This is a genomic window from Microcoleus sp. D3_18a_C4 (genome assembly GCF_036702415.1).
Taxonomy (GTDB): Bacteria; Cyanobacteriota; Cyanobacteriia; order Cyanobacteriales; family Microcoleaceae; genus Microcoleus.
In genome coordinates, this window is record NZ_JAUBTI010000008.1 from 246 (window position 1) to 113,714 (window position 113,469).

A 113,469-nucleotide genomic window follows, 5' to 3' on the forward strand; every position below is an offset into this window, starting at 1 on the left:
GCAGTAAAGGTTAATCTAGATTATCGGTTGTGTGGGGGCGGGTTTATATAAATTGTTGGCGGGTATTAAATATTATTGGTGAACCCGCCCCTACAGGCCATCGTAGGGGCGGGTTTCACCAACCATTTATGCTAGAAACCTACCATCTCAAAAACCCGCCCCCACAAGGCGAAAAATATTTCATTTCGATCGCAGTAAAGGTTAATCTAGATTATCGGTTGTGTGGGGGCGGGTTTATATAAATTGTTGGCGGGTATTAAATATTATTTGTAAAACCCGCCCCTACAGGCCATCGTAGGGGCGGGTTTCACCAACCATTTATGTTAGAAACCTACCATCTCAAAAACCCGCCCCGCCCAACGACAAATCCGCAATTAGTAATATCATCGCAGTTCCATCGCCCTCACCCTTCCCTAACAAAATCTAACAACCGGTGAGCCATTTCTAGCTTGCTGCAAGAGGGAATTTCTACTTGCTTCCCGGCGGCATTAATTAATATTGCTTGATTGGTATTGCTGCCAAAACCGGCACCTATTCGATCGATCGGGTTTGCGGCAATTACATCCAGTTTCTTCGATCGCAATTTCTCCAAAGCAGGCTTGACAATATCCCCTGTTTGTGCTGCAAACCCGATTAATTTTTGGTGCGGCTGTTTCAATTTTCCCAACTCTGCCACAATATCCGCTACCGGTGCCAACGGTAAACAATTCGGGAGCGATCGCTTCGGCAATTTTTCACTACTGTACTCAGCCGGTTTCACATCCGCTACCGCCGCCGCCATCACCGTCAAATCCGCCTCCTGAAAGCATTGCAGCATCGCCTGCCGCATTTCTTCTGCACTCGCAACTGCGATCGCCCGCACACCTGAGAGCGGCAATTCGCCAGTTATACTGTGTACCAGCGTCACTGTCGCGCCCCGGTGCTGTGCAGCTTGCGCCAAAGCTATACCCATTTTGCCGCTGGAAGGATTGCCGATAAACCTCACCGGATCGAGGTGTTCCCGCGTTCCTCCCGCACTGATCAACACCCTAATGCCCGCTAAATCGCGATCGCCCTTCGCATACAACAGCGATTCAATATGAGGCAAAATCTCATAAGGTTCTGCCATGCGGCCAACACCGGCGCGATCGCACGCCAGCATTCCCGCCCCCGGATTCGCAGCATGATAGCGCCGATAAGTCAACACTTCCCGCCAATTCCGCTGCACCGCCGGCTGTTCCCACATATCCGTATTCATCGCCGGTGCCAGCAAAATTGGGCAATTAGAAGCTAAGACAGTATTAGTCAACAAATTATCAGCAAAACCCCCCGCCAACTTAGCCAAAGTATTAGCTGTCAGGGGAGCAATTACAAAAACTTCCGCCCATTCTCCGAGTTGAATATGCAGGGGGCGCCCGTGATTTGCTTGCCAAAAATCTTTGTCAGTAAAAGCAGGATGGCGGCACAGAGTAGCAAAAGTCAAAGGCGTGACAAACTCTCCAGCCGCATCAGTAAGAATAGCTTTAACTTCCGCTCCAGCTTTCGCTAAAGTTGAAACTACTTCGCAAACTTTATAAGTTGCAATCCCGCCACTAACGCCGATTAAAATTCGTCTGCCTTTCATGTCATACCATTTTAGATTTTAGATTTTAGATTTTAGATTTTAGATTTTAGATTTTAGATTTTAAATTGGGAATGACTGATGAATACCAGGGTTGAGAGCTGGCCTACATTCACATTCTTTTTTGAAACGGGTGTCATTTTTTAATAAAAAAGAATCAAGAAAGAAATTAAGATAAACACAGGCTAAAATCCCTAATTCATCTGTTTAATCCGCAACAAAAGATGCTGCTAACTTCTTCCTCAATTCCGTCGAAAATTTTGAGCTAGATTTTTCAGTCTATGCTTCGTCGTAGGCTTCCATATCCAGAAGGTGGAGATAAGGTTCAACCAGCTCCGGCCGCTGAAAAGCAAGCGATCGCAACAAATGCCAATCATTCAATCCCTCAAAAGGATCTGTATAATCGTCAACTTCCAAACGGACAGCCAATTCTGCCACGTCCTGAGAAGTAAGTACAGCTATATCGCGCGATGCTTTGGTTAAAGTTTTCATTTTTTTCCCCTGCCCGAGACTTCCGCCATACTATATACTAAACCTTTAATCAGATTTCGACACAGTTTCTACAACAAAACTTCGCATTACCTCTATAACTTCCGGCCGAATCTCGTGTCCCATGTTAAATTCTCGATACTGCACCGCAGATCCCCAAGCCGTCAAACTCTCGCGCGATCGCACAGCAGCACTAACAGGCACAATAGTATCTTGAGTACCGTGTACGATTAAAACAGGGGGCAAAACACTCCCAGCAACTGGCGAAATCTGGTGTAAATAACCGCTCAGACAAATTAAACCAGCTAGGGGCAAAGTCAATCCCACATCTAGAGTCATCGCTCCGCCTTGAGAAAAACCACCTAAAATCGTGCGAGACAAAGGCACGCCCGTGGTGCTTTCCAAAGACAGCAAAAATTCCCTCAGCAATTGCCGGCTTTCTACCAATCCCTGAGCGTCTTTGGTTTGAAGGTTATACCACGCTTTGCCACTCATTACCTGGGGATGGGGAAAGGGGGCATCGGGAAACACAAACTGATAATCCGGCAAATTGAAAAAGGGTGCTAAGGAAGTCAAATCCCGAGCATTAGCACCCCATCCATGTAAAGCGACCATCAAAGCGACAGGTTGGCGATCCGTTGTGGGCGGTATGCTAATAGATTGTAAAGACATCGTAGTTAATAATTGGTAATCTGGCCTTGCTACAATTATAAATTGTTACGACGGGTAAAAACCCAGATATTTGTTTTCGGCCATATTCCACTGAAATTAGCACAGGTTTGCTAATAACTATAATAGTTGACTGTTGAGTGTTTACTGTTAAGAGTTAACCGTTGAAAGTAGAGTGCGAAATCCGAAACTTTCCCAAGTAGAGTGCGGATAGTTCACCTTTTCTAAACAGGAATTAGGGAGCATCTCCTATTGGTAAAAACACTTCTTCTGACTCCTTCCTTCTGCCTCCTTTCTTCTTCCTCTTTCCTCCTGCCTCCTGCCTCCTGCCTCCTTCTTTCTTCCTCTTTCCTCCTGCCTCCTGCCTCCTGCCTTCTGCCCCCTCCTGCCTCCTGCCTCCTGTCTCCAATTTATAGCTGGGCTGCTTCCATTGAGATGCTCGCAGCTAGACTCCGCTAGAAGCGAGATTTGTTCCGCTAATTCCAATTGACCGAAAGCATCCAGGATACAAACCCCCGGATTCATCCGTCCAGAAATAAAAAACCTGTATCCGATGAAACTTGCCGAACGTATTTATCGGTGGGGTCGCCTCTAAAATCTAAAATCTAAAATCTAAAATCGATTGGCACCTACCGCAGGTGAAACCTTAGAAACAGATTGCTGAGACTGTTGCCGCACCGGCACCTCAATCCAGAATTCAGTTCCCTCTCCCGGAGCCGATACGCACCTGAGCGAACCTTGATGTTTGTCCACTATTTGATAGGCGATCGACAATCCCAAGCCAGTACCTTTGCCTACAGGCTTGGTAGTAAAAAATGGATCAAACAAACGTTTTTTGACATTCTCCGTCATGCCGGTTCCATTGTCAGCGATTCGCACGCATACACAATTAGAACTTAAAAGTTCAGTGCGAATCCGAATAGTAGGTAAAAATGCAGAACTAGAGGCGTTTTTTTCGAGTATTTTTGGATTTTCTGGGTCAGATAAAACATCAATAGCATTGCTCAAAATATTCATAAATACCTGATTTAATTGTCCCGCCCAGCACTCCACTAATGGCAAATTTCCGTATTCTTTGATAAGTTTAATGCCCGGAAAATCACCTTTTGGTTTCAGCCGACTATCCAAAATCATCAAGGTGCTGTCAATGCCTTGGTGAATGTCAACCGACTTCATTTCAGCTTCATCCAAGCGCGAAAAATTCCGCAGAGAAAGCACGATCTGGCTGATCCGTTCAGCTCCCATATTCATAGAGTTTAGGATTTTAGGCAAGTCTTCACTGATAAACTCCAAATCAATATCTTTTAGTTTCGCTTGCACTTCTGGCGTTGGGTTGGGATATTGCTGCTGGTATATTTCCACAAGTTCCAGCAAGTCTCTAGTATATGCGCCTGTATGGATCAGGTTGCCAGAGATGAAGTTGACAGGATTGTTAATTTCGTGGGCAACTCCAGCCACCAACTGCCCCAGGCTGGACATCTTTTCAGTTTGGATGAGTTTAAATTGAGCTGCCTGCAAATTTTTTAGTGCTGTTTCTAGTTCAGCGGTGCGCTGTTTTAGTTGAATTGTACGATCGTACACTTGCTGTTCTACTTTTGCAGTACGTTCTAGAGACATCAACAGGTAAATCGTCAAGCTGCCAGTCATCAATAGCCCGATCGCACAAATTGCCAGCGAACCCTGATACGTCCTCATACTGTTGTACCCCTTTCCCGGCAAAACTAGCAGCCTCCACTGGCGGTCTGCTACGTTAAATAGGCGAGTGCAAGCACTAGGATTTTTACAGATTTTTCCCCGGATATTAGTTAACTCTGGCTTTTCGTGTTTTGGGTTATCTATCAACTGCTTAGCTTGTGAGTCGTAGCGCACCAGAAAGCGTTCTTTCTCTATAGCAGAGTTGTCATAGAGGTAAAAATTAATCTTGTCTAAATTTAGCGATTCTAAAGAGGAATCGACCATACTGGTGATCTGAAACAGACCCGCAATAACTCCCATTAGGTTTTGGCGGCCGTTGACCGAGTTATCAGCAGAAGTTGTGCGGCGGGGTACTGGTAGAAATACTTGCAATCCCGGTTGATTGTTGCTGACTAATCTAATCCGCGCGGAAGCGGCTATTTTCCCGGTATTCACCGATTTCTCTAAAGCTGTTTTGCGATCGGGGCTGGAGGCAACATCAAAACCGATCACTTTGTTATCTTCTTCTAGTGCTTCTCTGTAAATAATGGGAAAGTATTCCGATCGCACTTTTGCTTTGACCTGCTTTTTGTCAGGAGTTCGTTCGTAAATTTGAAATACCGGAAAACCTTCGGATCGAATTTTCCGTTCGTAAGCTGTTTTTTGGGCAGCCGGCACGCGCCGAATCCAGTTAACAGAATGTATAGCAGTATTTCGGGCAAGTGCAGGTTGAGCGAATTGCTTAAAATCTTCTCTGGTAACTTCAGTAGATGCCCTGTAGAATGCTTCAAGTGAGTACAGAACTTCTAAATTTTTGTTGATGCTTTGCTGCAATGCCACATTCAGGCGATCGGCTTGCTGATGAAATTCAGCTTGCATTCGTTGGTTTTCCGAATGCCACACAACGGCTGCGGCTGCCAATGACAAACTCGTACCTGTGCAAAGAGTCAGCGCTGCTGGAATGTAGCGACGGTGCGACTGTAAACTTTCCGTCAGCGAATTAAACCAATTGCTCGCAAAATTCATTTTCCACACCTTCTACCACCGGAGTGCCATTCGTTTAAAGACTTGTGAAATTCCTTGATAGCACGATCGACAGCGCACAAACAAGATTGTCTAAAAACTTACGATCGCAGGAACAGGACTTACCCGGAGAAACCCAATTTCTACGAAAATATTGGTGTGGTAACGAGAAATCTGGGGAGAAACCGGGTTTCTTAGCAATAGTGCATCCACGACTGAGGGATTGCCACCAATTGTAACCAAGTGTAACGAACTCTGTTCCAATCTGGGCGTTCCCAACTTCCTGCCCCGGAAGAACCGGGGAACAAGAAAAAACCTTGATCTGGTGGGGCGGGTAATCAATACCCACCCTACAAAGCCAACTTAAATTGGGAACCGCTTACAAAACAGTCCCTATTTCCTTCAAATAAACCCGTGTAAACGGTTCATCATTCCCCAGAGTATACTGTTCGATCAATCCCTGGCGGCGAATAGAAATACTACTTCCTTCCCTCACCACCACAGTATCCTCATCAGTGCTTTCTCTGACCAACATCATCTCAGTTTCTCCCGGATTGTCCAGCACCACCATATTGCTGCCCCGATAAAACATTCCCTCAGCTTCCAAAATCTCTTCGGGATATTCAGCAATTAACAAATCTAGCTTGGGATTCCGCAGCAAACTTTGCAAGTTGAGATGGTAATTCTTATTCAAAACTTTTTCAGAACGGTTAACAAAAAGTCCACCGCGACAAACCGCACCGATTGTCCAATCGGGATGCTGCAACAGAATATGGTCGATGGTTTCTTGTAGGTCATGTACCGAAATTCTGTTGAAAGTAATAATCGGAATTCTGGCCGCTTTTCCCGATTCAAAGAAAGTTTCGATAATATGCGAAGGCACATCAACCCCTTCGCCGACAGCGGGGTTGAGGTGCATAAAAATTCCCGGCGCGGCATTGATCTCGATAATCCCAAAATTGCCGGTTTTCCAAGATTTGGCGAGAGTTTCTGTTATCACATCAATCCCCAAACAAGTTAACCGAAAATGTAGGGCGATATCTTGAGCCAAAACAATGTTATCCGGGTGAATAGTGCGGGTAGCGTCGATGCTGATGCCGCCTGCGGAAAGATTAGCGACTTTGCGTAGATACACAGTGCGATCGCGAGTTGGCACACTATCCAATGACAGCCCTTGTTCTTCCAGATACATTTCCATCGCTTCGTCGGACTGAATTTTGCTCATCGCCGAAGTTGGCGTATCCAAACGTTCTGGTTTGCGGTTTTCACGGCGGATCAATTCGCGAATTGTTGAGTCGCCATCACCTGTTACCGAAGCGGGCCGGCGTTCAGTTGCAGAAACAAATTTGCCGTCAACGCACAGCAGCCTAAAATCCGATCCTTTGATGCTGTTTTCCACAATTACTCGCACCGGATCTGTTTCGGGAATGGCCTTAACTGCTCTTTTAAAAGCCGCCTGCAATTCCTCGGCATCCTGGACATCTGCTGTTACGCCAATTCCTTTATGGCCGACTACTGGTTTGATAGCAACTGGGTAGCCAATTTCTCTAGCAACTGCCAGAGCTCCGTTTTCTGTGGAGACGATATCGCCTTTGGGAACAGGAAATCCTAATGTAGCGAGAAAGGCTTTACAATCGTCTTTGCGCGTGGTAAAATCTGAGTCTAAGTGGCTGTCAGAATCAAAGGTAGTTGCAGAGCCGCGAACCAGTTTTTTGCCGTACCCATATTGCATTAGTCCTTCATCCCACAAATAAAATGCGGGAATGCCTTTTTGGGATGCCGATCGCATTAACGAATAAACTGTCGGGCCTCCGTAAACTGACTGCCGGAACATATTTTGCAGCGCGCCAATTTGTGATTCCAAGGGAAAGTCTTGATTTTGATTGATGGCTTCAAACCAATCCCAAACTGCGTACACTACTGCTCTGGCAGTGCGGGCGTGAAGTGCTTCTATGCTGATTCTGTTAAACTGAGAAAACGGCTTGATGTTCCAGTGTTGGAAGTGCAAACCCATGTCGAGTTTGGCTACTTCTGAGGCGGTACGGCCGAACAGTTGGGCATGGTTCGAGAAAGTTTCGTGCAGCAGTTGCGGGTAGCGATCGCCAATAATTTCCTGGTAATGTGCGATCGGCAAAGGTTCGCTCGCGCCCGTCACCGCTAAATCAAAAACTAAAGCCGCGGTGTCTAAATAAGGGTTGGGCCCGATATAGTGTTTGAAGTTGAAAACATCAAAAATATCGGTTTTTCGAGCATTGACTCGGGCTGTTTCGGTGCTTTTTTCTTGCAGCATTTTATAACCTCCTTTGAGCTAATTTTTTACGGTAACTTTATAGTCGGTGCATGGGATACTACCTGCGGGCATAGATATTACAGCAGTGAGATAAATACTCCCAGCAATTCTGCCCTCAGTATTTGCCGAGAGGGGGAGTGGGAGAGATGGGGAGATGGGGAGAGGGGGAGAGGGTGAGAGTGGGAAAATATTCCTTCTTCCTTCCACATCTGACTAAGTATTGATGACTAAGCATTGATAACTAAGCATTGATGACTAAGCACTTATGACTAATGACTACTTCTTTCCCCCCTCCCAAGAAAAAGCTATAACTTTTGAGAGGTACACTGTGTACTTATAATTGTTTATGACAGTGAAAGAAAATTTAAGAGGCAGCAAATTATGAAGATCGCACAAACTGCTCTCAGGGAAAAAGTTCACCACCTAGCTGAGGAAGCCTTTCACCGGAAGCTAATTTCTGGCTACGGCGATGGTCAAAACAGCAACGAATATCAGATTGTCTGGAACGGCAAACCCAGACACCTACCTTTAGAACGGGCGAGTACCATATTGAGCAATTTGATCGAGCGATCGCACTAAGGGGCGATCGGGCTAATTGAGGACTTACGCTCATCAATCCGATTTCTACGAGCAATCAGAGGAGGATTAGCGAAGAATCGGATCGGAAACCGGATCGATCGCCCCGCGCGCGTGGGCCCTGTAATTTAAGCTCATTCCTTGACCCCCCCTATCTCCTGTTAGGGGGGGTAAGTTTGTTTTCTCGATTATCGAGGATGAGTAAACTCCCATATCACCCTTGCTGTGTGCGTTCTAGAGTGGTAGAAGCCTGAGAGGTTTTTGGTATCTATATATACCTTTTGGCCGTTTTCGGAAAAAAGAAGTTTGTGTTTTAGTAAAATTACATAAATTAACAGTGGAGATAATATGGCGAGCAACGAAATTCAGGGGAAGTTGCTAATTATTGGTGGTGCCGAAGACAAAGAGGGGGACTGCAAAATTCTGCGGGAATTCTTGCGCTGCGCCGGAGGCACTAAAGCCCGCATTGTAGTGATGACGGCTGCAACAAGCCTGCCGGGAGAAGTAGGAGATAATTATATCCGAGTGTTTGAGCGACTCGGCGCTGAAGATGTGCGAGTTGTTGACACCCAGAAACCCGAAGATGCCAACAATCCAGATTATTTAGAAGCGATCGAACAAGCCACCGGCATATTCTTTACCGGCGGAGATCAAGCCCGGATTATTAGCTGCTTGAAAGACACCAAACTCGACGCAGCTATGCACAAGCGCTACTCGGAAGGGGCGATCGTTGGTGGCACCAGTGCCGGCGCGGCGATGATGCCAGACGTGATGATTATTGAAGGAGACTCGGAGACAAATCCCCGCGTTGATGTGGTAGCAATGGGCCCGGGAATGGGTTTCCTTCCAGGAGTTGTCATTGACCAGCATTTCGCCCAGCGAGGTCGTCTGGGACGCTTAGTTTCGGCACTCTTGCTGCAACCTGCCGTGTTGGGATTTGGTATTGACGAAAATACAGCTATTTTAGTCAGCGGTGACGAGTTGGAAGTCATTGGCGCAGGCGCTGTAACTGTCATCGACTCGTCTGAACAACTCCACGACAATCTGGAGGGACTGTTGAAGGATGAGGCTTTGGCGATTTGCGGGGCAAAGTTGCACATCCTCCCCCACGGATACCGGTTTAACTTGAAAACTCACCAGCCGGTGCTCCATAACGTAGCAATTACAGCAGAGACAGAAAGGGCGATCGTCTAATTTACTTGCCACTGGCAAACATCTTAAAATTATGTAAGGTGGGCACTGCACACCTTACCCATTCTACCAAGTAGGATGGTTAAAAACCCAGTTGCTCTCTCCACAAGTAATAAAAAGAAGAGGATTTTACCTCTTCTTTTATTGCTGCGGTTTCGGGTTTTTTAAGCACTTTTCTGTTCGCCAAAAATCGACTGCTGCCCTTCTGCGGTCGATATTAAATTCCACCCTTGAGTTCTCAGCTTTTGATATGTTGCCCATCCCTTAGAACCACCTGGTTCCCGGTAGTCGGATACAGCGAACTGCGGAAAAGCTGTATAAGGCCGCCACCCCTGACGGGCATCGGTGCGTAAGTGCAATATCTTTTCTCCATTGCGTCCCAATCTGGGCAACCAACACATTTGTTTTAGCATTTTTAACACTCCAGAGTTTTACAGTAACGGTAATTCGCCAACATCCCACATTAAACTTTTAGAGCCTTAGAGCCACTGCTCGGAATATCTAACGGGTAACAGGGACGAATGAGATTTTCACCAATTACCAATTACTGAGGTAGCAGCAGTCGTTAAAGCTGATTTTTGTTCTACAAAGTTTACCAGTCAAAAACTATAAAACAAGTGATACCAAGACATAAGCAAAAATAATCCTTGCTATTCTCGGCTCAAACTTGCCTTAAAGTCGGAGGAAAACCCAGTTGAATAAAGGATTCATGGTTCTGGTTTCCCTTGCCTTACAATTACACGCTCATCCTCGCTGTTTCCGCATAAAATGGCATCTTTCTACGGTATTATTCCTGTAGGCTAAAAAATGTTTCTTTAGTTACAAATGTTAAATGTTCACCACGATTTATTTAGTTATCAAAAGTTAAATTACTTTTCATACAATACTTCAGACAGTTTTTGATAGCCCACCGTAGAATAAGGGTTTCAAGGCTCTAAGGCAAGTTCGCTACCAACGGAAAATCTAGGGTTTCAGACTACTAGACCTCTTGCAAAAATCCTTTCATCAATTGATGGGACGGGCTCTCCGGCCCGTCCCACAAGAGTTATTTCTTCTTGTGGGACGGGCTCTCCGGCCCGTCCTAATTATTTTTGCAAGATGTCTACTAACTAAAAACAGTCCCGACTATTTTTCATAAACAGCGCTTAATAATTTTTAGTTACTTTAACTACATTTTTGATTAAAATCTGGCCTCCGCGTGCGGGAGCATCTCAATGAAAGCAGCCCTCCGCTAGAAATTGGAGTTAGGAGTCAGGAGCCAAGAGCCAGGAGAAAAGAGTCAGAAGGAAGAAGGAAGGAGCCAGAAGAACTGTTTTTACAAATATGAGATGCTCCCCCGCGTGCTGGTGCGTAGTGTGCACTACTAAATCCTCCGGCTGCCCACTGTACACCTTACAACATAAGAGTTACAGCGTTAACTCTTAACTACGATGGCGACAAATTGGCAAAATTGTAAAAATCAATACTAATCACACTTAGAAGTTCTGCAAACAAGCTATTCATGGCCGCTGCAATTGAATTTAAACTCTTCGGTTCCAACAACAAAGCAGCTAGACTGCTCGGCTTCTTTTCCTTTCCTTATGGAAAAAATTTGCTTAGAAAAAAATGACAGAGGTTATTTCCGCACTAAAATTCAGGGCGTTGCTTAATCAGGGTATGAAAAAAAATAAGTTGAAAATCCCGAAGCTTTGTAGATACTGGTTTCTCTGACTTGCATATTTAGCCTTTCATACCATAAATCAGCAACGCCCTGCAATGGTCTTTGTTGAAAAATTAGCCAAATCATGAGTTGTGGGAATACTACAAACACGTGATTCGGCTGCGGCAACATTTGCCGGCACTTTATACCGACAATATTTAATTTATCCCCGAAAATCCAGAAGCCAAAGTGCTTGCTTATTACCGCTGGAGCGATGAGGGAACGCGAGCAGTAGTTGTGGCTAATTTTTCGGATAATTATCTATCTGGTAACAGCATTCCTAAATTTCCGGCTGCGGGAACTTGGCACGAGTGGATGTACAACAAAATAGTAGAAGTTGGCGAAGAAGGGTTTAAGTTTGATTTGCCGGAATGGTCAGCCCAAGTATTTGTTTGAGAGCCGGAGAATTATGTCTCCAGGCAGATGATCTGGGAAGTTGTACAACAGTAAATTGTATTTAGGATGGGCGCACCAAAGTCAAGAAACCGGGTTTTTCTACCGGGGCGGATGGCTGTAACGATACTTTTTTGTAAAAAAAACTCGGTTTCTGCATCCAAGAGTGCGATCGTAATTCCTGGTATTGAGAATAACAATTACAGGGCGATTTGCCAACCGTGAATTAACACGTCAATTAACACGTGAATTAACACGTCAATTAACACAAACTTTGTCGGAGGACAAACTCTATGGGCTGGCTAAAAAGATTGTTTGGTTTAGAAAAAAAAGACAATCAAGAAACTGTTGACGCTCCTGCTTACCAAGCACCTGTAGCTCAATCTCAAGCTCAAGCTCAACCTGCTGCGAGCGCTCAGACAATCCCGCCGGAACGCATGGGCTTGAACGGAGAATACGATCAAAGCGGTTTAGCTAAACGGGTGGCTCAGGCTTTCGATGCCAATCCCGATGTTGCGGATATTGAGACTGTTTATGTGGCTCAACTTGGCACTACGGTAGTTCTCAAAGGTACAGTTCCCAGTCAGGAAATTGTCAACAAGTTGGTGACAATTGCTAAAGGTGTTAAGGGTGCAACTGGGGTGCAAACTAATGAAGTTACTGTCGGCTAACGCGACGGTTATTTCTAACAGTTAGCAGTTAGCAGTTAACAGCTAACAGTTAACTGTTAACTGCTCACAGTCTTTTTTATCTATTATGGTTTAAAGAAAAAATATGCCAGGGGAAACCTTAGAACCTAGTCGGGGTAAATTAGAACGGACTCTTTCGCAGGGAATTCAAGCTTTGTACCGCTCTCAACTCGGACACCCAACGAGTCAGGCGCTCTGCAATCTTTTGGATAACAAATTGATAATTGTTGTCGAAAATGGGCTTACTCAACCGGAAAAACTGCTGGCTCAGAACGGTCAGCAAGATTTGGCGTTGCAGGTGCGAACACAATTAGAATCTCTTCTGGAATTGCCACTGAAAGAATTAATCCAAAAGGTTTTGGGCGTGGGAGTCATTGATTTGCTCCGCGATGCGACCTTGGAGACAGGCCGCACTGGAACGATCGCAATTTTGGACTCTGCACCTCAAGTTCGTGATTCTAATTATAATAAATCTAAAACTCAACCAAAAGCAGTGGAGAGTTGAGGTGCTGGCGGATAACTGTTTCTAAATCTTTGATGTTAAAAGGTTTGGAAAGGTATTCCACGCAGCCTGCTTGGAGAATTCGAGCGCGGTCTTCTGGTTTTGCTAGTGCTGTGACAGCAACAATCGGAATATGTCGGATCGCGGGGTTTTGTTGGGCGCGCTTTACTACTTCCATACCGTCTATATCCGGCAGGCAAATGTCGAGTACGATTAGGTCGGGTTGTCGATCGACTGCTGCTGAAAGAGCTGTGTACCCGTCCACTGCTCCCACGCACTCGCAGCCGAATAAATCGAGTATTTGTGTCAGCAGCTCTAAGTTGTCAGGATTGTCGTCTACAGCCAACACTAAAGGACGCTTGTCAACCGGGGGTTGACCGCTAGTAAAAGACGAGGATTCCAATTTATTGTTCCAATGAGGGTAGTTCATAAATGCCGATCGACACGATCAAAAAATTTGTTACCGAGGCATTCTTTAAGTGGCGCTGGGGCACTTGAAACAGATTGGCTCGTATTTGTAGCTCTCCGATGACCAGTTTTGGGTCTAAGCCGATACAATATCGGTACAAGCGGGGGCAAAACGACCGCAGTTGGTTAACCCCAGAGCATCTGCTTAATTCTACCTCTCCCAGCGTCAATTACCAAGGCTGAGACCCTCTTGGTGCGTCAGCCTTGGTAAAAATACGCACTAAATACGGAAAATATTACCAATCAAGCATCCTCGCTTAATAGCATTGAATAGTGGCGACAGCTTTTTAGGATATTAACCACATTAGAGATGGGTTCCCATACAAGGATCTACCTAAAGGAAGATTCTAACCGATACTTAATTTTAATAACTTCCACCTGCTGAGAGATACTTGATTACTCTACTTTATACTTCAATGTTTGAAAGTAGTAATCATCACAATTTAAGCCAGTAAAAAAAATCAGTTTTTACATGAGCTTTACCGGATATTAACCTAGGAGGTTTTAATGACAATTCCAATCAGAGACGACCTGACTTACATTTTGCTCAAAAAGATTGGCAGCGGAAACGGCAGGGGAGAGTCGGAAATTAGGAACGCAGCGGAAGAATATGTCGGTCACCCGGTGGCGGAAGCGGAATTGCTCGGTCATTTGGACTACCTCAACCAAAGGGAATTTATCAAAGCTAAGTTTAGTGGCGAGCCTTATGGAGGAACTGAGTTAGTGCCGCCTTTAGTGGCATTTCAAGAAGCTGAGTTAACAGAAAAAGGCCACAAACTGTTACACAAAATGGAGACGAATCCTCCGGTCTCGCTCCACCACGAAGGCTCGGCAGTTCCTATCGCTTCAAAGGATATGCCGTTTTTGGAAAAAGTGATGGTAAACGGTCACTTGGAGGATATTTTTGATGCCCGCGACATTACCGAAGTAGTGTACCGGGTCATGCGCGATGTGATGACAAAAGAAGCAATTGAGCACGTGGAATCTGAATTGCACACAGAAGTTTTGCCTACGGATGACAAAACCCTGCAACAAGAAATAGCAGACCTCTGGAAAGATACCAATCCGCTGGTGGGATTGCTCAGCCGGATACGTCAGCCTTTGACCGGCCCGCCTGCACCTTTGGGGATCGATGGCAATTTGTTTGCACGGAGGGTGGAACTAGAAGGCGCACTTCCTTCAGGAGTAAAACCGGAAACTGCGATCGCCGCTGTATTTTCGGCAACGAAGGATGAGCTGTCCGAGGAGCGAATTCAGGAAATAGCTGGCTTTTTGCCGGACAGAATTCGGGAAATTTGGGCGTCGGCTTAACGAGACATTTTAAGGTATAAATACTTGCCAGCCGGCTTGAGCAACCAGTATTCTCCCTCCAGAGGGCAGAATACGGGTTGGTCAAGCAGGTTTCTCTATAGCTTTTGTGTTGTAGCTGTGCAATTGCTTTGTATTGAGGACTCAAGTCCGATCGAACTCGATCGGACTTGAGTCCTCACTACTTGTCAGATCGCTCTTTCCTTGCTTTGTAAGTGCTGTGAAAAACCCGGTTCATCACCGAAATTGGTCGGAAAACCCGAAATATCCCCAGAAACCGAGTTTCTCGGTCTTGGGTTGGGTCAAGCCCCTAGACGGGGCGAAAGTGTTGTAATGTATAATACAGGGCAAGTTAAGACTGTGGCTCGCAAAAATGCTGTCAACAGCCCGGGAGCTCAAAAGCGATGACCCGCACCAAAGTTAGACAAATGTCACGATCGACTTTAGAACAAGAGATTTTACTCAATCGAATTACCAATCGCATCCGTAACTCTTTAGAACTCCAAGAGATTTTGACCACCACTGCGCGAGAAATCCGCAGCTTTTTAGAAAGCGATCGAGTAAAAGTTTATCGCTTTGAGGCAGACGGTAGCGGTGAGGTGATTGCTGAGTCCATCAACAGCGACAAGTTGCCATCTATGCTGGGTTTGCGCTTTCCACCAGGCGACATTCCCCAGAGTGCTCGGGAAATGTTTCTCAAAGCGCGGCAGCGAGTGATTGTAGATGTGGAATTGCAGCATCAAACAATTAATCGGTTAGATTGTCCCGAAACCGGCAAAACTTTAGCAGTTGAAGATATTAGCTATCGTCCTGTAGACCCCTGTCACGCTGAATATCTGAAGGCTATGGGGGCACGTTCTTCTCTGACGGTGCCGATTTTGCATCAAAATCACCTTTGGGGACTGTTGGTGTCTCATCACAGCCAACCGAAACGGTTTAGCGATCGAGAATTGAAAATGGTGCAGTTGCTTGTGGATCAACTTTCAATTGCGATCGCCCAATCTTTTCTGCTGAGTCAAGCTAGACAGCAAGCGCGCGACGAAGCCGTTATCAACCAAATTACCAGTTTGCTGCATTCTCCTCTGGAACTAAACGAAATTCGCAAAGCAGTTCTCGAACAAACTGTCAAGCATTTACGCGGTTCAGGAGGGCGACTCTACATTGCAGCCGAGTTTGGCGATCGGCCGGCTTTGCTTTATACCTGTGGCCAGCAGCCTGCAGACATCGACCTTGAACTCAGCCCGTTTTGGCAGCAGATTATGGGGAGGGCCAACCAAGACGATCGAGCACAAACTGCTAATCATACAAGCCAATTAGGTATTTTTGAAAATCTCTATTCCCAGCATTACAGCTCAATTGACAGCAATATTTCCAGTTATATCGTACCGCACTTGTACGCAATTTCCGATATTTCTAAAGAACCTCAACTCAAATCTGTATCTGCCAATTTAGTCGCAGCTTCCATTCGATCGTTTTTGGCCGTACCGCTGCAATACCGCCAACAGTGCATCGGCTGTCTCACCGTTTTTCGCAGCCCTATACAAACCGAAATTTTGTGGGCGGGCCGTTGCAGTTCGGACGCCCGGAACGATCGTCCCCGACAGTCCTTTGCAGCTTGGAAAGAAATCAAAACAGGCGAAGCTCAAAAGTGGACCAGCGAGGAACAGAAGCTAGCACAATCTTTAGGAACTCACCTGTACATGGCTGTAATGCAGAGGCGTGTAGAGGCGATGATCCGACATCAAGCTTCTCACGATCCATTAACGGGTTTACCTAATAGATTACTGTTTAATGAAAGGCTGTCTTTAGCTTTAGCTAGCGCTCACCAAAATGGAGAAATGCTGGCAGTAATCTTTCTAGATTTAGATAGATTTAAAAATGTTAACGATACTCTCGGTCACCCAGTGGGCGATTTGTTGCTGCAAAGTGTATCTCGGCGTTTGACTAACTGTTTGCGCGTCGGGGATTCGATGGCTCGTTGGGGCGGAGATGAATTTACTGTGCTGCTGTACAATATCACCACCCCAGAGGAAGCAACTAAGATTTGCCAGCTAATTATCCAGAGTTTAAGCACTCCTTTTGATTTTGAGGGTTTGGAACTTTATATTAAGGCTAGCTTGGGAATTGCTTTGGCTCCTTACGACGGAGAAGATGCAGAAACTTTGCTGAAAAATGCTGATGCTGCGATGTACAAAGCTAAACAGAAAGGTCGCAATAATTATCAGTTTTACACGCAGGCGATCGGCAGTAAAGTCTCCGAGGATCTGAACTTAGAAAATCATCTTTACAAAGCTCTAAACAAATCTGAGTTTGTCCTGTACTATCAACCGCAAATAAATTTAAATACTGGCAAAATAGTGGGCATGGAAGCTCTGATTCGCTGGGAGCATCCCGAACGCGGTTTGATTCCTCCCGATCGATTTATTCCCTTAGCTGAGGAAACAGGATTAATCTGCCAAATTGACGAATGGGTGATGCGGACTGCTTGCTTGCAAAATCGAGCGTGGCAGTTACTGGGATTGCCGCCGATGCGGATAGCGGTGAATTTATCAGCCCGCCAGTTTCTGCAACCTCACACGGTACAAATCATCGCTGAAATTTTATCAGAAACCAAGTTAAATCCCGAGTATTTAGAAATAGAAATTACCGAGAGCATTGCCATGACAGATGTGAGCTTTACGGTGTCGGTATTGCAGCAGTTGCAGGACATGGGAATTCACATTTCTCTGGACGATTTTGGCACCGGTTATTCTTCGCTGTGGTCTCTGAAAAACTTTCCGCTCAATAATTTAAAAATAGACAAATCCTTCGTGGCAGATTTGGTGACGGGCAGCAACGGTGCTACTATTGTGAAACTGGCGATCGCCTTGGGACAGGGGCTGAATTTACAGGTGATTGCTGAGGGAGTGGAAACAGCAGAACAGTTAGCGTTTTTGCACTCGCATAAGTGCGATATGGGTCAGGGTTACTTCTTTAGCAAACCAATACCGGCGGCGGCGGCAACGCAATTGTGCCTAGAAAATCAATCTGGGAACAAACAAAAGCTTCTCTTTTGAGCGATATCTGTAGGAACAAAGGCTTTCGCCGTTTCCGGCGCGGGGAGTAAGACACGGCGTCATGCCCATAGGTGTCAACTTAGCGTTAAACCCGCACTCCGGCAGTCCGGCAGGGGTTGAAACCCCTGCCTCAAAGCTGAAGTCCTCGCTATGAGGACTGAAAAACTCATTAGTCCTCATAGCGAGGACTTCAGCTATTAGACAGGGACTTCAGTCCCTGGCGGACTGCCGGGTGGGAGGACTGGCGGACTGATAGCTTAAGTTGACACGACGAAAGGCAGTGCCGTTTTCCTACATAATGATTATTTTGGGGTAGGGAAACGGCGAAAGTCTTTGTCCTCCGTTGCCTTACTGCCAAACAAACACTTTGGCTTCGTATTCCGGCAAGTCAATCATAATATTGTCATCGCCCGATTCAATATCATAATTCCCCGTCCATTCGTGCCAAGTTCCGTTTGCCGGGAAGTGGGGAACGCTGTAACCAGCTAAATAATTTTCCGAGAAATTCGCCACTACAACAACTCTCGAACCTTCATCGTTCCAGCGAGTGTAAGCAAAAACTTTCGAGTCTGGGTCTTCGTGGAAAAAGTCGATGTTTTCTGTGTAAAGTGCTTGGTTATTTTTACGCAGGTGAATCAAGCCTTTGTAGTATTCCCACAAACCTTTATTGAGGTCATTTCCTAGCAGCGTCCAGTCTATTTTAGCTTGCTCAATTGTTTTGCCTTTATATTCGCCAAATTCTTCGCCCATCCAAATCAGCGGCACGCCAACTGCTGTCATTAACAGCACGGTTCCCAACTTCGCCCGCTTGAATGCTGCTTCATCCAAAATTCCGCGCGATCCCAATTCGGCAAAAACGCGATCGTGATCGTGATTGCTCAAATAATTGACTACATTCGTAGCACCCAAGTAACCTTGCCGCTTGCAGTCGATTACCTCTTTGAGACGTTCTAAATCAAAATTGTCCCCGCAGAGTTGTGGAATTATGGAGTGATAGAAACTGTCGTGCCAGCAGCCGTCCATCGGCCCGTCTAGATTGGTGATGCTGGGATCGTCGGGAATGTATTCCGCAACGGTGTAAAACGGTTTGGGGCCGGCGACATTTTTGGCTTCTTGAACTACCCAGTGCATAAAATCGTAGTTAGCAATTTGTCGCGCCGCGTCGAAACGAATGCCGTCGAGATGATATTCTTGAATCCAGAAGCGGACTGTATCGCCAGCAAATCTGCGCGCCGGGAAAGTTCCTAAGTTTTCGTCGTAGAATTCGTAGTTAAATTCCGGGCCCCAATTGTTGTCTGGATCGCGGGGTTCGTGGTGGTACCAATAATCGTGATCGATTTGAGTGAGGGGGCTCGACGCTTCCGAGTGGTTGTAAATCCCGTCGATGATGACGCGAATGCCGCGCCCGTGACACTCGTCTATCAGGTTTTTGAGTTCTTCTGTGGTTCCGTAGCTGGACTCGGCAGCGAAGAAGTAGCGGGGGTTGTAGCCCCAACTGTAGTCGCCTGGGTATTCTTTGAGGGGCATGAGTTCGATCGCGTTGATGCCGAGTTCGACTAGGTAATCGAGTTTTTCGACGACGTGCTTGTACTTGCCGCGGGCGAGGGGGTCGGCTTCGCCGCCGGAAAAGTCGGCAACGTGCATTTCATAAATCACTAATTCCCGATCGGCCGGCAGCGGTTTGTCGTCGTGTTTCCACACGTAGGTATCGACAATGCGATCGCCATCTTTGATCCGAACAAGGCCGTTTTGACTTGGATCGTCGATGTCAGTCGCGTAGGGATCGACCACATCTACCCACTGATCGGGTTCCACAAACCAGCTTTTCGACTGAACGCGGAATTTGTATTGATAAACGCCATCCTCCAACTCAACTCGCGTGCGGAAATAACCATCTTCGTCCTTTTCCATCGGAATATCTTCCCAATTAGAAAAAGAGCCAATCAAGGCAGCTCCTTTGTTGTAGGGAGCAAATAACTTGAATTCAATTGGGGCGGCCATAATACCTCTTTCTAAAATATTTCAGTAGCAGTAGATACTTTTAATTTCGCAAATTTAAGCGAACTCAGCATCACTCTACGGATATAATTTCTTTAAGGCTTAACTATTCCTAAAAGTCTCGTAATCTGGTCTCTGTCTCTGCCTTTTATCAAGTGAAATCGCGCAATATCGGCAGTGCGAGCGAAATTTATCTAACTGGGGATCGCTCAACAATAAGTATTAGTAATAAGATAGTTTTTTAGCATCTATCTTAAGGTAGATTTACTTTTTTTAAAATTTAAAATATATATGTACTGGGATAGATGCGGCTTTAAAATTTCCCCTTTTATTAACAACGAACAATTAGTCACTCGCCGTGCACTGCACAGCCTAAATCAGTTGCTGTAAGGTGCGCCCAGCGCACCCTACTTTTAACTTGATTATGCGTGATGATAAGGCTTCATCCAACCAAGCCAGAACGCAGGGCGAGAACGGCTGCCTGAGTGCGGTCATCAGCGCACAACTTGTTCAAAATATTGCGGACGTGAGTCTTGACTGTACCGACAGTAATGTAAAGCTTTTCGGCGATTGCAGCATTGCTGTAACCCTGTACGATCAGTTCCAAAACCTCTAATTCCCGCTCGGTTAAAGGGTAAGTCTCAATGATGTGACTAAACTCTGGTTCGGCCGCCTTAATTGTGACTCTTTTGCCCTCAGCCTTCGGTTCTTCCGGCGCGGGTTCCTGAGTGCGAGCTTGTTTCAGGACGATACGGGCGATCGCCGGATCGATCCAAGAGTTACCTTCGTGAGTTACTTTTACTACATCTAATAACTGATCGAAGCTAATATCTTTCATGCAGTAAGAATCAGCTCCGGCGGCAAAAGCTGCCAGAACTTCTTCTTCATTGTCCTGAAAAGTCAGAATCAAAATTTTGGTATCAGGATCGGACTCCGCTACCGATTTTTTGAACTTTTGTGTAAGTTCAATGCCATCAAAATCCGGCAAGCCAATGTCTACAATTGCCACGTCAGGTTTTGAAGACTGAAGCAGTTTCAAGCCCTCTGTAGCGTTAGCTGCATCGCCGACAACTTCTATGGTGTCACGCTGTTGTAAAGCTGTGCGGATGCCGACTCTTGTCAGGTCATGGTCTTCTACCAAAGCAACGCGAATTTTACTCATCTTTCTTCCAATAGCCCGCTAAACTTTTAAAATATCGTCAACTGACTCAGCTAAACTGAGTAAATTTGAGAATGTGTCCTGATTTAGGGTTTTACAGGTCGCACATCATTTTTAAGCATACTCATGCAGCCGCCAAGAATGCAAGTTAATTTTTAAGTTATTTTGCGGCGATGCCTGCACGAGCCTTCCTCGGGACAGGTAAGCTCTCAATGTTTCAACAGTTTAACTGAATTATCTCATTGTCCGCCCGTTGATAGAGGTAAAGATACCACTACCCAGATAAATTTAAAGTATAAAAAATTTTGATGCACTTGGATCGTCAAAATCAATAAAGCTAGCAGCACGAGTCTTTAGCCGATGTTAGGGCTGTAGTCCAATGCTTATTTATATAACCTGTTATGACTCAGTATCACGGCAATAAGTCTTTTGAGTCGGAGTTTTCCGACTCTGAAATCTTACACAAAGTATCTGAAATAACATCCCCCCAACCGCAAGTTGGCGACGGTCAAACTCAGGACGATCGCCTGTGGTCGGCAATTCCTCAGATAGTTTGGAAAACAAATGCTGACGGCGGGGCGACTTATTTCAGTCAGCGCTGGGAGGAGTACACCGGGGTACCAGCAGCAGCAGCTTTGGGTTTCGGCTATCTGGCGCGCGTCCACCCAGAAGACCGCCCTCGTCTATTGGCGAGATCGCACACTTCTAAGTTCCCGCCGCCAAGCTACGAAATTCTATTTCGTCTGCAGACGCGAGAGGGCACTTACCGCTGGAACGTGGCGAGAGGAGGGCCCGCTAATCTAGACAGTCAGGAAGTTTTGGAGTGGGTGGGAACCTACACAGATATGGAGCCGATCGAACAAACTCAAGCCGAGCCCCAAGCAGAACTAGAGTTGTGCCACCATCAAGCGCGCTCGGAAGCTAACTTCAACGCTGAAAAAAGGTGCGAATCCCGGACGGTAATAGAGCCGGGGCGGGAGTTACAGGTGATAGAGCAGTTTACAAATATATTGAGCCAGCGCGCGGGTAATTGGGGTGAATTGGTGCAAGCCATCGCGGACGCGACTGTGGAGGCGATCGCAGGAGCGGAATTTTGCCTAGTTGCTCTCCTGGAGTCCGATTGCACCGGCCTCAAACTCAGCGCTGTCGGGGGCACGGAAAACTTTGGTGGGGGCAAAACCCCGCACGTGCAAAACAAGCTGCTGTGGAAAGCATTTGCGACGGGAGAGTCTGTAGTCTGCCGATCGGAGTCTAGCGACGGCTTGCTGCCGGCGGCGGCTTGTGCAGCGGCGATCGATTCAGGACCAAGCGGGCGTTTGGGTGTGTTGGCCATCGGCAACGGGAAAGACAGCATGGCGATGGACGGGCATACTCAGCAAGTGCTGGCGGTGATGGGAAGACAAGCTGCGATCGCGATTAACAACGCACTGGCGATCGAAAAATTAAAAAAGCAGGAACAGCTTTTAGACTTGCAAAACGAGCTGCTAATTCGTCAGCAGGAAGAACTGGAAAATCAGGGGCGACGCATTCAACAGCAAAAATTGGAACTGCTAGAAGCAGCCAAGGTAAAATCGCAATTTTTGGGCATCATGTCCCACGAATTGCGAACTCCCATGAATTCGATTATCGGCTTTTCCCAATTGTTGCTGCGCCAGCACAAACAACTGCTGACCGCCCAGCAAACCGAAATGGTGGGGCGCATTTTACATAACGGCAAAAATCTGCTACTGCTAATTAACGATATCCTCGACCTCTCCAAAATCGAGAGTGGCCGCACAGAATTAAAAATTGAAAAATTTCATTTAGCGCATTTAGTAATGGATGTGGCCTTGGAATTCGGAAATCAAGCCACCGATAAGAACGTGGCCATGTCCGTCAGCGTGTGCTTGCAGGATCAGTTTATAGTTAATGACAAGTTGCGCCTGCGGCAAATTTTGGCTAATCTCGTTTCCAACGCGGTTAAATTCACACATGAGGGAAGCATTTACATTGAGGTGCGGGAATTAAATGGCGATCGGCTAATTATCACCGTTCGGGATACAGGAATCGGCATCTGTGAAAAGGCTCTTCCCCACATTTTCGACAAGTTCCACCAAGGCGACCAAACCACAACTCGCCAATATCCAGGCACCGGTTTAGGACTAGCTATTTGTGCTTCTTTAGTCAAGATTATCGGGGGCACAATTACGGTAGAAAGTCAACCCCAAAAAGGTTCGATATTTCGGATGGAATTCCCGCGAAAAATTTACCCGAAAAAACTCATTTGCTGACTGACAACCTGGGAGCCTCTCAATGAAAGCAGGCCAGCTAGAAATTGGAGTTTTGAGGCAGGAGTTTTGAGGCAGGAGTTTTGAGGGAACAGGAAGAAGGAAGGAGCCATAAGAAGTGTTTTTACAAATATGAGATGCTCCAGAACACCTTTTTATATTTATCAGAATGGCCAATTTTCACTGCTCATACAAAAACTTTCGTCCCTATCTAAGATACGAAAGAATAAATAGGACTAAGCTACTCCGCATTTAAATTGCAGAGTAAAATAAATTTTTCCTCTTGTGGGGAGTAGAGGTTGGGCCGGAAAGCCCGCTCTCAACATACAAATTAAATGAACAACAGCTTAAGAGCAAAAAAAGGTTTTACCTACTAATTATAGCGGTAGGGTGCGCCTCGGCGCACCCTACATATAGAGGTTTTGGGTAATTCCTTTATTCTTGAGTCCCTCTGTGCTATGAGGAGAGTTTGTGTAGGATAGGTTGCAACAGCAGACTTTTATGTCTTAAAGACTAGAAGTTTTTCCTACTTCCGCCTGAGTAGCAATTGGTTTAACATCGGTGTAGCCCATATTATTAGCTACGTCGCGCAGCACCGAAATTTGCTGTTCAAACTCAAGACCTTCAAATTGACCCAACACGCCATTGACAGCCTCAGTTGCCTCATATCCTTCGGGGATATCGACAATTGTTTCCCCCATACCAATAGCCCAAGCATACCAAACCACCAACTGATTGTTAGCAGTTAAAGCTCCGTAAGCGTGAGAATACGGCGTGTCGTCGCCGTTGACAATCCCTCGCATTATATTCAGTTGTTGGTCATGGGAAAGCTTGTAAAAATCATCGAGCAGCATGGGAGCTAATTGTGGGTCAGCAGCGGCGGGAGCGGCTGGTGTAACTGAATCTCCCATTTTTTCATAAACAAAGTAGAGCAGCGCCAGCTTTTCATCTGTACCCAACCCGTTGATTGCCTGAACTATGTTTTGAGTGTCGTTGGAGAGAGAGTGAGGATTGGTCGCGGCGGGTGAGTTCATAAATAAAATTCCTTAAAAATGCTTCCAGAATATATAAGTATCAACATTTGTAAGTGCAAGTCACCATCCCCGAGAGGTAATACGATTTTAGATTTTAGATTTTAGATTTTAGATTAAACAATGGGGAATGGCTGAGTATGTATGGGTTTGGAGGTTGCCTCAAGCTGCATTATTTTAAGAAACTCGTGTAATGTTAAGACACCACCCTAGGATAAATCATCCTTAAGATAGAAGCCAACGATACATCTGCGGGTAGATGAAAAAGCCTGGGATATAAGTAATAATTGATACAGTGAATTGTTAAATAAAACTAGCAAGGAGTCGGCTATGTCTCAAATCAATCCAGAAGTCAATAACATTGAAAACTTTGACGCTCAGCAGATCGCTGAAAGCGCGGAAGCTGGAGAACAAAAGTTGCCGACCGTTGATGTATCAGCAGACTACGAAGCTTCAAAAGAATTCAGCGTTAGTGACATCGATCGCACGAGTGCCGGGGCCGAAGCTGCCGCCGCTGCAACTGCACCTAAATTTCCTATTCCCGCTCCTAAAGATATCCCAATGCCGGCAGATACAAGCGGCAATCCCGCTGATTTTCGTTCGATGGCTCAGGACATTACGCCTGCAGGTACACCGGGCGAAGTTACCGACGATTTGATGCAGAAAGCGATCGAGCTTGGTACTCCCGGCAGTTAATTTAGAAATTCTCAATCTCGATGCAAGACCTCTGTATTGTAGGGTGCTTATGGCGCGCCTTACCCCTCTAATTCGCGCGTCAAACCACTTTTTGCATAAGTCCTGCAAGTGAGTGCACGATAAGCTGCAATACAGTAGGGACACAACATTGTTGTGTCCTTAAAAGCTGCAATACGGTAGGGACACAACAAGGTTGTGTCCTTAAAGCGTTAATTTTAAGTCTTCCTAATCGCTTAAATTTAAGTCGATCGCCCGACAGATTTTGCCGACAGTGCGATCGCTCATAATTTCAATTACTAAATCCACGCGATCGCCCTCCACCATCGACTTAATAAATAACTCGGGATGCAGCGCTTTCCAGAAATATTCAACAAACCGATTAATTTCGGCTTCTGACATTCCCGACTTTCCCGCCGCCATCATTTCCTGTTCGGCCTGATTGCGCCACACTTGAGAAATGCGATAATCTTGGGGATACAAAACCATCAACCGATCTAATCGGTTCCACAGCGGCAGATAGTCGTGCAGCTTCGCATTCATATCGCGCGCAAACTGACAGTCGCCCTCTGTGGAAATCGGAAACGGTGCAGCCGCCAAAAACTCGTTCAATTTGGCATCAACCACCGGATTCACACCGACAAACCAACCTTCAAAAAGTACAATATCCGCACCGGAAATAATTTCGGGTTGACTTCTATCTCCTGCACCTCCGTAGGCAGATTTGTCAAATCTGGGAATTTCTATATTTTTAATTATATCCGGTTTTATGGCATCAGATTTGGGAGTGTCAACTGCTGCTAATTCGCGAGTTTGAGAACCGCGCAACTTGTCTAAAACTGCGATTCCCAAGTCAATATCGTGAGTGCCGGGGGGGCCGCGCCAAATTAAACGCGGGTCTGCTTTTTGGAGTTGTTGGCGATCGGCATAAGTCTTATAAATATCGTCTAAAGAAAGGCTGACAGTAGAATATCCCAATTTTCCCAGAATCAGCCTCAAAACGTGGCATAAAGTAGTTTTTCCCGTTCCTTGCCCTCCTAAAATTCCTTGAATTAGAGGACGCTTTAAACTTTGTTTTGCAGTCGATAATTGCATTGCCAGCGGCAGCCACAGATTCCACAAAGTTTCGAGTAAAACAGTTGACTTTAGGGGGAAAGTATGCAGGTCGTCAAGAATAGAAAAGAATAAATCGGTTTTGCAGCGGACAACATCGGCTGCATTATCGGGAGTAATGCCAAAAGCGCGCGTTAGCGAAGCCCTCGAAGAGGATCGCAAATCATCGGCAAGTTCCCAAAAAGCCAGGTGCTCGAAGTCGGGCGCGAGCGGGCGATTGCCGGCTTGCCACCGATGTAAAATTTCAACAGGGGTTACAGTCGATCGATCCATATCCTAAAAAATCTCGCTAGCGGGGGCTAGTTTTGTATAAATACTATCTACAACCGACAAATATTTCCCCTCTTTTTAAGAGCCAAGTTTGAAAGCCTCCACAAATAAATTGTAAGTCACGCCAATTTTCAGAGCATAGAGCATATCCACCCAAAAAGAACGGGCTACAGGCCGCGGGCCACCGTAAACCAGCCAGCTAACGAACTCCGTCAACAACACCAACAGCCCGGCCGCGATAATATCCCAATCCGCAGATTGTCCGGCGATCGTCGAAATAGCAGTTCCCAAAAAAGTGCCGAACAGCAGACTAATTAGCAGGAGCGAAATCCGCCGCCAAGGATTGCTCAGCCAGCCTCGGAAGCGATCGCCCAGAACATCAATCAATCTGTTAATTCGGGTATTCTGCATAAAAGTTATACAATTTGAGATTTGAGATTTGAGATGGGGAATGACTGATGACTATGGGGGTTTGGGGTACGGGCCTATAGTTGCATTCTTTTTTTAAACTGGTATTAAAAGTTATACCGATGAGTCAAAAAATGCCGCTCCCGACCAACTCCAAATCCTTACCGGGGTCAGTATGTCGCCCTCTAAAATCTCAAATTTAACATCTAAGATGGTATTGAGCGATCGGCGACTTATCGCCGAGAACGGTCAGTAAATTTAAGTGTAACTGTATCTTGTGGCACAGCAGCCCCTGGTTTTACATTAAAAATAGTTAAGACTCATTGCGGGTGCAGTCTATCCTTTAAGCCTAAAATTTATGAATCTTAAAATTTACCAGATCGTAATTGGAGTGTCGATCGTCCTAATTACAGGAATGTTTCTAGGACGTTTTGAAATCACTATCTCCAACGGTTCCAATCAGTCGAGCGATTGGCCCTCACAAGCCACCGCACTCCCCCCAATACCCCCCGTTTCCCCAGTCGCGACAGCTTCTGCAGACACCGCCAGCGAGCCCAAACCCGACTCAACACCAACCCCCCCAGATCCAGAGGAGGAATTGCTTTCCTCAATCCCTGTAGATGGTAAAGCCGCCGGCAGTCTGCGCGTCAGCAACCGCAGCGAACACCCAGTGCGAGTGGCCCTGCTGTCGAAACGGCAAGCCGAGAAATCCTATGGAAAACCCGCGCACTGGGATTTTGCGCCGGGGGAAGGTGGCGACAAGGGACTGATGCTATCGCTGCCGGAGGGCAAGTTACAAGTCAAACGGGGAGACATTTTAGTGGTTTTTGCTCAGGATGGTTCTCGCCACTACTGGGGGCCTTACGTCGCCGGGGAGACACCCTCGCCCGCTTGGAACAGCACAGCCGGAGAATGGCAATTAATTTTGCAGCCTTGAACCCTTAGCTGCAGGTGCCGAGATTTTGGTCGAGAAAGCCGGTCGATCCGGTCTTGTTGAGAATGGTGCGGCTATGGGAGGTTAAACTCACATAGCAGCACCATTATAAAGAACAGGCAAGATGCCTGTTCCACAAAGAGTGAATTTTTTTGTGGGGAGTAGGGGTTGGGCAGGAGAGCCCGCCCATGAAAGTCTTGTGGAGAATGGTGCAACATCTCTGTTTAACTGATATCTTGCACCATTCTCAAGAACAGGCAAGATGCCTGTTCCACAAAGAGTGAATTTTATTGTGGAACAGGCATCTTGCCTGTTCATAAAAGCCTTGTTGAGAATGGTGTAACATCTGAGTTTAACCAGATTCGATCGACTTGGGAGTTTCGAGAATGCGAATCTTTCGGTAGACTCTCTATGCGAGCTAAAATTTAAAATCTAAAATCGCAGGAAGTTTGCGTGAAGGAAGTTATTAAAAATTTGTCAGAGTTTAGGAAGCGCCCGTTAGCGAAATCCTCGAAGAGGATCGCACCAAAGCTGCTATCGCTGTTGTGGCTGTGCGCGATCGCCTGGGTAGGTTTCTTGTGGAATCTCGGCAACATCGGTTTAGTTGACGAAACCGAACCGTTGTTTGCCGAAGCCGCCCGTCAAATGACGCTGACAGGAGATTGGATCACTCCTTATTTCAACGGCGAAACCAGGTTTGACAAGCCACCGTTGATTTACTGGCTGATGGCGGTGGCTTACCGCACGCTGGGTGTTAACGAATGGGCCGTGCGTCTTCCCTCGGCCTTGTGTGCGATCGGTCTGACTTGCCTCGGATTTTATACCCTATCGAAGGAAGGAGGAAGAAGGAAGGAGGAAGAAGGAAGAAGGAAGGAAGAAGGGCACGACACGGATACGGACACGGATACACGGATGAATGTAACTATGTTTCCTCCCTCACTCTCCCACTCTCCCACTCCCCCACTCTCCCCCTCTCCCCGTCTTCCCCTCTTTCTTTCTACTCCTTGGATTGGTGCTGCCCTAATAGCTTTAAATCCCCAAACTATTGCCTGGGGACGGACTGGCGTTTCAGATATGCTATTAGTTAGTTGTATGTGTTCGGCACTATTCGCATTTTTTCTCGGTTACACTCTAGAAGAACAGAGAGAAAAAGCCGAATTTTCCACCGTTTCCGCTTCCCGATTTCCCAATAAGTGGTATCTGACTTTTTACGTACTAATTGCCTTAGCAATTCTGGCTAAGGGGCCTGTGGGAATTGTCTTGCCAGCGCTGATTGTTGGCTGCTTCGGGCTTTATTTGGGAAATTTTTGGCAACTTTGGCGCGAAATGCGTCCGGTGTCTGGAATCTTGATTATTCTGGCGATCGCCTTGCCTTGGTACATTTTGGTTATTTTAGCCAACGGTCAAACTTATATTGACAGCTTTTTCGGCTATCACAATTTCCAGCGTTTTACTGGAGTAGTCAACAAGCACTCCGCGCCTTGGTATTTTTACTTTTTTGTAGTGCTAGTTGGTTTTGCACCTTGGTCGATTTATTTGCCGGTGGCGATCGCCCGCACCCGTTTTTGGCAGCGCAGTTACTGGCGTCGTCAACCGCGATCGGCTCAGTTGAGTTTATTTGCCCTATTTTGGTTCGTCTGCATCTTTGGCTTTTTTACGATCGCCGTGACAAAATTGCCCAGTTATGTATTGCCTTTAATCCCCGCCGCTGCGATTTTGGTAACGCTGCTGTGGAGCGATATTATTGCAGGCAACGAACCAGAAAATAGCCGGGGAAAGTTAGTAAAAAAACCTAATTCTTTACCGCGAGGGCTGTTAGTTACATACATTTTCAATGTCATATTTTTATTAATTATAGCCGGAGCAACTTTCTACTGCTACAACTGGCTCGGAGACGACCCGGCTATGCCCAATTTTCCCCAAGCAATTCAGCAGTCGGGATTGCTGATTGTCGGCGGTGCGATTTGGATAACTGCGGCGGTGGCGATCGCACTTTTACTTTGGAAGCGGCAACAGCGCTGGATTTTGGTTGCTAACTTCATCGGGTTAGTAGCATTTATCATATTTGGTCTTACTCCCGCCTACAATTTGGTCGATATCCACCGCCAGTTACCTCTGAGACAGTTAGCACAGGTGGCGGTTCAACAAAAACTGCCCGGAGAAGAGTTTATTATGGTTGGTTTCTGGAAACCCAGTCTGGTTTTTTATACCCAAGAGCCTGTGACTTACTACCGAGCTGTCAGAAGGGCGATCGACTACATTAAGGAATCTAAAAACCCAACTTCTCCCTCTATTTTGGTGCTGGGATATCCAGAGAAATTTGTGGAATTAGGATTGCAGCCAAATCAATATCAATTGTTGGACAGTAGGGGCGCTTACCAACTCGCCAGGGTTCCGAGACAAGCATTTCGATAGTGTATTGTACTGCGGTGTGAGCCGACCTATAGGGTGTGAAAGTAGGGGCAATCCCCCCGTGGTTGCCCCAGAATTGGGATAGGGTGCATCTAGAACTGTAAAAGCTATAATCTAGTCACTACTTAAAACCCGAAGCTCGGAGCCTACAATGGTTTCAATTCTCAACAAACCCTCCTCATTAATCCATGAGATTTGCATTGAAAAAGTCGATCGGTGGAAGTTGTTCAAATTTAGTGAATCGCTCCAACAGCGCAGGTCACAATTGTTAGAGAAGAAAAAGGCAGATCAACTAATGGCAGAAGAGGTAGCGGAACTCGATACCATTGGGGAATTAGATCGCATCTTTACCCATATCAATGCAATGATGGTGGCTCAAGATGTCGCTCAGCGAGCCGACGAGACAGACGGTTCGAGAAAGAGCGAGCTATTTATGTGAATACTGTCATATATAGCGGTTCTTGGCCAGATGCAGGTACCTCCTGGAAGCTAAAAAGCTTGATAATCAATGGATTAAGTGTACTTCACTAGGGTAATAAATGCTATAGTTTGGCTGGATTTGTTGCTAAGAATCCCGGAAAACAGCTAGATATGGAGCATAAGAAAATGCTCGATTACGTTTTTGTCCAGTAATTTCTTCCACAAGACCTATATCACTAAGAGCCTTAATTAAAGCGTTGGCGTTAGGATATGACAAACTCGTAATTTCTTCAGCGTGTTCTACATTAAAGATTGGTCTGAAATAAAGGCTCTCAAGCAATGCGATTGCATTCCCTGATTTACGCCCCATTGTGTTGAGGACTAATTGGCGATGTTCTTCTTTTAAGTTGACTATTTTACGGGCAGTAGCCGCAGCTTCCTGAGCCACTTCGTAAACCCCACGCAGAAAAAATTTCAGCCACCCTTCCCAGTTGCCACTGTCCCTAACAGCCTGAAGACGATCGTAGTATTCAGAGCGATATTTCTTGAAATAGTGAGAGATATAAAGTAGTGGGCGTTGCAGTATATTTTGTTCGCACAACAGAAACGTGATTAATAATCGCCCTGTTCTTCCATTACCATCGAGAAAAGGGTGAATTGTTTCAAACTGAGCATGAGCCAATCCCACTTTTATCAAGGTAGGTATAGGTTGTGGACTATGCAAAAATTTCTCCAAATTATCTAGTGATTGGAGCATTTCATAGGGTGGAGGAGGGACATAAGTGGCCTCCTTTAAGGAACATCCTCCTGCACCAATCCAATTCTGAGTGCTGCGAAACTCTCCTGGATCGCGCTCAGCACCTCTTACGCCTTGCATTAACTCTTTGTGAATTTCTCGAATTAATCGCAAAGATACAGGGAAACTCTTGAGCCGCTCAAGACCATAATTAATAGCAGCGATATAGTTTACAACCTCAGCCACCTCTTGAGGATTGTTCGGTTCTAAAGCCTGAGATTCAAATTCTAGGACATCTATCAAAGATGCTTGTGTGCCTTCAATTTGGCTCGAAAGAACTGCTTCTTTCCGAACATACATAAACACAAATAGATCTGGATTGGGTAGAGCATCCGTTGCTCCGTCTAGCCGCCCCAGCGCACGATCTGCCTGAGACAGCAGATCCCACATTTCCTGATCCATAATAATCTCAGGTTTGGGTGGCAGCGGATTAGGTATAAAGGCTTTGTAGCCTGCAATCTGTTCGACATATTGACCGGCTCTAGTCCCTATGAACATTGTTATCGGTTCCGTTAATACTGAATACTCTTCAACTCTATATTATCAAAACAGACTTCTTTTCGTTAATAAGCACATTTTTGACCAACCGGGAGGAAAACTATGCGCTACATCTAGGGGCTTAGAATGCAACCTAACACTACGGAGATGCGATCAATACAATGATGCAATCCGGGCGATCGCTCTTTGGACTGGTGAGGAGAGCCCACTAGACGTGCCATAATCAGCCATATTATCTGGTACGCGATCGCCTGAACCTATGGATGCGCTAATCGGCAAAACTTTACAGGGTGGAAAGTACACCCTCGAACAAGAATTGGGACGCGGCGGCTTTGGAATAACTTTCCGGGCAAATCACCGCTATTTAGGACAGCCCGTAGTCATCAAAACCCTCAACGAATCTCTGCGCCAGCAACCGAATTTTGCTGAGTTCGATCGCAAATTTCAAGACGAAGCGAGGCGGTTGGCTTCCTGCGTTCATCCCAATATAGTCCGCGTCAGCGATTTCTTTGTGGAAGACGGGCAGCCTTACATGGTGATGGACTACGTTCCGGGTCAGAATTTGGGCGATGTCGTGCTGCCAAATAAACCGCTTCCAGAAGAACTCGCAATCTCCTACATAACTCAAATCGGCGCTGCTTTGAAGGCAGTTCATCAAAAGGGTTTGCTGCACCGAGATATCAAACCGCAAAACATTCTGCTGCGCCAAGGTACTCAGGAAGTCGTGCTGATTGACTTTGGCATAGCCCGCGAGTTTACTCCGGGTGCAACCCAAAGTCACACTAATATGGTGTCCGACGGCTACGCGCCGCCAGAACAGTATTTCGCCCAAGGAAAATATACGCCCGCAACAGATGTTTACGGTCTGGCGGCGACGCTTTATACTTTGCTGACAGGACAAGTGCCGATCGGAGCAATTCTCCGTACCAGTCAGCCGATGCCTTCGCCCCGCGACTTGCAGCCTCAGCTAAGTGCCGCTGTCAGTTCTGCGGTGATGCGGGGGATGACGGTAGAAGCTCAAAATCGCCCTGCTACCGTGGATGAGTGGCTGTCGCTGCTGCATGGGCAGCCTCATGGTGCAGCGTCGCCGAGCACCGGGCCGACGGTGGCGGTGATTCCGGGACACGGGCCTCAGTCGCCTGCGGGTTCCAGAACAGCGCCTGCTGTGGTGTCTTCTGGGCAAGGCAACCGCAAGGTTTGGTGGATTTTGGGGTTCGTGGCGATCGCACTTATTGTTGCAGGTTTTATCGGTATTGCTAGGGTTTTCCTCAACCGGCCGTCTTCGGAACCCGCACCGGTGGCCCAGGACGATCGCACTTCGGCCCCAGCAGATCCAGACGCGCGCTCAAGCCCCACACCAATTCCCGCGCCGACACCAACGCCAGCGCCGCCTGCGGCTGCTGAAACTCCAGCGCCGGCTGATGAAACTCCAGCGCCGGCTGATGAAACTCCAGCGCCGGCTGATGAAACTCCAGCGCCGGCTGCTGAAACTCCAGCGCCGGCTGCTGAAACTCCAACACCAGCCCCAGCACCAACACCAGCGCCTTCTCCCGAAGCTGCCGAACCTACACCAACAGAAAGACTTGTTGACAAAGAGTTGCCGCCAGATCGATCGCCCGCACCCAGCCCCGAACAACCGGGAACCAATTATCAGAAGACTCCCACAATCCCTGGGTATGCGGTTGGTACGCCGGAAAGTCAGATTTTAGCCGAATTGGGAGAACCGACTGACTCTCAAGCGCGGGGCTATTGGCCGAATACTCGCACCGCACTTTACGAAATATTGCCAAATCGGATTACTCTCGGCTACATTTACGATCGCGATTCGGGCGAGCTAGTACAAACAGAGGGTTCTTTTGCCCAGTCTGTGGACGCTTTGGTAGTGCGAACCGCGTTAAACGGGATGGTGGGCGGCGCCAGCAGGGAGATTTTGCAAGGCTTGGGCGACGTGCAGCAGCGCCGGAGTAATCGGTTTACGTTTAGGAAGGGTTCGCTGGAAGGAACGATCGAACGCAACGAGCGCGATCGGATTTACATCGGCGTCTGGGACGACAACTTGCATTAAAGTTGGCATGGCTGACATTTTGCACCCTTGTCAATAAACCTGGGCGGGCTCTTCGGCCCACCCCACAGGAAAACTCAACTCTTGTGAAACAGGCATCTTGCGTCAATAAACCTGGGCGGGCTCTTCGGCCCACCCCACAGGAAAACTCAACTCTTGTGGAACAGGCCGGAAAGCCTGTTCAAAAAAATGGTGCAAGATGTAAATATTCCCGACTCAGCTTTGTGCCAAAATCGAAAATCTAAAATCCCAAATCTAAAATCTAGTTGACGCAACACGAAATATTGTCTATAATTAGAGAACGCACAAGGGGCTGTAATGGTTTCGACAGGGTGGCGAAAGCTGCTCCGTGATGCAGGTCGAGAGGGAGTCTACTCTCGTTAATATCGGCTCAAAAAAAATAGTAAATGCGAACAACATCGTTCCTTTCGCTCGCAAAGCCGTAGCTGTAGCCTAAAAACTTCTTGAGCTTGGTTTAGAGTGTATGCCACCTCACTCCGTTAACGGTAGCATAACAACCCCCAACGGATGCCCTAGCTAAACGTTTCTAGTCGGCTAGCTAGGAAAGCAATCACTAGAAAATCCTCCCATTTAGGATAAAGATGGTTCCCGCCCCGAGGATTAGAGGGGATAAACCTGTGAACGATCGGAAGGTAAATACCCGCTTTGGACGGCAGTTCGATTCTGCCCAGTTCCATAAAAAAAGTGACGTAAAATCAATGGTTTAAGCCATTTGAAAGTTACTTTAAAGCATTAAAAGGGCTCAGAGTTAACTCTGGGCCCTTTTGTTTTGGCTATATCTCGCTTATAGCTGAGTCTAGATCCCCCTAAATACCCCTTAAAAAGGGGAGTAGGGGTTGACTTTGAGTTCTCTTGTCCGCCCCTCTTATTAATGGGGCTAGGGGAGAGCGATGTTTGAGACAGGAGAGTGCGTAAGTCTAGATTGATTGCTGACTCAAAATCGATCGACCAATCAACAGTCAACCGTCAACCGTGAACAGCCAACCATAATTTACCACCCATTAGCTACGCTGCCGGCTCATATAATTAGAACTTCACCCTGTCTGTGCGTTCTTGGAGCCTGTCGGGCGATATACTATTAGGCGGTAAAGCATTAAAAATCTTTACAAAGACCCCGATTTCTAAGCCTACTCCTACAAAGGACGGGTGAAAAATTATATGCTGAGCGCTCAAAAGCTGGAAAAATGAACCCAGGAATTGACTTACAAGGAAGTTTTGTAGAAGCCCTGATGAATTGGGGCTTACCGGCGGACATCGCCCAACTGCTTTGGCTACCGCTGCCAATGGTGCTGATGATTGTCGCTGCCGTCTTCGGGGTACTGACTAGCGTCTGGCTGGAACGGAAAATTTCCGCCGCCGCTCAACAGCGGGTAGGCCCGGAATTCATCGGCCCTCTGGGAGTGCTAGCACCCGTTGCTGATGGTCTGAAGTTGGTATTCAAAGAAGACATCGTACCCGCAAAAGCTGACGCGCTGCTATTTACCCTAGGCCCGGTAATTGTGGTGATTCCAGTTTTTCTGTCTTACTTAATCGTGCCCTTCGGAGAGCATATGCTGATCGCCGATATGGGGACAGCAATATTTCTGTGGATTGCCTTGTCTAGCATTCAGCCGATCGGCTTGCTGATGTCGGGCTATGCTTCTAACAACAAATACGCCCTCCTCGGAGGACTCAGAGCCGCCGCTCAATCCCTCAGCTACGAAATTCCCCTAGCTTTGGCAGTATTGGCAGTCGTGATGATGTCCAATAGCCTCAGTACGATCGACATAGTACAGCAGCAAGCCGGCTACGGCATTCTCGGCTGGAATATCTGGCGGCAACCAGCAGGTTTCCTGATTTTCTGGATCGCAGCACTAGCAGAATGCGAACGGTTGCCCTTTGACCTCCCGGAAGCAGAAGAAGAATTGGTAGCAGGATATCAGACTGAGTACACAGGCATGAAATTTGCTTTGTACTATATCGCTTCCTACGTTAACCTCGTCCTTTCTTGCCTGCTAGTAGCAGTTTTGTACCTCGGCGGCTGGGAATGCCCGATTCCTGTCGGAGTGCTGACAAATGCCCTGGGATTGAGCGAAACGACTCCTTGGTTGCAGGTAATTACCGGCTTGCTGGGCATTACAATGACCATGCTGAAAGCCTACTTTTTCCTGTTTCTGGCAGTTCTGCTCCGCTGGACTCTGCCGCGAGTTCGGATCGACCAATTGCTAGATTTGGGATGGAAGTTTTTACTTCCTGTTTCTCTAGTTAATTTGCTATTGACCGCAGCTTTGAAACTTGCCTTTCCCTTTGCTTTTGGCGGTTAATTAATAATAGGTAAAGGGCAAGAGCTAAACAAAAATAGCTGTTAACCAATTACCTATTATCAATTAGCAATTACCAAAAACTCAAGTACAGAGAGAGAACACCATGCTAAAATTCCTCAATCAAGTAGGCGAATACGCCAAAGAGACTCTTCAAGCTGCCAAGTATATCGGTCAAGGGCTATCTGTTACCTTTGACCACATGAGACGCCGACCGATTACGGTGCAGTATCCTTACGAAAAATTAATTCCTTCCGAACGTTTCCGGGGCAGAATTCACTTTGAATTTGACAAGTGCATCTCCTGCGAAGTCTGTGTTCGGGTGTGTCCGATCAATTTGCCTGTGGTGGATTGGGAATTTAACAAAGAAAGTAAGAAGAAACAACTCAAGCACTACAGTATAGATTTCGGTGTTTGTATCTTCTGCGGCAACTGCGTAGAATATTGTCCGACTAATTGTTTGTCGATGACAGAAGAGTATGAGTTAGCCACCTACGAACGTCATGAATTGAATTATGACAACGTGGCCCTCGGACGTTTGCCCTACAAGGTTACAGATGACCCGATGGTGACACCGATGCGCGAATTCGCTTATTTGCCGAAAGGTGCGATCGACCCCCATGAAGTTTCCTACACCGATCGCCGCGCCGGTCTGCGTCCAGAGGAAATTATCGAAAAGTAAGTAATTAGTCATTAGTCAGCAGTCATCAGTAATTAGGGAAATAACCAATTATTAATGACTGCTAACTAATGAGTAAAAACGAACCAGAGAAAACTAATAATTGAGGATAAAAACTTGTGAATCTAGCTGAAGGGGTTCAAATTGTTTCATTTGGAATATTGTCCGTAATGATGATTGCAGGAGCACTAGGAGTAGTGCTGTTCTCAAATATCGTTTACTCAGCATTTTTGCTGTGCGGCGTATTTACCAGCATTGCCGGCTTGTACCTGTTGCTGAATGCCGACTTTGTAGCAGCAGCGCAGGTATTGATTTATGTGGGCGCTGTTAACGTCTTGATTTTGTTTGCGATTATGTTGGTGAACAAGCGCGAAGATTTCCGCATAATTCCCAACGCTTGGGTGCGTCAAGTAGCAACAGCAGTAGTTTGCGTAGGCTTGTTTGCGCTTTTGGGTACGATGGTGGTGTCTACTCCTTGGGCTATTGTGGCGACGACAGGAGCACCGGCCGAAAGTTCGATCGTCACAATTGCCAAACATTTCTTCACCGACTTTTTGCTACCTTTCGAGTTAGCATCAGTGTTTTTGTTGATGGCAATGGTAGGAGCAATTGTCCTAGCACGCCGCGATTTTTTCCCGGATGAACTGTCAAAGAAGCTATCCGAAACACCTGCTTTGAGTTTGCCGGAAAGACCTCGCGAATTAGTTTCTGCCGGAGATGTGTCTTCGCCAGAATCTAAGTAAAAGTAGTGAGTCTAAATGATTCGTACAATTAAGGTAGGGGCTATTGCCCCGTGGTTGCCCAGATCGGAGGTAGGTACGGAGCACTAACCCTACTGTATGAATGATTTAGACACGCTACAGTAGGGTGTTCACAGCACCTATCTCTCTGTCTTGTAGTAATGTTGATTGAGAAAGACTCAAAAAATTTATGCAACTGCAACTCCAGTATTTCCTGTTATTAGGCGCCGCACTTTTCTGTATTGGTATTTACGGTTTGATTACCAGCAGAAATGCAGTGCGCGTGTTGATGTCGATCGAGTTGATGCTGAATGCTGTCAATCTCAATTTGATGGGTTTCTCCAATTATCTCGACCCCGTACAAATTAAAGGTCAAGTATTTACGGTGTTTGTAGTTACCGTAGCCGCTGCTGAGGCTGCCGTAGGTTTGGCAATTGTTTTGGCGATTTATCGCAACCGCAATACCGTAGACATGGAAGAATTTAACTTGCTGAAGTGGTAATTAATCAATAGTCATCAGTCATCAGTCATCAGTCATTAGCGACAAACTAAGGCAGATTAAAGACTGATGACTAAGGACTAAGGACTAAGGACTAAGAACTAATGACTAATGACTTCTAGTAATTTCTAGAGTAATTCTGCCACCGAAATCAGGGATGGGGGCAGCAGGTTTCGAGAGTTGTAATTTGACTTTCTCGACTAACGGTAGTTGTAAAAGCGCTTGAGCAATAGTATCTGCTAGGCGTTCGATTAATAAAAACTTCGAGTCTTTGACTAGGTTTTGAATCAGAGTAATTGCGCTGCGGTAATCAAGAGTATGTTGAATATCATCACTTTTTCCAGCTTGCGATAAATCCAGCCAGAGAGTAACATCCACTTCAAACCACTGGCCCAAAACTTGCTCTTCCGGCAGATAGCCCGTATATCCGTAGCAGCGAATTCCTGTAAGTTGAATAGAATCCATTTTGCAATAAACTAAAAGTGCGTTGCCTATACCAACTTGTATTAAACCAGATAAAGTTATCTGTCTCTTCCCTCTCTTTCCTTGCCCCCTCTTCCTCTTCCCTCTGCGCCCTCTGCGCCCTCTGCGGTTCAATCACTCTTTATTCTATCTTAAATTTCACAACTCTCCTCCTTTCTCCAACTTGTCCAATAAATCCTCAGCAACTTCATACCATTTCCGCCTAATTTCAGCATCTTCTGGCTTTTCTGTCAAGCTGCGCCCTTGTAATTCTGGATATTTATTGTAATATAATTCATCAACTTTTTGATAGAATATATCTTGCTCAATGTTGAGATTTTTGCGTCGTTTCCCAATCTTTTCTTGACGAATTATCTCTGCTTCCTCTAAGGATGTATCGGGAGGCGGTTGGCGCGAAGAAAATTTAGGTAAATCCGGCAACTTTGGCAACGTGAAACCAGATTTGACTACACTAAAAGCTAAAAGTCCTGGCACCAAAACGACAGTTAAACTCCCTAGGGTTTTCCAAGGAATTAACTTGAATGTGCTGTTGTTATTAACAATTTGAGGAGTTTGGTGAACAGGAGTATGATTGCTGGTAGCAGTTTGAGTGCTATTTTTGAACGGGCGGCCGACAAAGTTCATTGTCACCATTTGGGAAATTATACTGCCAATTTGAGAGAGTTTTGGATCTTTGAGTGCTTCGCGGACTGCTTTTGCAGATTGGTAGCGATCGCCCGGTTGTTCTGCTAACATCCGATCCAATACCGTGGCTAAATTTGGGCTGACACTGACGTGCGATCGCCAATCCCAAGTTTTATTATTGATATCGTACAATTTTTGAGGCTTTTTGCCACTTAGCAATACCAACGCCGTGACGGCTAAAGCGTACAAATCGCTAGCGGCAGAAACTTTCCCCAGCCGCATTTGTTCGGCTGGCGAATAACCCTGTTTCCCGATCGCCGTATCCGATTGTCCGTTAAACTGAAGTACGGCATTGGCTGCAATTTGTTTGACTGAACCGAAATCAATTAAAAATGGTAGTTTGTCAGCATCATGCTGAATAATATTATCCGGGGAAATATCGCGGTGAATTAAATTTTTTGAGTGGATGTATTCTAAAACTGGTAAAAGCTGAAATAGCAGTTGAGTAACTTCAGCTTCGCTAAAATTTTTACCTTGCTGCTGGCGCGATATCAATATTTCTTCGTAGGTTTGACCTTTGATATAATCTTGGACTAAAAATAAAGATGGATTCCCGCCCAAATCCGTTCGCAGGAGCTCTCGAAAACGGGGGATTTGCGGGTGTTGGAGGTGGTAAAGCATACTCGCTTCGCGATCGAACAATTCGGCGGCTTTGGGGCTGTGAACCACCGGAGAAAACTCTTTGAGCACGCAATTTTCGTTGTAGCGGTTGATATCTTCGGCGAGATAAGTGCGGCCGAAGCCACCTCGGCCTAATTCGCGGAGGATGCGGTAGCGTTTTTCGAGAGTTGAACCGGGGGCGAGGAGGGAGGAGTTAGACATAAACAACGGAAAATTGTTCGAGTTGGGGAGTCGCCGAGCACAGTATAGCTTATTGTAGCTAAGTTTGTTTGAATGGGAGCGAAGGAAGGGCGATCGCTTTTTTTTGGGAAGGATGAAGGAGAAGAGACACTTTACTTAAGATTCAGTATCTACAGGATATCGTAGGGGCGGGTTTTACCAACCATCTATGTTAGAAACCAAAAATATAATAAACCCGCCCCCACCCAACGACAAATCCCAATCTACATTTTTGGCATTCGATCGAACATCAGGTTAATCTGGATTATCGGCTGTCTAGGGGCGGGTTTATATAAATTGTTCGCGAACATCAAATATTGTTGGTAAAACCCGCCCCTACAGGCTTTTTTATTGTCGGGTTTGATCGGCTATGGAGGATTTACAAATCTCGATGAGTAAATTCCTTCGCATCCTTCCCCACATAACTCGCGGCAACATGGCCATCTCCAACAACTCGATACTTATAGGTAATCAACCCCTCTAAACCAACAGGCCCGCGAGGTGGCATTTGCTGCGTACTAATCCCCACTTCTGCACCGAAACCGTAGCGAAAACCGTCGGCAAATCTAGTCGAACAATTGTGATAAACTCCGGCCGCATCGACTCCATTTAAAAATGTTTCGGCGGCTTCGCTGTCTTCGGTGACAATGACATCTGTATGTCGGGAACCGTAAGTATTAATGTGATTAATTGCCTCTTCCACAGAATCTACTGTTTTGATTGACAAAATCAAATCGCTGTATTCTGTAGACCAATCCGCTTCATTTGCTTCGGCAATATTTTCTAGGATGGCGCGAGTTTTTTCGTCTCCCCGCAGTTCAACTTTTTTCTGCTGCAAAGCTGTGGCGACAGCGGGCAGGAATTGGGGGGCGATCGCACTGTGAACTAACAAGGTTTCAATGGCATTGCAGGCGGCTGGATACTGGGTTTTTGCATCTACAGAAATCTCTACTGCTTTCTGAATATCCGCCGCTTTGTCTGCGTACAAATGACAAATTCCGTCGGCGTGTCCCAACACGGGAATTCGGGTATTTTCCTGCACGAACCGCACGAAGGAATTAGAACCTCTGGGAATAATTAAATCTACATATTCATCCATTTTTAGCAGTTCGATTGTTTCTTCCCGCGTGGTTAGCAACTGCACGACTTCTGGATTAACAGGAGTTTCTGCTAATGCTTGATGTATCACTTTTGTCAATATTTCGCAGGAACGGACTGCCTCTTTGCCACCTTTGAGAATGACGCCATTTCCCGATTTGATTGCCAAGGATACTATCTGAATTAACGCCTCTGGGCGCGCTTCAAAAATAATGCCTAAAACGCCCAAAGGACAGGTGATGCGCTTCAGAATTAATCCTGTATCCAATTCGCGGTGAATTTGCACGACACCTACGGGATCTGGGAGTTTGGCAACGTCGCGCACGCCCGCGATCGCACTTTTCAACTTGCTTTCATCTAACTTTAGGCGATCGTACAGCGGTTTCGCAATTCCATCCGCCTCAGCCGCCTTGCAGTCAGCCGCATTCGCCGCCACAATATCCGGCGCAGCAGCTTCTAAAGCTTTCGCAATAGCCTCAATAGCTTGATTTTTGGCCTCAGCGGACAAAACTGCCAATTTTCTAGCAGATACGCGCGTTTTTTGGGCAATTTCAATAATAGACATGGCAGTAAATTTTAAATAGTTTTGAGTTTTTGGTTTTTGGTTTTGAGTTGTGAATTGAATCCGCACAAATAAATTTAGGGGCGGTTTTCAGTCTTAACAATTCTAGAGGAAATTCTATATTTTTGTTGAGACCCCTTATAGCAATCCGCATTTAGAGGTTAAAACAGGGAAGTATAGACAAAATCCCACGAGCATTGCCATTTGTCAATAACCTTCGGAGAGTATTATGTCATCAAGGGGCCCCTTTACGCAAGGCAGGGCGATCGCCCAAAGCCGGCGTTAAACTGATACAGCGATGCGGGTTATACCTTCGGTTCAGATTTGAAATTGCCAGACACAACGGGAATGATTTATCTGCGCTATGCTTCTGGTTTTGGGCCAATTGGTAATTTTCTGTTTGGCATGAAACGGGTTAAAAGTTTGATTGGAATGGATGTTAGCGCTTTGGGTTGGTTCCGCCGGGGTGTTGCACCTTGGATGGATTTGATTCAGCAAGAAAGCGATAGCGGTACGGTGGTTAACAGTTATCACCGCTTCTGGTCTGTTGTGATGGGTATCGGGGCGATCGCGATCGGTATTGCATTTATATTCGTGTCATTTCCTGCTTAACAGTTGACAGGTGAAACCTTTTAAGTTAAATATAATTAAGCTCGATTATTCGAGCTTCTTTTTTTTGTTATATACGGTACTCTCGAATTTAATACCGCTCTGAATTATCTTTTTTTTATCAAAATCGTGAGTTGACGAACCGCTTTCGACGTGTTAGTGAAGCGGCGCGATAGCGCTCTTGTCGCACATAAAGAAAAAAGGAAGAAGTAAAGAAGGAGATAGGTAATCTTATGGTGAGAAGGAAGTAATTCATTGATGAGCAAATATGACAGTCAAAATTGCTACAATCAGTTTCTTGTTGATAGTATTAAGTTTAGCAGTCAGCAACCCCAGCCAAAAACTCAGGGGTAACTTAACAAAGTTGACCGCCCAAACGGAAAACAGGGAGAAAAAAAATACCATGCAAAGTATTCTCGATGACAGCGCCCAATTAGAAAAACTAGCTGGCAATTTCCAATTTATAGAAGGCCCGATTTGGCATCCAGACGGATTTTTGCTGTTCAGCGATATTCCCGCCAATATTATCTATAAATTTGGCTCAAATCAGGAAGTGGAGGTATTTCGCCGCCCTTCGGGAAAAGCCAACGGGAATACTTTAGACAAAGAAAACCGCTTACTTACTGCCGAACACGAAAATCGCCGCGTATCCCGCACAGAAAAGGACGGCAAAGTTATCACATTGGCGGATAGATACGAGGGCAAGCGGCTCAACAGCCCGAACGATTTGGTGGTTAAATCCGACGGCAGCATTTATTTTACCGATCCCTCCTACGGTGTTAGTAAAGAGCAGGAAGAATTGGGTTTTTACGGTGTTTACCGACTGGCACCAGACGGAAAATTAACTCTGCTGGTTAAGGATTTGGTGCTGCCGAACGGCATCGCTTTTTCACCAGACGAGCAAAAACTTTATGTCAACAATTCGGAAGCGGGATACATTGCCGTTTTCGATGTAAAACCGGACGGAACTGTTACCAACCAGCAGCTTTTTGCGGAGTTAAAAGATACCAGTCAAGGCGGAGTTCCCGACGGTTTAAAAGTTGATGTAGAGGGGAATGTTTACAGCACTGGGCCGGGGGGAGTGTGGATTTTATCGCCGGATGGTAAGCTTTTGGGGAAGATTTCTGTGCCTGAGACGGCGACTAATTTGGCTTGGGGAGAAAGCGATCGCAAAACGCTTTATATTACGGGAAGTACAAGTCTGTATCGGATTCGCCTTAAAATTGCCGGTGTGCGGGCTGGAAAATAATCTAAAATAGGGCGAAGTTGAAAATAAAGCGGTTTGTCGTGAGGACTTTAGTTCTCACGACAAACACTTTTTATTAGGGGTAATTGACCTGGCATAATATAATCCTACTTGTCAAAATCAGTCATTCCCAATTCTAAAATCTCAAATCTAAAATCTCAAATGGTATTAATAGCTCGGTTGCACAAATTTCTGACTGCTACAGTCGATCGCACATCCCGATCGCACACAATATTTTGGTTGACTCTGAGCTTGACATTTGCCACAGTTTATGCTATTTTAGGACTCAAGCAAGCCTTCAGCGCCGAGTATATGGTGCAAGACGATGCGAGGCAGCACGTTTTCTGGATGGTGCGGTTTGTCGATCCTGAATTATTCCCCAACGATTTCATTGCTAATTACTTTCAATCAGTCGCCCCCGCAGGATACAGCACGCTCTACAAATTAGCCGCAACAATTGGCATTCACCCGCTATTATTTCACAAAATATTGCCGCTATTTCTCGGCTTAATCTCCACTTATTACTGTTTTGGCCTTTGCCTCGAAATGCTGCCCGTGCCGATGACTGGATTTATTGCATCTTTGCTGTTAAATCAGCATATGTGGATGACCGATGATTTGGCTTCCGCAACGGCAAGAGCTTTTATATATCCGATATTTCTGGCTTTTTTATATTATTTGTCGCGCAGTTCGTTGCTGCCTTGTTTGGGAGCGATCGCCCTCATCGGACTATTCTATCCTCCTTACGCCTTGGTTGCTGCTGGAATTTTAGTTTTGCGCCTGCTATGCTGGGAAAACGGCGGTTTGCGCTTGTCGGGCGATCGAACTAATTACCTATTTTGCAGTACAGGTTTGGGAGTAATCTTTTTAGTAATGCTGCCCTATGCCTTAGATAACTCGGAATTTGGCCCAACTTATACCGCAGCAGAAGCGAAGCAAATGGGCGAATTTGCACCAGACGGCAGAAATGCTTTTTTTCGTCCAAACCCGGTAGATTATTGGCTGACAGGGCGGGGCAGCGGGATGTTTCCCAAGTCGCTGTTTACGCCTGTAACTCACTGTGTCGGATTGTTATTTCCGCTACTGCTGTTTTTGCGATCGGCTTTTCCCTTAGCAAATCAGATTCAACACCAAATCTGGCTTTTGCTTCAGCTATTTTTAGCATCCTCGGCGATGTTTTTTGCGGCTCACGCTACCATTTTTAAGCTGTATCAACCCGGTCGCTATACGGCTTACAGCTTGCGATTTATTGTGGTTTTAATAACGGCGATCGCCCTAACTTTAATTATCGAGGGAGTCGGTCATTTGGCATCAAAAACCGCTACAACATTTGATGGAAAAAATCTATTAGCACTAATTACGACAGCGACAATCACTATCGCCGTTGTTCTTTATCCCTGCTTGGTCAAAAAATTTCCCACAGTCGGGTATGTAGAAGGTAAAATGCCGGGTTTGTACAAATTTTTTGAGCAACAACCTAAAGATATCTTGATTGCTTCAATCGCGGCAGAGACTGATAATTTGCCAACATTTAGTCAGCGTTCTGTTCTGGTTGCAAAGGAATATGCAGTGCCTTTTCACAAAGGCTACTACAGCAGATATCGGCAGCGAGTTAACGATTTAATTCGCGCTCAGTACACTCCCGATCGAGCTGTATTGGAAAATTTTATTAATCAATATGGAGTTGATTTTTGGATGCTCGATCGCAATGCTTTGACTCTTGATTATGTAGAGGACTACGGCTGGATCGATGACTTTGATTCTACACCGCAGGCGATGCTTTCTCTCAAACAAGGGAAAATTCCCGCTTTAGCTTCAGCAATGACAAGTTGTGCTGTTTTTCAGAATGAAATTGTAGTGGTTTTGGATGCGTCTTGTATTGTGAAATAGGCTGGGAGTTAAGGCGAGGCAGATCCAAAGCATCTGCTTTCCCAGGTTCTTCCAGGGAACTATAGCAAGTCTATTTGAGTCGTGAATGTAGAAGAACCTGAAACGTTTGTCATGATTGAATCCATTGTTTACAAATCAAATGGTTTTGCTATAGAAAAAAATCACTTAGGGGATTGGGAAGATATCACACATGAATTAGAATGGTTAGAAAATCCTAATTATTATGTGGGTGTTCAACAAATTTTAAAACGACCTCTAACTCTTGATAGCACGGATATGGGTAAATTTCCACATATCCTGAATGCTGATAACGGTAAATCCCAAAGCTTCTAAGTCAGTTCGGAATTGACCCGGATCGCTAAAGCGTGAAGTTGACTCGATAATATGCAACTGACCGTCAAGTTTAAGAGTACGATATGCTTCCCGCAGGTAGTCGGTGAAGTTTGAACCCATTAAAGAAAGAGAAAAAATGGCCACATCTAGGGTTTCATCATCTAGCGGAACGTGCGCCATGTCGCAGGCGATCGCATTATTATTGATCGCAATATGGTCAAAGCTGTAAACTGTATGTCTATCTGAAACTGCCTCAGCTAATTTTGCTTCACCGCAACCAAAATCACCAATAGTGTAGCCGCTACGTTGTTGACACCAGCGAATCATCTCCTCGTAGGGAATAACGGCCCAATCTTTTCTTGATTCTTGATACAAAGTATGGTAATGCGCCCACTCTTCAGGGTTTTCCTGTAAGCGTTGGTGAGTAGTGGCGCTGTGGGTTTGGTTCCAGTGGCGATTCATGGTGGAGAAGTCGCCGTAACGCGCCAGTCGTTGCTGTACTTCGGCTGGGTTGGTATCTGGAATGGGGATAATAATTCTCGGGCGGGTGATGATTTGGACTTCGCCAGATGCGAGGCGTTCTAACCAGCCGATCGCATCTTGGTAAGCTTGAGCAGAGGATCGCAGGTGTCCTTCTGGTACTATGCCATCAACAGCAGCATCAGCGATCGACTTTTTGAATTTTAAGCGCTGCATTTTGGAATCACACCACGACCAGCGCTGACTCTTAACAGTTGCATAGGTCAGAGGAATCACCATTTTGACTGTATCGCGGGTTTGTCCTTGGCGATAGATGCGACCTTTCAATTGTTCAAATTCGGCATGAGTCCAAGGTAGGACGTTGACAATTAGCTGGTTGCAAACGTGCTGTAAGCCATCTACACCAGTCCCTATGGCGCTAGAACCGATGAGAACATCAATTTTGCCGTTTAAAAAGCCTTCTAAACCTGATTTGTCTTCGCCCGTGTAGAAACCCACTTTCCAACCATCATTTACTAAAGCATCTCTCAATATGCGATCGATTCCCTTAATGTAATGAGTATAAATTAGAGTTTTCGGTTGGATGTGCTGGCGAATAACGGGTAATCTGGCAACAGTCAGGATTTTTTCTAATTGCAATGGAGTACCATTTCCACCTAAAGCGCGAATTTCTTCGATGTAGTCGCCACAATCTACGGGAATTTCGATTTGTTCGTAATCTAGGTTATATTGAGGCATCCAGCGTATTCCCAGAGTAACGAGTCGCTGATGCAGTCTCATGCAGTTGGCAATTGTTGGGTGGATATCGAGTTCGTTGTGGGCGAATCCCGTCACCATTTCTATTAAACTTTTGCCTTCTTGGATATTGTTAATTACCGGAGTGGCTGACATTCCGATAACGTGCAAATTCTGGTTGCGTTCTGCGGTGGTGGTGATGAGGGCAGTTACTAATTGTTTGCGCCGGGACATATCTTCAATTTGGCGCTGTTTGGTGTAGTGAATTTCGTCAATAACGATGAAATCAATAGATTCGTTTTCTATAAATGAACCTATCCAGTTAGCCGAGTCTGGTTGTTGGAACATTTCATAGTTCAAAATCAAATAAAGGTGGGTTTCTGGATTGATAGCAGCACCTAAACCAGCCTCATCACCGATCGCTTTTGCCCAATTGGGATTAAAAGTTTTAGTAATAACTACGCTATCTGGAAAAATTTTGAGGATGGCATTTTTCCAACCTTCGACGACGCTATTCGGACAGCAGATCAAGGTAAAATGGGCGTTAATGACGCGACTGGCGAGAACTGCGGAGAGGGTTTTGCCTGCACCTGTTCCCGACCAATTACCGACGCGCTTTTGGTCGCGTACCCGAACCGCGATTAGTCGCTGCATCAGGTTTGGCTCGGCTAGTTTGCCGCCGATACGGAAGGCGTAACCTGTGGGAATTTTGAGATTTTTAGCGCAGTGATATTCGTCTAAGAATTCTCTTCTAACGCGCTCGGCGTAGCTATCTCCAGTGTATGCTTCTGCTTGGGCTAGGGCTGTTGTTTCATCGTGAAAAACGTGCTTCCAAATCTTGGCTTTTGCCGATGCGATAAGGAATTCGACGGCTTCTTCATCGGCTGAGGATACGACGTGATGCTCTAAGGATGATAGAACTTCTCGCGTTTGGACAATGGGAAGGTTAAAGTTGTCTTCTTCCTGAGATGGTTCGATAGTTTCATTGATCGGGTTATCAAGATTATCGTCCGAGGTGATGTATTGTTCATCAGAGATGTCATTATTGCTGTTTGTTTCTAGTGATTCCAGAGTTAGCTGTTTATCTTGGATGAATTGATCAACGATTGAAGATTCATCGTTAACGAATTTTGCTATTTCTTCTTGTGGGAAGCGTCCAGTAGCGAGAGCTTTTACGAAGCTTTTGCCTTTACCTTTGATTTGAAGTAGCCCGCTTTGTTGGAAGAGTATATAGAGTTCAGCAGGAGTGAAAATTTCCAGATAATTTATTAAGGAAGCGACAAATCCACGAATCGCTTCTATTGTCCAACCTAAATTACAAAACGGACATCCTCTCCCATGAATTCTATTGGCAATTCTCGCGTCCCACTCATGTTTTGAGTTTTGAGTGCATTGCCACCAAACTTTCATTTGTGAGCCTGCTACAACTGCACTTGGAGTAAGTGTGCCATTTTTGGTGGGATGCCATTGTTTAGCAATTTCAGGATAACGAGTTGCCAGACAATTAGTAACCGAGACCTTTTGCCCAGCACAATATGGACATCCTTTCCCTCTAACTCTATTGTCAATAACAGCTTCCCACTCGTGATCTGCTCCTTCAGGACAGATCCACCAAGCTTTTTTAGCCGAACCAGCCACTACTTGATCTGGCGGGAGTTTTCCATTTTTTGTCGGATGCCACTGTTTTGCTATCTCTGGATAAAGACTTGTTAGAGAGTTAGTGATAGATGATTGTAGACCCCGACAAAATGGACATCCGTTCCCTCTAACTCTATTGTCAATAACAGCTTCCCACTCGTGATCGGAACCATTGGAGCATTTCCACCAAGCTTTCTTGTTTGACCCCGCCACTACTTCAGCGGGAGTGAGTTTTCCATTTTTTGTCGGATGCCACTGTTGTGTTAACTCAGGAGAAATACTTGCTAGAGAATTAGTGATTGAAGCTTGTAGACCACGACAAAATGGACATCCCTTCCCTCTAGCTCTATTGTCAATAACAGCTTCCCACTCGTGGTCAGGCCCTGTGGGGCATTTCCACCAAGCTTTATTTGTTGAACCTGCGACTACTTGCTCTGGAGTCAGACTACCATTTTTTGTAGGATGCCACTGTTTGGCTAACTCAGGGTAAAGACTTACTAGAGAATTAGTAACTGATACTTTTATCCCCGCACAACAGGGACATCCTCTGTGATTCTCTCCTGTTCTACTGACTATAGAAGCATCCCATTCGTGGTCAGGCCCATTAGGGCATTTCCACCAAGCTTTCTTGCCTGAACCTGCTACCACTTCCTCTGGAGTCAGGCTACCGTTTTTTGTCGGATGCCACTGTTTGGCTATCTCAGGAGCAATATTGACCAGGGAATTAGTCACCGATACTCTTTGCCCAGAACAATAGGGACATCCATGCCCTCTTTTGACTCTTTTCTCAATAGAAGCTGGCCATTCGTGGTCAGGCCCATTAGAGCATTTCCACCAAGCTTTTTTTGCTGAGCCTGCTGCCACTTGTTCTGGAGTGAGCCCACCATTTTTTGTGGGATGCCACTGCGCGGCTAGTTGAGGGCTTATAATTGATAAAGGGTTTTTCATCGAAAATACCTGTTGTAAATTGTTAATTATTGTAAATAAATGACAGATAAACTAAAACAATTGTTAGAGCTTTCGGAATCGGAAATAGAAAATATAAGAAATACTACCATCAAAGATAGGTGTCACCCTGTCAAGAGACTATTATATCCCAGAGAGGGAGTCGAAAGAGACTTTCAAGTTATAGCAAATACTGAAAGAGCATTGAGGCATCTCAAGCAACATCATACTCAATGGCTTAGGAATTTAAAGCCAAGGCTTCTTAATATTAATGATTATTCAAATTCTTCGGGAGCTTTAGGAGAAATCAGAGCTTTGGGATACATACTAGAGGCTGGTATTTCAGTAAAACCAATAAGCGGAAACGGAGCGGATTTTTGGGTTGAAGATAACCAAGAAAAAGTTTTGATAGAAGTACACTCAAAGCAGTTGCATGATAAAGAATCTGAATCGTTAGAAAAATTCTACAATGATTTAAGGAATAAAATGACTAACAGTGACAGAAATACAGGATTGGTTATTGGTGAGCATAAAACTGTTCCTTTTGGAAAACCCCAAGAAGGTGAAAATGTAACTGAAAATGCTATAAGCAAACTATGCGCTATAAAAAAAACAGAGCATCAAATGAGTACAGACTATACGTCTATCATATGGTTAGATTTTCAAGATGAGGTATGGGAATTATTAGATACAGTCGATAGAGTATTACCTGTAAGAACTTGGAACAGGGCTTTTTACTCTGGAGAATTATGGTATGCCTTTTATGGATGGAAAGATGCTCCTATCTTTGAACACTTTAGCTTGGATATGCTTCTTAACGATGAAAAAAAAATGCGTCATCCGGGACGATTTAGAAATTCTACTAAATTAGATGCTGTCATAATATCTTTTTCCAGAAATACGGTAATTTTAGAAAACCCTTTCAGTAAAAAAGCAATTAAACCATCTTTATGGAAAAAATTAACTTTTCTGCCTTGGTTTAATTTTGAGTATTCATATACAAACTGGCCTGCGATGAATTTAATACAAAGAATAGAGCTAGAGGAAGAAAAGTTAAAAAAGTTAATAGAGCTATCCTCTATAGATTTATAAGCAAGCGTAAGCTTCCATCCCTGCTGCTTTCCAATCTTCATTTGGTTATTGGATGTTAAAAAGGCGATATTACTGTATATAGTGTGCCTGGGTAAGTCCTGTCTCGTAAACCCACCCAAGCTTGCTGAAATATTGCGATCGAGCGACCGGACATAATACAATTGTGATTCGTACTGGCTCTGATAAAACGAGAAAAACTGTTCGGATTCCTCAGCTACAATTGCTGCATGGATATTCTGTAGGAGCGATCGCACAATGCGTTATAATCCCGATAGGAGATAATGGTGCGAGTCAATGACACAAGTTCTCGATCGCGAAATTCTCGATGGGCGAGTGGTACTCAACGGCACTTGGGAGCAATTCAAGTTAATCCAGAAGGTTTCGGAAGATTCCCCTGGCATAAAGTTGTCTTTTTTTGCAGGGGCGATCGAGATTCTGATGCCGGGATTCCAACACGAAAATTTTTCTGAAATCATTGGTTACTTAGTGACCACTTTTCTGCTGCAACAAGGTATTAAGTTTTACCCTTCTGGTTCAATGACGCAGGAGAAGACAGGAGAAGCTTCAACTCAAGCAGACAAATCGTTTTGTTTGGGAGAACCTAAGTTGATTCCCGATTTGTCGATCGAGGTGGTTTATACTAGCGGTGGACTGAGCAAGTTGCCAAAATATCGAGCTTTGGGCGTGCCTGAAATCTGGTTTTGGGAAGATGGTACGCTGCGGCTGTATCATCTCCGGGAAGATGGCTACGAGCAAGTAATTCAGAGTCAACTGTCAGGATTGGAAACGCTGGATATCGATTTGCTAATAGGCTGCATTTTAATGGGTGAAACTGATTTGGCTGAAGCGGTTAAGGTTTTTGGGCAGGGAATCTCGATCGATCGTACATGATATCATGTCCGATCGATTGACCATAATATCCCAGCCGGGGCGGGTTTTTGAGATTGTCAATTATTGGCAGATATTGGCAGGTTTACCCGCCCCTACCTGATTTTGGGCGAAGCGAAGCGGAGGGAATCTACCGGACATAATATGACAGCAAAACGTTCGATTTTCCGGTGGAGGCGATCGAAATTTTAGTGGTTTTGGCAACATCTGGAAAAAATATAATCCCCAGATCCAGGACTTCTTAAATAAGTCTGGTTCTGCTGTTGCTGGGAACGAGAAATACAGTCTTTTGTAGGGGCAATCCCCCTGCGGTTGCAACTCCTAATTGGTAATGTTGCGGATAACGTGCAATTAAATAATCTCCGCAATCAAAGGTGAATATAGATCCGGGGTCAAGTTCGCAGACAATGAAAATTGCACAAAAGCTCGATCGCCAATTATCTCTTTAACAAAAACATGACAACACTTTACGTCAACCCGCAAACAGGCAGCGATTCGGCAGCCGGCAGCCAAGGGGCCCCATTCAAAACTATAGCCCGCGCGATCGTCGCCCGCGCTGCATCGGGAACTACGATTCAGTTATCACCGGGAACTTACAGCGCTGCTAGCGGCGAAAAATTCCCCTTGGAAATTCCATCGGGAGTAAAAGTTATTGGCAATGAAACTAACAAAGGTAGAGGCATTCTGATTCAAGGAAGTGGCAAATTTGTCAGTCCCACCGCTGCAAGCCAAAATATCACGATACTACTAGCAACTAATTCCCAATTGCGCGGAGTAACTGTCACTAATCTTGATAGTCGTGGCACGGGAGTCTGGATTGAGTCAACTTCTCCGACTGTGGCTAACTGCACTTTCACGCTTTGCAAGCGCGAAGGCGTTTTTGCCACGGGCACTGCTAATCCTGCGATTCTCGACAACATATTTCGGGAAAACTCAGCCGCTGGCGTAATTACGGCGGGGAGTGCTAAGGGAGAAATACGGCGCAATATTTTTCAAAAGACGGGTTTCGGCATCTCTCTGCAAGCTCAGTCGGCTCCTTTGATTGCTGACAACCAAATTTTGGAAAATCGCTCCGGTATAGTTTTATCAGGGGAATCTAAGCCGATTTTACGCAAGAATCGCATTGAAAAAAATACGGAAGACGGTTTGACTGCGGTGGGGAAGTCGCTGCCAGATATTGGTACTGCTCAAGATTTGGGCGGCAATATTTTTCAGAATAACGGTGAATTAGACTTGCAAAACGCGACTGAGGTTAAGATTTCGGCGGTGGGAAATCAGCTCAATTCTTCGCGGGTGAAAGGTTTATTTGATTTGGGCAATGTGACGCCAACTCCGACTCCTGGGGGGGTAAAGTTCAGCGACATCAGCACGCACTGGGCTAAGGATTTTATCGATCGCTTGGCAAAGATGAATATTGTTAGCGGGTTTCCCAACGGCACTTTTCAACCTTACGAGATTGTAACTAGAGCTCAGTATGCGGCTATGTTGGCGAAGGCGTTTGAATTGGTGCCCCGCCGTGAGGCGACGGTTTTTAAGGATGTGGCGGCGGATTTTTGGGCCAAAGGAGCGATCGCCCAAGCTAATCGAGCGGGCTTTTTGGTGGGATATCCAGACAGCACGTTTCGCCCGGAGCAGAATTTGACTAGAGTTCAGGCGATCGTATCTTTGGTAAACGGCTTGCAGTTGGGCGGCGGCAACCCCAATTCTTTGAGCGTTTATGTCGATCGATCTCAGATTCCCAGTTTTGCCACCGACGAGATAGCAACCGCCACAGAGCGCAAAATCGTGGTCAACTATCCCGCGCGCGAAAAGCTTTCCCCCGCCCACGACATCACCCGCGGCGAGATATCCGCCCTCATCTACCAAACTCTGGTAGCCACAAAGCGAGCCGAGCCAATTAACTCTCCCTACATCGTCTAAGGCAATTGGGAGACAAGGGAGAGGAGAACTTGGGGTACAAAAAACCAACCTATCTCCCCTCGCCCTTGTCTCCGATTCCCTCACTCTGGCTCACACTCACCCACTCTCGCCCAATCCCACTCTCCCAAGTCTTGATTTGCGAGTACCCGAATCGTTTTATGATTGAACATTAAGAAATTAAGCAATCCTTAAGGTTCCACTGTCAGATTATGGCTAAAATTCAATTTTCTCGGGGTATAGACGAAGATGCTGTGCCCGAAGTGCGCCTAACCCGTTCTAAAAGCGGAGAGCAAGGCACTGCCAGGTTTACCTTTGAAAATCCCAAAGCTCTCAGCAGCACCAGTACCGAAGACATTACTGGAATGTACATGATCGACGACGAAGGCGAACTCCTCACTCGCGAAGTTAATGCTAAGTTCATCAACGGTCAGCCTGCGGGTTTGGAAGCTCTTTATATAATGAAAAGTTCCGCAGAATGGGATCGATTTATGCGTTTCATGGAACGCTACTCGGAAGCAAACGGCTTAGGATTTAGCAAGGCATAATTGATGGGGAATAGGGCATGGGGCCTGGGGCATGGGATATGGGGTATTGGTTATTGGTTATTAGTTATTTGATAATGAATAACTAATAACCAATAAATCACAACTAACTAATGACTTCTTCCCTGTTCCCTTTTCCTGATTTCCTCTTCCTTCTTGCTTCTTACTTTTTCCTTCAACATCTGTTATATGACGCAAATTCCTCACCCCGACTTATCTAAAATAACCGTAAATTGCGCTATCATTACTGTTAGCGACACGCGCTCGGCTGAAACAGACAATAGCGGCTTGTTAACGAAGAAGCTGCTAAAAGATGCGGGTCACTCTGTGGTAGCTTACACTGTTATTAAAGATGATGCGGCAAAAATTGTATTGCAAATGCAGGCTTTTTCCCAGCGTGAAGATGTGGATGCAATCATTTTTAACGGCGGCACGGGCATCGCTCCCCGAGATACGACTTACGATGTGATGGAGAGTTTGCTAGACAGGATTTTACCGGGATTTGGGGAGATATTTCGGTTTTTGAGCTATCAAGAAATTGGTTCGAGGGCGATCGCCTCTCGCGCAGTTGCAGGCGTGTATCAAGGCAAGTTAGTCTTTTCTCTTCCGGGCTCTAGCAATGGCGTGAAACTAGCTGTGGAAAAGCTAATTTTACCCGAATTAGTTCACTTGGTGACGCAGTTGCGCGGAGGGTGAGGGGTTAAGGTGCCGATTTATACAGATCCAATCGGTTCCTTGCTATTTAGATCGCGACAAATCCAATCTAGCCAGCGTGTCCCTAACCTGTTACATATCTGGCTAAGTGAGGATTATTAAGGATTAACTTTCTAGCCTTTGGCTCCTTCGCCTCCATTCTATCTCATTCATGAATGAGTTAATCGCACCTATTACTTCCTGACCTCCATCGTTCTGGAATGTTTGTTGGTAATAACCAAGTATTTTCGCACCTATTACTCCCGGATCTCCATCGCTCTGCAATATTTGTTGGTAATAACCAAGTATAAATGGACGGCGGTTGGTAAACAACAGACGGATCTTCCGGTAGTTATTACGTCGATAGCGGGAGTCACCACCATAAATTCCAAATTTGTCAGAAAGTATTCCTAAATGCCCGTAAACGGGACTATCGGCTCCTCTAAGTTGATTTAAAAGGGATAATTGCGAACGAAATCTTCCTAAGTTGATAATGCTCACTGTATTAGCTTTGACATCTAGTTCTAAGTAGGTAGACCCCTGGGAGAAAACCATGCTAATTCCTAATATAAACAACAATAATCCCAAAGGTAGAAGGAAGAACATAAAAAAATTAGTGGCACTCTCATAGGATGCGTAGATATCGAGCTTCCATATTTTCTCGCCATTATTCAATTTAGCTAAACCCTGGTTAATGGATTGGATATTTTGAATGTTATTGGATGTCCGTTCCAGTACCATCCAAGGTTTTGAACTCGTGAGGACAATGGTTTCGCCGTTCGGTGTCTGAGAGGCTATCGCCTTTTTAGTATTGGGAATTTTAATAGTCTTTCCAGAGATAAATCCAGGAATTACATACTCGCAATTTACAGCTTGCTGCTGTTGCTGACAGGTAAGAGTTCGAGGCAATCGAGCTTCCCAAATTATCGTGACAAATAATAAATTTAGGCAACTAACAAAGCCACAGTACATCAACATAAACAGCCAAAAGAATAATCCTGGATCTCGATGAATAACCAAGATATCAGGGTTACGTTTGTGAATCGTAAACTTTCCTAAAATATTCATGATTTGAAGAAAATTCCGAAATGGATATCCAAACTTCTTGATATTGCCGTGCTAATTTATTGCTAAACATCTCATCAACCGTCTCAAGGTATTGTAGCCTGGGTTGGTCGGCATATGATATACCGTAACGGTCTTGGTTTTGCCGATCGACTAATTCTGCATCAGGGTCTTTGTAGATTGTACCGCAGTTGCGGTCTCATACACTTTTAAGCATCATCGACATTGTTTGGAGACAACAGACGAAAAAACCGCTGCACAAAGACTGCAATTGACCTGGAAAAATGCTGAAATCATTCGTGATGAGCAAGCCACCCAATCATTGCGTGACCTGATTTTCAATAACGACTGCAACTGCAGCTTGCTGCAAGTTTTGCTGATAGCGCAAATTTTGATTTGTGGTGAGCAGAATCGTGAATATCTCTTGACTCATAAGCAGCAGCAATTCACCGTTCTCTTTTCCTGACCATCCCATCTCATCAACAACTGTGCGTATCTCGGAATCAGCAAGTTCACGCTTTAAAGGTCGTGGGGCAAATTCATCAAGCAGGATTCGCATAGGCTGTCAGCATTTCCTTGGCTAATTCAAGAGCTGCAATTGTCTGTTCCCTACTGACACTAGGGAAATGGTCTAGAAATACCTCTAATGAATCACCAGCCTCAAGATAATCAAGTAGGGTTCTCATTGGCACGCGAGTCCCAACAAAAACAGGGGTTCCCCCCAGAATATCGGGGTCGCTATGAACAACACGGGATGTTAATGTCATAACAAATTCAGCCAACTGGCTAACAGCTTTGACAACAATTGTATCCCAAAGTCATTTGATTTTCGCGAGCATAATGCCAAACAAACGATCGCTAGCATCCATTTTATCTAAAACTACAACTTTTAGCAGTTTAGGCTGGGAAGCTAGCCATACAATCTGCGATCGATCTCGATAGCATTACTATTTCTGCTACTTGCCTTCGCAATCGATCGCAGATAAATTTCAGGGTGCAAGGCCGATCGATATACACTAGAAATATTGTGTATCGCCAGTTTTTCAATGACGCTGCCTACCGGATCTCGTTCTCCTGCTTTGTTCCAAACGCTTTCGCTGGTAGCTGACCCGATCGCATTTTTCGATCGCAACTCTGCCAAATACGGCGATACATTTACCGCCCGCGTGTTGGGGCCCTCTTCGCCCCCCGTGGTGTTTCTGGGCAGTCCAGAAGCCATTCAGGCGGTGTTTACGACGTTAGCCGATGCCTTTGAGTTTGGCAAAGTGACCAACGTATTTCGCCCGCTGGTGGGAAATGAATCCCTAATTATGAATGAAGGGCCGCGGCATCTGCGACAGCGACAGCTATTAATGCCCGCGCTGCATCGGGAACAGTTGCACAGTCAAGGGCATTTGATTGTTGATTTGACGAAAAAGCAGACGATCGACTGGAAAGCCCCAGATGCGATCGCAGTCCGCCAAGAAATGTCAGAAATTTCGCTGCAAGTAATCTTGCAAGTCGTGTTTGGATTAGTGCCGGGAGAGCGCTACGAACGGCTGAAACAATTGCTCAGCAAGCTTTTAGAGGCGATTACCTCTGAACTGTACTCGATACAATTTTTCTTTGAACCGTTGCAGCAAAATTTGGGCTCTTGGAGTCCGTGGGGGCAGTTTTTGCAGCAGATGGCGCAGATTGACTCGCTGATTTATGCGGAAATTGCCGAGAGGCGATCGCAATCTCTCGATTCGTCTCGCACGGATATTCTGTCGGTGTTGATGATGGCCCGCGACGACACCGGCGAATCCCTCGGCGATCGAGAATTGCGCGATCAGTTGATGACGCTGTTGTTGTTGGGACATGAAACGACTGGATCGGCGTTGACTTGGGCGTTTTACTGGCTGCATCAGTTTCCCGAATGCCTTGCTAGGTTGCGGAAGGAATTGGATGAATTAGGCGAAAATCCCGATCCGATCGCACTTTCGCAGTCGCCCTACTTAACTGCAGTCTGCAAGGAAGCGCTGCGGGTTTATCCAATTGCCTTAATTTCGCAGCCGCGCAAGGTGAAACGGACGATCGAACTCGAAGGCTATACATATCAACCGGGAACGATTTTAATCCCCTGTGTCTATTTGGCGCACCGTCGGCCTGAAACCTACGAAAATCCGGCCGGGTTCAATCCCGATCGCTTTTTAGATCGCAAGTTTTCCGCCTCTGAATTTTTACCGTTTGGAGGCGGGAGTCGAAGCTGCATCGGGATGGCGTTATCGATGTTTGAAATGAAGCTGGTTTTAGCAACGGTGCTGTCTTCCCGTGAGTTTGTATCGAATCTCGATCGGCCAATTCGTCCGGCGCGCCGGGGAATCACCTTTGTGCCGCCCGATCGGTTTCGATTAACGGTTGTGGGCGATCGGCGTTAGATTCATTGCAGTAAAACGCCGTGTCAAGCAAGATATGTTATTCGATGAAAATCCCAGCAACTTTGTCTCCATTCATCGTCATGTGTGCCACAAATTCATCTCCACCATCTTCAAAACTCAGCTTCCACAAATAAATCGGAGAATTACCTTGTTTTATCTCACCAAAATAAGTAATTGAGTATCCCTTTTGCAGGCGTGAAGCGAGCTGCTCGCTAACATCGTCAAACATTTGTTGTGTAATGCTCGCTTTGTAGCCTGCATCACCGACTGTAGTAAAAAGCTCGTAATTCTTCGATGCAGTGGCATCCAGGATAACCTGCAAACAATCGATGACGTTTTGAGAGGGGGCTGTCGGGTTCATGAAGATGTCCTTCTTTTAGGATTTTATTAAAATGTTCTAGCTCAGACTGCTGTCTAACTGTGTTAATTGTACCCCTAGTGCGATCGAATCCAGTTTTGGAGCGTCATTGACCGCCAACACCATCCGCTTAGCTCAGCCGCTACGATCGCTTTTTCGTTCTCCCAGATCCAGCCCTGTTAGTAGATTGGAGCGATTTTTGCTTTTGCAATCATTTTAGGCTTGACATCTGTAACCTCATAGGTTACATTAGTAAAGTAATCTCAAAAATTACAAAAAGTTTTAATTAATATATAAGTGCTATGAACTGGATATTCAGCCTTGATTGAAGGATTATTTCACATGATACAAACTTTTAAAAATAAAGCATTAAAAAAATTATTGATGGAAGGTAATGCAAAAGGAATTCCTAAAGAACTTGAAAAAAGGACAAGAAAAAGACTTGAAGCAATAGATACAGCAATAATTATAGATGATATTAGAATACCAGGCTATGATTTACACGAGCTTAAAGGTGATAGAGAGGGAACTTGGTCAATAAAGGTATCAGGTAACTGGCGTATAACTTTTACATTTCAGGATAACAACGCATACGATATAGATCTCGAAGATTATCACTAGCCCATAAAACAAAATCTAAAAATTTAACTTAAACCGTAAGGAAAGTTGCATGAAAGACCTACAAAACATTATTCAAGGGAGGAAAGTCAGACCAGTACATCCGGGCGAGGTCCTTGCGGATGTGCTTGAAGATATTGAAATGACTCAAACCAGGTTTGCTGAGATACTAGGTGTATCCCGCCGCAGTGTCAACGAAATTGTTTTAGGTCAAAGACCAATTACAGTAGATATGGCAATTCGGATTGGGAAAGCGTTAGGGAATGGCCCTCAACTTTGGCTGAATCTTCAGCAAAAAGTTGATATTTGGGATGCAGTGCAAAAACACAGTGAAGAGTACGACAAAGTATCTACGGTGGCATAGTATCCAGCGGTGCGTCAGCTCGGAAAACCTCTTCAAATCGAAATAATCAATGTCTGACGCACTCTACAACTTGATTTAACTGGCATCGAAATAATAACTTCCCGAGTGTCGCCCGATCGTCCTAGCTCGCGATAAAGGTTCGCCAACAGAGACGATCGCACCCTGGGTATAATTCCAAGCTAACCCGATTTGATATCATTTAGAACCAACCACATTTGATATCATTAACCCCTAACAGTTTCCGAACACCAACCTTAACTAATTATTGCCTCAGCAACAATAGTCCGGTGTCGCACTGTATTGCAAGTGATTGTCGGCTGTGCAAAACCCGAATCAACTAAAGCTTGCTCAATATCCAACCCAAAATACTGATCCAAATAAGGCTCCGTACTCTTGAGCAAAGTCAAAATATAAGGAGGCATTTTGGCATACACTTCCGACTGAGGATTCATATCCATAATTGTCAAATGTCCGCCAACACGCAGCAAACGTCTCGCTTCCCGGAAAATTTCTTGAGTAGCTTTCTGCGGCAATTCGTGACAAACTAAACAAATAGAAACTAAATCAAAAGCAGCCGCCGGTAAACCAGTAGATTCAGCAGCAGCGTGAACCCAAGTCGGAGATTTTTGATTGATAAATTCAGATTCTCGCTGTTGGGAACGGTATTTAGCAACTGCTAAAAAATAAGGCGACAACTCCACCCCAGTCATCTTCGCTTCCGGGTAAACCTCCCCAAGGGCAAAGGTACTCATTCCCACACTGCATCCCAAATCCACAATATCTCGCGGTGAAGAAGCAATCTGAGATTTGATGACTTCGTGATAGCTGGCGCGGAGTTTTGCATCGCCTTCTGCACCTGCTTCCGGCCAAATTGTGGCGTGAACTGTACGGGCGGCAACTTCAACTTCTGTAGCAGCTTCCCAACTCATATTACCTTTTTCATAAGCGTGGAATGAAGTTAGATAATATTTCGGGTAAACAAGATCGGAATTTTGGACGCTGAGCAATTCTGCATCCCAATTCCTGGACAAAAGTGCTTGCGATTCTTGTCGCCAATGCACTCCGATTTTTTCTCCTCTTTTTATCATCATTTCCCGCGCTTGGTGCTTGGCTAAATCGGCCAAAGGTTTGATGGAGAGTACGCCATTTACTAAACGCGAGGCTAATCCCGGAGTTTTGTTAACTGCAACCGTCATATTTTATGTTTTTGTATTTTGCGCCATCTATTTTAACACAGTGCGAGGATTTTGAGTTTGTCAATATAATGAAACTTAACTTTGTGCTGGCGACTGAAATGCAAATGTTTTGTGGTAAAGACTTTTTTAAATGAACCGCAGAGGGCGCAGAGAACGCAGAGTTAGAGAAGAGAGAAAAGCTCAGAGGATTGCAAAACTGGATCTTGTCGTGTAATATTTATTTGTGCTTACCTACTTAGTTCTGGGAAATTTATCTGGAATCTGGAATCGGATTTCCCGAAGTTGGAGTAATTGGAAGAACACTTTAAATCGGGCTATTCAGGAGTTTGTGATGAGCAAATCTATTGTGGAATTGGTTGACAATTTGCCGTCGGGTGGCGTCACTGTGATGATGCTCAAATCCCTCGATTTTGTGGTTCCGGGGGAGTGGCATAATTTAACGGGTTTTGATAATACTATTCAAGCGGTGACAGGGGAAACAAAGCGCAAATTAGTTGAGAAAATTCGCGATCGCGCGATCGAGCTTTACGCCAACCCCAACGAGCCATATCAAGGCGTAGTCAGGCTTTACCAGTTAGCAGACAGCGCCGACAGTGCATTAGGTGCAACGGCTATGGCGAATAAAATCGGCGAAAACATCGGCTTTCTTTCCTTTCTCAACCGCCTCACTCCCAAAGCTGACACAACTCAAACGATCGACTTGTGCGTCAAAGTGGCGATCGAGCTAATAGCCTACGGCAAACTTAACAATATTTCCCTTAACAATGTGGGAAGCTTTGGTAATTATTTATCTCATTACAAAGACGAATCTCTGATGCGGATGGCTGCTTTAGTGTGTGCTGACGGTTTAATTCCCCTCGGCCCGGACTTCATTAGAGTAGCACAAAATACCATAGGCGGATTGAATCCTTCAACCTTGCAGCAAAACTCAACCTTCCAAAATATCAGCAACCTAATTCCCGGCGCAAATAATGCAGCCAAATTTGGATTCGTGACAACAACTTTCGCCTCAGCCCAAGGTTGGATGAACAACTTAGTACAGTCTCGCGGCTTAACTCCCGCCATAGTTTTAGGCAATCTCAAGCAATACATTGATATTACCGATGACAAATTGGATTATGTGGCGGCGTTTTTAGACATGACTACCAATTATTACGAACATACGGGAATTCAGACGGTTGCTCGCCGATTGATCGATCGAGCTTATGCTGAAATAGCCTCTGGCAGATACTAGAAAAGTCGTTCCCAGGCGAGGGAACAGAGGAAGGCAGAGCATGGTAACGAGGGAACTTGTTAGGTTCGCGTTTGCCATGCTGTTGAGTCTCTGCGGCCGTGAAAAATGGCGGTCACTATCACTCGGCTTGATACAATGCGATAATACACAGCATAGGGAAAGCGACGCATCACCGATCGCCGAACATCGCGATAGACAACTGGATAGGATTCCGGCATCTGGCAAATTCGATCGAGCATTTCGTCAATACAGTCTAAAAACTCGTCACCAAGTCCTAGTTGCTGACCGAAAGCATCCAGGATACAAACCCCCGGATTCATTCCGAAAGCAGACTCAGGACCCAGAAATAAAAAACCTGTATCCGATGAAACTTGCCCCCCGAATTTATCCGTGGGGTCAATGCTCCAATTCTAAAATCTAAAATCTAAAATCTAAAATCTAAAATCGATTGACTTTCATACCAAGTGTATGCTTCATCAACTTCTTCACGAACTTCTGGACGGAATACTAACGCATAATTCATAGTTTATTTTCGTGCTTTGACTGAAGCTTTAACTTCTTCCCAAGTCAGCACATTATCAGGATTTGCTTCAGAATCATCAATTCGGCGATCGAGTTCCTGCTTGTGAAAGTCTGTCAGGTCTGGGTGAACCTGTTCTGCCGCTATACTGTCTAAGATTGCTTGTACAAGACGAATCCGATCTTGAACGCTGAGGGCGACGATCTGATTTAAAGTGCCTGTGAAATCCATAAATTTGAGTTAAGCGCCAAGGACTTAATAGATTATTATAACTCAAAATCAAGATCGAGGCAGAGCCTCTGGATATGCGTTCCCAGGCAGAGCCTGGAAGGGAATAAAGCTCGCAATGTAAGTTAAAATAAGCAGATTATGTTTAGCAAACCTCTTTTAATCGCATTGTGAAAAACAAATCGCTTCCTTCATCGGTAACAGTCAAGCTAGGCAAATTTGTCTGGACATCAATGTGGCAATTAATGATGTCAAAACTAGCGCCGCCCGATCGCACCGGAGCATATATTCGCCCCAGCAGTAGTTTCCGCAACTTTGTCAGCACTGCACCAGACAACCCTCACGGGCCCGCCACGGCACGATATCGCCTCTTCGTGGGTAAAGGGTGCCCTTGGGCGCACCGCACTCTGGTGACGAGGGCGCTCAAAGGGCTTGAAGATGCGATATCGGTGTCTATTGTCTATCCCTCGGAAGGGGGAATGTGGGTGCTGGAGTCGGAGACTTTTGGCTGCAACACGATGCCGGAACTTTACCAGTTGGCTTTACCGGGCTATCAGGGGCGGTGTACGGTGCCGGTGCTGTGGGATGACTCGAAAAAGGCGATCGTCAATAACGAGAGTTCGGAAATTATTGTGATGCTAAACTCGGAGTTTAACGAGTTTGCTAGCAATCCTCAAATGGATCTTTATCCTCTGGATTTGCGATCGCAAATTGACGAGTGGAATGAGAAGATTTACCAATCGGTGAATAACGGCGTTTATCGCTGCGGTTTCGCGCAATCTCAAGCTGCTTATGACTCGGCTTGCAGTGAATTGTTTGCTGTTTTAGACGAGATCGATCGATCGCTTTTGAGGAGTCGTTATCTTTGTGGCGATCGGGTGACATTAGCAGACGTGCGGCTTTTTACTACTCTATTCCGTTTTGATGCCGTTTACTACAGCTTGTTCAAATGCAATGTGCGGCGCATTCAAGATTACGAGCATTTGGGAGCTTATCTGCGCGATTTGTACCAGTTACCGGGAGTTGCGGGCACTTGCGATTTGGAGGCTGTGAAGCGCGATTATTACGGCAATTTGTTCCCGCTGAATCCCGGCTGCATTATCCCGGCTGGGCCCGATCCGGCGAGTTTGCTCAAAGCTCACGATCGCGCAGGGCTCAGAAACCAGGTTTCTTAACTTAATCTTGATTAGGATGCCAGAATTATCGCAGAAACCCGCTTGGATTATCTGCGTGGGCCTCAGAAACCGGGTTTCTCACCAAAATCTCGTGAGAATGCCAAAATTGTCGCAGAAACCCGGTTTCTTGGATGCTTGGGCGAGTTCGATCTTATTCTTCAATTTCACTTGTTGGCTCGTTTACCTCTTCGTCTTTGACATCAAAATTAATCCGTTCGTAAATCTCTCTCAGCGGCATTTGAAATTCTACGGATTCTAGGGTTAATACAGATTCGTCTGAATCATATTCTGTTAATACCCATTTGCCATTAGAATTTTTAGCAAATTGTTCAATATGATAGCTGTATTGGTCAATTAAAATGTATTCGCGAAATTCCGAGATTGATCGATAGGCGAGAAATTTACCACCGCGATCGTAGTCTTTGGTTGAATTGGATAAAACCTCGACGATTAGCAGAGGATTGGTGACAATTGTTTTGTTACTTCCTTGATAGACTGGTTCTCCTTGAATGACGATGATATCGGGATAGACGTAGCGGCGAGTTTGCGGTATCCACAGGCGCACATCATTGATAAATGTCTCGTAATCTTGACCATTTACACTCAAGGGGAATTTGCGACAAAAATTCAGTGCGAGTTTGTTGTGGTTGGTTGTGCCGCCTGTCATTGGTACTATCTCCCCATCATGGTATTCACTTTTGTCGATCGCACTTTCTTCTAATGCGAGATATTCCTCTGGCGTGTAGTAGCGTTTTTCGGTTTGTGGTTGCTTTTCGATTGCTGGTTTTTCTTGGGTTTGCATAGTCATTCCCTTCGGCTCTCAAGTGATTTTATGATAACATGAAATATTTGAGTAACAGAAACCAGGGGAGTCAGAAACCGGGTTTCTTAGCAAAATCTCGATGAGGATGCAAAAATCCCTCTTTACCTCGTTCCCAGGCTCTGCCTGGTAACGCATATCCAGAGGCTCCGCCTCGCCCTAACCCACCCACCAACCCTCAATAGCCCCAATGGGAAGAAGTAGATACAAAGTAATATATTCCGACAACCAACCGCACTTTGTCACCTGTACAATTATCAACTGGATTCCTGTATTCTGTCAAGCAGAAATAGCACAAATAGTCTTAGATTCCTTAAGTTTTATGCAACGGGAGAAGCGTTTAGCCTTACACGGTTACGTGAAACGTGGAAAATCACTTGCACTTAATCGTAACTTCTTCTGAATTGTCAACGCAAATGAGAAATTTTAAATCATTTACAGCTCGCTCCATAATTGACTTGCTTGAAAAAAATCAAGTTACCAACATCCTCGATCAACTCGCATTCTATAAAAAGCTACACAAAAAAGACCAAAAATATCAGCTATGGCAAGAAGGGTTCCACCCGCAAGCTATTTTGGATGAGGCAATGCTGTTGCAAAAATTGGAGTAAATCCACAATAATCCTGTTAGGCGTGGCTATGTTGACGATCCGGGTTGTTGGAGATATTCTAGTTATCGAAATTATATGGGTCAGGATGGATTGTTGCCAGTTGATTTGATTGATTTTTGAGTCGGATGATTTGTTTGGAGGAGCGAGGCAGAGCCTCTGGATATGCGTTACCAGGCAGAGCCTGGTAACGAGGGGAAGGAGGGGAACGAGGGGAAAAAGAAGGGAAAAGAGCGAGGTAGAGCCTCGGGAAATGCGTTACCAGGCAGAGCCTGTTAACGAGGAGAGCAATACCAAATCTAGCATCTAAGCATCTAATCTTCAAGCTTACTTGGGAACGAGGAAATAGTCTCGGTAAATGTCCTGACTGTTATTTCCCCGCCTAAATCCTGAGCTAGTAAATCGATACCGTCAATAACTTTATTGGGCTCTGCAATACTCAAAACCTCATAGCATTTTTCCCGATAATCGGGACGATCTTGGAAATACTGAATCGCTCGATCGAGCGGTTCCATAACTTGATAAGCTGCTTCCGCTTTGTCGATCGCCATTTGGGGAATCGGAGTCGCTAACCTTTGTATAGCCAAGTCGATTAAATCTCTAGAATTTACCCGATCGCTCGGCTGTCGATCGGCATTTGCCAACAACTTTTCTGCTATACTATCAATTTGATTCAAGCAAGGAACAGGCGACCAATTTGGATAATTTGGTTGCCCAAACTCAATTCGCCCTTCACAAACCATCTCGAATTTAATAGTAGTGCCGTCAACAATAACAGGAAATCTTATCCCATACTGGTTGGCTTGAATATCGTTCGGGAGAACAATGCGTGAAGCGAAGCTATCCCCAAGGGAATCGCGACTAGCAAAAATCGCATCATAGCCTCCTTCGGCAACTTTTCGGCGCAGGAGACGGTAGCCATCATCCATCGGACACATAAAGTCAATATCCTGGCTCAACCGATATTCTCCGTGTTCCATACTTACCAACGTTCCGCCGCCAAAATACGCCCGACATTCCTCTAGAAATTCGACATTCAAGTGGCTGAGTACAGTTAATATCTTTTGATGAATTTCGCGTTTAAACATTGCTTGAGAACTTACCCAATTTTCTTGATTGTTTGGCGGGCAACTGCTTCCCAGTTCCGCTATTAACCAAGACTGATAGTGCTGGCTGATTTCTTTAATAAAAGCCAGTTCCTCAAAGCTAGGTGTTCCCAAAACTCCCCAATAATGCCAGCCAGATTCGTAGCGGCATAGCATTTCCTTGAAACTCAATTTTTTGACATCAGTAACTTGCCAGCAGATAGATTGAAGGAATGGGAGTTCGGCGGGAATTGTCAACCCGGTTGCTATTTCTTGATGGTTCATCTGCTTTCGGGGAAAGCGAGGCAGAGCCTCTGGATATGCGTTACCAGGATCTGCCGATTGGTGACAAATTAAGCTCACACCGACCGTCTCTCTTGTTTGTATCGAAGTCTCGATCCCCCCTAACCCCCCTTAATAAGGGGGGGACAAGATTCTTCTCAAAGTCCCCCTTCTTAAGGGGGATTTAGGGGGAGCGAGACTCGACTAAAAGGGACATTTATTATGGGTTTCAGTCTTAAGTTTTCACCAATCAGCAGAGCCTGGGAACGATAATTTTTCTTCCAGTCCGGGCAGGCAGACTTTGTTTGGTTAGCCCCGAATTATATTCGGCTGGTTCTATTCCGTAGATTCCTAACTTCCCGATAAAATCTCTTCGAGTGCTAATTTCAGCGTCGGATATTGATATTGAAAACCGCTAGCTAAAGTTTGTTTCGGCAACACTTTCTGCCCTTCCAAAACAAGTTTTGCCCCGTCTCCCAAAAGCATTTCTAAAGCAAAACCTGGCACCGGCAACCAAGAAGGCCGCTTTAAAACTTCCCCTAAAGTTTGACACAATTCATTCATCCGCACCGGATTCGGTGCTGTCGCATTCAAAACGCCTTCAACTTGCGAATTTTGCAAAGCATACAAAATTAAATCAACCACATCCTCGCGATGAATCCAAGAAAACCACTGTTTCCCAGTGCCCAGCGGCCCGCCTGCAAAGAGTTTAAAAGGTGGCAGCATTTTTGCCAACGCGCCTCCCATTCCCAAAACTATGCCCAGCCGCAAAATTGCTAGCCGCGTTCCCGCATTTTTTGCAGGTTGGGCGGCTGCTTCCCAGTCTTTACAAACTACTGCTAAAAAATCATCCCCAGCAGGGCTAGTTTCGTCAAACTCAGCGGTTTCGCTGGTTCCGTAATAGCCGATCGCCGATGCGCTAACAAACACCGATGGTCTAGGATTAGCATTGACGATCGCCTCCACCAATTTTGCCGTCGTCAGTCTGCGACTGTCCAGAATTGCTTGCTGGCGCGCCTCCGTCCACCTTTCCTCCGCAATCGGAACCCCTGCTAAATTGACAACAGCGTCGCAGCCCGCGATCGAATGCAGCCAATCACCAGACTCCGCTGGAGTGTAGGCGACAACTTCTAAATTCGGATAAGCTGAAGCCGGAAAAACTCGGCTAGCCTTCGCCGCATCCCTGCTCAAAACCACCACTTGATGTCCCGCAGCTTGCAGCTTCTCCACCAGCCGGCTACCTACAAATCCTGTTGCTCCCGCGATCGCTACTTTCATCTTTTACCCGCAATGCACATTTTTAGTAGTTTAGACGATCGTCCAAACTTGTGTTAAATCATACAAAAATAAACAGCAGCCTCGATCGCCTCCCGACAAGCCAAGTGTATTTTCATTAAACTGATAAAGGACACGAGGAACACAAACCATGCCTGCAAAAAAATCAAAGCTTCTAATTGCTGCCTCCATCGCCGCAGCAGGTAGCGCTGCGGTCTACTTTTACTTCCAGGGTTTGAGCCAACAAGTATCCAACCCTCAAGACAGCGCCAAAGTTGTGCCCGACGAAGCAATGATGGCCGCCTTTATCTCCCCCAATCCCCAAGCGTTGTCACAATTGCAGCGATTTGGCACGCCAGGGGCTCAAAAGTTGGTCGGTCAGGGTTTGAAGACCTTTCAAGAACAAAGCTTGGCAGGCACTCAAATCGACTTTGACAGGGACTTAAAGCCTTGGTTAGGGGGGGTGATGGTCGCTTTGCTGCCCCCTGATGCTGTGACGAATACAGAGCCTCCAAAACTGCTGGTTGTAGTCAGCGTGAAAAATAAAATTAGCGCTTGGAATTTTGCTAATAAATTAAAATCTCAGCCCGGTGCAACTACTCAAGAAACCGAGTATAAAGGAGTTAAAATTTTTGAGATTGCAGAGCCAACTGGCAAGCGCTACAGTGTGGCTTTGCTGAACGACCAATTAGTGATGGCTCCTTTGAGACAGCCTGTGGAATTGGCGATCGATACTTTTAAAGGAGAACCCTCTCTCGCTACGCAGCCGAGCACAACTAAGTTTTTTGCAGAGAGTGCTGGTGTCAAGAATCCGATCGCAACTGTTTATATTGCTGACTATGCTGCTGCAATTGAGCAATTGAAAGCTAATTTGCCCGGAGATATCCAGTTGCCTTGGACATTGTTTTCGCAGTTCCAACAAGTTAAGTCTTTGGTTGCGGGCATTGGGGCGGACAGTGCGGGATTGAGGGTAAAAACTATTGCTCAGTTAGACCCTAAATTCGTCCAGCAAAATCCACAAGTCGCATCGAAATTGTTACCCAGATTTCCCGGCGAAACTATTGCTTTAGTCGGCGGCAAGGGACTAGATCAAATTTGGTCGCAAGCGACAGCCCAGGCACAAGATAGCCCGGAAGTTGACAGGGGAGTTCAGCAGGTGAGGAGTAGTTTTAAGCGGTTGGATTTGGATGCGGATCGAGATGTTTTTGGTTGGATGAATGGGGAATTTGCGATCGGGGCGATCGGTTCGGATCAAGGGATTTTGTCTCAGTTGGGGATGGGGGCGGCGATGATTTTTGAAACGAGCGATCGCCCTGCTGCAGAAGCAACTCTGAAAAAACTCGATGCGATCGCCAAAAGCAATCCTACAGTCAGTGTCGCCCCCAGACAAGTTCAAGGCAAAGAAGTTACGGAGTGGCAAATACCCCAGCAAGGCACTTTATTCGGGCACGGTTGGCTGAATGAAAATTCTGTATTTGTAGCTTTCGGCGGGCCTTTAGTTGATGTGATTACTTCGACACCACCGCAGCCGCTAAGCAGCAGTCCGAGTTTTCAGGCGATCGCCACTTCTTTAGGGCAAGTCAACCAAGGTTACTTTTACATAGATATGGAAAAAACCATGTCTTGGGCTAACCAATATTTGCTCGCAGTACAGCCAAATTTAGTTTCGCCGCCCGCCGCTGAATTGCTCAATTCTCTCCGAGGAGTTAGCGTCGCCACAGCTTCTACACAACCGACAACTGCTCAGCTTGAGATGCTTTTTGCCTTGAAATCTAACAATTAGGGAATTGGGAATCGGGAATTGGTAATTCTTCCTTCTATCCTTCTATCCGTTAAATCCCGATTCAGTGCGCGCTGCCGGACTTTTGTATTAATAAAAAAGATGCTGCCCTCAATGGAGGGCAGCTACTCAAATAAAGCATCTTAAAGTCTCTCAAAACTTCAGAATTAACCTTCAGACATTCCTGATTTATTCGGCAATTGCAAATCATCCGGGTCTACGTAGTGACAAACTGCTTTGTCCATGCAAATTAAGGCCCAACCGGACTTATCAATGCTCATCAGCTTGTAAGACGCTGGCTGAATAAAGAAACCTTTGTGATTGCGGGTTGCTGGCTTGATGTTAACGTGGCTTTCAGTGCTCATAGTCTTACAACTCCTGGTACTAATTAACTAAGCTGGTATTCCGTCGGACTTTGTGAATCGTCTAAGTTTTCAAATACTAGCACTGACTTCCTGAGTTTTCCATAAAGTTATTTATTGATTTATTACGATGTCGTAATAAATCCAAAAGCCGATTTCCTCGATCCCCGCCCCAAAATCGACTTGTTTGCGCCGTTAGGGCTCCAGAAGCCACTGTTTAACGCGGGCGAGACTCTTCCAGTCGGGTTTTCTGGTTAATCCTTCTTCAAAATTTTTTTTAACTTCGTCGAGCAACTCTTCGGAAGCCATCACTAATTGCTGAGCCACTTCTACGTGGGGGCGCACTCCTTTTTCTTTGAGATCGAGGATCGCGACTGCTAGGTTGATGCGAGCTTGGGGGTCATGAGGGTTCAATTTTACGGCGGTTTTCGCTGCCTTTTGAGCCGGTGCGGGTTTATTTTCCAACAGGTAGAGCCACGCGAGGCTAGCCCAGGCATTGCCATTTTTGGGAGCTTTCTCGCACACTTCTTTAAACACGGGGATCAGATTAGCCGGGGCTTCGCCAGCTTGGTAGCGATCGAAACCGTCTTTAAACAATTCTTCAGGGGTCATTCGATTTTAGATTTTGGATTTTAGATTTTAGATTGGAAAGAGCATTGGGTGCGGGACGCAGCAATGCAGTCCGAGGCATTCTCAGCAATTAGCAATTACCAATCCCCAATGCCCTATTTTCCAATTTATGTAGAAAATGAACTGCCACAGCCGCAAGTTTGAGTTGCGTTGGGGTTAGTAAACTGAAAACCGCCCCCGATCATAGCATCGCTGAAGTCGAGAACCAAACCGTAGAGATAAAGAATGCTCTTGCGATCGCAAACTACCTGAAAACCGTCGTAGTCGAACACTTCATCGTCGGATTTGACAGTGCTGGGATCTGCGAAATCCATCACGTAGGACATTCCAGAGCATCCGCCCTGGCGCACCCCTACCCGCAAGCAGAGGTCTTTACCTTGTTTCTCTCTCAGAGCTAAAACTTGACGGACAGCAGAGTCCGTCATTTGAATGCCGCGCTTTTCAGAAATGGCTTGAGTCATAATTTGCCGAACTCCTGAGATTGTCTAATGCTAAGAGTGTAATCTTATCCCTCCATTGTACAGGCATTCGCCAGAAGGCATAAGGTTAGATGCTGAAGGCCGAATTTTTAGCTTCTAATTTTTAATTCCCGTGGGGCCTCGTTCCCCAGCTCGATGTCCTCTCCCCCTATAGGGTTTATGATTGATAAGCAGCGGTTGACCGGCTACCGGCACCGCAACAATGCTTCACCCAACGGGCTTACTCTATGGCAGCGCTGAATCGCACTACTCTTCGTCGGCTACAAAACTTACCTCAAATTCCCAGCGTGTGGGAGGGCGATCGCCGACCCTTATCTAATGCTGACTCACACATGATGCTAGATGACGATGACGTTCTAGAAGCTGGTGGCGAGTGCATTCTCTGGGTCGATGGCTCCGAAGGAGTCGTGAGGGCTATGGACATGGTAGGCCCAGATGCCGGCCCAGAGGCGCTCGTCCGGGCCCTGTTACGGGCAATGGAACATCCCCAAAGTCCGGCTCCCGCAGGTCGGCCCCAAAAAATAGTAGTCAAAAACCGAGAAATTCAATTTTATCTGCGGGGCGTACTTCAAGATTTAGGCATTTCCATTGACTACGTGCCGGAATTGCCCCTAATTGACGAAATATTTCGCGGCATGGAAGAGGTCGCCATCAACAGACCTCCTGAGTTGCCCCCTCAGTATGCTGAAGTTTTAATGGAAAAAGCTGCTCACATTTGGCAAGATGCTCCGTGGCGGACTTTGAGCGAACACCAAATTATATCTATTGAAATCAATCAGTGGGATGTCGCCAGCCTCTACGTGTCCGTATTGGGGCAAGGCAGAATGGATTACGGAGTTTTACTGTACCGTTCTCTAGAATCCTTGAAACGGTTTCGTGAACGAGTCGTCAACGATGAATCTTTTGAAGATTTAGAACAGGCTTTTTTAGGGCAAGACTGTTTGTTTGTTACCTTTGAAAGTTCAGCAGATATTGATGAGGACGACGAGGACGAAATTGATTTAGCCGATTTGCCTCCATCGGAAATTGAACCAAATTTCGGCAACCTACATCCTTTAGAAGGATTGCGATCGATTCTTTACGAAGAAGAAGCCCTCACGATGTTAGTTGCTCTCGAAGCATTTCACCGCTTTTTCCGCAACGGCCGCCGGAAATTGGGCTCAGACACTTTTCCCACTCTTAGCAGCCGCTACCGCATCCCAGTGCCGCAGCCTGACGGAGAAATTCAACAGGTATCCGTTAAAGTTTCCACGATGCCGGATGTGTCGGACGAATTATTACAGATGCTCGGCGATGACGATGATGACGATGATGACGATGATGATGAATTTGACAAGCCACTGCTGCGGGACGATTTGGTGCCGCAAAATTCATTTTTGAGTCTCGGTGCCGTACCTTGGGAAACGGTAGATTTCCTGCGCCAAAGTGTCCAGTTTCACCAAGGTGCAGAAATTGATATTAATACCGCCGGAGATGGTTTGCCGGTGGTGATGATCCAAACTTCTCATCCGAAGGCAAAAACTATGATTCAGGATTTGAAAGAAGCTGGAGGTGTGAAGGGGATTGGTTTTAATCCGGGCGAAAATCCTTTTCAGGATGAGCAATACGACTTGGGTATTTTGCAAACAAAAAATGGGGAGCTGTATTTGTTTGGGGAGTTTAATGAAGACGATCCGGTGCATCAGGAAGCTCGCAAGAAGTGGGATCGCCGCTGTAAATTAACCAACGGTTGGTGCGGTTTGATTATTGCTAAAGGGTTGATGGGTGCTTCTCGCGGTCAGCCTCAGTTTAAGGATATGATCGCTTTGCTTGAGGTGCGCTGGGTGTCTGCTAAAGACTTGGGAATTGGGCCACTTCAGTTGATGCCGATGTTTTAAAGTTAGTTGACTGTTGACTGTTGGCTGTTGGCTGTTGACTGTTGACTGTTGACTGTTGGCTGTTGACTGTTGACTGTTGTGAGAAGGAAGAGGTAAAAGTAAGTTGTAAGGTGCGCCACAGCGCACCATAGTTTTTAAATTATTAAGGAGAATGATTATGTCAAATTCTACTCAAAAGCGAGAAGTGTTAGTCGCCATTGATGCGGAATTCGCTGATAAAATAGACCAATTTACTGATAATTGGACGGAAGCGATCGAACAAGCTCTCCGTCTCTGGTACGCTAAGCAAATCGAGGATAAGTTGCGGAAGTTTTATCAAAATCGCAGCCAAGAAGATATTGAGTTTGAGGAAGAATGGGCAACATTTGCTCAGGAACAAATGGAAGAAATTTTAATAGAGGAAGGTCTTTGATACAATGACAGAAGCTTATCCGCGACAAGGCGAAGTTTATCTTGTTAGAGCTTTGCGAACGATCGGAGATACCAAAAAGCGTCCTGTTGCTGTCGTTTCCATAGATAGCCGGAATGAATTGAGCCGTACTGTACTGATTGTCCCTTTTACTAGCGATTTGAGAGGGGGCGAAACTCCGACTCGTGTCTTGATTCCGGCAGGTGAGGGAGGGTTAGAATCTGACTCGCTGGCTGTCTGCGAGCAAATTATAACTGTCCAAAAGACTTATCTGGAACAAGGCCCTTACGGTCAACTTAGTGCCGATGTCCTAGCCAGAATTCAGAGGGCTATACAAGTGTCGATCGGCATTTACGAACTTTAATAATATTTCTAATATTCTAAATTTTGTTACAATTTGTAAAAATACTGTAAAGGATAGGTAAAATGCGGGTTGCGATCGCAGGTGCGGGACTGGCTGGAATGACCACAGCAGTCGATTTAGTGGACGCCGGCCACGAAGTAGAAATTTTTGAATCCCGCCCCTTTGTCGGCGGCAAAGTCGGCAGTTGGGTAGATCCAGACGGCAATCACGTTGAAATGGGTTTGCACGTCTTCTTCGGCTGCTATTATAACTTATTTGCGCTCATGAAAAAAGTGGGAGCTTTTGACGACTTGCTCCTCAAAGAACACGTCCACACTTTTATCAATCGAGGCGGCGAAACTGGTTCTTTAGATTTTCGCTTTCCCGTGGGTGCTCCTTTGCACGGATTGAAGGCATTTTTTACTACATCCCAGCTATCCGTACAAGACAAAATTCAAAATGCGATCGCCCTGGGAACTAGCCCGATCGTCCGGGGTTTGATAGACTTTGAAGGAGCGATGAAAACTATCCGCGATTTGGATAAAGTTAGCTTTGCTGACTGGTTCCGCAGTCAAGGGGGCAACCAAAACTCGCTCAAAAGAATGTGGAATCCGATCGCCTACGCACTGGGTTTTATCGACACTGAAAATATTTCTGCCCGGTGTATGTTGACAATCTTTCAATTCTTTGCCTCGAAAACCGAAGCCTCTGTCATGCGGATGCTGGCTGGTTCTCCCAACGAATATTTGCACAAACCAATTGTGGAATATTTGGAAAGCAAAGGAACGAAAATCCACACGCGGCGCAGAGTCCGAGAAATTCAGTTTGAAGAAGGCGAAGAAACCCGCGTGACAGGCTTGGCAGTAGCTAGCGGCGAAACTGAAGAAACTATTACCGCTGATGCTTATCTTTTTGCATTAGACGTACCAGGAATTCAGAAAATATTGCCCCCTGCTTGGCGCAAATGGTCAGAATTTGACAACATTTATAAATTAGATGCTGTGCCGGTTGCTACAGTGCAATTGCGGTTCGACGGTTGGGTAACGGAATTGGAAGACGAAGCCAAGCGCAAACAGTTGAGCCACGCTGTCGGCATCGATAATTTGCTATATTCAGCAGATGCAGATTTTTCCTGTTTTGCTGATTTGGCGCTAACAAGTCCCAAGGATTATTATAAGGAAGGACAAGGTTCTCTGTTGCAGTTGGTGTTGACTCCGGGAGATCCGTTTATTAAACAAAGCAATGAGGCGATCGCCCAACACGTACTTAAGCAAGTTCAGGATTTATTTCCCTCAGCGCGGGAATTAAACATGACTTGGTACAGTGTAGTGAAGCTCGCTCAATCTTTGTATCGCGAAGCACCGGGAATGGATGTTTTCCGCCCTGCTCAAAAAACTCCGATCGCCAATTTCTTTCTAGCAGGAAGTTACACTCAGCAAGACTACATTGATAGTATGGAAGGAGCGACACTTTCAGGCCATCAAGCGGCTAAGGCAATTCTCGAAGCTTACAGTCATTAGTCCATTGTTTCTCAGGATTCGATCCCCCCTAACCCCCCTTAAGAAGGGGGGGACAAGAGTGTTCTCAAAGTCTCCCTTAATAAGTGGGGGGGCAACAGTGTTCTCAAAGTCAACCCCTACTCCCCTTCTTAAGGGGGATTTAGGGGGATCTAGATTCGACAATAAACGAGAAATCCACAATCTAAAATCTAAAATCTAAAATCTAAAATCCCATGACTGATTGGTTAGAACACAGTGTCCAAGTAGAAGTGGCAATTCCCATCGAATTAGCGTGGCAACTCTGGTCAGATTTAGAGCAAATGCCGCGCTGGATGAAGTGGATAGAATCTGTTCATGTTCTTGAAGAAGATCCAGAGTTATCTCGCTGGAAACTCGCAACAGGCGGGCTAGAATTTAGCTGGCTTTCTCGGATTCTCAAATTAGTGCCGAATCAGATAATTCAGTGGGAATCGGTAGACGGTTTGCCAAATCGAGGGGCCGTAAGATTTTACGATCGCAAAGACAGCAGTATCGTCAAGCTGACAGTGGCTTACGGAATTCCCGGCTGGCTGGGAAAATTGATGGATAACCTATTTCTGGGCCGCGTGGTTGAATCGACAATTCAGGCTGACTTGGAAAGGTTTAAAGAGTATGCTCTGAAAGTAAAAGCCACATCTTAAATTCTGAGGACTAAAGTCCTTTGGTTTTTAATTGTAACGCGAGAGTCGATCGCGCTTGGGCGTCAGTATCATAGAGATGTGCTGCTGATTCCTTCTAGGTTTAGTTATGAGTTATTGCCTAAACCCCGCCTGTCAAAACCCGCAAAATGCCGATCGTACCCAATTCTGCCTGAATTGCGGCTCCAAACTGTTGCTCAGAGAGCGTTACCGCGCCATCAAACCCCTTGGGCGCGGCGGTTTCGGCCGCACTTTTTTAGCAATAGACCAAGACAAACCCTCAAAACCGCGCTGTGCAATTAAACAGTTTTTCCCCCTATCCCAAGGTACCAGCAGCAGCGAGAAAGCAGCAGAATTATTCAACCGAGAAGCGGTGCGCCTGGACGAGTTGGGGAAACACCCGCAAATTCCCGAACTGTTGGCGCACTTTCAGCAGGAACGCTATCAGTATTTGGTACAGGAATTTATAGAAGGTCAGAATTTACAGGAAGAGTTGGCGCGGACTGGGCCTTTCAGCGAAAGTAAGATTCTCAGTCTGCTGAAGGATTTATTGCCAGTATTGCAGTTCGTGCACGATCGCAGTGTAATTCACCGAGATATTAAACCCCCCAATATTATCCGCCGCCGCCTTTCTCAAACTCCCACCATTTATACTTACCCCACATTAACCGGGGAATTAGTTTTAGTGGATTTTGGCGCTGCAAAACTTGTGGAGGGTTTGAGAGAAACCGGTACAGTCATCGGTTCTCCCGAATTTGTGGCGCCGGAACAAATTAGAGGTCAAGCGGTTTATGCCAGCGATTTGTACAGTTTGGGAGTAACTTGCATTTATTTACTGACTCAAATATCTCCTTTTGATTTGTTTGATATCAATCAAGATGCTTGGGTTTGGCGAGACTTTTTGAAGGTTCCAATTGATCCGAAATTAAGTCGCATCCTCGACAAAATGATCGAATCGAGTCTCAGTCGGCGCTACAAATCTGTAGCTGAGGTATTGAAAGATTTGCAGCCTCCGCAGTCGGCGGGGGCGGGCACGGGGGCGGGCACGGGGGCGGGCACGGGGGCGGGCACGGGGGCACCGCCCCTACCAGCGCCTACAATTCCCGTGCCGCAGAGAACGCCTGTGGTGCAGAATACAGTGCCGCCAACGGTTGCAGGCACTATTTTACCTGTGCCGCCGATGCAGCGGGTTGTACCCGCACGCGCGCCTACTTGGAGGTGTGTTCATACTCTGGTAGGGCATTCTCATGCTGTTACGTCGGTAGCTTTCAGTCCTGATGGCGCGACTTTAGCTAGCGGCAGTGAGGACAAGACGATTGAGATGTGGAAGTTGGATGCGGGTAAGCGGTGGTACACTCTCCCGGGTCATTCTGACTGGGTGACTTGTGTGGGGTTTAGTCCTGATGGCGCGACTTTGGCTAGTGGCGGCCGGGACAAAATGATTCATATTTGGAATTTGAATAAGGGTAAGTGGTGGTACGCTTTGCCTGGTCATTCTGACAGGGTTTCTGCTGTGGCGTTTGGTCGGGATGGTCAGGTTTTGGCTAGCGGCAGTCGGGACAAAACTGTGCAGTTGTGGAATTTGAATAAGGGAAGGCGGATGTCGGCTTTGACTGGTCACGCTGGCGGGGTGGAGGCGGTGGCTTTTAGTCCTGGCGGGGAGTTTTTGGCTAGTGGCAGTCGGGACAAGACTGTGCAGTTGTGGGATTGGCAAAATGGTCGATCGATTTGTACTTTAGCAGAACACGGGGATTGGGTGCGGGCGATCGTTTTTGCTCCGATTTCTTCTATCTCCCCCCCTTCTCAAGGGGGGGCTGGGGGGGGATCTGTTTTGGCGACGGGGAGTCGGGATGGTACGGCGAAGCTGTGGCGGGTGGATGCACAGGGGCGTGGAACGCTGTTGCGGAGTATGAGGGACAATTCTGGGGATGTTTTGTGTGTGGCGTTGAGTCCCGATGGTCGGGTTTTGGCGACGGGGAGTCGGGATGGCACGATTTATTTGTGGGATGCGGGTACGGGGGGTTTGCTGGAAATTCTGACGGGCCACGGGGGGGAGGTTTTGTCGGTGGCGTTTAGTGCTGATGGGGGGAGTTTGGCTAGCGGTGCGGGCGATCGAACTGTGAAGATTTGGCGGGGGATTGGGCATTAGGGGCGATGTCAAGAGTGCCTGCCTAAAAAATTTCATATTTATGCTTGACAGGCGATCGTATGTTCTGCTACATTAGGAATTCGTGAGGACGCATAGCTCAGTTGGTTAGAGCACTACGTTGACATCGTAGGGGTCACTGGTTCGAGTCCAGTTGTGTCCATCCCAAAACCCGCCCATAAAGCGGGTTTTACAGTTTCTACAACCAAACTGCAAAGTTTGGCATTCTCAATTAGGGGTGACAAAATGTGTCAAGTTCAGCCATTCACCGCGATAAAAGTGCGATATGCCCAAAGGCACCGTAAATATAGAAGTTTTTAAGGATCGGCTGCGGTTGGCTTGGTCGTGGCAAGGTAAGCGATTCTGGCTTTATATCGGTTTGCCAGATACCAAACCCAATCGCAAAGCAGCCGAAATCAAAGCCCGGACGATCGAACTCGACATTACCTCTAATAATTTCGATCCATCCCTCACCAAATACAAACCCCAGAAAAAAGAATCAATCTCTGTTACTGAATTGTTCAATCGATTCACCGAACACAAAAAACGCACAATCTCGATCGGCACTCTTGCTAAGTACGTTGGATTACAGAAACACATAGAAACGTTTTTCAGAAACAAAAACGCCATTGCTGTTTCTGAAACTGTTGCTGAGAATTTTCGAGATTATTTGACGCAGAAACTTGAACCCGTCACTGTGCGCGAACGGATTATCATGATGAACGCTTGCTGGGAATGGGGTCAGAAAAAAAAGTTAGTCACTGAAAATCCTTGGACGGACATCAAAACATCAGTTCCGCCCAAACAGCGCCCGCAACCTTTCACTCGAGCAGAAATCACTGCCATCGTCCATAAATTTCGCTCCGACCAAAACCTCAGTAACTACGCGGACTATGTGGAGTTTAAATTTGGTGTTGGCTTGAGAACAGGTGAAGCAGCAGCTTTGTTATGGCGGCATTGTTCCAGTGAGTGCGATCGCATCTGGATCGGGGAAAGTTTGGGCAATGGTCAGCGCAAATCCACCAAAACTAACAAAGCCCGCACGGTGCCGCTAACTCCGCGACTGCAACAGCTTTTGTTGAACAGACGGGCAAGCGACTTCTCGCCGGATGATTTGATTTTCACCAGCACAAGTGGATTCGCGATCGACTCCAAAAATTTTTGCAACCGCTACTGGAAACCAGCTTTAGCAGAATTAGGGATAGATTATCGGCGACCGTACACGACGCGACACACGTTGATTTCGCACGGGCTGGAAGCTGGGATGAATCCAGTGGCGATCGCCAGTTTGACAGGTCACGATGTCCGCACTTTGTACGAAAACTATGCCGGACTTGTCAACCCGCCACAACTGCCAGACTTGTTGCCCGTTTTCGCCCCGGTATAGTACGGCTGATTCTCTGGCCGATCGCTCAAATATCTCTGAATAAATTTCTGGTGGTCGGGGTGACTGATACTTCCGCCACAAACGATGAGATGGTTGAGCAATGCTTCATTGTAGAGGACTTTTCCGCTGGGATTGCGTCCCCAGTGAATGCCTTCTAAAAGTTTGTTTTGTTGCCTGTACCGAAGCAGAGTTCGATCGCTACAATTAAGGATTTTTCCAGCAGCAGTTGCATCGCAAAAGTTACTCATTCGGGTTCCTCAGCAAATCCTTAATTACATTGTCTTTGACCATGTTTTGACGCATCATTTCTACGAGTAAGATGCGTGACTCTTCAAGTGTCAGCGATTGAGCTTGATTGGCGTAAATTTTGAGCTTAAATTGTTGCTCGATCGTCAGTTCTAATTCGATTTTCATGGCGTTTCCTCAGTTGAATTGTTCTTCAAATTGAACAATTGACGGATTCGATCGCGCACTAACTCATCTTCTGTTTCCAGCCACTGATTGATAGTTGCGACATCGTATTTAGTCCCCGGAGACTGCCAGCCAAACATCTGAATAATCAGAGTTTGAGTTTGTTCTGAGTAAAATTCATCCCACCAGATTAAGGCGATGTCTCGAATTTTTTGAGCGTCTATCGGGGCAATTAGTGCTGGTTCGACTGCGGTTTCGGGAGTGGTTTCGGATGTGGTTTTAACTGCGGTTTCAGGTGTGGTTTCGGTTGGGGCTTCGGGGATAGGTTTGAGCAAGGCTGTTAATGCAGCTTGCTCATCAAGCGTCAGAGCAAGCCAAACTTGTTTGCGATCGACAGTGCCAGATTTGCAAACCTCGGTGATGATGGCCTGAATATCTTTGGCGAATTGGCGATCGCTCTCGGCTATGGCTGCACGAATAAACCCAACAAGCTCTGCAATTTCATCGTCAGATTGTTTTTCAGTCGGATCTACCTCGCAATTATCAGGTAGTGCGGGCTGGAGACCTTGCTGTGGCGCGGTTACATCGGTGCGATCGACCTGCACTTTTAAATCACCAAAACTTTCGGATTTGTCAGTGCCTGCTGTGTGTATTTCTGTTACACCATTGTCTGTTTTAGAAAAAATAACTTTTTTTGGTGTTAATGGTTGTTCAAGTTGTTTTACCTGCTGAGCTTGATTCTCAAAACCTGACGGTGTGGGCGTTTCAGCTTGCACAACTTCGCTGTACACCTCGGAATTTGGGGTTGTTTTTTCAGTTTCAGATGGTTGTTCTGGGTTTTGTTTTTCCCAAATTCTGCACCTTTTACCGTTGATCGTGCGGTAATTTTTTGACCAGCCGAGAACTTTCAAAATGCCGGTGACTCTCATTTGGTGCGCCCGCTCTTGCCGACTCAAGTCCACCTGAAGATGGTTCAGCAAATCACCGAGAAGAATGCAATCCCGGTGCTGGATGTAGCTGACGATCGGCTCTAACCAAGGGTCTGTGGTTTGAAATTCCTGGGCTATGGTCTCGGCTGTTAGTTCTTCGTCATAATCCAGCCACCAACTCTCCCCAGACTTATAAGCAGCAACAGCAGCAGCCCAGATTGCGTCTCGTTCTTTGGCTAGAAGTTTGATATCGATTCGCTTTTGAACTGGGATAATCCAAAAGCGACGGTTCCCAGTTTCGTCTGAAAGAAACTCATCTTTATTGGTTGTGGCAACGATGATGCTGGCGCGGGGGAAGTCTTGAGTGTCACGGCAATAGGGCGGTCGAACGGCATCGATCGAACTCGATAGAAAAGCTTTGGTATTGCTGACATCCCGCCGCTTGAAAATGCTCTCTAGTTCGCTCCATTCGACAAACCAGGCGCGGTGAAGTTTAAGTCGTTCATCTTTATCGGAAACTGCACCGAGCGAATCATCAAAGTAATCGCCGGCGAGGATTTTGAAGAAAGTAGATTTTTTGAAACCTTGCTTGCCTTGAAGTATCAAAGCTGTGTCAAGTTTGCATCCCGGTGACAGCGCCCGCGCCACTGCGCCGATGAGAGTTTTTCTTACGAAAGTCTGGTAAATTGCCGAACCAACGCCGAAGTATCTCTCGGCAAGGTTGTCAAGAATTGATGTGTCAACAGAAGCTGGCAGAGATGATAGATAGTTTTCGATCGGCGAGTATTGATTCTGTTCTGCTAATTCCGTGATGATGTCGAGCACGTCCTCTTTGCAGGATTTAACCAAGATTCCGTGACGGACAGCTAGCTGAATTTTGGCTCGATCGATCGATACTGGTTTCTCATCAATTTCAATCCGCTTGGTTAATTTATTAAGACGGATGCGATTGCGGAAAAAAGATGCTATTTTGTTGTAATCTTGAATCAGTTTATCGTCAGATTCAAGAGCTTTGTTTACAGTTGAGTTAGCCGAGGTTTTTTCAGGCAAAATCTCGGCTTGACTTTGAGATTTGAGAAAGCGCCAGTAATAGCCTCTGATGCAATTCTCCACGCCCTGGGTGATGTGGTGGGTGATGCTGGCGATCGGACTGGATTTCATAGCAGATGCCCAAATTTGCTCCCACTCGTGTTCGTCCCAGCCACCGCCGGGCGAACAGGAACGGCAAGCATCTATAAATAACGTGTAGGCATCATCATCGGTAGTTTGCTCCAACTGAGCGAATTCTGACTGCACTCCGATCAAGTCTCTGGCTAGCGCTGCCATTGTGGTATTTCGCTCGATCGATACTCCAGCCAAATAATCTTCAGATTTGCCCAAAGCGCAAGTTAGCGGCACTGGTATCGGCACTGGGACGGTGACATCTTTGTAGCGTTCGGGAACGCCTGCTTTGTAGTCGAACGGTGAGGGGCGCTTATCACTCGTTAGCGTCGGTGGTGTTTGCGTAGGATTTGAAGGTGAGTAAGATGCTGATGTGGCAAGGAGTGCAGGCTCTTCATGAGTTGAGAGGTAATTCGTCACAGGAGTTGATTTATGAGCTACCAGCAAATTAACCAACCGCAATTGCAAGTCTTTGTAATTGTATCGAATCCCTGAATCGCCGATAACTTCAGTTTTGGCGGGTTTTCGATCGGGTTGGACGTGCCATCCGCCAGCAAGGCGAAAAACTCGGCTGGGATTTTTGTTGCTGCGATCGGTTTTCATCACTTCAATGAGCAAATTTTGCAGTTCCCGCCACTGTTTAACTGCGATCGGCTCGTCAAACACCCAGTAGGGCTGCATGGATTTACCGCCGCTAAATATTGTGAAGGTGGGTTCGACAAACCCTAACTCGCTCCATTTCTCGAACTGTTCGGCGATGGGGATGTCGTCCCATTCGCAGAAGATGGCGCAGCACTGTTTAATGTCTGCGTCGGTGTGTCCGCCGTTGGCACCGTTGACGACGACGTAGACTCCGCGCCCGTCTGATTGATAGCTTTCGATTTGCTCCCAGTTGAGTTTGGAGAGTTTGCGTCCGCTGTCGTCCTTTTTGCGCGGGTCGCTGCTGTGGTAGAAGAATCTGAGGTAAACGCTGTCACCTGGTTTGTAGCCCAGGTAGCTGAGGTGTTGGGTAGCTAATTCGCGATCGATTTTCATGATTTTGCTTTTACTTGAGATTTTTCAATTGATTTGATGAGAGTTTGCAGTTTGAACCGCAGCCGTTTGATTTCTGCGTTGAGCTGCTCGCGCTCTTGTTCCAAGTCATTGATTTTTTCTTGGAGGCGTGTAATTTTGTCGGCTTCTTTCCCGGCGACTGACAAACTGCATTCGCAGCAAAGTCCGTTGGTCAGGTTGCCGTAGCGACGTTTGCCGTCTGAGTGGTAGTTGGTGCGGCACCATCCGTTTTTTGTCATTTTTCAGACTCCGTACTTAACTTTTTTGGGACAGTTTTTCGGGGTTGCAGCTTGTCTTTTCTGAATATCCGCTTGGAATATCAAGCTTTTTATTGAGCAAAGCTGGCTTGAGCAAGGGAAACTTGATGTTTTAGGTGGGGTTTTGCGTTTGGGATTCGCTTGATGGGTGAATTTGCTGAGATGGCTGCGAGAATGGGGATGGCGATCGGACTGGGGCGTAATTCAGTCTGATCGCTGGTTGTTATTGGAGGTTGACGTGTACACAGCGATGTGTCACCATGCTATTATACACATCGCTGTGTACACGTCAATAAGCGACGTGCCAAATCAAAATCAAACTGAAATCAGTTTTATGACCTTACGTTCACGTACAGGATTGACTCAAGAAGACCTGGCCGCGCAATTAAGTAGGGAGTTCAAAGCTTTAGGAAGTTACAGAAAAGTGACGAAAAAAAGTATTTCTGACTGGGAGACTGGGCGCCATAAACCCCGGTTTACTCCTGAAGAGACCCTTGCCGTTTGCACTATATTGCAGTGTTCCTTGAATGAATTGGCTAGAGCTTCTCAATCAGCTATTTCTATAGCTGTAGCGTAATTTAAAGTAGGTTGGGTTTCGCAAAGCCTCAACCCAACCTACAGATTTAAACATTGACGTGTACACATTAATGTTATACAATAGTTTCATAGCCAAGCAAAATAGCCCAAGTCTCTGAGAACCAGCAGCCTCAGTAATCAACGATCTGCTAGGGCTGTTGTGTACGGCTTATTTCAAAGCTCAGGAGACGGCAGTGCCCTGAAAGGTAATCGTTTGTGTTTCACAAACGATTACGAGTGAACTTTTAGTACGCACTGCCTGACTTTGGGTAAAAGTTTCTAGACCTTAAAAAAATGACCAAACACAACATTGCTTCATCAGGAAGTGCGGAGACTTTTTGTCAAAAATTTGCTGCAAGTGCAGAGAAATTGAAACACAGAAAGGTTACGCAATCGATAACCTTAGATGCGGTTCTGTGGAGGGAGATAGACTACGTGGCGATCGACAGCGGTTACGGAACTGTTGAGAATTTTCTCAAGCAATATGCTTTGGAATCGCTGGAGATGGTTGCTGAATTAAAACGAGAACGTGCCTCAAAAACGGAGTTGAACAATGGCTAAGTTACCGACAACGTTTCAGACTTTGGATTTACAGGGATTTGAGTTCGATCGCACTCAGCAATACTCAGGCATCAGCCGAGAGATGGTTGATGTGGCGTGTGCGGTGCTTCAGAAGAATCGGATTGGGATTGCAGTCCGCAGTGTCAATGCAGCTTTAAAGGAAATCTACGGCATCGGAGGCGGTACCGATATTATCTGCAAGCTGCTCAAAGAGTGGCGGGCAGATAATCTGTTGCTGATTAAAGGCAAATCAGAAAAAGATTTGGCATCAGTGATTTTAGAGGCTGCGGATGATGGATTGTTGGACGAGTCTGAGATTCCTGAAGAAATCCTTAAGGTTTCTCATCAAATGGCGATCGCCTTTTACAGGTTGGCTTATCAAAAAGCTGATACGAGTGTTTCAGGCGATCGAATGAAATCGTTGGCTGCTGAGAACGAAATCATGCGCCAGCAGCTCAAAGATTTTCCGCAGTTGAAGATGGAGATTGGGTTCTACAAGTCGGAGTACGATCGCCAACGATCGGAACTTAAGGAAGCTTACATGAATCTGAACAAACAGCAGTTAGCGGATTCCGAACAGTCTCGCCAGCAGTTGGATTTGTTGCAAGCCGAACGTAACGAATTAGAAGCAAAATTAGCAATTGCTGAGAAACGGTTGTCAGAAGTTGCTGCTAATGAAGCTGCGTCGCGCGATCGAGTCAACGAAATTTCTCGACTCAACGGACAGTTGGAGGCGCGGGAGCGCGAGATTTCATCGCTGCATTCTCAGACTCAAGTCTTGCAAGCTGCTGTGGGTGAGAAACAAGTGCTTGAGGCTCAGTTAGAACAGGTTCGATCGCAATTGAAAGAAGCTTCAGCCACTATCACAAATTTACAAACAAAGCATTTATCCAGCTCTGCTTTACAAGTCGATTTTGATAACGAAACACTTCATGCAGACATCCAGGAGTATCAAATAGAAGTTGAAACTCTCAAAGCTCAACTTGCTGAAACTAAAGCTCAACTTGCTGGGGCATTTTTTGTGGAGAAGGAAGTATTGACAGCAGATTTAGACAATGCTTTGCATGAAATCAATTTGCTAAAAACAGATAAAAATGAAGCTCTGACAGAAATTGAGCAGCTCAAAGCTAAACTTGCTGGGGCAATTCATGAATTGCCCGTACAGGTAGCTTTACCAGTTACGGAACCAGTAGCTGAAAAAGCTAAAAAACAAAAAGCAGTAACGAGTAACAAATAACGTTTTCGTTTCTAGTAACAAGAAACATAATTTGTTTTTTGTTACTAGAAACTGACAAATAAGTTAGGAGCAATCATGGAAGAAGAAATCAAGTTGATGTTGTCGGCGAGATTCCCGCTGCTGTGGGTAGTGTCGCCAGAGGAAGAAACGGCGGAAGAGCTGCTATGTGCAGCAGCTTCTGCTAAGAAAGCTCAAATCTATTTCTGGGATTTTGCCAGAGGTTGGTCTGATTCTGGAGGAAGCTCTAATGCCGCCAAAGGTAATCCGATGCAGGGTTTGGAACGAGTTATCAAAGCATCGCCAGAAACAGCAGCAATATTTGTGATGAAGGACTTCGCGACTTTGATAGCGCCAGGAACTAACGGTCAGATAGCGAGCAATCAGTTGCCGATCGTCCGCGAGATTAAGAATCTGGCTCGCGAGATTGCGCGCGATCGGCGGACGTTGGTTATTTTGTCCGATCAATTGAGACTGCCGATCGAACTGCGGGAAGAAACGACGGTTGTGGATTTTTCATTGCCAACCATCGAGGAGATTTCGGAATTGGTCGATCGACTGATTGGAACCAAAATCAAGCTGGGAAAGAGTGAAACACGAGAACAGTTGCTGAAAGCCTGTCAGGGCTTAACTCGGTGTCGTATTGCGCGGGTGTTGGCGAAGTGTTTGGCAAAGTCGGGGAAGGTGGACGAAACGAGCATCGATGCTGTAATTGAGGAGAAAAGGCAGACGATTCGAGAAACTGGGATTCTCGAATTTATTCCGGTTCAAGTCGGTTTAGAGTCTGTCGGCGGGCTGGAGAATTTGAAGGCTTGGGTGAGGGTTCGTGAGCACAGTTTCAGCGACAAAGCCCGCGAGTATGGTTTGCCCAATCCCAAGGGTTTGCTGCTGGCGGGCATTCAAGGCACGGGCAAATCTTTATCTGCGAAAACTATTGCTGCGGAATGGAAATTGCCGTTATTGAGATTGGATGTTGGGCGGTTATTTGGCGGCATTGTTGGCGAGAGTGAGTCGCGGGTTCGGCAAGTGATTAAGTTAGCAGAGGCGATCGCACCAGTAATCCTTTTCATAGATGAAATTGATAAGGCGTTCGCTAACATCACGAGTGGCGGTGACGGCGATTCTGGTACAAGCCAACGGGTATTCGGAACATTGCTCACATGGATGCAAGAAAAGACGGCACCAGTATTCGTTGTGATGACGGCGAACAGACCCGAAGTTTTGCCCGCGGAGCTAATTCGCAAAGGTCGGATTGATGAGATTTTCTGGGTTGACTTACCCAGTCAAACTGAACGTGAACAAATCTTTCAAGTTCACCTCAAACGTGTCCGTTCCGATCGCAAAAACTTTGACTTTAAATTTTTAGCTAGTCGGTCGAAAGATTTCTCTGGGGCAGAGATTGAGCAAGTTATTTACGAAGGAATGCAACAGGGTTTCAGTCGCGGTGAAGAATTCAGTCAAGGTGATTTATTAGACTCGATCGCCGATTGTGTCCCCCTAGCACAGATTGCTCAGCCACAGATTGAGGCGTTGAAAGGTTGGGCAGTGCGATCGGGTGCGAAGTCCGCAAGTTCCCAATACTCAGAAGTTCATCAGCCTGAACTGAGAATGCTAGAAGTTGATATTGAGGATTAACTTATGGAGTCTAAAGAATTCATTCACCCTCTATCGATTCTGGAAACGATCGAGACTGATGAAGGTCAAAAACAAGTAATGAATAGCTGGGCATTTGCTTCAATGGTTTGGACAAGCGCCGTTGCTGGCAATACAAATGCTTTATCAATAGTCAACGAACTATTTACTAACAAAGATGAAATTCCCAGTTTCCTTGAAGCTTCTCAAGCAGGAAATGAAGGAGCTATAGCAGGTGCCATCGCAATTATTGCTTTTGCGATCGATGACAAATTAGCTGAAGCATTTGAAAATAAGGTTTGATATTTGCGATGGCATCACCTCAAAGTCGGAGTGCCATCGTCTGCCGGACAAGATTAATTCCCGGCTTTCAGAATCATGCAGTATTACAAAATCGAATTCACCATCAACTTTGATGGCAGTGTTACTGAGCGCGTCATTGCTTCAGGGTCTAATTGCACTGCTGTTACCCAGGAGTTAGAAAAAGCGATGGGAGAGATTCGATCGCAAGAACTTCTCCCAGAAGCAATGACAGAAACAATAACTGAGGATGAAACTTTGTGGGCAAGTCACTCGTAGATTTTTGCGTTCAATATCCAAACTACTCAATTTAGGAGATGAAGAAAATGTCACATCTCAGCGTAATCAAAACTCAAATCAAGAACCCGATCGTCCTTGAAAAAGTTCTCCAACAGATGATTGAATCTGGTCTTAACGGCATCCTTGCCGGAGCACATCTAGAACGCAATAGTGCTATCCATGACCCGTTTGGTAATAGCAAGATAGCAGATTTCGTTATCCGACGAAAGCAGAATTATCAAGGCGGTTATGACTTCGGTTTCAAGTTAACTGAGACAGGAGAGTTTGAATTTTTAACTCGCGATGGTTCAAAGCGTGATGCACAGAAGTTTATGGAAACACTGATGCCGTGGTATGCGCGAGAAAATACGATCGCAGCTTTAATTGCTCAGGGATTTGAAATCGAATCTCAGATTGAAGAAGATGGTACGGTCAAGATTATTGCTGGTAAATGGGCTTGATACTTGTGCTTTCGCTTTAAGGGTTTGATACTTACCGAAATTTCTCATGAAACTGAATCAAACTAAGCAATGTAAAACTTGCCCGTGGAAAAAGTCAGCCAAAGTTGCTGATATTCCTAATTACAATCGATCGAAACATGAAAGCTTGATTGGTACGATCGCTGATGAAACTGGCAATCTAGCAGGAATCAACAGACCGATTAAAATCATGGCTTGCCATTATTCAGAAGATGGCGCAGAGCGAGAGTGTATTGGCTGGCTTCACAACCAGCTTGGAAGTGGCAATCACCTACCGCTGCGGATGCAAATGATGTTTTGTTCAAATGTTTCTGAAATTGAGATTGATGGTGAACAGAAAGACTCTTTTGGTGAGACTTTTTGCTAGACACTGCTTTTGCTCGATTGCCGTTGATTCTTTCAAATATCAAGCATGAAATATCAAGCAGATGACAAAATTGGACAGTTGAAACTGTCCATCGCCCTCAACCTAATCCCTGGACTGCCACCAATTCAAAATATCGATTATCGGCTCATTGTTTGCGATCCTCCGTGGAATTTCACTCTCCGAGAAACTGATGCGACTCACCGGGGTCGATGTCCTTATCCGGCAATGAGTGACGAGCAGATTCTGAGTTTGCCGATCAGCGCGATCGCACATCAAAACTCATACCTTTTACTCTGGGTAACAAACAACCATTTACCGCTTGGTTTTCGCTGTCTGGAACGTTGGGGATTTACCTACAAATCCATCTTTACGTGGGTGAAAACAACCAAAGCCAGTACCGAACAAGAGCCGAAAGTTAACTTTGGGATTGGGCATTACGGCAGAAACTGCACCGAGCATTTCTTGGTAGCAACAAAGGGAAATCCGGGGAGTTTTACAAGCCACGGGTTGACCAACATCCCTAATACAATATTTGCAAGTCGATCGAAACATTCTGAAAAACCCCAAGAATTCTGGACAGTTGCCGATCGACTTGCCAAGAAATTAGGAGGTTCAAAGATTGAGTTATTTGCTCGATCGAAACGTAATGGTTGGGATAGTTGGGGAGCTGAGGTTAATTAATGCTTTCGCTTTTAGGGATTGATTTTTTTGGGGAGATTATTCTGTATGACATCGAATGAACTGCAAGAAACTGAAAACGGATTAGTAACAGTTTCTGATTTTTATGCACATCAACATGAGTCAATCGAATCTGGAATCAAACAAGCTCAGATTCCGCATCAGATAAAATTTCATCCATTTAATCCTGATAAACTTTGGAAACAAGGCGCTTTCAGAGTTTATGCTGCTCCTGAACATCTCGAAATAGCTAGAGACTTGTGTATGTCGATCGAAATTGCCAGCAAATAGCATAATAACCGGGTCGTTCCCGGTACAAAAATCATGTTCTACGTTTTGATTAATTCCAAGGGCATTCAAGTTAAGGAATCCAAAGAAATGCTGACTTTCAAGGAAATGCAAAATTTGGTAGGAATTGAAGGCGAATCTGCTTACATCGAAGTTGCTTCTTACCGCAGTTTTTCTGATAAGTCGATCGCACTGATTTGTGATGAAGAATTCTTGATAAAGAAGTGCCAGCCTACTTGCATGACAATCGAAGGTCATGTGGTTCACGGTCAAGTTTTGGTTCTGGGAACTAACAAAGCAGAAGATGATTTTGACTTGCTAACTAAAAAGCAAGTTGAAATAGTCAAATCACAGGTACGGTTGCTACGTCGTAAATAGAGCGTTTTGCTGGGTCGCTCCCAGCTTAATTTCATGGAAATTCAAATCAATTCTTTAGGTGAAGCAATTAGGCATAAAAGATGCTTGCTAAATCTTACTCAAGCGAAATTAGCTAAAGCTGTGAAGGTAGATAATACTTACATTTCCAAGCTAGAAAACAACCACACACTGCCTAGTTGGGATTTACTAGACCGCCTTGAGGTTGTGCTTCACTTTCAAAAAGGCGACTTAGCGGAACTTTGTGGTTTTCCTTCTCAGGAACTGATAGATATTTTAGGAGAAGCTATCAAACTGAAAGGAGAATTGGCAGTTAAAGAAAAGATTCGGAAATTTTTAAACGATTGACTTATGAACTACAAAGTAGTTTACTTACACCGAATAATTGCCGAACAATCGATCAGTCGATCGCTCAGAACAGGTGAAATAGTTCATCATCTTGATGAAGACAAAACCAATAACTTACCAGAAAACCTGATTGTTTGTTCATCTTTCGTCCATCGACAATATCATCGTAAATCTCTACGTCAGAAACTTGAAGCCGATCGACCTCTGATTCAAGTCGGCGATTTGTGGCTCTGATTCATCTAAATACTCACGCTTACGCCGAAGAGACGGAATGCGTGAGTCTGCCAGATTCCGCGTCATTTAAGTAATTTTCAGGAGATATTGTGGCTAAACAATTGAGCAAAAAGTCTGTGATTTTAGGTTTGGCAGGTTTGACAGTTGCAGGTTTGACAGACTTTGCTGCTGTGACTATTATCAAAAAAAACGAACAAGCAGAAGTTGATAAATACTTGGGCGAGTATCAGGAGGAAGCTTATTCGATCGGGCAGCAGGAAGAGGACTATCAAAAATCAAAATAACTAATGCTTTCGCTCTGGGGGTTTGATTCAATAAGGAGAGTTTATGACTGTTGAAGAAATCAAAATAATCCTAGCTGGAACTGAGCAAATTCTCAGACTACTCACCCAGCAACCAATGTTTCGATTAGCTGAAAAACAGTTAAGAACCGAGATTTCAATTGAAGATGCGATCCAATTACTCCACGATTTGTACGAAGAAATTGAGGAAAGTCCCATCGCGACTCAGCCAGCAAATCTTTTTGATTTGCTAGGAACAAAACCAGAAATTTAGCGCGATTACCGGGTCGCTCCCGGTTTTAAATCATGTTCCAAGTCAAGTTTGTAGTCTGTATGGCGAGTTATTCGATCGGAAGTGCAACTGAAAGTTCTGATTTGTGGTGGTTGGGGAAATTTGATTGGACTGATGAATTTGATGAAGCAGAATTCTTTGACGATAAGGTAGCTGCTGAAAAGTGCACGGCGTTGCATGAGCAAGTTCACGGTGTTGATACTCGTTCACTTTCGATCGTTCAAGTTTTGTGGAGTGATTGCAGCGATGAAACGAATATTGGTTGATGTTAAATTTGTCATTGAAGGTGTTACTTACACTGCCACGCTTTATATGTACAGGAAAAGTAAGAGTGATGCCAGAAAGAGACTTACCGAGCTAGGAATTAAACCAGATTTTATCACTTTGGTTTAATTGATGCTTCGCTCTCAGATTTTGATGTACTTTCACGAAGGGCGACGAACATGACCATCGAACAAATCAAATCAATCATTGCGGGTGCTGAAGAATCCTTGAGACTGTTGCAAAGTCAGCCAGAATATCAAGCGATGCGCTACGCGCCCGCAAGCTACGAAAATAGTGAGGATTTTACGACAGAAAATGACTTAGTTTTGGGAGACGCGATTCAAAGTTTGTCTGAGATTTATCAGGCGATCGTTGAGTCGGAGTACACATTTTAATTAGTGTTTTGCCGGGTCACTAGACGATAAATCAAAAAAGATTCTGACCTTCAAAAGAGGTTAGAATCTTTTTTTTATGATAAAATAGTTAAAACTATTAAATTACCCATGCTAACCGCAGCTTTGGCATCAAAATTGCTCCGCCAAATTTTAGTCGATTACAATTTCTGGCCGGAATCTGAATCCGATTCGCCTTTGTCTGTAAGACGATCGAAAACCGCCTTAGATAACAAAGCCCTTCTCGCCCGTGATGCTTCAATGCGACGAGCTGCGGTAAGGGAAGCAGACCCAGATGCGTCTTACAAAGCCCCAGAACGGCGGCGGATTGAGTGCAAGACGCTCGATCAAACATTCAAACCCTTAGTCGCCAGTGCGCTGCTTGAAGTGCAGACAGCAGCGACTAAGGTACAAAGCGGGATAGCTGAATTAGAGACGCTGGAAAGGCCGATCGAACAATCCGAGTTTTTGGTACAGCTTTACAGCGCTTTCAAACAACTGGCAAACCCCCAAGTGTGTTATGTCTTTGACGGCGATAACATCAGCTCTGACCCATACACAGGGGTTTTTATCACCGGAGAAGCCAGTGACGGCGAAGTAATTATCGCTCAAAGTTTGCTCGTACAAACCTGATAGTTAACCCGCTCAGTTTCGCGTTAACTGAGCGGGGTTAACTTTAATAAATAAGGACAGTAATCGCGCAAATCCCGCCATAGCGAACTGAACTTGTGGATGTTTGGCTACGGATGGATGCACCCGGCTTGTTTCTGCTATGGCAACTCTCTGATTACAAATAGTCAAAATCGATCGAGCTGGAACCGTCAATTTCCAAGCACCAGTTACTGACGATTTGTTAAGCGGCTTCCTAACCCTTAGCTGCATTCTTGCTGAAACACCCGCTCAATAATTTTCAGTTCAACTTGAGAGCAAGGGATTTAAAGTATGCTTCCAGAATTAGCAAATAGCTACAGTCCCACCAAAAACTATGACCTCGGTTTTTGGTTAAGTAGTCCAAAACTTGATGGACTTCGCTGTATTTATACACGTGATGGTAAAGATCGGGGATTGAGAAGCCGAAGCGGAACAACTCGGTATGTTGGTGGGTTCGATCGACTTGAACTCGAATGTAGAGCCATCTGCGACGCCAACAATCTATCATTTTTAGATGGTGAGTTGTACATACCAACAACACCATTTGATATAATTTCGGGATTGGTACGCGATCGCACTAACTACGAAATCACTGAAAAATATCGAGTTGAGTTCAGAATATTTGCGATCGGTTCTGCTACTAATCCGAATATGAAAGCACAGGAGATGGTTGCTCTGATTGAGCAAATTATCCCAGTACGAGGAATGATTAGCTACATTCCTCAGAAACTTATCCGTAATACACCGAGTGATATTCAAGCTGAAGCAGAATTAGTCAGAGCTTTTGGACTCTCAGATGAAGGGATTATGTTGCGAAATCCGAGTTCTGTTTATGCAGGGGTTCGATCGAACAATCTTCTGAAAGTGAAAAACTTTGTTAAAAACAGCTTTACAGTTGTTGGATTTACCAAAGGTACTGGCAAATTTACCAATTCTCTAGGCAGTTTGCTGGTACGAGGAATGGTTGATGAGACTATTGTTAATGCAAAAGTGGGAACTGGATTTAATGATAGCGAGCGATCGGATATGTGGACAAACCAATCGAATTATTTAGGTAAGGACGTGGAAGTAATTTATTTGGGAGTTACAGCAGCCGGGAGTCTGAGACATCCGATATTTTCCCGTTTTGTTTAAAGGACAGAAAAAACCCCGACTGAAAATCAATCGGGGTTTCTTTGTAATGGTATCAATTAAAGCTTAACTTTACTTGACAATTCCTGCAAGTTCGGGAATTTTGCCAGCTAATTTCCAGCCAGTAGATGATGAGTAAACTGGCGTGCTGGCGGTAACACCCCAGCCGGATAATTCACTGGTTGCAGCTTCAATGAACGAACCATCGGGAGCTTTGATTTGCCAAACTTGCTCGTTCGCGGTAGATGCAGTTGTTTGAGTCATCAAATCTACTGGAATCGGAGGAGGTTGAATTGCTCTTGCTTCCTGTTGGGCTACAGCGTGAGCCACAGATGCTACAGGTAAAGCATTAGGATCGGGCTGAATAGAAGTCAGGAAACCTTTGCTGAAAGTCAGCTTTGGCTTGCGAGATGCTTTGAAAGTCATCGCTTCACCGGTGCGCGGGTTTCGCCCCTGGCGTTCGGGTTTGTCCGTGACTTTGAAAGTTCCCAATCCTTCAAGTTTGACTTCTTCTCCGTTGCGGAGCGAAGTGGAAAGAAAGGTTGTGATGGAATTTACCACCGCTGCGATCGTACTTTCAGCAAATCCGGTGGAAGCTTTTACGTGGTCGGTTAAAGTTGCCGTCATTTGATTGATGAGAGACTAATGAATATTCTTATTATGTACTTCAGAAGCTAAAATAGTCAATCAGGTAATCGAGGAACACTAGCTATGGAAACTTTTGGCGAAAAAACACTCAAAACCCACGAAATCTACGAAATCACTGAGAAAAGGAAAGGGTGGGAAATTGAAGAAGGCGGAAAATGGTACGAAATACGGGATGAATGGGGATGCACCCTCGCCTATGATGAACACTACGCCGAACACGGTACAGTCACGGTGATTAGCGGAGATCCCAAACGTAACTTTAATTATGCCTTCGACACTTACGAAGCAGCTTTTGAGTTTGCTTACAATTACGAACAAAGCAGCGAGTATTTAGAACTTCAGGAATTGAATAAAAATATGCAAATACACCAACCACAAGAACCTTACTAGAGAAAACTGGGTCTTGTGGTTTCAAAAAGGCGAGAATAGAATCTCTCTAAAGTCGCTAGGGTTGTACTTGAGTCTAGCTCTTACCGAAATACCAAGGGTAAGAGCTACGCACCGATTAGCCAAGATTCCTAAATTAATCAAGGAATCAGAGCCGGGCAACGTACAAGAAACCAAGAGTCGATCGACCATAGCTCCATCTTTGTCCTGCATTTGAATGACACTAACAGACAAACGAGCTTCATATTCACCTGGAGGAATAGAAGCAGGGTAAGTTTTTGTGGGACTAATTATGTACCACTTCCTCGTAGCGCCTATTACGGTGACATCAACTGTGTTCAAACTCCAGGTATTCTTGGTCTGCACAAAAGTAGAAATTATTTCAGCATTAATAACTTGACCGTATTCGATCGAAGTGCTATTTCTCACCGCAATACCAGCATTAATCCAGCTTAATCCATTCTTCAGTTTGACACTCACAGTGTCCTCTTTTTGCACTACCCTTTTCACTCTTTGGTGAGGACGTTCGTAGGAGGTTCTGAGAGAGCCATCTTTTCTGAGATAAACGTACTGGTTAGATTCCAGCAGACGATCGAGTAAAAGAACGCCTTTTATGGTAAAAATTTGACCGTCACGAATGAAGGCGTAAACAGTTCCATCGTTATCAACAAAGTCTATATCTTTCAACCTTAAAGCTATCCATCCAGCACCGTTGACCATGACAACCCTACCTTTAGAGTCTAGGTCTGGCACGGCGCTTCGCCTTTCTATAAAATTGTAAGTACCTAAAAGTACAGCATTTGTTTTTTGAGTGATTGGTAGCCGTTCCCGTATGCTGGGTAACGAATCGTGCTGGAATCCATAAATAGAAAAGTCGTACCTTTCTCTCAGTAACTGTTCGGCGATGAGGTCAGGGAATAAAAGGAATGGAAAACTAGCTTTGCCTAGCGCATGGTCGATCGCAATCCTCTCATTATGGGCAACCCACCAATACGCAGTCGCCCAACTTAAAAGTTTCTTTTGAGCTTCTTCCTCAGAAAGTTGACTTTTTTTCAAACGGTCTTCTAGGTCTTTGCGAACTTCTTTGACGTGCTTCATCAGCCTGCTAATTGCGCTGTTTTCATCCTTGTTTGACACCGCAATCGCCTCCAGCAACCGCTGATAGTATTGAGCCTGTTGCCGTCGAGCGAAATCAATTTGTTCCTGAGTTACCAGATTATTGGCGATCGGGTTCTTTCCAAACAGATTACGAAATTTCTCAGAGTTCAAAGGCAAAGGTTTCGGCAGTCTTTCTGCTACATCTTTCCAGTGAAAATTAACTTCTCGAATCATGTGAGAAATTGGGTCAGGGTCGATCGTTTCATCACCTACGTTCATCGTTCGGCTGAGGTAAGCTTCTCTATTTTTGTAGTCGGTTTGCCATACAGGTTTCTTCGCTCCTTCGTTCAAGATTTCACCGACTAATGCCAGCGCTTTTGTATCTCTGGCTAGGTCATTTTTGAATCGATCGACTTCATCTTGCAACGCTTGAGAAAGAACTTCGAGAACAGTGCGACCGCTGCCATCGGGAATTACAACGTTAGTTAAACCTTTGGCTTGAGCGTGCATGATTTGGCTAGCGACTAATCCAGTTAGGTTGTCCATCGATCGCAAAGCAACTTGTTTTAAAGTGTCTTGAATCGGCGATTTAGGCGCTTTGATAACTTTCGGACGTGCGTAGCTGTCGGGGTCATCCTGCCATTTTTGAACTTCTGCTGCAACTAAAGGCAATTTGCTAGCAGCAATCGCATCTCCGTAGTCTCCATCAAAATCACCCCCCTGTCCATAAGGTGCTTCGTTCAGTTCACCGGTGCCGCCAAAGGTGACGTGAGAAACGAAGAAAACGCCTTGATAACTATCATTTCCGCCTTTCTTCACGCAGTCCCAGATTTGGATATCGCCCCAGTGTCGGACTGGGTAACGAAATGTTATGTGCTTTCCAGCTTTCAAATGCTTGCAGGAAAAGGTCATATCTGGCAGAGCATCGTCCGGCATTGCCATATAGGAATTAAAGTGAGTTGCGCCGTTTATTGCCAGTCGAGTCCACTTTTTCTTGAGGCTTCTTTGGATAGAACCGAGAACGTAGGGATGTCTTTCTAGAATTTTTGCCTTATCGTTTTCTAGAATTAGGTTCAGTACGGGGGCATAAGGCTCGGCGTGGTCGTCCGTTTCATCTTCTGGGCTACCGCTAGCCCAGACTTCCCTCAATTCGTTGAACCATTTATCAACCAAATTCACGTCTACAAGTTCGGCTAAGTCTCTCTCAGGTTTGAAAAGTTTAATCAATCCGTAAATGTTACCGACATTGATTGCCTCAACAATTTTCAAGCATTCCGATCGCACTGGTGGAATTACTTCTGTTTCGATAATGTCGATCGGAAACCACGACCAAATTTGCGTTCCCCCGCTAGCTTTGCGCTCCTGGGCTTCTCCCAATACAGCCAAGTTCACTCTAGTAAAACTATTAGCTCCCATTGCAGGTTTAAAAGTTTTGAAACACGACTCAGGCAGAATCAAATCGTATCCCTGCATTTTGTTTGCTGGTAAAGGAGCCACTGTGCCTTTGCCCCATATCCCCCTAGTATTTTCGTTACCGGGAATACTCAGGCGAAACTGTACCGGGACTCGATCGTCGGCTCCAGCTATCCCGTCCAGCAGTTCTACCAATAATGAGGAGTCAATTTTTCCGTGAGCGTCACCAGTCCCAAACTCATTTTCATAGTCATCATCGGGACGGTTGTTGGTTAATTTTAAATCAGGGACAACTAGAATCTTTGCGTTGTCCAAACAAAACAAAGCTTTCGATTCGCTCAAACTGATTGAGCCGTAGTTAATCCGACCCATTGCACTTTTTTCAGGAGGAAAATAGAATTGTCCTACAGTTCCTTTTTCTTCTTTTTTTCTGGTAAACAGAAAGTGCCCGTGTTTGCGTGCGCCGCCAGCTAAGTCAAGAGAAAAATTCTCATAGTCGTCTAAAAGTTTAGTTTCGTCCACAGTTGAATCGATAGGAATTGCACAAATAGAAAATTCCATATCGGGATGTAACTGGGAGAGCATAATATTTTTGTAAACAACCTCACTCAGCCTAGCTGTTGAGGTTCCGTCAGGTTGGGTTTTGTGCATCCACTGTTTCTGCTTCCCATTCCACACACCAAACTTGCTGGTAGATTTGATGCGGATTAGCCGATCGCCATAAGCAGCCGAACCTAAAGCTATTAGGTTGTAGGTAAAAGTAAATCGCTCTTTGGGGTTTTCAGGAGTTGGGGGCATTTGTTATTCCCTTTTTATTCAAAATCGTAGTAGAAAATGTCAAGGCTTCCGTAATCGTCACTTATAGGGGAAGGCTTTTTAGGTTCTTTCTCAAAAACCTGGGCAAGCTTGTCTTTAAGACTGGAATAAGAGATTGCATCTTGCGTTCCTGGAGAATCCTCACCGTTGCTAAAAGCATAAACTGAATGAGATTCATCAATAAGAACTTTGTTGCGTTCGGGTCCAGCGTTGGCGCGTTCGTTGGAGAATTCTACAGTTCGATCGGGCGGAAAATATCTAGGTTTGAAACCGGGGGCGATCGTACCATCGGGCAAGCGAGTTTTTTTCTGAACCCATCGGGCATTGTGAATTAGAGTTTTCAGTCCTCTAGCGTTGGCGGCTCTCTCGGCAAAAGTGTCTGCACCCTTCGCGCCACCGCTGACGAGGGTACAAGATGCGGGAAGGGCGTTGACGAATTGTTCGATCGCGCTTCTAGCCCAATTACCTTTGAATTCTCGACTGCCCACAACAGCAACATGAGTACCAGCGGGGACAGCAGCACCGTACTTAGCATAGCGCTGAGGGTCATCAAACTTTGGAATGGGGTTGGGTAGTCCAACGTTGGGCAAGCGGTAATAAGCAACCAGCGCTTTAGTGCCTGCTGCTGCAATCAGTGCTCCTATTTCTGGATCTACTTCATCCCACTGGGCAAATAGATAGTTAAACTTGGTCGGATCGAAAGGCAAATCGGTTTCTACCCAGCCATCAGGAGCCTCGTCGGGAAGTTTGCCGTGAACGATAACGTCGCAGTATTTTTCGCGGTACAAGTAGCGCTGGATTTGTCCATCAAAACCAACTTGAGGGCCGGCGATAACTCCCCCTACCCCGCGGACGTGAATGACGGGATTTTTGGCTGGTTTACCTTTAAGTTTCAGGTACCACTCTCGGTGCTTGTTATCTATCAAACTTTCGATCTCCAACTCGCTTCTAGGCGCTAAGCCTTCAATCCAATTGAGTCCAATCATGCCCAAATGAAGGCGGTTATCCGAGTTTGTGGGTTCGTCAGGTGTCGATGGCACTTTTCCCTCCTTAATCATCCATAGAGCTGCATTTTTGACAACCTCTCCGTGGCAGGCAAGTGGTTTGCAGTGGCAGATCAATTCTACACTTTTGCCACTAGCCAATTTTGTGGCTATTTTCTCGATCGCATTGTAGAATTCGCCACTACCTATCTGAAGTTTTCGCCAGCTTTCTCGACGAAAACTGTCGATAACTTTCTCTCTGCTATTTTCCTCGTTGATGACGTAGGGATTGTGAAGGGGCGATCGCATAATTCCTTGTCTTCCACCGCGTCCGATGTAGACTCTTGTCAAATCAGGGGTGTGCCAAGCAGTTGACGATAGCCCGTGAGTCCCGGAATCAGAGATGTTCGTGATGACGCAAAGCCCTACTGATTTAGCTGGTCTTTCAGGTTCTGGGGGCACTTGAGTTGGTGGTTCTGGTAATCCATCAGATTCACCCGTATCGTTATCAACGTCAGGGATTGTAACAATCCACGGTTCTTTACCTGTGGATCGAAAGTATTCGATCGCACGCTGGATAAATTTGTCTGAGCCATTCGTTGATGCTAAAAAATAGTCAGATTCTTCAAGCATTTCGTTGACCGTGTTTTCCTCGTTCCCTACGTGGCGTGTTGGGTAAAGCTTCTTTGTATTTTCTAAAATTTCGTAGAGGAAAACTGAGGGATATTTTCGAGACTTTAAATAAGTTGCTGCTAATGTATCGAATCCCGGTCGATCGGTCAACAGAATTTCGCTAACTTCTTTTCTGTCGGTAGTTTGCCGAAAAGCCATCACCTTTTCTATTTCAGCTTGTTCAACAGGTAACAGACTTTGATTTTGTTCCATGCCAATCATGGAAAATATCAGCGGTTTATCGGCGGCTGAGATTGGATCTACCATTCTGCCTGTGAGGTTAATTCGTCGATCGCCTATTACTTCCCCGGCTGCGTGAAAGCACAATCTTTCGTCACCGTGCATCACTAACAAGTCGCCGTCACCGAGTACGATATTTGTGGTTAGAGTCCGATCGAGCTTCTTGAGTTCTGCTGCGGTAAGTTTCCCCGCTGCGTCAACTTTTCCACCTACCAAAAAAGTTCCCTGCCCGAAAGTAAGGCTGATTATTGGAGCTTTCTTGTTCCTTTCTGAAGTGTCCTGATGAAAACCAAGTATGGGTTTTTCAGGGTTGTTCATGCTGTTTTCGTAAAAGTTAATCAGCACAGTTTCCAGCCGAAATCCTGGATAAAATTGCTGACCGACTTTTAGCATAAGTTGAGCGATCGTAGGTGGAATTGGTGGCCACCGCCTACCAGTTGCGGGATTGATTTTGGTATATCCTTCTGTGGATAGCCACCCATACTTACCGCAGTTCGTCATTTTGCACTTAATGCGTCCGAATTTGCCAGCACGTGCGTTGTATGGTGGAGCTTTTTGGGCGATCGATTCTATTTCTGCCATCACTGCGTCTTTTTGAGACTCAGCATATCCTCTGACTATTTGAATGGGCATTTTAAACTGGTCTCCAAGCTCCTAATGGAATACTGACAGAGTGCTTGTCGGCGAAGTCTTCCAAGGCTTTTTTAGCATCAGCAGAACTCATTCTTGCTGGGGTATCTGTCGCCAAATTGAATCCTCCTTTAACCTCCGGCTTGCCGTTTTCTACCTCAATTCCCACCCCATATATGCCGGAATAGTCAACGTTTGCTAAATCCAGTAAATCTTTTTTCATTTTAGCAAATTCAATTCTAGCATCATCGGCATTTTGGATGCTCGCATAGGCAAATCCCGGATATTTTTCATTTTCAGCCAATAAATAAAAGTGCGAAAATGTCACTTTATTTTTGGTTCTCATTGCCAGAATAATGACGATCGATACGAGTAATATCGGAGCAGCCATTGCTATCAAAAACATCCAGGCAGTGACATTCATATTACTTGTCCCAAACACGGTCATCAGCAAAGCTTCATTAGTTTTCAAAGCAGAAGCAGCAAAGAATCTTAGTGCTTGTGCTCCAGCGCTACCGGAAACTTTGAGGACGATCGAAGTAACACAATGTGCAAGAGCTGGGATTAATGTTGCCGGCATTCCTACCAAATTCATGCAACTTCCTAGAAACCAGTTCGCTATGGTGGAGATTATTCCGGCTGTAATGCCTACAGTTGCTAGTGCACCGCCCACAGCTACGATCGGGGTTACTATTGGCACAATTACCAAAGCACTTGCATCCACTTTGATACTTCTGATTGACAAGATTCGATCGTTGTAAATTGAATTTATATCATACATATTATGACCTATCACTGTTCTACTTCCTGTCCCCGATTTACGTTGACGTTGTACTTTAGGGGAAGGGATGGGTTTATCACCCATAGCAACCAAGCTTCTAGCAACGTTGTTATATTTGGCTCGTGTTCGCCTTCGATCGTTGAGTTTCAATCGTTCATCTTGCAATTCTTTGTAATATTTGTCTCTTAATTTTCTCGCCTCTTCCTGCATTTGAAGCTTTTTTTGATTAATTGATGTCCAAGCTGAATCCACAGCATAATTGATTTTAACACCAGTCTTTGACAATTCTGGCAGGTTTAGACTGTCATTGAAAGCATTTACCGCATCGCCGTAGATGCCTTTTTCTGTACTGGTAGAAGTAACAGCCGATAATGCGGCTTCGCCTGCACCAGCCAAATTACTATAGGCTTTGCTATTGTAAGCTCTATTGATGCCGTGGGATGTTTCCAAAAAGGCTGTACCACATTGAGCTATTAGCACAGGAAACATTTTGACGTTTTCTGCTGCTTCAAGCCAATCGAGTATTGGTTTAACATTTGGATGATTTAACAATCCTTGAATTACTGGCTGTTCCATCAACCATTGATGTGGTGCATCCATAAGCTTTTTTATTTCGCTAACCCCGGTTAGAGATTTGAAATTCGCCCATACGTCTGCTAGTTGGTCTGAGATATCTGGTGTTGGTGCTTCTTGTGTTGGCATAGTAATTATGACTGGTGGTTAGTATTTATTTTAGCAAAAGTGATGCCAGAAACTGGAGACGCATTAAGGGAATGGCAGCTTGTGGGATGCAAATCGACTTTCCAACGAGACTTACACTTTCCCGTCTTCCAGGCGTTCTACGCTTTAATCCGGGGGTGACTGGTGGTGGATTGATTCTCCACCAGTTGTCATAATGGACTCCAGCCAAGTAGTTGGGAACCCTAGCATCCAAAGACACAGTTCTGGATTCAGCTTCCTCGCGCGCTCCAATCTCTCTTGCTGTTTCAATATGAGTTCCAATCTGTTTTGACCAGCAGGTCCACCCTTTCCGTGACTTAAGGGTAAGGTCGTCACGGTAGGCAATGACAAATACCCTTTTTCTCTCGTGAGGCGCACCGCACTCCGACGCGCTGATGATTTCAGATTCTGTTTGATATCCAGCCAGATTGAGTCCGGCAATAATTGCTCGAAGTCCTCTGGAGATAATTCCCATAGGGTTCTCGATAACCACAAACGCTGGGCTACCGATGATGATGCAGCGCAAGGCTTCAAACCAGAGATTTGACTCAAAGTGTGCAAGTCCTGTTTTGGTTCCGGCGGAAGATGTGCCCGTGCAAGGAAAGGAACAGAAGAAAACATCAGCTTTGTGTGGGATTGCGTTGTACGATCGAACATCATCATGAATTGGAATTGACGGAAAATGTTCGCGTAAAACCTTTTGGGCGTGTGGATTAATTTCGATAAATTCGATCGTCCGAAACTTAATCTGAGAAATTGGATTAACTAAACTGCTGGCTAATTCCCAGGCTCCGATTCCGGCAAAAAAGTCGATACAATTCAGCATTTGCGATAAAATAAAGTTGCAGTAATTCTATTGTAAATCATGTCAGGCGAAGTTAGATCGATCGGTATTACTCCAGTTTACGGACTAAATTACAGCAAAGGTTATATAGGTTTTGAAGGAAGGGATGACTCTCTGCTGGCAACAGGAATCACCTACGTTACCCGTTGGAAAAAAATGAGTGATATTGCCACGCATCACTGTTTTGTGGTGATTGACGAATACAACTGCATAGAAGCCACCGCAGATGGGAAAGTAAGGGAAACTCCACTTAAAGATTATTTCGATCGAATAGAAGCGTATTTTTAGGAAACCAGTAGGTTTAACGGAGAAACTAGAGCCTTTGCATAAGAAAAGCCCCACATTCAGCAATGAGCGTGGGGCTTTTTTTTTTAAACCAATCAGTAACATCACAAATAAAACCATGAAAACAGTAATGATTTCGGGCAGTCGATCGATTCACAGATTGCCAACAGCAGCAATAGAATCGATCGATCGCATCATCGAGCTAGAACTTCCCGTAATAATTGGCGATGCACCGGGAATTGATAGTTTGGTTCAGCAGTATTTGCGTTCCAAAAACTACAAAAACGTCACAGTTTACTTTGCAGCCTGGCAAGGCAATGGCAAACCCCGGAATACTCATGGGTATCCTACCGCACCAGTTCGGGGGAGTTATGGCGATCGGGATGCTCAAATGTGTTCGGAGTGTACTTACGGTTTAGCAATTTGGGACGGATACAGCAAAGGAACCGCAGCCAATATCAAACGGGTTGCCAAAACTAAAGTGATTCGATGTTAGCAGTTGGCTGCGCGAAAACAATCTCATAAACAATCTCAGAAACACAGAAACACAGAAACAAATTGTGTTTTTTTGCTACCAGAAACACAGGAATAGTTTTGTTACTGTATTTCTGGTAGTCTAACCAAGTACATCCCCTCTGACTAAGTTAAGAGTCAAATTGATAACCCATCGGCAGTTGACGGTCTACGCAGTTAATGACTGTTTGATACACTTCCTGTTCATTTTCAGCAGGCACGTAATCCTGTAGAACACTGCGAGGTGTTTGGGCTATCAAACCGTCTTTTTCCAACCGTTCTAAAAATCGTTTCAAGTCAGCGCCTGATTTAAAGTTGCGGATGCCGTGCCGTTTTTTCAAATGGTCAACTACCTGAGTCAGAGTTTGACCCTTAAACGAAACACGCTCGCCTATGACCTCAATGGTGGGTTTTTCCACTTCCACTACAACACCACCAACGCCTCTTAATGCCAAAGCGACTGCGCTACCGTGCAGCGTAACTAGGCTGCTATCGAGTTCGCGACCCCGGTTAAGTTGCCTTGCTAGTTCTACTTCGAGTTCTAGTTCCTTGATGCGATCGTTCTGTTGAGGGACGATCGTTTTAACAGCGCGTTCACAATCAAGAAAATATTTGCGAATCTGTCTGCCTTGGTCTGTTCCTGCCATCATCCCTAGGGATTTAAACGCATCTACTGTCAGCATGATTTGTTCGGAAGGACGACCATTGGAGGTTTTCAACCAAGTTGTTGAAAAGTCCACTGTGTCTAGAAGACAGGCTAATTTTCGCTTGGCGGACGCTTTAGTAGCAAATCCTAACCATACCCATGCACGATCAAATGCGACTGGAAACTGTTCGGTAGAATCGAGAAAACTTTTTGCCAACTCAATGCTAAAATCCATGACGTGACCTCTGATGTAGGTTACTCCCCCTGAGAACTCGGTGCTTATAACACCATTCTGCGAGGGGGTTTTATACTTCAAATTATAGCTTTTCGCCTTACAAATAACTCTCGATCGACCGCTACAAAATTACTTTCGATCGTCCTTAATCCCTAGAAAAATCTCAGAAACAAAGTAACAAAATTTGTTACTATTTCTAGAATATCAGAAACAAAATAAATGCTTTCGCTTTTGAGTGATGATGTTTTTGATTAAGGCAATGGAAACTATTAAGTTTGCAGGAATTGAAGGCGAAATAATAGAATCTTCACCACACAGCAACTATTTGGTTGTAAGATTGAGCGATCGAATCACAATCATAGGAACTTTTTCTAACCAATTCCATTGGGAAGAGATGCCGGATGCAAGTTCTGGATTCGAGAGTTTCATCACGTACATAGGTGTACGATCGATCGCAGAAGCAGAAGCAGTCCGAGAAGTTATCCTTGAAAACGATGGCCACTTCCATCCAAAAGAGGAAGAACCGCGTCGATCGAAGCGAGTAAAAGCTTTCCCTTTAGAGCTTAAGATTCGTGGACTAACCACTGAATTTGTAGCTGAATTTGTAGCAGCAGACGAAATTTAAGTATTAGCCGTGTTTAAATTCAGGTACATCGAGTACCTGAATTGCGCTGCCAAGAAAACCAGTTCGATAAGAATGTGACCTTTCTCGAAATCCCATGAAACAACTAAACAAGCAAATCCCGAACATCGAGCATTTTTGGGATTACTGCCGTAGTCTAGTACCGCTGATGAAGCCTAGCCATTCAACGCTAACAAGTCGTCGATTAGAACTTTGGTTATTCAACGAAGTACATCTGGGCAACGGCACAGTAAAACCAGGTTTCTTTAACTCTCGGCTTTACGACTTCTGCCAGCGCATTTATCCCGGTTGTAACATAGGTCTGCTCACTTACCACGGTGAACTAGGCGGGGGTAGCAGCGGGCTAATTAAGCCTCACAGAGACCACGGTTACGCAATGCCTCGCGCAATAAGCATAAACCTGGGCGAAGCTGAATTCGCAGTAGACGGCAAGCTCTACAAACTTGGCAACGGCGACATATGCGAATTCAACTGCAAGCTCACTCACTCAGTACCTCGCATACTGACTCCCGAACGCTTTAGCCTAGTATTATGGCAACTTAATGAAGCGAAGGGTTATCGATCGAAAATGATGGAACCGATCGACTGGTAGAGAAAAGGCTGTATATCTGGGTTTATCCTCGGTATGCAGCCTTTTTTTTAACGCAGAATCAAGTGTGAATGCGATCGCATAATTTGATTTTTTCCTTCTATAATCTCGGCTTCGTTGATACCCTATTAAGAGCTATCGCTTGAAGGATATGATGTATACGGAGTCAATCATGGCTATCAATATCCCTTCCAAGTCCGAGAAACGCGCTTCCGAATTACGAGACGCAGTTCGTTTGTTAGCCTGGGACAGCTACAAACTTGAAAACAACCTCAAAGGCAAAGCAGCTTTTGAAGGTTATGCGGTTTTCAATGAGGAATGGCAAGAGCACGAGATTCAAGGGATGAACCTCGCTGCTATCGAAAAATTCATTAAATCTCTGGGATATACCCCAGATGAAGTGATGAAAATGCGTGAGGAAACTTACGCACGTAAAAGTCAGATGAACGCGCAGTCAGCGAGTTCATCCTCGACTGCACGATCGGAAGCACCATCTTTCGATGAGGTTCCCTACTAAAAATAATCAGAGATTTAGTTAACAACTAAGTCTCTGATTATTTTTTTTTTCTTTCTAAACCAACCCATTTAATCAAAACTTTATTTTTCATTCGTCCGATCGCACGGTAACTCTTGACCAAAATCAAGGACAAAGACAAAGAGCTATCGCTGAAAGAGCATGACACTTATCTCTAAAAGTCATGACAAAATATGAAATTTCAGACTACCAATCCTTTGAATGGAATACTGACGCTTCCTGGAGTATTCCATTGCCAGAATATTCAGTAAACGGTTACGTCGTTAACAGATATTTCGTTCCAGCCGAAGCACCAGTTATCCCAACAGGCTGGATTTACGAATTTTTCGACGGCTCCATTCGAGCAGAATGCCAGATAAGCCGTACTCAATGGTAAAAATAATCAAAAATAATCAGAGACTTAGTTGTAACTAAATCTCTGATTATTTTTTTTTCCTTTCCAAACCTAACCATTTAATCAAAACTTTATTTTTCATTCCCGTAGCCCGGCGAGGCACAGTCCGATCGCACAATCCGATTGCTGCTATTATTGCAGCAGAGTTTTTTATCTTGTGGGTGTGCTTTCGCTTTTGGGTGCTGATGTTTTTGGTAACACTATGCCATCACCTTACGGCTCAGGATACGGACTGATTCAGCACGTCGATCGAACTCTCAATCGCAACACCCAGTACGATTTTGATGAACCATTCGAGGGGAAAGAATACCGCACAGCGATGATTACGGGACACCGCTGGTGTGGCGATTGCTACAGCCAGAATATAGAGAAGCTAATCGAAATGGCACTCCATCTAGGAGTTAATCACTTTCTGTGCGGAATGGCACTTGGAACTGACCAAATTGCTGCCAAAATATTGATTCGGCGCAATCTCAAATGGACGGCGGTAATTCCGTGTGCCGATCAGAACAAATTGTGGAAACCACGCCAGCGATCGCATTACAAAAAACTCTTGGAACAGGCAACCAAACAGGTGACTTTGTATCCTGAATATCGAACTGGTGTTATGCAAGCCCGCAACCTTTGGATGGTGAAGCGTGCTGATATATGCCTTGCCTTCTTCAGTGGAGACCCGCACAGTGTCGGGGGCGGAACTGCGACGACGGTTAAGATGGCGATCGATCGAAATCTGTTGATTTATCAGTACATTCCAGCCGAATCTCGGTTTGTGATTATCGAACCAGCTTGTCAGCAACTAAGTCTGTTTTAGGCACAATTAAGCATTCACAATCACGCTTTACATCTACATAAAGCGTGATTGTTCATACAACCAAAGCCAAACACATGAAAAAGAAAAAAGTCATTGCTCATATTCATAGCCGAATCAAAAAGCTAGCCGATGCTGCGATCGACCGTGGCGACATTGAATCATGCGAACGGACTTCTGATGACATTTACCTCATCAAACGATCGACCGATCTCATTCCTACAACTTACACCGCTGTTGGTGCTGGCAGTTTGCTCTACTTGCTGAATTCTTTGGCTCAGAATCAACCAACAAACCAGTAACAGTTTTGGACTCTTGTTTCTCAGTAACAAAATCAACTGTTTGTTACTGAGAAACACAATTTCGGTGTGTAAAAATGATGTTTCTGTGAGAGTTGAATAATGCTAACAAAATTTACCGATCGATATGAAGAGCAAGGAATTTGGTCAGACGATGATTTCCGTTGTTTATCCATTATGGAGAAGATGATGGATACTGATGCGATCGTAGAAACACTTCAATTTCGTTGTATTTGTGACTGCCAAATGTACACCAAATCAGATGTGAAATTAGCACTGGTTCGGTGGTTTGGTGGCTACATCGAGCACATGGTCAACGATGTCTACAATGTCGTCGAACAAAATTCTGAAGTTTTTGAATTGAACTTGCAACCGAACTTGTATACAGAAACATAGAAACGTTTTCTGTTTCTTCAAATCAAGTTCAAAATCAAGTTCAAAATCAAGCTCAATGAAAAGCTCTAAGGTGATGGCAAATTGCTATCGCTTTAGAGCTTTGATTCTTTATGGGGTGATTAACATGATTGTAACAAAACCGACAGCCTTTGACAATATGCTTGCTGATGCGATCGGCAAACTAATTGATTTAGATCCAATCGTAGACCGTTTGTTAGCGACTGATTGCCAACAATGCTCTATGTTCACTCACGAGCAAGTAAAGTTTGCTTTTCTGAAATGGATTGAGCATAATCTCGATTCGATCGAGATGCAGCCTGAATGGTTCATCCATCAGGAACCCAAGCACTTTTATCGGCATTTGCCATTTGATGACTTGCAAGAAGCAACAGACTTGCGAGAGTACGATTACGCCGAAATTTACTGTGAACTCGACGATAACGATGACAAAGAGTACACGGCAGAAATGGATAAGAGTGCTCGTATCAATTCAAGGGAAATTGCTAAGCACATTGCACGCCAATCCAAAATGAGAAGTCAATTCGATAACGAATCCTTACTCGAAGATGACTTTGAAGGAACTCCCGAAGAAGCAGCAAAATCTGCCATAAATTGGTAGAAAAAAAGCGGTTAGTTGAGAAAGAACTAACCGCTTTTTGTGCAGTCTGATTTTGGGTATTAAACCGATTCTACCATGACTTACTTAAAAAGGCTAGCCGAAATCCGCAAACAAATTGAATCTTTGAAAGCTGAAGCTGCTTCGATCGAACCTGACGCAATCCTTGAAGCTTTCGAGATTCTTGAATCCAATCAATCGCCCAACGGTAAAAGCTTAGTTCACAGCGATAAAAATGCTAAAATTGTGTTAGTTTTACGCAATCGCTACGACGACAAAAACACCTCGGTTGTACGTTTAGACGAAGACATTGACAGAGAATACGAGAAACTTTGTCGATCGAACGCAACAGCAATCGAAACCAACCAAGCTTACATCCAAGAATTACAGGAAATGATTGCTGTTGCCGAAACAAAACAAGAAACGTTTTTGAGTTCTCCCTATTTAGAAACACTTCGGAAACAGCGGGCGATCGCACTGAAAAAAACTGAACACAAAGTACCGAGTCTGGCAGTTTATTTGAAGTAAATTAAGGCTTTCGCTTTTAGGTATTGATTTATTCGCCAATCGCGGTAAGGCTGAATAGAACCGCAATCTGAAACAAAAACTAAACCTTCAATTTTGTCAATCAACGAATCAAAATGAACCCAATAATTGTAGACGGATTTGCATTCAGAATTCCCAGCATCCCCAGTCGGTACAGAGCAAACTGTTCGCGCGAGTGGGGCTGCTTCGTAACAGGTGAAACTAAAAACATGACCTGTTCTAAAGCGGAGAAAGCTGGCTTAACTCGTGGCAGCTTTGTGGAAATGGCGGTATGTGCGATCGACCAGAAAATCCTGACATTTGAACCCAACTACATCAACGAACCATTCACGGAAGTTTGGGGAATTCCAGTCGCAGGCGAAATGAAAACCGCATTTCACGAGAAGTGTTCAGAATTGTCAACTTTTCTGATTCATCGCCAGTCAAAAGACCGGATGAGCGGATTGATAGAACAGTTTAGCCGGCAAGCATTCAACAGTTGGGTTAGTGAAGGAATGCAAGGCGATGCTAATGCTTATGCGATCGCCAAAGCTGCTGATGCTTATTTCAGCCAAATTTTCCGGTTTGAAATGACTCAAACCGAGGGCAGCTACGGCCCGTATTTCTTCATTAGCACTAGCTGTCGTCAGCCTGCAAATGAATTTGAAACAGCAGCGCTCAAAGCTGCAAGGCAAATTTATCAAGCAGATTCAGAAGGTACTGGCTATTGTACCGATCGGCGCTTAGTTGAAAATCAAGCTAAGTGTTTGGGATTTGGTTCGACACCTGACGAAGCTATTGAATTAGCAACTCCGACTGTTCGACAAATCAAAGGCAAATAATCGATAAAAGCTGGGGAGAAATCTCCGGCTTTTTTTTAAACTCAACACAAACAGGACAAAATCATGAGCAATATCGAATGGTGTAACATCACAGCCAATCCCATCCACTTAATCCGTGAAGATGGCACTCATGGTGGACACTGGTGCCAAAAAGTGAGCCCAGGCTGTGCAAAATGTTACAGCGAAACACAAAATCAAAGTAACTATTTCAAGTTCGCCTCACACCTTTCCTATTCAGGTATAGCGCCAAACAATTTGATTTTTGACGAAAAGGTGATGCAAGAATTGCTGAAAATGCGATCGCCCAAGAAAATATTTCTGTGCTCGATGACTGACTTATTCGGCGAATGGGTGCCGGATGCTTGGCTCGATCGCGCTTTTGCTTACATGGCTTTGAGCAAACAACATACTTTCCAAATCCTGACAAAGCGCCCGGAACGGATGCGGGAGTATTTTCTATCGCCCAATCGATCGCAGGCAATTTTTGATTTCATGTTGTATTACACAGATCCAAGAAACCAACACAACTTATCAATTAGTTTACCTCTGACGAATGTTTGGCTGGGAACATCGGTTGAGAATCAAAAAGCTGCGGACGATCGAATTCCATCCCTGCTGCAAACCCCGGCAGCGGTGCGGTTTCTGAGCTGTGAACCGCTGTTAGAATCTATCAGACTTGATAAGCCATTCAGGACATCGAATAGTGGCTACGAATTCACTTGGCTTGATTATCTAAATTGGATTGTTGTCGGCGGGGAGTCCGGTGCTGGTGCGCGTCCCTGTGATGTCGAATGGATTCGATCGATTGTCCGGCAATGTCAACCCACAAACGTCGCTGTATTCGTGAAACAACTTGGTGCAGTGCCAATTAAAACTGAGACTTACATTCTAGACATAGCTGATACCCATCCAAAGCTCAAACTCAAAGACCGCAAAGGTGGCAATATCAACGAATTTCCTGCTGATTTGCAAGTACGGGAATTTCCTGAGTAGTAATTATGAGGCGCTATCGCGATAAACAAATGAGCATTTATTGCTCTGTTTCCTTTTGAGGCAAAATCTATGCACCACATAGTAATAACCGAGGACTTCATTGATACAAGCTACATGACCTCGGAATTAGCTCTTTTAATCGAATACAAACGCTTCGACATCATGATTAACCTCGTAGAGGGGTCTTTCTACGAAGCGTTTGTATTCGATCCAGCTAGTACATACAAGCTTTGCGATCGAATACAAACAACATGGCTTGTTGATTGCATAAGTGCTTGCTACCAACACATTAACTTTGTCATCGAAGAAGACAGAGTGTTGCGTCGGATTTTGAATTTATAGCAAAAGCCCCAGAGATTCATTTCTCTGGGGCTTTTTTTTTAATGCCTTTCGATCGCTATCGCTAGTTAATCGCTTAAAATCAATAACCATGAAACGAATAATTCTCGATCCAAATAATCTAAACCGCAATCGAACTCTGGCAGCATTTGAAAAAGTAAACAAAGATTTACTCGTCAAAATCCGAGCCGATCGTACCTATAAAATGCCTCCCAACTACATCAACTGGCAAATCTTGAGCGGAATTGCAGCAATTGCTTTATCTACTTGTGAACCAGACTATGCAAAAATTGATGTTTCAGCATTTATCCACAGTTACCGCACCGCACTGTGGTTTGCTCAAGATGCACCGATTTATTGCTTGACTAAAGAATTGATTGGAGCGTTCGATCGCACCGATGCACTTCACAAACCCGGCATTCTTGCAGGCTGGCAACCATCGTTGCCTACTTTTATGCTGGCAATACCCAAAGGACTAATTTTCACTCCAGACGGTGGAGAAATCGATTACCTGACAGTTTCTTGCAGCGATTGCGAGCATCCAGAATGGAATCGAGGTAAGTGGAGACACGTTGAGATTGAGCCGTTTAACCTGAAACATCATCTGTATTTTCAGATTTGCACAGTGGATAGCAACGAAACTGTGTGGACTTCTGGAACTGCGATCGGAGACAACGGTGTTTTGATTTACGATGAAACTAGCAGCATCGGTAAAAGCATAATGTCTCCCGCTGACAAAGAATTTGTACAGCGCATCAGAAATCTGGTTATCAATGCTTTATTGGCTCTGGAATTTTCGCCATCACTTTTGACAGATGTCACTGAAACTGAAGCGAAAACTAAGAGTAAAGGATTTGCGATCGAGCGAACTTCCTCTAATACTAGATACCCCCGTTGGTTTGGGAAAAATTACCAATCCCAATCGGTATTATCCACAGGTAAAGGGACTCATTTATCTCCGTGTACTCACTGGCGACGGGGACATTGGAGAGTGCTAGAATCATGTGAAGGCAAACGCTGGAGGGATACTAAAAGGCTTTGGATTGAACCAGTTTTAGTCAATCCTTAATTGATTAAGCCTTAAATTATTTTCATCTAAATTTGAGGCTGATTAAATGCTATTAGCTGGAAATGGATACAACTGTCTGTCAAAGTTTGTATTCGATGGAGACACTTTAAACCTCGACTTTCAAGGCGAACAATTCAAAGCAAGACTGCAATGGATCGATTCGCCTGAATCTCGGAAAAACGGACAGAATAGCGCAAATCCCAGAATCCTCAAGCACTGGGAGTTCGCGGAAAAAGCCAAAACTGCATTGATTAATTTGGTGGTGGAAAAACCAATAATCGCGATTCCGATCGAAAAAGACTCCTTCGATCGCTGGGTATGTGACTGCTATATTGGCAAAATTTCCGCAGGAACCAACGTACAAATTAAGCTCTGCAAAGCCGGAATGGCTGTTAGCTATCTGCCATTTAACAGATTCTCTTACAGCAGCCGAGAACTGGCTGTAATGCGCGGCATTATCACCGAAACCGCTAATGCCAACCGCAGAAAAACTGGGATTTGGTCGGTACCGGACTTCATCCTTCCTTACGAATTCAAAAAGTTAAACCTATCCTGAACCTGAAAACAATGACTTTAATTGAAAAAATAATCGATTACATGGAAGCTTCCAAATACAATATCTTTCGGAAACCTGCTGAAAAAAACATAGTTTATATCGAAGGGAAAGGCAAAGACGGCGTTTTAAATTCTGACCAACCCAACCATTTCAATGACTTAAGGCTGGTATTTGCTTTTAACCGAGACGGTGATGCGCTAATAGAAGGCTCTTGGGAAGCGACAACCGAACCCGGCTACTACTACACCGACAATCCCATGAATCCCAACGGTGCCGCCAGAATTGCTTTCGGACAGTATCGGGCATGGCAAGTCGGTATCCACGGTTACTCCGACCCGCACGAAGCGCTGGTTCAGGTTG

General features: G+C 45.3%; 115 protein-coding genes, 1 tRNA gene and 1 other RNA gene (1 of these 117 cut by a window edge). 77 read left to right on the plus strand and 40 right to left on the minus strand.

Going from position 1 to position 113,469, the window contains the following annotated elements; all coding sequences use genetic code 11:
- Positions 1-403: 403 nt before the first annotated feature.
- The 5 genes from coaBC to QUB16_RS06140 all read right to left on the minus strand — a co-directional run bounded on the left by coaBC (position 404) and on the right by QUB16_RS06140 (position 7,745).
- On the minus strand, positions 404-1,603 hold the full coding sequence (gene coaBC / locus QUB16_RS06120; RefSeq protein WP_333314866.1) for a bifunctional phosphopantothenoylcysteine decarboxylase/phosphopantothenate--cysteine ligase CoaBC: 1,200 nt from the start codon (positions 1,601-1,603) through the stop codon (positions 404-406).
- Positions 1,604-1,879: 276 nt separating this feature from the next.
- Complete coding sequence (isiD, locus tag QUB16_RS06125; protein WP_006632739.1) at positions 1,880-2,092, minus strand: protein IsiD; 213 nt, start codon at positions 2,090-2,092, stop codon at positions 1,880-1,882.
- Between the two features lie 45 nt (positions 2,093-2,137).
- On the minus strand, positions 2,138-2,761 hold the full coding sequence (locus tag QUB16_RS06130; RefSeq protein ID WP_333314868.1) for an alpha/beta hydrolase: 624 nt from the start codon (positions 2,759-2,761) through the stop codon (positions 2,138-2,140).
- 609 nt (positions 2,762-3,370) lie between these two features.
- Positions 3,371-5,458: a CHASE domain-containing protein gene (locus tag QUB16_RS06135; protein ID WP_333314870.1), complete on the minus strand. Its 2,088-nt coding sequence runs from the start codon at positions 5,456-5,458 to the stop codon at positions 3,371-3,373.
- Positions 5,459-5,834: 376 nt separating this feature from the next.
- A complete protein-coding gene (locus QUB16_RS06140; protein WP_333314872.1) occupies positions 5,835-7,745 on the minus strand; it encodes an ATP-binding protein in 1,911 nt (636 codons plus the stop codon).
- A gap of 381 nt (positions 7,746-8,126) precedes the next feature.
- On the opposite strand from QUB16_RS06140, the gene QUB16_RS06145 reads away from it, so the two are divergent.
- Both QUB16_RS06145 and QUB16_RS06150 read left to right on the plus strand, forming a co-directional pair.
- Positions 8,127-8,324 carry a hypothetical protein gene (locus QUB16_RS06145; RefSeq protein ID WP_015175364.1) on the plus strand — a complete coding sequence of 66 codons (198 nt, stop codon included), beginning with the start codon at positions 8,127-8,129 and terminating at the stop codon, positions 8,322-8,324.
- Between the two features lie 345 nt (positions 8,325-8,669).
- Positions 8,670-9,515 (plus strand): cyanophycinase, encoded by an 846-nt coding sequence (locus QUB16_RS06150; RefSeq protein WP_333314874.1) that lies wholly within the window; start codon positions 8,670-8,672, stop codon positions 9,513-9,515.
- A 161-nt stretch (positions 9,516-9,676) separates the two neighbouring features.
- Here the strand turns inward: QUB16_RS06150 and QUB16_RS06155 are convergent, their stop codons facing one another.
- Positions 9,677-9,925 (minus strand): hypothetical protein, encoded by a 249-nt coding sequence (locus tag QUB16_RS06155; RefSeq protein WP_333145102.1) that lies wholly within the window; start codon positions 9,923-9,925, stop codon positions 9,677-9,679.
- A gap of 1,451 nt (positions 9,926-11,376) precedes the next feature.
- On the opposite strand from QUB16_RS06155, the gene QUB16_RS06160 reads away from it, so the two are divergent.
- The 3 genes from QUB16_RS06160 (at position 11,377) to QUB16_RS06170 (ending at position 12,798) form a co-directional block, all read left to right on the plus strand.
- Positions 11,377-11,607 (plus strand): alpha amylase C-terminal domain-containing protein, encoded by a 231-nt coding sequence (locus QUB16_RS06160; protein WP_333315084.1) that lies wholly within the window; start codon positions 11,377-11,379, stop codon positions 11,605-11,607.
- Positions 11,608-11,897: 290 nt separating this feature from the next.
- A complete protein-coding gene (locus QUB16_RS06165) occupies positions 11,898-12,275 on the plus strand; it encodes a BON domain-containing protein (RefSeq protein ID WP_333145099.1) in 378 nt (125 codons plus the stop codon).
- A 103-nt stretch (positions 12,276-12,378) separates the two neighbouring features.
- Positions 12,379-12,798: a DUF2294 domain-containing protein gene (locus QUB16_RS06170; protein WP_333314876.1), complete on the plus strand. Its 420-nt coding sequence runs from the start codon at positions 12,379-12,381 to the stop codon at positions 12,796-12,798.
- Here the strand turns inward: QUB16_RS06170 and QUB16_RS06175 are convergent.
- Complete coding sequence (locus QUB16_RS06175) at positions 12,767-13,225, minus strand: response regulator (protein ID WP_333314879.1); 459 nt, start codon at positions 13,223-13,225, stop codon at positions 12,767-12,769. The genes QUB16_RS06170 and QUB16_RS06175 overlap by 32 nt on opposite strands.
- A 545-nt stretch (positions 13,226-13,770) precedes the next feature.
- Here QUB16_RS06175 and QUB16_RS06180 point away from each other — a divergent pair.
- Positions 13,771-14,574 (plus strand): DUF2267 domain-containing protein, encoded by an 804-nt coding sequence (locus QUB16_RS06180; RefSeq protein WP_333314882.1) that lies wholly within the window; start codon positions 13,771-13,773, stop codon positions 14,572-14,574.
- Between the two features lie 401 nt (positions 14,575-14,975).
- A complete protein-coding gene (locus tag QUB16_RS06185; RefSeq protein ID WP_333314885.1) occupies positions 14,976-17,627 on the plus strand; it encodes an EAL domain-containing protein in 2,652 nt (883 codons plus the stop codon).
- 348 nt (positions 17,628-17,975) lie between these two features.
- Here the strand turns inward: QUB16_RS06185 and QUB16_RS06190 are convergent, their stop codons facing one another.
- Both QUB16_RS06190 and QUB16_RS06195 read right to left on the minus strand, forming a co-directional pair.
- Entirely contained in the window at positions 17,976-19,628 is a 1,653-nt protein-coding gene (locus QUB16_RS06190) for an alpha-amylase family glycosyl hydrolase (protein WP_333314888.1), read from the minus strand.
- A 439-nt stretch (positions 19,629-20,067) separates the two neighbouring features.
- Complete coding sequence (locus QUB16_RS06195) at positions 20,068-20,787, minus strand: response regulator transcription factor (protein WP_333057024.1); 720 nt, start codon at positions 20,785-20,787, stop codon at positions 20,068-20,070.
- Between the two features lie 398 nt (positions 20,788-21,185).
- Here QUB16_RS06195 and QUB16_RS06200 point away from each other — a divergent pair, with 398 nt between their 5' ends.
- Positions 21,186-23,054, plus strand: a complete 1,869-nt coding sequence (locus tag QUB16_RS06200) for a PAS domain-containing sensor histidine kinase (RefSeq protein WP_333314890.1) — start codon at positions 21,186-21,188, stop codon at positions 23,052-23,054.
- Positions 23,055-23,557: 503 nt separating this feature from the next.
- Here QUB16_RS06200 and QUB16_RS06205 read toward each other — a convergent pair.
- Positions 23,558-24,085, minus strand: a complete 528-nt coding sequence (locus tag QUB16_RS06205; RefSeq protein WP_333314893.1) for an orange carotenoid protein N-terminal domain-containing protein — start codon at positions 24,083-24,085, stop codon at positions 23,558-23,560.
- A gap of 327 nt (positions 24,086-24,412) precedes the next feature.
- Between QUB16_RS06205 and QUB16_RS06210 the strand changes: the two genes are divergently transcribed.
- On the plus strand, positions 24,413-24,778 hold the full coding sequence (locus QUB16_RS06210; RefSeq protein ID WP_333314896.1) for a hypothetical protein: 366 nt from the start codon (positions 24,413-24,415) through the stop codon (positions 24,776-24,778).
- 225 nt (positions 24,779-25,003) lie between these two features.
- Here QUB16_RS06210 and QUB16_RS06215 read toward each other — a convergent pair whose 3' ends face one another.
- Together QUB16_RS06215 and QUB16_RS06220 are read right to left on the minus strand one after the other, a co-directional pair.
- Positions 25,004-26,161 (minus strand): glycerate kinase, encoded by a 1,158-nt coding sequence (locus QUB16_RS06215; RefSeq protein WP_333314899.1) that lies wholly within the window; start codon positions 26,159-26,161, stop codon positions 25,004-25,006.
- Between the two features lie 75 nt (positions 26,162-26,236).
- The gene (locus QUB16_RS06220; protein WP_333314901.1) at positions 26,237-26,569 is read right to left on the minus strand and encodes a DUF565 domain-containing protein; all 333 of its coding nucleotides are present in this window, start codon (positions 26,567-26,569) and stop codon (positions 26,237-26,239) included.
- Positions 26,570-26,924: 355 nt separating this feature from the next.
- Here QUB16_RS06220 and QUB16_RS06225 point away from each other — a divergent pair, with 355 nt between their 5' ends.
- The 3 genes from QUB16_RS06225 (at position 26,925) to QUB16_RS06235 (ending at position 30,351) form a co-directional block, all read left to right on the plus strand.
- Positions 26,925-27,503, plus strand: coding sequence for a hypothetical protein (locus QUB16_RS06225; protein WP_333314902.1), 579 nt, complete (start codon positions 26,925-26,927; stop codon positions 27,501-27,503).
- A 450-nt stretch (positions 27,504-27,953) separates the two neighbouring features.
- Positions 27,954-29,915: a glycosyltransferase family 39 protein gene (locus QUB16_RS06230; protein ID WP_333314904.1), complete on the plus strand. Its 1,962-nt coding sequence runs from the start codon at positions 27,954-27,956 to the stop codon at positions 29,913-29,915.
- Between the two features lie 148 nt (positions 29,916-30,063).
- Entirely contained in the window at positions 30,064-30,351 is a 288-nt protein-coding gene (locus tag QUB16_RS06235; RefSeq protein WP_333314906.1) for a hypothetical protein, read from the plus strand.
- Positions 30,352-30,477: 126 nt separating this feature from the next.
- Here the strand turns inward: QUB16_RS06235 and QUB16_RS06240 are convergent, their stop codons facing one another.
- Entirely contained in the window at positions 30,478-31,626 is a 1,149-nt protein-coding gene (locus QUB16_RS06240; RefSeq protein WP_333314908.1) for a Fic family protein, read from the minus strand.
- Between the two features lie 259 nt (positions 31,627-31,885).
- Between QUB16_RS06240 and QUB16_RS06245 the strand changes: the two genes are divergently transcribed.
- The 6 genes from QUB16_RS06245 to nuoK all read left to right on the plus strand — a co-directional run bounded on the left by QUB16_RS06245 (position 31,886) and on the right by nuoK (position 37,930).
- Positions 31,886-33,691, plus strand: coding sequence for a serine/threonine-protein kinase (locus QUB16_RS06245; protein ID WP_333314911.1), 1,806 nt, complete (start codon positions 31,886-31,888; stop codon positions 33,689-33,691).
- A gap of 306 nt (positions 33,692-33,997) precedes the next feature.
- Positions 33,998-34,388, plus strand: a transfer-messenger RNA (tmRNA) gene (ssrA, locus tag QUB16_RS06250).
- Between the two features lie 505 nt (positions 34,389-34,893).
- Positions 34,894-36,012, plus strand: coding sequence for an NADH-quinone oxidoreductase subunit NuoH (gene nuoH / locus QUB16_RS06255; RefSeq protein WP_333314913.1), 1,119 nt, complete (start codon positions 34,894-34,896; stop codon positions 36,010-36,012).
- 103 nt (positions 36,013-36,115) lie between these two features.
- The gene (gene ndhI / locus QUB16_RS06260; RefSeq protein ID WP_333314915.1) at positions 36,116-36,691 is read left to right on the plus strand and encodes an NAD(P)H-quinone oxidoreductase subunit I; all 576 of its coding nucleotides are present in this window, start codon (positions 36,116-36,118) and stop codon (positions 36,689-36,691) included.
- Positions 36,692-36,807: 116 nt separating this feature from the next.
- On the plus strand, positions 36,808-37,431 hold the full coding sequence (locus tag QUB16_RS06265; RefSeq protein WP_333143679.1) for an NADH-quinone oxidoreductase subunit J: 624 nt from the start codon (positions 36,808-36,810) through the stop codon (positions 37,429-37,431).
- Between the two features lie 193 nt (positions 37,432-37,624).
- Positions 37,625-37,930 carry an NADH-quinone oxidoreductase subunit NuoK gene (gene nuoK, locus QUB16_RS06270; protein WP_333107704.1) on the plus strand — a complete coding sequence of 102 codons (306 nt, stop codon included), beginning with the start codon at positions 37,625-37,627 and terminating at the stop codon, positions 37,928-37,930.
- A 105-nt stretch (positions 37,931-38,035) separates the two neighbouring features.
- Here the strand turns inward: nuoK and folB are convergent, their stop codons facing one another.
- From folB to QUB16_RS06285, 3 genes are all read right to left on the minus strand, one after another.
- Positions 38,036-38,392 (minus strand): dihydroneopterin aldolase, encoded by a 357-nt coding sequence (gene folB, locus QUB16_RS06275; RefSeq protein ID WP_333107691.1) that lies wholly within the window; start codon positions 38,390-38,392, stop codon positions 38,036-38,038.
- A gap of 156 nt (positions 38,393-38,548) precedes the next feature.
- The gene (locus tag QUB16_RS06280; RefSeq protein ID WP_333314917.1) at positions 38,549-39,916 is read right to left on the minus strand and encodes a serine/threonine-protein kinase; all 1,368 of its coding nucleotides are present in this window, start codon (positions 39,914-39,916) and stop codon (positions 38,549-38,551) included.
- Positions 39,917-40,313: 397 nt separating this feature from the next.
- Positions 40,314-41,597: a glutamate-5-semialdehyde dehydrogenase gene (locus QUB16_RS06285; RefSeq protein WP_333314919.1), complete on the minus strand. Its 1,284-nt coding sequence runs from the start codon at positions 41,595-41,597 to the stop codon at positions 40,314-40,316.
- Between the two features lie 327 nt (positions 41,598-41,924).
- Here QUB16_RS06285 and QUB16_RS06290 point away from each other — a divergent pair, with 327 nt between their 5' ends.
- From QUB16_RS06290 to QUB16_RS06300, 3 genes are all read left to right on the plus strand, one after another.
- Positions 41,925-42,206 carry a hypothetical protein gene (locus QUB16_RS06290; protein WP_333314921.1) on the plus strand — a complete coding sequence of 94 codons (282 nt, stop codon included), beginning with the start codon at positions 41,925-41,927 and terminating at the stop codon, positions 42,204-42,206.
- A gap of 265 nt (positions 42,207-42,471) precedes the next feature.
- Positions 42,472-43,452, plus strand: coding sequence for an SMP-30/gluconolactonase/LRE family protein (locus tag QUB16_RS06295; RefSeq protein ID WP_333314923.1), 981 nt, complete (start codon positions 42,472-42,474; stop codon positions 43,450-43,452).
- A 159-nt stretch (positions 43,453-43,611) separates the two neighbouring features.
- A complete protein-coding gene (locus QUB16_RS06300; RefSeq protein WP_333314924.1) occupies positions 43,612-45,339 on the plus strand; it encodes a hypothetical protein in 1,728 nt (575 codons plus the stop codon).
- 255 nt (positions 45,340-45,594) lie between these two features.
- On the opposite strand, the gene QUB16_RS06305 is transcribed toward QUB16_RS06300, so the two are convergent.
- Entirely contained in the window at positions 45,595-49,473 is a 3,879-nt protein-coding gene (locus QUB16_RS06305; RefSeq protein WP_333314927.1) for a zinc-ribbon domain-containing protein, read from the minus strand.
- 39 nt (positions 49,474-49,512) lie between these two features.
- On the opposite strand from QUB16_RS06305, the gene QUB16_RS06310 reads away from it, so the two are divergent.
- From QUB16_RS06310 to QUB16_RS06330, 5 genes are all read left to right on the plus strand, one after another.
- A complete protein-coding gene (locus QUB16_RS06310) occupies positions 49,513-50,562 on the plus strand; it encodes a hypothetical protein (RefSeq protein ID WP_333314929.1) in 1,050 nt (349 codons plus the stop codon).
- 294 nt (positions 50,563-50,856) lie between these two features.
- Positions 50,857-51,453 carry a Uma2 family endonuclease gene (locus QUB16_RS06315; protein WP_333314932.1) on the plus strand — a complete coding sequence of 199 codons (597 nt, stop codon included), beginning with the start codon at positions 50,857-50,859 and terminating at the stop codon, positions 51,451-51,453.
- A gap of 453 nt (positions 51,454-51,906) precedes the next feature.
- Positions 51,907-53,370, plus strand: a complete 1,464-nt coding sequence (locus tag QUB16_RS06320) for a DUF1565 domain-containing protein (protein ID WP_333314933.1) — start codon at positions 51,907-51,909, stop codon at positions 53,368-53,370.
- A 209-nt stretch (positions 53,371-53,579) separates the two neighbouring features.
- Positions 53,580-53,915 carry a photosystem II reaction center protein Psb28 gene (gene psb28, locus QUB16_RS06325; RefSeq protein ID WP_333314934.1) on the plus strand — a complete coding sequence of 112 codons (336 nt, stop codon included), beginning with the start codon at positions 53,580-53,582 and terminating at the stop codon, positions 53,913-53,915.
- 186 nt (positions 53,916-54,101) lie between these two features.
- The gene (locus QUB16_RS06330; RefSeq protein ID WP_333314936.1) at positions 54,102-54,608 is read left to right on the plus strand and encodes a MogA/MoaB family molybdenum cofactor biosynthesis protein; all 507 of its coding nucleotides are present in this window, start codon (positions 54,102-54,104) and stop codon (positions 54,606-54,608) included.
- A 123-nt stretch (positions 54,609-54,731) separates the two neighbouring features.
- On the opposite strand, the gene QUB16_RS06335 is transcribed toward QUB16_RS06330, so the two are convergent.
- From QUB16_RS06335 to QUB16_RS06345, 3 genes are all read right to left on the minus strand, one after another.
- Complete coding sequence (locus tag QUB16_RS06335; RefSeq protein ID WP_333314938.1) at positions 54,732-55,514, minus strand: hypothetical protein; 783 nt, start codon at positions 55,512-55,514, stop codon at positions 54,732-54,734.
- Between the two features lie 475 nt (positions 55,515-55,989).
- The gene (locus QUB16_RS06340) at positions 55,990-56,229 is read right to left on the minus strand and encodes a hypothetical protein (RefSeq protein ID WP_333314939.1); all 240 of its coding nucleotides are present in this window, start codon (positions 56,227-56,229) and stop codon (positions 55,990-55,992) included.
- Positions 56,213-56,437, minus strand: coding sequence for a DUF433 domain-containing protein (locus QUB16_RS06345; protein ID WP_190662860.1), 225 nt, complete (start codon positions 56,435-56,437; stop codon positions 56,213-56,215). Before QUB16_RS06345 ends, QUB16_RS06340 begins: the two co-directional genes overlap by 17 nt.
- 279 nt (positions 56,438-56,716) lie before the next feature.
- Between QUB16_RS06345 and QUB16_RS06350 the strand changes: the two genes are divergently transcribed.
- A complete protein-coding gene (locus QUB16_RS06350; RefSeq protein ID WP_333314940.1) occupies positions 56,717-58,069 on the plus strand; it encodes a cytochrome P450 in 1,353 nt (450 codons plus the stop codon).
- Positions 58,070-58,106: 37 nt separating this feature from the next.
- Here QUB16_RS06350 and QUB16_RS06355 read toward each other — a convergent pair whose 3' ends face one another.
- On the minus strand, positions 58,107-58,430 hold the full coding sequence (locus QUB16_RS06355; protein ID WP_333314941.1) for a hypothetical protein: 324 nt from the start codon (positions 58,428-58,430) through the stop codon (positions 58,107-58,109).
- A 318-nt stretch (positions 58,431-58,748) separates the two neighbouring features.
- Here QUB16_RS06355 and QUB16_RS06360 point away from each other — a divergent pair, with 318 nt between their 5' ends.
- Positions 58,749-59,048 carry a type II toxin-antitoxin system RelE/ParE family toxin gene (locus QUB16_RS06360; protein ID WP_333314943.1) on the plus strand — a complete coding sequence of 100 codons (300 nt, stop codon included), beginning with the start codon at positions 58,749-58,751 and terminating at the stop codon, positions 59,046-59,048.
- A gap of 49 nt (positions 59,049-59,097) precedes the next feature.
- A complete protein-coding gene (locus QUB16_RS06365) occupies positions 59,098-59,409 on the plus strand; it encodes a HigA family addiction module antitoxin (RefSeq protein WP_333314944.1) in 312 nt (103 codons plus the stop codon).
- Positions 59,410-59,663: 254 nt separating this feature from the next.
- Here the strand turns inward: QUB16_RS06365 and QUB16_RS06370 are convergent, their stop codons facing one another.
- Positions 59,664-60,605 (minus strand): class I SAM-dependent methyltransferase, encoded by a 942-nt coding sequence (locus tag QUB16_RS06370; RefSeq protein ID WP_333314945.1) that lies wholly within the window; start codon positions 60,603-60,605, stop codon positions 59,664-59,666.
- 331 nt (positions 60,606-60,936) lie between these two features.
- Between QUB16_RS06370 and QUB16_RS06375 the strand changes: the two genes are divergently transcribed.
- The gene (locus tag QUB16_RS06375) at positions 60,937-61,839 is read left to right on the plus strand and encodes a hypothetical protein (protein ID WP_333314946.1); all 903 of its coding nucleotides are present in this window, start codon (positions 60,937-60,939) and stop codon (positions 61,837-61,839) included.
- Positions 61,840-61,898: 59 nt separating this feature from the next.
- Here QUB16_RS06375 and QUB16_RS06380 read toward each other — a convergent pair whose 3' ends face one another.
- Both QUB16_RS06380 and QUB16_RS06385 read right to left on the minus strand, forming a co-directional pair.
- Positions 61,899-62,159: a type II toxin-antitoxin system RelE/ParE family toxin gene (locus QUB16_RS06380; RefSeq protein ID WP_333314948.1), complete on the minus strand. Its 261-nt coding sequence runs from the start codon at positions 62,157-62,159 to the stop codon at positions 61,899-61,901.
- A 206-nt stretch (positions 62,160-62,365) separates the two neighbouring features.
- Positions 62,366-62,590 carry an addiction module protein gene (locus tag QUB16_RS06385; RefSeq protein WP_333314950.1) on the minus strand — a complete coding sequence of 75 codons (225 nt, stop codon included), beginning with the start codon at positions 62,588-62,590 and terminating at the stop codon, positions 62,366-62,368.
- Between the two features lie 230 nt (positions 62,591-62,820).
- On the opposite strand from QUB16_RS06385, the gene QUB16_RS06390 reads away from it, so the two are divergent.
- The gene (locus QUB16_RS06390) at positions 62,821-63,762 is read left to right on the plus strand and encodes a glutathione S-transferase C-terminal domain-containing protein (protein WP_333315085.1); all 942 of its coding nucleotides are present in this window, start codon (positions 62,821-62,823) and stop codon (positions 63,760-63,762) included.
- A 151-nt stretch (positions 63,763-63,913) separates the two neighbouring features.
- Here QUB16_RS06390 and QUB16_RS06395 read toward each other — a convergent pair whose 3' ends face one another.
- Positions 63,914-64,564 (minus strand): Uma2 family endonuclease, encoded by a 651-nt coding sequence (locus tag QUB16_RS06395; RefSeq protein ID WP_333314952.1) that lies wholly within the window; start codon positions 64,562-64,564, stop codon positions 63,914-63,916.
- A 434-nt stretch (positions 64,565-64,998) separates the two neighbouring features.
- Between QUB16_RS06395 and QUB16_RS06400 the strand changes: the two genes are divergently transcribed.
- Entirely contained in the window at positions 64,999-65,193 is a 195-nt protein-coding gene (locus QUB16_RS06400; protein ID WP_333314954.1) for a hypothetical protein, read from the plus strand.
- A 311-nt stretch (positions 65,194-65,504) separates the two neighbouring features.
- Here QUB16_RS06400 and QUB16_RS06405 read toward each other — a convergent pair whose 3' ends face one another.
- Positions 65,505-66,560, minus strand: a complete 1,056-nt coding sequence (locus tag QUB16_RS06405; RefSeq protein ID WP_333314956.1) for a nucleotidyl transferase AbiEii/AbiGii toxin family protein — start codon at positions 66,558-66,560, stop codon at positions 65,505-65,507.
- A gap of 348 nt (positions 66,561-66,908) precedes the next feature.
- Positions 66,909-67,835, minus strand: a complete 927-nt coding sequence (gene thyD, locus QUB16_RS06410) for a thylakoid membrane protein ThyD (protein WP_333314958.1) — start codon at positions 67,833-67,835, stop codon at positions 66,909-66,911.
- Between the two features lie 148 nt (positions 67,836-67,983).
- Between thyD and QUB16_RS06415 the strand changes: the two genes are divergently transcribed.
- Positions 67,984-69,615 (plus strand): DUF3352 domain-containing protein, encoded by a 1,632-nt coding sequence (locus QUB16_RS06415; protein WP_333314960.1) that lies wholly within the window; start codon positions 67,984-67,986, stop codon positions 69,613-69,615.
- 164 nt (positions 69,616-69,779) lie between these two features.
- On the opposite strand, the gene QUB16_RS06420 is transcribed toward QUB16_RS06415, so the two are convergent.
- The 3 genes from QUB16_RS06420 to QUB16_RS06430 form a co-directional block, all read right to left on the minus strand.
- The gene (locus tag QUB16_RS06420) at positions 69,780-69,977 is read right to left on the minus strand and encodes a hypothetical protein (protein WP_332984883.1); all 198 of its coding nucleotides are present in this window, start codon (positions 69,975-69,977) and stop codon (positions 69,780-69,782) included.
- Positions 69,978-70,169: 192 nt separating this feature from the next.
- The gene (locus tag QUB16_RS06425) at positions 70,170-70,586 is read right to left on the minus strand and encodes a tetratricopeptide repeat protein (protein ID WP_333314961.1); all 417 of its coding nucleotides are present in this window, start codon (positions 70,584-70,586) and stop codon (positions 70,170-70,172) included.
- A gap of 125 nt (positions 70,587-70,711) precedes the next feature.
- On the minus strand, positions 70,712-71,065 hold the full coding sequence (locus QUB16_RS06430) for a HesB/IscA family protein (RefSeq protein ID WP_006632680.1): 354 nt from the start codon (positions 71,063-71,065) through the stop codon (positions 70,712-70,714).
- Between the two features lie 245 nt (positions 71,066-71,310).
- Here QUB16_RS06430 and QUB16_RS06435 point away from each other — a divergent pair, with 245 nt between their 5' ends.
- The 8 genes from QUB16_RS06435 (at position 71,311) to QUB16_RS06470 (ending at position 79,421) form a co-directional block, all read left to right on the plus strand.
- The gene (locus QUB16_RS06435) at positions 71,311-72,960 is read left to right on the plus strand and encodes a DUF6930 domain-containing protein (RefSeq protein WP_333314962.1); all 1,650 of its coding nucleotides are present in this window, start codon (positions 71,311-71,313) and stop codon (positions 72,958-72,960) included.
- A gap of 157 nt (positions 72,961-73,117) precedes the next feature.
- Positions 73,118-73,372: a hypothetical protein gene (locus tag QUB16_RS06440; RefSeq protein WP_333201459.1), complete on the plus strand. Its 255-nt coding sequence runs from the start codon at positions 73,118-73,120 to the stop codon at positions 73,370-73,372.
- A 4-nt stretch (positions 73,373-73,376) separates the two neighbouring features.
- The gene (locus QUB16_RS06445; RefSeq protein WP_333201457.1) at positions 73,377-73,733 is read left to right on the plus strand and encodes a type II toxin-antitoxin system PemK/MazF family toxin; all 357 of its coding nucleotides are present in this window, start codon (positions 73,377-73,379) and stop codon (positions 73,731-73,733) included.
- A gap of 62 nt (positions 73,734-73,795) precedes the next feature.
- On the plus strand, positions 73,796-75,232 hold the full coding sequence (gene zds, locus QUB16_RS06450) for a 9,9'-di-cis-zeta-carotene desaturase (protein ID WP_333314964.1): 1,437 nt from the start codon (positions 73,796-73,798) through the stop codon (positions 75,230-75,232).
- A 212-nt stretch (positions 75,233-75,444) separates the two neighbouring features.
- Positions 75,445-75,891 carry an SRPBCC family protein gene (locus tag QUB16_RS06455; RefSeq protein WP_015175311.1) on the plus strand — a complete coding sequence of 149 codons (447 nt, stop codon included), beginning with the start codon at positions 75,445-75,447 and terminating at the stop codon, positions 75,889-75,891.
- Between the two features lie 106 nt (positions 75,892-75,997).
- The gene (locus tag QUB16_RS06460; protein WP_333314965.1) at positions 75,998-78,037 is read left to right on the plus strand and encodes a serine/threonine-protein kinase; all 2,040 of its coding nucleotides are present in this window, start codon (positions 75,998-76,000) and stop codon (positions 78,035-78,037) included.
- Between the two features lie 86 nt (positions 78,038-78,123).
- A tRNA-Val gene (locus QUB16_RS06465) sits at positions 78,124-78,197 on the plus strand.
- A gap of 123 nt (positions 78,198-78,320) precedes the next feature.
- Positions 78,321-79,421: a tyrosine-type recombinase/integrase gene (locus QUB16_RS06470; RefSeq protein WP_333314966.1), complete on the plus strand. Its 1,101-nt coding sequence runs from the start codon at positions 78,321-78,323 to the stop codon at positions 79,419-79,421.
- Here QUB16_RS06470 and QUB16_RS06475 read toward each other — a convergent pair.
- Genes QUB16_RS06475 through QUB16_RS06490 form a run of 4 tightly spaced genes read right to left on the minus strand, consistent with a single transcriptional unit; the run spans position 79,358 to position 83,214 of the window.
- Positions 79,358-79,669 (minus strand): hypothetical protein, encoded by a 312-nt coding sequence (locus tag QUB16_RS06475; protein ID WP_333314967.1) that lies wholly within the window; start codon positions 79,667-79,669, stop codon positions 79,358-79,360. The two genes, QUB16_RS06470 and QUB16_RS06475, sit on opposite strands and share 64 nt — an antisense overlap.
- Positions 79,662-79,835 (minus strand): NblA/ycf18 family protein, encoded by a 174-nt coding sequence (locus QUB16_RS06480; RefSeq protein ID WP_333314969.1) that lies wholly within the window; start codon positions 79,833-79,835, stop codon positions 79,662-79,664. Before QUB16_RS06480 ends, QUB16_RS06475 begins: the two co-directional genes overlap by 8 nt.
- Positions 79,832-82,957 carry a virulence-associated E family protein gene (locus QUB16_RS06485; RefSeq protein ID WP_333314970.1) on the minus strand — a complete coding sequence of 1,042 codons (3,126 nt, stop codon included), beginning with the start codon at positions 82,955-82,957 and terminating at the stop codon, positions 79,832-79,834. The genes QUB16_RS06480 and QUB16_RS06485 overlap by 4 nt, the downstream gene beginning before the upstream one ends.
- A complete protein-coding gene (locus QUB16_RS06490) occupies positions 82,954-83,214 on the minus strand; it encodes a hypothetical protein (protein ID WP_333314971.1) in 261 nt (86 codons plus the stop codon). Before QUB16_RS06490 ends, QUB16_RS06485 begins: the two co-directional genes overlap by 4 nt.
- Positions 83,215-83,566: 352 nt before the next feature.
- Between QUB16_RS06490 and QUB16_RS06495 the strand changes: the two genes are divergently transcribed.
- The 19 genes from QUB16_RS06495 (at position 83,567) to QUB16_RS06585 (ending at position 93,597) form a co-directional block, all read left to right on the plus strand.
- Complete coding sequence (locus QUB16_RS06495) at positions 83,567-83,809, plus strand: helix-turn-helix transcriptional regulator (RefSeq protein ID WP_333314972.1); 243 nt, start codon at positions 83,567-83,569, stop codon at positions 83,807-83,809.
- A 293-nt stretch (positions 83,810-84,102) separates the two neighbouring features.
- Positions 84,103-84,369 (plus strand): hypothetical protein, encoded by a 267-nt coding sequence (locus QUB16_RS06500; RefSeq protein ID WP_333314973.1) that lies wholly within the window; start codon positions 84,103-84,105, stop codon positions 84,367-84,369.
- Positions 84,362-85,606: a hypothetical protein gene (locus QUB16_RS06505; RefSeq protein ID WP_333314975.1), complete on the plus strand. Its 1,245-nt coding sequence runs from the start codon at positions 84,362-84,364 to the stop codon at positions 85,604-85,606. The genes QUB16_RS06500 and QUB16_RS06505 overlap by 8 nt, the downstream gene beginning before the upstream one ends.
- 75 nt (positions 85,607-85,681) lie before the next feature.
- Entirely contained in the window at positions 85,682-87,238 is a 1,557-nt protein-coding gene (locus QUB16_RS06510; RefSeq protein ID WP_333314976.1) for an AAA family ATPase, read from the plus strand.
- A 3-nt stretch (positions 87,239-87,241) separates the two neighbouring features.
- A complete protein-coding gene (locus QUB16_RS06515; RefSeq protein ID WP_333314977.1) occupies positions 87,242-87,538 on the plus strand; it encodes a hypothetical protein in 297 nt (98 codons plus the stop codon).
- Positions 87,539-87,613: 75 nt separating this feature from the next.
- Positions 87,614-87,814 carry a DUF2997 domain-containing protein gene (locus tag QUB16_RS06520; protein WP_333314979.1) on the plus strand — a complete coding sequence of 67 codons (201 nt, stop codon included), beginning with the start codon at positions 87,614-87,616 and terminating at the stop codon, positions 87,812-87,814.
- 47 nt (positions 87,815-87,861) lie between these two features.
- Positions 87,862-88,275, plus strand: a complete 414-nt coding sequence (locus QUB16_RS06525) for a DUF1257 domain-containing protein (RefSeq protein ID WP_333314980.1) — start codon at positions 87,862-87,864, stop codon at positions 88,273-88,275.
- A gap of 46 nt (positions 88,276-88,321) precedes the next feature.
- On the plus strand, positions 88,322-88,660 hold the full coding sequence (locus tag QUB16_RS06530; RefSeq protein ID WP_333314981.1) for a DUF6283 family protein: 339 nt from the start codon (positions 88,322-88,324) through the stop codon (positions 88,658-88,660).
- Positions 88,661-88,705: 45 nt separating this feature from the next.
- The gene (locus tag QUB16_RS06535) at positions 88,706-89,341 is read left to right on the plus strand and encodes an MT-A70 family methyltransferase (protein WP_333314983.1); all 636 of its coding nucleotides are present in this window, start codon (positions 88,706-88,708) and stop codon (positions 89,339-89,341) included.
- Between the two features lie 45 nt (positions 89,342-89,386).
- Complete coding sequence (locus QUB16_RS06540) at positions 89,387-89,629, plus strand: hypothetical protein (RefSeq protein WP_333314984.1); 243 nt, start codon at positions 89,387-89,389, stop codon at positions 89,627-89,629.
- A 33-nt stretch (positions 89,630-89,662) separates the two neighbouring features.
- Positions 89,663-90,004: a DUF3846 domain-containing protein gene (locus QUB16_RS06545; RefSeq protein ID WP_333314985.1), complete on the plus strand. Its 342-nt coding sequence runs from the start codon at positions 89,663-89,665 to the stop codon at positions 90,002-90,004.
- 33 nt (positions 90,005-90,037) lie between these two features.
- Positions 90,038-90,349: a helix-turn-helix transcriptional regulator gene (locus tag QUB16_RS06550; RefSeq protein ID WP_333314987.1), complete on the plus strand. Its 312-nt coding sequence runs from the start codon at positions 90,038-90,040 to the stop codon at positions 90,347-90,349.
- 3 nt (positions 90,350-90,352) lie between these two features.
- Positions 90,353-90,583, plus strand: a complete 231-nt coding sequence (locus QUB16_RS06555) for an HNH endonuclease (protein ID WP_333314989.1) — start codon at positions 90,353-90,355, stop codon at positions 90,581-90,583.
- Between the two features lie 89 nt (positions 90,584-90,672).
- A complete protein-coding gene (locus QUB16_RS06560) occupies positions 90,673-90,867 on the plus strand; it encodes a hypothetical protein (protein WP_333314991.1) in 195 nt (64 codons plus the stop codon).
- A gap of 43 nt (positions 90,868-90,910) precedes the next feature.
- Positions 90,911-91,138 carry a hypothetical protein gene (locus QUB16_RS06565; protein ID WP_333314993.1) on the plus strand — a complete coding sequence of 76 codons (228 nt, stop codon included), beginning with the start codon at positions 90,911-90,913 and terminating at the stop codon, positions 91,136-91,138.
- A gap of 32 nt (positions 91,139-91,170) precedes the next feature.
- A complete protein-coding gene (locus QUB16_RS06570; RefSeq protein ID WP_333314995.1) occupies positions 91,171-91,422 on the plus strand; it encodes a hypothetical protein in 252 nt (83 codons plus the stop codon).
- Between the two features lie 177 nt (positions 91,423-91,599).
- Positions 91,600-91,815 carry a hypothetical protein gene (locus tag QUB16_RS06575; RefSeq protein ID WP_333314996.1) on the plus strand — a complete coding sequence of 72 codons (216 nt, stop codon included), beginning with the start codon at positions 91,600-91,602 and terminating at the stop codon, positions 91,813-91,815.
- Between the two features lie 108 nt (positions 91,816-91,923).
- On the plus strand, positions 91,924-92,445 hold the full coding sequence (locus QUB16_RS06580) for a hypothetical protein (protein ID WP_333314998.1): 522 nt from the start codon (positions 91,924-91,926) through the stop codon (positions 92,443-92,445).
- Positions 92,446-92,754: 309 nt separating this feature from the next.
- Complete coding sequence (locus QUB16_RS06585) at positions 92,755-93,597, plus strand: ATP-dependent DNA ligase (protein ID WP_333315000.1); 843 nt, start codon at positions 92,755-92,757, stop codon at positions 93,595-93,597.
- 69 nt (positions 93,598-93,666) lie between these two features.
- Here QUB16_RS06585 and QUB16_RS06590 read toward each other — a convergent pair whose 3' ends face one another.
- Entirely contained in the window at positions 93,667-94,221 is a 555-nt protein-coding gene (locus QUB16_RS06590; protein ID WP_333315001.1) for an HU family DNA-binding protein, read from the minus strand.
- Positions 94,222-94,305: 84 nt separating this feature from the next.
- Here QUB16_RS06590 and QUB16_RS06595 point away from each other — a divergent pair, with 84 nt between their 5' ends.
- Positions 94,306-94,632, plus strand: coding sequence for a hypothetical protein (locus tag QUB16_RS06595; protein WP_333315002.1), 327 nt, complete (start codon positions 94,306-94,308; stop codon positions 94,630-94,632).
- Positions 94,633-94,653: 21 nt separating this feature from the next.
- On the opposite strand, the gene QUB16_RS06600 is transcribed toward QUB16_RS06595, so the two are convergent.
- The 4 genes from QUB16_RS06600 to QUB16_RS06615 are packed head-to-tail and all read right to left on the minus strand — an operon-like array spanning position 94,654 to position 102,808.
- On the minus strand, positions 94,654-97,938 hold the full coding sequence (locus QUB16_RS06600) for an RNA dependent RNA polymerase (protein ID WP_333315004.1): 3,285 nt from the start codon (positions 97,936-97,938) through the stop codon (positions 94,654-94,656).
- A gap of 14 nt (positions 97,939-97,952) precedes the next feature.
- Positions 97,953-100,484: an alpha-ketoglutarate-dependent dioxygenase AlkB gene (locus QUB16_RS06605; RefSeq protein ID WP_333315005.1), complete on the minus strand. Its 2,532-nt coding sequence runs from the start codon at positions 100,482-100,484 to the stop codon at positions 97,953-97,955.
- Between the two features lies 1 nt (position 100,485).
- Positions 100,486-101,964, minus strand: a complete 1,479-nt coding sequence (locus tag QUB16_RS06610) for a hypothetical protein (RefSeq protein ID WP_333315007.1) — start codon at positions 101,962-101,964, stop codon at positions 100,486-100,488.
- Positions 101,965-101,989: 25 nt separating this feature from the next.
- Positions 101,990-102,808: a DNA cytosine methyltransferase gene (locus QUB16_RS06615; protein WP_333315009.1), complete on the minus strand. Its 819-nt coding sequence runs from the start codon at positions 102,806-102,808 to the stop codon at positions 101,990-101,992.
- A 39-nt stretch (positions 102,809-102,847) separates the two neighbouring features.
- On the opposite strand from QUB16_RS06615, the gene QUB16_RS06620 reads away from it, so the two are divergent.
- Positions 102,848-103,114: a hypothetical protein gene (locus QUB16_RS06620; protein WP_333315010.1), complete on the plus strand. Its 267-nt coding sequence runs from the start codon at positions 102,848-102,850 to the stop codon at positions 103,112-103,114.
- 115 nt (positions 103,115-103,229) lie between these two features.
- Entirely contained in the window at positions 103,230-103,607 is a 378-nt protein-coding gene (locus QUB16_RS06625; RefSeq protein ID WP_333315012.1) for a hypothetical protein, read from the plus strand.
- A 148-nt stretch (positions 103,608-103,755) separates the two neighbouring features.
- Here QUB16_RS06625 and QUB16_RS06630 read toward each other — a convergent pair whose 3' ends face one another.
- Entirely contained in the window at positions 103,756-104,505 is a 750-nt protein-coding gene (locus QUB16_RS06630) for a hypothetical protein (RefSeq protein WP_333315013.1), read from the minus strand.
- 238 nt (positions 104,506-104,743) lie between these two features.
- On the opposite strand from QUB16_RS06630, the gene QUB16_RS06635 reads away from it, so the two are divergent.
- The 14 genes from QUB16_RS06635 to QUB16_RS06700 all read left to right on the plus strand — a co-directional run.
- Positions 104,744-105,130, plus strand: a complete 387-nt coding sequence (locus QUB16_RS06635) for a hypothetical protein (RefSeq protein ID WP_333315015.1) — start codon at positions 104,744-104,746, stop codon at positions 105,128-105,130.
- Between the two features lie 94 nt (positions 105,131-105,224).
- Positions 105,225-105,740 carry a hypothetical protein gene (locus tag QUB16_RS06640; protein WP_333315017.1) on the plus strand — a complete coding sequence of 172 codons (516 nt, stop codon included), beginning with the start codon at positions 105,225-105,227 and terminating at the stop codon, positions 105,738-105,740.
- Between the two features lie 169 nt (positions 105,741-105,909).
- Positions 105,910-106,254: a hypothetical protein gene (locus QUB16_RS06645; protein WP_333315018.1), complete on the plus strand. Its 345-nt coding sequence runs from the start codon at positions 105,910-105,912 to the stop codon at positions 106,252-106,254.
- A 614-nt stretch (positions 106,255-106,868) separates the two neighbouring features.
- Positions 106,869-107,477, plus strand: coding sequence for an SLOG family protein (locus tag QUB16_RS06650; RefSeq protein ID WP_333315020.1), 609 nt, complete (start codon positions 106,869-106,871; stop codon positions 107,475-107,477).
- A gap of 74 nt (positions 107,478-107,551) precedes the next feature.
- Entirely contained in the window at positions 107,552-107,776 is a 225-nt protein-coding gene (locus QUB16_RS06655; RefSeq protein WP_333315021.1) for a hypothetical protein, read from the plus strand.
- Between the two features lie 99 nt (positions 107,777-107,875).
- Positions 107,876-108,169 carry a hypothetical protein gene (locus tag QUB16_RS06660; protein ID WP_333315023.1) on the plus strand — a complete coding sequence of 98 codons (294 nt, stop codon included), beginning with the start codon at positions 107,876-107,878 and terminating at the stop codon, positions 108,167-108,169.
- Between the two features lie 55 nt (positions 108,170-108,224).
- Positions 108,225-108,788, plus strand: a complete 564-nt coding sequence (locus QUB16_RS06665; RefSeq protein ID WP_333315025.1) for a hypothetical protein — start codon at positions 108,225-108,227, stop codon at positions 108,786-108,788.
- A 75-nt stretch (positions 108,789-108,863) separates the two neighbouring features.
- Positions 108,864-109,313, plus strand: a complete 450-nt coding sequence (locus QUB16_RS06670; RefSeq protein ID WP_333315026.1) for a hypothetical protein — start codon at positions 108,864-108,866, stop codon at positions 109,311-109,313.
- 113 nt (positions 109,314-109,426) lie between these two features.
- Positions 109,427-110,152, plus strand: coding sequence for a hypothetical protein (locus tag QUB16_RS06675; RefSeq protein ID WP_333315028.1), 726 nt, complete (start codon positions 109,427-109,429; stop codon positions 110,150-110,152).
- Between the two features lie 63 nt (positions 110,153-110,215).
- Positions 110,216-111,145: a DUF5131 family protein gene (locus tag QUB16_RS06680; RefSeq protein ID WP_333315030.1), complete on the plus strand. Its 930-nt coding sequence runs from the start codon at positions 110,216-110,218 to the stop codon at positions 111,143-111,145.
- A 69-nt stretch (positions 111,146-111,214) separates the two neighbouring features.
- Positions 111,215-111,487 (plus strand): hypothetical protein, encoded by a 273-nt coding sequence (locus QUB16_RS06685; RefSeq protein ID WP_333315032.1) that lies wholly within the window; start codon positions 111,215-111,217, stop codon positions 111,485-111,487.
- A gap of 88 nt (positions 111,488-111,575) precedes the next feature.
- A complete protein-coding gene (locus QUB16_RS06690) occupies positions 111,576-112,553 on the plus strand; it encodes a hypothetical protein (protein ID WP_333315033.1) in 978 nt (325 codons plus the stop codon).
- A 46-nt stretch (positions 112,554-112,599) separates the two neighbouring features.
- Complete coding sequence (locus QUB16_RS06695) at positions 112,600-113,109, plus strand: thermonuclease family protein (protein WP_333315034.1); 510 nt, start codon at positions 112,600-112,602, stop codon at positions 113,107-113,109.
- 11 nt (positions 113,110-113,120) lie between these two features.
- Positions 113,121-113,469, plus strand: the 5' portion of a protein-coding gene (locus QUB16_RS06700; protein WP_333315035.1) for a hypothetical protein. It continues 263 nt past the right edge of the window; the window shows 349 of its 612 coding nt (coding positions 1-349); its start codon is at positions 113,121-113,123; the stop codon falls past the right edge of the window.

What these genes read in the sequence shown, in the direction of transcription:
- QUB16_RS06510 (WP_333314976.1), top strand. Translation starts at nt 85,682, where the DNA reads ATGGAAGAAGAAATCAAGTTGATGTTGTCGGCGAGATTCCCGCTGCTG.
- QUB16_RS06145 (WP_015175364.1), top strand. Translation starts at nt 8,127, where the DNA reads ATGAAGATCGCACAAACTGCTCTCAGGGAAAAAGTTCACCACCTAGCT.
- QUB16_RS06315 (WP_333314932.1), top strand. Translation starts at nt 50,857, where the DNA reads ATGACACAAGTTCTCGATCGCGAAATTCTCGATGGGCGAGTGGTACTC.
- QUB16_RS06595 (WP_333315002.1), top strand. Translation starts at nt 94,306, where the DNA reads ATGGAAACTTTTGGCGAAAAAACACTCAAAACCCACGAAATCTACGAA.
- QUB16_RS06295 (WP_333314923.1), top strand. Translation starts at nt 42,472, where the DNA reads ATGACAGTCAAAATTGCTACAATCAGTTTCTTGTTGATAGTATTAAGT.
- QUB16_RS06380 (WP_333314948.1), bottom strand. Translation starts at nt 62,159, where the DNA reads ATGAATCCGGGGGTTTGTATCCTGGATGCTTTCGGTCAGCAACTAGGA.
- QUB16_RS06405 (WP_333314956.1), bottom strand. Translation starts at nt 66,560, where the DNA reads ATGAACCATCAAGAAATAGCAACCGGGTTGACAATTCCCGCCGAACTC.
- thyD (WP_333314958.1), bottom strand. Translation starts at nt 67,835, where the DNA reads ATGAAAGTAGCGATCGCGGGAGCAACAGGATTTGTAGGTAGCCGGCTG.
- QUB16_RS06570 (WP_333314995.1), top strand. Translation starts at nt 91,171, where the DNA reads ATGTTCCAAGTCAAGTTTGTAGTCTGTATGGCGAGTTATTCGATCGGA.
- zds (WP_333314964.1), top strand. Translation starts at nt 73,796, where the DNA reads ATGCGGGTTGCGATCGCAGGTGCGGGACTGGCTGGAATGACCACAGCA.
- QUB16_RS06130 (WP_333314868.1), bottom strand. Translation starts at nt 2,761, where the DNA reads ATGTCTTTACAATCTATTAGCATACCGCCCACAACGGATCGCCAACCT.
- QUB16_RS06495 (WP_333314972.1), top strand. Translation starts at nt 83,567, where the DNA reads ATGACCTTACGTTCACGTACAGGATTGACTCAAGAAGACCTGGCCGCG.
- QUB16_RS06610 (WP_333315007.1), bottom strand. Translation starts at nt 101,964, where the DNA reads ATGCCAACACAAGAAGCACCAACACCAGATATCTCAGACCAACTAGCA.
- QUB16_RS06490 (WP_333314971.1), bottom strand. Translation starts at nt 83,214, where the DNA reads ATGACAAAAAACGGATGGTGCCGCACCAACTACCACTCAGACGGCAAA.
- QUB16_RS06615 (WP_333315009.1), bottom strand. Translation starts at nt 102,808, where the DNA reads ATGCTGAATTGTATCGACTTTTTTGCCGGAATCGGAGCCTGGGAATTA.
- QUB16_RS06395 (WP_333314952.1), bottom strand. Translation starts at nt 64,564, where the DNA reads ATGCAAACCCAAGAAAAACCAGCAATCGAAAAGCAACCACAAACCGAA.
- ndhI (WP_333314915.1), top strand. Translation starts at nt 36,116, where the DNA reads ATGCTAAAATTCCTCAATCAAGTAGGCGAATACGCCAAAGAGACTCTT.
- QUB16_RS06530 (WP_333314981.1), top strand. Translation starts at nt 88,322, where the DNA reads ATGAAACTGAATCAAACTAAGCAATGTAAAACTTGCCCGTGGAAAAAG.
- QUB16_RS06645 (WP_333315018.1), top strand. Translation starts at nt 105,910, where the DNA reads ATGGCTATCAATATCCCTTCCAAGTCCGAGAAACGCGCTTCCGAATTA.
- QUB16_RS06350 (WP_333314940.1), top strand. Translation starts at nt 56,717, where the DNA reads ATGACGCTGCCTACCGGATCTCGTTCTCCTGCTTTGTTCCAAACGCTT.
- QUB16_RS06470 (WP_333314966.1), top strand. Translation starts at nt 78,321, where the DNA reads ATGCCCAAAGGCACCGTAAATATAGAAGTTTTTAAGGATCGGCTGCGG.
- QUB16_RS06190 (WP_333314888.1), bottom strand. Translation starts at nt 19,628, where the DNA reads ATGGCCGCCCCAATTGAATTCAAGTTATTTGCTCCCTACAACAAAGGA.
- QUB16_RS06585 (WP_333315000.1), top strand. Translation starts at nt 92,755, where the DNA reads ATGCTTCCAGAATTAGCAAATAGCTACAGTCCCACCAAAAACTATGAC.
- QUB16_RS06485 (WP_333314970.1), bottom strand. Translation starts at nt 82,957, where the DNA reads ATGAAAATCGATCGCGAATTAGCTACCCAACACCTCAGCTACCTGGGC.
- nuoH (WP_333314913.1), top strand. Translation starts at nt 34,894, where the DNA reads ATGAACCCAGGAATTGACTTACAAGGAAGTTTTGTAGAAGCCCTGATG.
- QUB16_RS06245 (WP_333314911.1), top strand. Translation starts at nt 31,886, where the DNA reads ATGGATGCGCTAATCGGCAAAACTTTACAGGGTGGAAAGTACACCCTC.
- QUB16_RS06660 (WP_333315023.1), top strand. Translation starts at nt 107,876, where the DNA reads ATGCTAACAAAATTTACCGATCGATATGAAGAGCAAGGAATTTGGTCA.
- QUB16_RS06400 (WP_333314954.1), top strand. Translation starts at nt 64,999, where the DNA reads ATGAGAAATTTTAAATCATTTACAGCTCGCTCCATAATTGACTTGCTT.
- QUB16_RS06305 (WP_333314927.1), bottom strand. Translation starts at nt 49,473, where the DNA reads ATGAAAAACCCTTTATCAATTATAAGCCCTCAACTAGCCGCGCAGTGG.
- QUB16_RS06240 (WP_333314908.1), bottom strand. Translation starts at nt 31,626, where the DNA reads ATGTTCATAGGGACTAGAGCCGGTCAATATGTCGAACAGATTGCAGGC.
- QUB16_RS06540 (WP_333314984.1), top strand. Translation starts at nt 89,387, where the DNA reads ATGACATCGAATGAACTGCAAGAAACTGAAAACGGATTAGTAACAGTT.
- QUB16_RS06655 (WP_333315021.1), top strand. Translation starts at nt 107,552, where the DNA reads ATGAAAAAGAAAAAAGTCATTGCTCATATTCATAGCCGAATCAAAAAG.
- QUB16_RS06620 (WP_333315010.1), top strand. Translation starts at nt 102,848, where the DNA reads ATGTCAGGCGAAGTTAGATCGATCGGTATTACTCCAGTTTACGGACTA.
- QUB16_RS06680 (WP_333315030.1), top strand. Translation starts at nt 110,216, where the DNA reads ATGAGCAATATCGAATGGTGTAACATCACAGCCAATCCCATCCACTTA.
- QUB16_RS06695 (WP_333315034.1), top strand. Translation starts at nt 112,600, where the DNA reads ATGCTATTAGCTGGAAATGGATACAACTGTCTGTCAAAGTTTGTATTC.
- QUB16_RS06365 (WP_333314944.1), top strand. Translation starts at nt 59,098, where the DNA reads ATGAAAGACCTACAAAACATTATTCAAGGGAGGAAAGTCAGACCAGTA.
- QUB16_RS06475 (WP_333314967.1), bottom strand. Translation starts at nt 79,669, where the DNA reads ATGAGTAACTTTTGCGATGCAACTGCTGCTGGAAAAATCCTTAATTGT.
- QUB16_RS06180 (WP_333314882.1), top strand. Translation starts at nt 13,771, where the DNA reads ATGACAATTCCAATCAGAGACGACCTGACTTACATTTTGCTCAAAAAG.
- QUB16_RS06445 (WP_333201457.1), top strand. Translation starts at nt 73,377, where the DNA reads ATGACAGAAGCTTATCCGCGACAAGGCGAAGTTTATCTTGTTAGAGCT.
- QUB16_RS06505 (WP_333314975.1), top strand. Translation starts at nt 84,362, where the DNA reads ATGGCTAAGTTACCGACAACGTTTCAGACTTTGGATTTACAGGGATTT.
- QUB16_RS06430 (WP_006632680.1), bottom strand. Translation starts at nt 71,065, where the DNA reads ATGACTCAAGCCATTTCTGAAAAGCGCGGCATTCAAATGACGGACTCT.
- isiD (WP_006632739.1), bottom strand. Translation starts at nt 2,092, where the DNA reads ATGAAAACTTTAACCAAAGCATCGCGCGATATAGCTGTACTTACTTCT.
- QUB16_RS06580 (WP_333314998.1), top strand. Translation starts at nt 91,924, where the DNA reads ATGCTAACCGCAGCTTTGGCATCAAAATTGCTCCGCCAAATTTTAGTC.
- QUB16_RS06565 (WP_333314993.1), top strand. Translation starts at nt 90,911, where the DNA reads ATGACTGTTGAAGAAATCAAAATAATCCTAGCTGGAACTGAGCAAATT.
- QUB16_RS06420 (WP_332984883.1), bottom strand. Translation starts at nt 69,977, where the DNA reads ATGAGCACTGAAAGCCACGTTAACATCAAGCCAGCAACCCGCAATCAC.
- QUB16_RS06600 (WP_333315004.1), bottom strand. Translation starts at nt 97,938, where the DNA reads ATGCCCCCAACTCCTGAAAACCCCAAAGAGCGATTTACTTTTACCTAC.
- QUB16_RS06590 (WP_333315001.1), bottom strand. Translation starts at nt 94,221, where the DNA reads ATGACGGCAACTTTAACCGACCACGTAAAAGCTTCCACCGGATTTGCT.
- QUB16_RS06650 (WP_333315020.1), top strand. Translation starts at nt 106,869, where the DNA reads ATGCCATCACCTTACGGCTCAGGATACGGACTGATTCAGCACGTCGAT.
- QUB16_RS06280 (WP_333314917.1), bottom strand. Translation starts at nt 39,916, where the DNA reads ATGTCTAACTCCTCCCTCCTCGCCCCCGGTTCAACTCTCGAAAAACGC.
- QUB16_RS06370 (WP_333314945.1), bottom strand. Translation starts at nt 60,605, where the DNA reads ATGACGGTTGCAGTTAACAAAACTCCGGGATTAGCCTCGCGTTTAGTA.
- QUB16_RS06300 (WP_333314924.1), top strand. Translation starts at nt 43,612, where the DNA reads ATGGTATTAATAGCTCGGTTGCACAAATTTCTGACTGCTACAGTCGAT.
- QUB16_RS06550 (WP_333314987.1), top strand. Translation starts at nt 90,038, where the DNA reads ATGGAAATTCAAATCAATTCTTTAGGTGAAGCAATTAGGCATAAAAGA.
- QUB16_RS06155 (WP_333145102.1), bottom strand. Translation starts at nt 9,925, where the DNA reads ATGCTAAAACAAATGTGTTGGTTGCCCAGATTGGGACGCAATGGAGAA.
- QUB16_RS06330 (WP_333314936.1), top strand. Translation starts at nt 54,102, where the DNA reads ATGACGCAAATTCCTCACCCCGACTTATCTAAAATAACCGTAAATTGC.
- QUB16_RS06285 (WP_333314919.1), bottom strand. Translation starts at nt 41,597, where the DNA reads ATGTCTATTATTGAAATTGCCCAAAAAACGCGCGTATCTGCTAGAAAA.
- QUB16_RS06135 (WP_333314870.1), bottom strand. Translation starts at nt 5,458, where the DNA reads ATGAATTTTGCGAGCAATTGGTTTAATTCGCTGACGGAAAGTTTACAG.
- QUB16_RS06635 (WP_333315015.1), top strand. Translation starts at nt 104,744, where the DNA reads ATGATGTTTTTGATTAAGGCAATGGAAACTATTAAGTTTGCAGGAATT.
- QUB16_RS06140 (WP_333314872.1), bottom strand. Translation starts at nt 7,745, where the DNA reads ATGCTGCAAGAAAAAAGCACCGAAACAGCCCGAGTCAATGCTCGAAAA.
- QUB16_RS06515 (WP_333314977.1), top strand. Translation starts at nt 87,242, where the DNA reads ATGGAGTCTAAAGAATTCATTCACCCTCTATCGATTCTGGAAACGATC.
- QUB16_RS06455 (WP_015175311.1), top strand. Translation starts at nt 75,445, where the DNA reads ATGACTGATTGGTTAGAACACAGTGTCCAAGTAGAAGTGGCAATTCCC.
- QUB16_RS06210 (WP_333314896.1), top strand. Translation starts at nt 24,413, where the DNA reads ATGTCTCAAATCAATCCAGAAGTCAATAACATTGAAAACTTTGACGCT.
- QUB16_RS06310 (WP_333314929.1), top strand. Translation starts at nt 49,513, where the DNA reads ATGACAGATAAACTAAAACAATTGTTAGAGCTTTCGGAATCGGAAATA.
- QUB16_RS06185 (WP_333314885.1), top strand. Translation starts at nt 14,976, where the DNA reads ATGACCCGCACCAAAGTTAGACAAATGTCACGATCGACTTTAGAACAA.
- QUB16_RS06605 (WP_333315005.1), bottom strand. Translation starts at nt 100,484, where the DNA reads ATGCCCATTCAAATAGTCAGAGGATATGCTGAGTCTCAAAAAGACGCA.
- QUB16_RS06415 (WP_333314960.1), top strand. Translation starts at nt 67,984, where the DNA reads ATGCCTGCAAAAAAATCAAAGCTTCTAATTGCTGCCTCCATCGCCGCA.
- QUB16_RS06220 (WP_333314901.1), bottom strand. Translation starts at nt 26,569, where the DNA reads ATGCAGAATACCCGAATTAACAGATTGATTGATGTTCTGGGCGATCGC.
- QUB16_RS06165 (WP_333145099.1), top strand. Translation starts at nt 11,898, where the DNA reads ATGGGCTGGCTAAAAAGATTGTTTGGTTTAGAAAAAAAAGACAATCAA.
- QUB16_RS06390 (WP_333315085.1), top strand. Translation starts at nt 62,821, where the DNA reads ATGTGGCAATTAATGATGTCAAAACTAGCGCCGCCCGATCGCACCGGA.
- QUB16_RS06440 (WP_333201459.1), top strand. Translation starts at nt 73,118, where the DNA reads ATGTCAAATTCTACTCAAAAGCGAGAAGTGTTAGTCGCCATTGATGCG.
- QUB16_RS06500 (WP_333314973.1), top strand. Translation starts at nt 84,103, where the DNA reads ATGACCAAACACAACATTGCTTCATCAGGAAGTGCGGAGACTTTTTGT.
- QUB16_RS06640 (WP_333315017.1), top strand. Translation starts at nt 105,225, where the DNA reads ATGAAACAACTAAACAAGCAAATCCCGAACATCGAGCATTTTTGGGAT.
- QUB16_RS06425 (WP_333314961.1), bottom strand. Translation starts at nt 70,586, where the DNA reads ATGACCCCTGAAGAATTGTTTAAAGACGGTTTCGATCGCTACCAAGCT.
- QUB16_RS06355 (WP_333314941.1), bottom strand. Translation starts at nt 58,430, where the DNA reads ATGAACCCGACAGCCCCCTCTCAAAACGTCATCGATTGTTTGCAGGTT.
- QUB16_RS06320 (WP_333314933.1), top strand. Translation starts at nt 51,907, where the DNA reads ATGACAACACTTTACGTCAACCCGCAAACAGGCAGCGATTCGGCAGCC.
- QUB16_RS06520 (WP_333314979.1), top strand. Translation starts at nt 87,614, where the DNA reads ATGCAGTATTACAAAATCGAATTCACCATCAACTTTGATGGCAGTGTT.
- QUB16_RS06435 (WP_333314962.1), top strand. Translation starts at nt 71,311, where the DNA reads ATGGCAGCGCTGAATCGCACTACTCTTCGTCGGCTACAAAACTTACCT.
- QUB16_RS06665 (WP_333315025.1), top strand. Translation starts at nt 108,225, where the DNA reads ATGAAAAGCTCTAAGGTGATGGCAAATTGCTATCGCTTTAGAGCTTTG.
- coaBC (WP_333314866.1), bottom strand. Translation starts at nt 1,603, where the DNA reads ATGAAAGGCAGACGAATTTTAATCGGCGTTAGTGGCGGGATTGCAACT.
- QUB16_RS06195 (WP_333057024.1), bottom strand. Translation starts at nt 20,787, where the DNA reads ATGAGTAAAATTCGCGTTGCTTTGGTAGAAGACCATGACCTGACAAGA.
- QUB16_RS06525 (WP_333314980.1), top strand. Translation starts at nt 87,862, where the DNA reads ATGTCACATCTCAGCGTAATCAAAACTCAAATCAAGAACCCGATCGTC.
- QUB16_RS06205 (WP_333314893.1), bottom strand. Translation starts at nt 24,085, where the DNA reads ATGAACTCACCCGCCGCGACCAATCCTCACTCTCTCTCCAACGACACT.
- QUB16_RS06675 (WP_333315028.1), top strand. Translation starts at nt 109,427, where the DNA reads ATGAACCCAATAATTGTAGACGGATTTGCATTCAGAATTCCCAGCATC.
- QUB16_RS06625 (WP_333315012.1), top strand. Translation starts at nt 103,230, where the DNA reads ATGAAAACAGTAATGATTTCGGGCAGTCGATCGATTCACAGATTGCCA.
- QUB16_RS06690 (WP_333315033.1), top strand. Translation starts at nt 111,576, where the DNA reads ATGAAACGAATAATTCTCGATCCAAATAATCTAAACCGCAATCGAACT.
- QUB16_RS06685 (WP_333315032.1), top strand. Translation starts at nt 111,215, where the DNA reads ATGCACCACATAGTAATAACCGAGGACTTCATTGATACAAGCTACATG.
- QUB16_RS06200 (WP_333314890.1), top strand. Translation starts at nt 21,186, where the DNA reads ATGACTCAGTATCACGGCAATAAGTCTTTTGAGTCGGAGTTTTCCGAC.
- QUB16_RS06545 (WP_333314985.1), top strand. Translation starts at nt 89,663, where the DNA reads ATGTTCTACGTTTTGATTAATTCCAAGGGCATTCAAGTTAAGGAATCC.
- QUB16_RS06535 (WP_333314983.1), top strand. Translation starts at nt 88,706, where the DNA reads ATGAAATATCAAGCAGATGACAAAATTGGACAGTTGAAACTGTCCATC.
- QUB16_RS06170 (WP_333314876.1), top strand. Translation starts at nt 12,379, where the DNA reads ATGCCAGGGGAAACCTTAGAACCTAGTCGGGGTAAATTAGAACGGACT.
- QUB16_RS06225 (WP_333314902.1), top strand. Translation starts at nt 26,925, where the DNA reads ATGAATCTTAAAATTTACCAGATCGTAATTGGAGTGTCGATCGTCCTA.
- QUB16_RS06385 (WP_333314950.1), bottom strand. Translation starts at nt 62,590, where the DNA reads ATGGATTTCACAGGCACTTTAAATCAGATCGTCGCCCTCAGCGTTCAA.
- QUB16_RS06215 (WP_333314899.1), bottom strand. Translation starts at nt 26,161, where the DNA reads ATGGATCGATCGACTGTAACCCCTGTTGAAATTTTACATCGGTGGCAA.
- QUB16_RS06175 (WP_333314879.1), bottom strand. Translation starts at nt 13,225, where the DNA reads ATGAACTACCCTCATTGGAACAATAAATTGGAATCCTCGTCTTTTACT.
- folB (WP_333107691.1), bottom strand. Translation starts at nt 38,392, where the DNA reads ATGGATTCTATTCAACTTACAGGAATTCGCTGCTACGGATATACGGGC.
- QUB16_RS06150 (WP_333314874.1), top strand. Translation starts at nt 8,670, where the DNA reads ATGGCGAGCAACGAAATTCAGGGGAAGTTGCTAATTATTGGTGGTGCC.
- QUB16_RS06235 (WP_333314906.1), top strand. Translation starts at nt 30,064, where the DNA reads ATGGTTTCAATTCTCAACAAACCCTCCTCATTAATCCATGAGATTTGC.
- QUB16_RS06340 (WP_333314939.1), bottom strand. Translation starts at nt 56,229, where the DNA reads ATGCGAATCCTGCTTGATGAATTTGCCCCACGACCTTTAAAGCGTGAA.
- QUB16_RS06345 (WP_190662860.1), bottom strand. Translation starts at nt 56,437, where the DNA reads ATGACATTAACATCCCGTGTTGTTCATAGCGACCCCGATATTCTGGGG.
- QUB16_RS06480 (WP_333314969.1), bottom strand. Translation starts at nt 79,835, where the DNA reads ATGAAAATCGAATTAGAACTGACGATCGAGCAACAATTTAAGCTCAAA.
- QUB16_RS06575 (WP_333314996.1), top strand. Translation starts at nt 91,600, where the DNA reads ATGACCATCGAACAAATCAAATCAATCATTGCGGGTGCTGAAGAATCC.
- psb28 (WP_333314934.1), top strand. Translation starts at nt 53,580, where the DNA reads ATGGCTAAAATTCAATTTTCTCGGGGTATAGACGAAGATGCTGTGCCC.
- QUB16_RS06670 (WP_333315026.1), top strand. Translation starts at nt 108,864, where the DNA reads ATGACTTACTTAAAAAGGCTAGCCGAAATCCGCAAACAAATTGAATCT.
- QUB16_RS06460 (WP_333314965.1), top strand. Translation starts at nt 75,998, where the DNA reads ATGAGTTATTGCCTAAACCCCGCCTGTCAAAACCCGCAAAATGCCGAT.
- QUB16_RS06375 (WP_333314946.1), top strand. Translation starts at nt 60,937, where the DNA reads ATGAGCAAATCTATTGTGGAATTGGTTGACAATTTGCCGTCGGGTGGC.
- QUB16_RS06630 (WP_333315013.1), bottom strand. Translation starts at nt 104,505, where the DNA reads ATGGATTTTAGCATTGAGTTGGCAAAAAGTTTTCTCGATTCTACCGAA.
- QUB16_RS06555 (WP_333314989.1), top strand. Translation starts at nt 90,353, where the DNA reads ATGAACTACAAAGTAGTTTACTTACACCGAATAATTGCCGAACAATCG.